Raw genomic sequence first — 83,472 nt, 5'->3', positions numbered from 1 at the left:
TTGGATTTTTTGAAGTGGAGAAAGATTATATTGGATTACAAGTTTAACCACAAGTAGAGCGACTGCTATTGCTATTAAACCTACTATAATTTGAGCAGATAAGGCTTTTTTAATAGGATTTGTATAAGCACGATTTTCTGTAATTGTACAAACTTTAAAATTTTGATTTATGGTAGAATTACACATTACTTCATATAATGTATTTTTATCATCTTGAACTTGAAATAAAGAGTCTCTATTATCTGGATCTAAATAGTATGACGGATTTGTGTTTATAATTTTTGATATATTTATGCCTAATTGGTCTTTTGTTAGTATTTTATCTTGATTTTCGTGAAACATTATTTCACCTTCATTGTTGTATACTACCGCATAAGTAGTAGCAGATCTACCAAAAGCTAATACATCTTTAGAAAAAGAACTTAATGCATAATCGCCACCAACAACACCTATAAATTTTCCATTTTTGTATACAGGTGCAGCATATGTCATGGTAACGGTATTATCTGTTGATGACTTATAAGGATTAGTTGTAATAACTGTTTTTGCTTGTTTTGCTTGAGTATACCAAATACTATTTTGTAAATTAAATCCATTTTCAGGATTTAAAAATTTTCCATTTGATAAAAATACACCATTTAACTCTTCAATTCCAAAAAAAGTTAGTTGAAAATTAAAAGCTTTTTGAAAAGATGAAATAAGCGATAAAATCTGTTCTCTATCATCTAATGGTGCTTTAGAGAGTTCGCTTGCTAAAGTATTTATAGCATTTCTTTTGCTTTGACCATAATTATTAAAAGTTAGAGTTACATCATCCATTGTTTTTAATTGAACATCTTTTATGAGTTCAAAAGTATTGTTTTTGGTTTGAAAATAACCCAAAATACTAACTATACTTAATATGGTGATAATTAATAGTCCAACTATTGAAGTCATTTTGCCTGATACATTCAATTTTAACATTATTTTTGTGTTCTCCTTGTTTTTGATTTTACCTTATATTTTAAAATATAATAATTTTATATCTAACTTTATCATTATATTTTAAAAAGTTTATTGTATTTACGGAATTATATTATAAAAAAATAATTTTTTTATTAATTTATAATAAAAATAATTTTTATATATATTTAAGATTAGTTTGATATAATTTCAACTTTAATGCGGGAATAGCTCAGGGGTAGAGCACAACCTTGCCAAGGTTGGGGTCGCGAGTTCGAATCTCGTTTCCCGCTCCATTATCACCCGCCCGGGTGGTGGAATTGGTAGACACAAGGGACTTAAAATCCCTCGGAATTTTTCTTCCGTGCCGGTTCAAGTCCGGCCTCGGGCACCACTTTTTGGTAACTCAAGGCGACATAGCCAAGCGGTAAGGCATGGGCCTGCAAAGCCTTGATCTCCGGTTCGAATCCGGATGTCGCCTCCAATGCGATGTTAATACTTGATATTTTTATTCTTTTACGGGAGATGGCTGAGTGGTCGAAAGCGGCGGTCTTGAAAACCGTTGAGGGTCACACCTCCAGGGGTTCGAATCCCTTTCTCCCGGCCACTTTAACATAATTTTTCATATTTTGTTTTACATTTAAAAAGATATTTCTTAATTTCTTTAAGAAATTAAGAAAATTATTCTAAGTCTAAAACCCCGCCTTTGCTAGCATTACTAACAAGCTTTTGATACATTTTAAGCCATCTTGAATTTATTTGCTTATAAGGTATTTTAAAATTTGCTTTGCGTTTAGCAATTTCATCTTGGGCTAAATTTGCATTAATGCTGTAAGTATCTACATCAATTTCTATCTCATCACCATCTTTTAAAAGCGCTATAAGTCCACCTTCTGCAGCCTCAGGAGAAATATGGCCTATGCTAAGTCCTCTTGTAGCTCCGCTAAAACGACCATCTGTTATAAGTGCAACTTTAGCACCAAGCCCCATGCCTGTGAGCAATGAAGTCGGACTAAGCATTTCTTGCATACCAGGTCCACCTTTTGGCCCTTCATAGCGTATCACGCACACATCGCCTTCTTTAACTTTACCTTTTATAATGCCTTTAATGGCTTCTTCTTGAGAGTTAAAACAAACTGCTTTTCCTTTGAATTTACGCTCGCCCATAATACCTGCAGTTTTTATCACACAGCCTTGCTCAGCCAAATTCCCAAAAAGTATAGCAAGCCCACCTACATTTGAATAGGCATTGTCTATTTTTCTTATAATGTTTTCATCTTTAATATCAGCATTCTCAATGCGATCTTTTAAAGTTTTTCCACTAATATCTAGAGTGTCAAGTTCTAAAATATGGCCTGGTTTTTTAGCTATTTCAGCTATTACTGCACTTACTCCACCTGCTTTGTGTATATCTTCCATATATATTGTGTTTAAAGATGGAGCGATTTTGGCTATATGGGCCACATTAGCACTGATGTGATTGAGCTCTTTTATATCCAAATTTACACCTGCTTCATAAGCAATGGCAAGCATATGTAAGATAGTATTTGAGCTTCCACCCATAGCCATATCAACAACTAAAGCATTATTAATGGACTTTTTAGTAATAATATTGCGAATTTTAAAACGCTCATCTAGTGCAATTTCACAAATTCTACGCGCAGCTTTTCTTAAAAGCTCTTCTCTTTCTTTGCTAAGTGCTAAAATAGTTCCATTTCCTTCTAGTGCTATACCCATAGCCTCGCATAAAGTATTCATAGAATTTGCAGTAAACATACCCGAGCAAGATCCACCGCTAGGACAAGCTTTGCATTCTATATCTTTTAAATCGTCTTCATCGATTTTTTTAGCCTCATAAGCTCCCACTGCTTCAAAAACAGAACTTAGACTGATTTTTTCTCCATGTTTATTTACTCCTGCTTTCATAGGTCCGCCACTAACGAAAATAGTCGGCACATTAACTCTTAAAGCCCCCATGAGCATACCTGGAGTAATTTTATCACAATTTGGGATACAAATTAGTGCATCAAGTTGGTGTGCATTCATCACTGTTTCAATAGAGTTTGCGATGATTTCACGACTTGGTAAAGAATAAAGCATACCATCATGCCCCATAGCTATACCATCATCAACACCTATGGTGTTAAATTCAAAAGGAATACAGCCATTTTTTTGGATTTCATCTTTAATGATTTTTGCATATTCATTTAAGAAAAAATGTCCTGGGATGATATCTATATAGCTATTTGCCACACCTATAAAAGGCTTATTAAAATCTTCATCATTTAAGCCACATGCTCTAAGTAAAGAGCGATTTGGTGCTTTTAAGTGTCCTTTTTTGATTGCGTCACTTCTCATTTGCATCCTTTTTTAAAGTAAAAACTATCATTTTATGCTTTTATTTTGCAATTTTTGCTTAAATTTTTTAAACTTAAATAGTATTTTAAAGAAAATTATTTAAAATGTGCAATTATTTTGATTTAAGGAATGTAATGCTTTTAACTAATCCAGTATTTATAGGCGTTTTGTTAATGACGCTTTTGTGTTTTTTTAGGTTTAATGTTTTACTTAGTGTTTTGCTTTCTGGGCTTTTTGTAGGTATTTGGTCTAAATTTATGCATATGGAGCATTTAAGTTTGGTGGATTTTTTTACCCAACTTCCACAAGCTATGATGGATTCTATGAAAGTTTTAATCGATGGTATGCAAGGGAATTTGCAAACAGCACTAAGTTATATTTTGCTTGGAGCGGTGGCCGCTGCTATATCAAAAACTAATCTAACGGCATATTTGATTAAAATAGTTTCGCATTATATTTCACATAAAAAATACTTACTTATACTTTCTTTGGCACTTATTGCTTGTTTTTCGCAAAATTTAATCCCTATCCATGTAGCTTTTGTACCTTTGTTAATTCCACCTTTGTTGAAACTTTTTAATAAATTAAAAATAGATCGTAGAGCCATAGCTTGTGCGCTAACATTTGGACTTACCACACCTTATATGGTGGTGCCTTTAGGTTTTGGGCTTATTTTTCAAACTTTGCTTGTGGATAATTTAAATTCAAATGGGGTGCAAATTAGCCTAGGAGAAGTTTCTCAAACTATGGCTTTTGCAGCTATTTGTATGTTAGTTGGTTTATTTTTGGCTGTGTTTGTATTTTATGCTAAGCCAAGAGAATATCAAGAAGAACAAATTGCCAAAATGGATTTTGAAAATCTAAAAATGAGTAAAAAAGAATGGGGAGTTTTAGCTGGCCTTGGATTGACTTTGATTTTGCAAATTTTGACGCACAATTTACCTTTATCAGGGCTTTTAGGTTTTGTTTTGATGGTGATTTTGGGTGGAGTAGAGTATAACAAAGTTAATTTAGTTTTTGATGATGGGCTTAAAATCATGGGTTATATAGCTTTTGTAATGCTTGTTGCTTCAGGATATGGAGAGGTTTTAAAACAAAGTGGAGGTATAGCTGAGCTTGTAAAAACAAGCGTGCCTTTTATGGAGCAAAGTCACTTTTTAGCTATTTTTATTATGCTAGCTATAGGTCTTTTAATCACTATAGGTATAGGCAGTTCTTTTGGTACTATTCCTATCATCGCCGCCTTATTTTGTCCTATATGTATAGAACTTGGTTTTTCACCTGCTGCAATTATTTTTATCATCGGTGTTGCTGGAGCTTTGGGCGATGCAGGATCACCTGCTAGTGAAACGACTTTGGGAGTGAGTGTAGGGCTTAATGCAGATAAGCAAGGTGATCATATAAAAGATACTTGTATACCAACCTTTTTATGCTTTAATGGCTCTTTGCTTATCTTGGGTAGTGTTATAGCATTTTTCTTAATTTAAAATATTAAAAGTCTAAAAAGGCTTTTAATATTCAAATTCTTCCATATAACCACAATCAATTGTAAGAATTTTCATTTGAAATGATTTTATAAACTCGATTATAGGTTCAACTCCACCATAAGGAAAAGAAATGGGGTAAAAATATAATTTGGCGATATTTTCCTCTATTTTTTCTATGGAGTGAAAATAGTATTCTCCATTTCCTATGCAGTCAAAAATATCATCAAACTCCCAACAATCTTTGCTTGAGAAATATTCTAATTCTTTTTTGCTGTAAAAATTATATATACTTTTATCTGTGTATAAATCTTCTATTTGTAAATTCTCATCTTTTAAGATTTTGATATAATTAAACAAATCGCACAATCTTTTAAAAGACTTTTCATTATTAATAATAAACTTAATAAAGCAAAATTTTTCCATTTTAATACATTAACAATATTCCACTTGAAAGTCTGCTTGAAGATTTATTATACTCAATAAGACTCTCACCGTATCCGTTAAAATACTGAGTGTAAATATATAAGCCATTGTTAGAAATTTTATAAGCTCCGCTTATTTCTACTGCACCGCGGTTATTAGCAAAATTTAAATTATTACGCCACAATATATTGATAAAATAATCATCTTGGGTATAAGCAAGATTAATATCAAAATTACCTAAATATTTTTCTATGTCAGGATTATCATCTTCTGAACTTTTTTCAGGAATTCTTAGCCAAACTCTAGGTATGAACATAAAATCGCCAAAAAACCATGCATTGCTTAGATAAATTCTATTCCATGATCTTGATTTTGGATCATTTTGCCCGTTAGATTCATGTAATAAGCCTATGCGTACATCTTTTAAATTCTCAAAAGCACCATATCCGCTTATAGGAAAGTTGATAAAAAATTCAGGTAAATAGTTTGTTTCTCTAAAAGGAGCAGAATGTTTATAAAGTTGCCACCATGAAATTTGTGTATAGCCTATGTTATAACTTTCATTTAAACCCAAAAGATTTTCAAAAAGAGTTTTTTTAAGGCTTACTTGAAATTTAGTTTCAGTGCTTTTATAATCTCTCTTGCTAAAACTATAAGAAACAGGCATAAAATAGCTAAGATTATGCGTGCTAATACCAAAAGGATTGTATGATTTTTCTGTGCCAAGGTAGTTTGCTAAAGCTTCATTTTTTGGATTAATATCATCTAATTTTTTCTCTTTGGATGTATTTTGCTCAAAATTAAAAGACTTTTCTAAACTTGTTTCTTTTTGTTTTTCTTTTAAAGCTAAGCTTTTATAAATTTGCATAGCTTTTTTGTACTTACCTTGATTTTCATATTCTAAGGCTTGATTGAATAAATCCTCATTTGCTAAAGCACTAAAAGCACATACTATGGGTAGAATTGTCTTTTTCATGAAGCCACTTTTTATATTCTTTAAAATAATTTAAATTTATAAACTCATTATCATCTTCAAATTCTATAAATTCTGCTTTCATTGTATCACAAAAAAGGGCTAATTTGTGGTTGTTTTCTTGTAAAAATTGCAAAGTTTTTTCAAAATTCCTACTATGGTAAAATCCACATAAATAATGCTTGTATTTTTTTGTGCTTGCTAAGAGTATATTTTGTGATTTTAGATGATCAAAAAGCTTGTAAAAACTTTCTTTGTTTATGTTTGGAGTATCCACGCTAAGGATAAATACATAGGTATTTTTAAAATGTTTAAGTATGGAATTTAAGGCAATGAGTGGAGAGTAGTTGTTTAAATCCTCATCTAAAATAAGTGCTAAGTTTTTTTGATGAAATTTATCTTTTTTGCTGCTAATAAAAACTTGATTAAAAATCCTTGACATTTTTTCATATTGATAAAGAGTTAAGTTTTTATTATCTACTTGTAATAAGCTTTTATCTTCTCCCATACGCGAAGATTTTCCTCCGCATAAAATCACACAAGGATAGGGAATTTTTTCACTCATAAAAAACCTCATAAATTCATCAAAATATTTTATAATACATTTATGAAATATACAGATTTAATACAAATAAAAGATTATTTTAAACAATTTCAAAGACTAAATTATCTCAAACGCCTTGATGATAATATCTTAGAGCTTAGCTTAGATCATCAAGCTTTTATACTAGACTTAACGCGTGGAAAAAGTGGAATTTACCAAGATAAACTCCAAGCAAAAGTCTATAATGCACCTTTTGATTTTATGCTAAAAAAATACTTCTCTAACGCAAAGATTTTAAATTTAGAAGTATTAGAAAATAATAGAATTTTATCTTTTGAAGTTTTATCAGAAAAATCTTACAAAGCTTATGGGGCTAAGATTTATTTTGAATTTACAGGAAAAAACACTAATGTAATCATCACAGACACTGATGATATTATCATAGAAGCTTTGCGTCATATAGATAAAAGCTACCGCGTTGTAAAAATAGGCGAAAAACTCCAAGCTTTAAAAGCTTATGAGATAAAAGAAGAATTTGTAAAGATTGATGATTTTAATGTGTATTTTAAAGAAAGTGCTAAAAAGTTACAGCAAGATCGCTTAAAAGATATAAAAGAAAATAAACTTTTAAATATAGATAAAAAAATCTTTACCCTTAAAGAGAGCATAGAAAATTTAGAACAAGAAAGTAATTTATTAAAAAAAGCTCAAGAATTAAGCCAAAAAGCAGATGTTTTGTTTGCTAATTTAAATTTTTTAAAAGATTATCAAAGAGAATTTATTTTGCAAGATTTTAATGCAAATGAGCTTGCTTTTAAGCTCGAAGATACTCCTAAAAACAGTGCGAATGAATTTTATAAAATGGCAAAAAAATTAAAACAAAAGGCTAAAAATATCAATATAGAAAGAGAAATTTTAAGTGAAAAACTTGATTTTTTAATAAATTTAAAAGACTTAATTGCTAAAAGCACCTCTTTGAGAGAATTAGAAGTTTTAATGCCTAAAAAAACGAAAAAAACAAAAAAAGAGGAACTAAATGCAGGGGTTAGTAGCTTTTATTTTGATGAGTTTAAAATCAGCGTAGGACGCAATGAAAAAGCTAATGAATACTTGTTAAAAATAGCTAAAAAAGATGATATTTGGCTGCATGTGAAAGATTATCCTAGTGCACATGTGATCATTACTTCAAATAAATTAAAAATAAGTCAATTAGTGCTAGAATTTGCAGCAAAGCTTTGTGTGGAATTTTCCAAGCTAAGTTCTGGAGTTTATTTGGTCGATTATACTAGTAAGAATTTTGTAAAAATAAAAGAAAAGGCTTTTGTAAATTATACAAATTATAAGACTTTAAGCGTTTTAAAGGAGTAAGTATGCCTATAAGTCCCATAGGTGGTATTCATTTTGCTAACCAAAATGCACCAGTACATTCAGCACAAGCTAGTAATGAATTGGCAAAAGATTCTTTTGCAACTTTGGTAAATATGAGTGAATTTCAAGCAAAAGAAAAGGCGGTTGAAAAACTTGAAAAAGTTAATCAAACTCATGAAGTAAGCGATGAGGTAAAAGAAAGGCAAGAGGAAGAAAAAAAGCATTCTAAACATCATCAAGAACAAGAGCAAGAAGATGAAGATGAACAAGAGGGGCAAGAAGTAGTTAAAAAAAGTTCTCATTTGCTTGATTTAAGTATATAGAAAGGATAAAAATGTTTTCAAAGACAAGAATTCTTAGTGCTATTGTGATGATAGCTGTGATAGCTGTTGTTGCTTTAGTGGATAATTTTTTGATTAATTTTGCGATTTTTGGTGTTTTATTGTTTTTGGCATTTAATGAAGCAAAAACTATGTTTAAAAGCAAACATGCAAGTGTTTTTGTAGCTTTGTGTGTTTTTGCAATAGGAGCATTTTTAGATAAACCTTTCTTTATAGGCCTTTTGGCTTTGATTTTGATTTTAGGATATTTAGTTTATAAAAAAAGTGAAAATTTAAATGAACTTATGCCTTATATATATCCTACTTTACCTATTTTAATGCTTTATCAAGTATTAAGTTATGAGGGTATGTTTGTATTATTTTGGCTTATAGTGATTGTTGTTGCTTGCGATAGTGGGGCGTATTTTATAGGAAAACTAATTGGCGAGAGAGCTTTTTCTCTAACAAGTCCAAATAAAACCTTAGAAGGTGTTGTAGGTGGCATTGTTTGTGCGGGGATTTTAGGAACCATCATAGGCTCTTTTGAATTTAGCTTGGTAAAAAGTATTTATATATCTTTAATCGTAGCTATTTTTGCTGTGATAGGGGATTTGCTTGAGAGTTATTTTAAAAGACAAGCAGGTATTAAAGATAGTGGTAATTTAATCCCAGGGCATGGGGGAGTTTTAGATAGAATTGATGCTGTTATCATTGCAGCATTTGCAATGGCAACTTTAGTATGATCGTACTTGGAAGCACGGGAAGTATAGGAGTTAATACTCTTTTTATTGCTCAAGAAAAAAACATAAACATAGAAGCCTTATCTTGTGGTAAAAATATCAAGCTTTTAAATGAGCAAATAGCTCTTTTTAAGCCTAAATTTGTATGTATACAAGATGAAAAAGATAAAACCTTAGTTGATCATGATAGGATTTTTTGTGGCCAAGAGGGTTTAAAAGCGATGATAGCTGAGTGCAAAAGTTCTTTAGTGGTAAATGCTATAGTAGGTTTTGCAGGCTTAAGTTCAAGTCTTATGGTGCAAAAGCTTGGTAAAATTTTAGCCTTGGCAAACAAAGAAAGCTTAGTAGTAGCAGGGAAATTTTTTGACACTTCTAAGATTAAAGCCATAGATAGCGAACATGCAGCACTAAAGTGCTTGATAGATAAAAGAAAAGATATTAAAAAGCTTTTTATCACAGCAAGTGGCGGGGCCTTTTATAATTATAAAATCAAAGATTTAAAAAATGTTAGCGTAAAAGAAGCTCTTAAGCATCCTAACTGGAGCATGGGAGCTAAGATCACCATAGATAGTGCTAGCATGTGTAATAAACTTTTTGAAATTATCGAAGCTTATCATCTTTATGGTATTAAACAAATAGATGCTTTGATAGAAAGAAAGTCTTTAGTGCATGCTTTATGTGAATTTAAAGATGGTGGTATGAGTGCATATTTTTCTCATGCAAATATGCGTTTGTCTATAGCTCAAGCGATTTTAGATGAGCATGATCAAAGCTTTATAGAAAATTTGGATTTGTTAGCTATGCCAAGTTTAAAATTTGAAAAAATTAGTTTAAAAAAATATCCTATATTTTTACTTAAAGATGAGCTTTTGAAAAAGCCTGACTTGGGTGTGATTATAAATAGTGCAAATGAATATATGGTGTATCAATTTTTAGCCCAAAAAGCGCAGTTTTTAGACATAGCCAAGGGTATTTTTAAAGCATTGGATTATTTTGGTGTGCCAAAGATTAACCAAATTGAAGATGTTTTTGAGTATGATAAGCAAGTTAGGCTTTATTTAGATAAGGAAATGAAGTGAGATATTTTTTAAGTATTTTGATTTTTATAAATGTGGTTTTTGCTTTAGAGTTTAGCGTTAAAGAAAATGGAAAAAGTTTAGATGATAATAATACGGTTTTAATCCTTGGAGGTATACAAGGAGACGAGCCAGGTGGGTTTCATGCTGCTAGTTTGCTTTTGAGTGATTATAATATCACTAAAGGTAAAATTATTGTCGCACCAAATTTAGCTTTTGAAAGTATTATTGCTAGAAATAGAGGAAATTTTGGAGATTTAAATAGAAAATTTGCCCATATAGATGAAAACGATCCTGATTTTCACACTATAGAGCGCATAAAAAAGCTTATTTTGGAACCTGAGGTAAATATGGTTATAAATTTGCACGATGGAAGTGGATTTTATAGACCTCAATATGAAAGCAAAGATAAAAATCCAAATCGCTGGGGCAATACTAGTATTATTGATCAAAGTGAGGTAAATTCTACTAAATATGCAGATTTGGAAAATATTGCTAAAGAGGCAGTGGAAAATATCAATAAAGCTTTGGTTAAAGAAGAACATCAATATCATTTAAAAAATACCAAAACCCAAGAAAGCAATGATAAAGATATGCTAAAGGCTTTAACTTATTTTGTGGTGTCAAATCACAAAGCAGCCTTTGCTAATGAAGCGAGCAAAAATTTACCAACGCATTTAAGAGTATATTATCATCTTTTGGCGGTGGAGTATTATCTAAAAAAGGCAAATATAGAATTTCAAAGAACTTTCGATTTAACTCCAAATGGAGTTTATAGAGCTATTGAAAAGCCTTTAGAGGTAAAACTTTTTAATGATAAAATTTTACTTTATCTTGATAAACCTGCTAGTGCTATAAATTTTTTACCTTTTCCTATTAATCAAGCTTTAAATTATGAAGCAAGTAATGAGATTACTGCAGTAATTTCCAATGCTAACTCATATTCAATCAATTATGGCAATCGCTTGCAAACAAGATTGTATCCTGAATATTTTGAATTTTCAAATGCTCTAGATAGTGTTGAAGTGATAGTAGATGGAAAAAATATACAAACAAATTTTGCTCAAAAAATTATGGTAAAAGATAATTTTAAAATACCTTCTATAGCAGGTGTAAGAGTTAATGTTATAGGTTTTGATAGAGGTGTTGATGAAAGTGATATTGTTATAAGCAAAAACCAAATGCAAAGCCGTTATTCTTTGGATAAAAAAAGAAAAATTTACAGAGTAGAATTTTATGAGCTAAAAAATGCAAATTTAGCCGATCAAGTTTTAGAAAGAAAGACTAATTTTAAAGAAATCAAAAAAGCAAATATACCTGCAAAAGCCATAGAAAAAGCAGAACAAAAAGATAAATTTATCGGTATGATTTTAGTGGAATTTCAATGAGAGATTTGATTCTTGCCATAGAAAGTTCTTGTGATGATAGTTCTATTGCTATCATTAATAAAAATAACTTTGAGTGTATCTTTCATACAAAAATTTCTCAAGAAAATGCCCATAGTGCTTATGGAGGGGTGGTGCCCGAGCTTGCCGCAAGATTACATAGTGAAGCTTTACCTAAGATTTTAAAAAAATGCCAAAAATACTTTGACAAACTTTGCGCCATAGCGGTTACAAATGAACCTGGCCTTAGTGTGAGTTTGATAGGTGGAGTAGCTATGGCTAAAATGCTTGCTATTAGTTTAAATTTACCGCTCATTGCGATTAATCATCTAAAAGGGCATATTTATTCTATGTTTTTAGATAAAAAAGCTAATTTTGATATGGGTGTATTGCTTGTAAGTGGTGGGCATACTATGGTGCTTTTTATTAATGAGCAAGGTAAAATCACAGAATTAGCAAGAACAACCGATGATAGTTTTGGAGAAAGCTTTGATAAAGTAGCAAAAATGATGGATCTTGGCTATCCTGGTGGAGCTATCATAGAAAATTTAGCTAAAAATGTAAAAGAAAGTGATTTAGAATTTAGCATACCCTTGCTTTATTCTAAAGATTTAGCTTATAGTTTTTCAGGGCTTAAAAACCAAGTACGTTTGGAAATTTTAAGAGAAGAATTAAGCTTGGAGCGTAAAAGTAAAATTGCCTTTGCATTTCAAAAAGCAGCCATAGCTCATATTTTAAACAAGTTAGAAAAAATTTTTAAAGAGTATAAATTTAAACGCTTTGGTATAGTAGGCGGAGCTAGTGCAAATTTAAGCTTAAGAAGTCAAATAGAGCATTTATGTCAAAGTTATCAATGTGAGCTTTTGCTAGCTCCGCTTGAGTATTGTTCGGATAATGCTTTGATGATAGCAAGGGCAGCTTGTGAGGCTTATGAGCGTAAAGAATTTGTAAATATAGAAGATGATCTTATAAAGCCTAAGGTAAAAAACTTACAAGGCATATTATGAAAAAAGCTTTTACTATTATAGAGCTTGTGTTTGTAGTAATTATACTTGGAGTTTTAGCTGCGGTTGCTCTGCCAAAATTTAGCACAAGTAAAGATGAGGCAAGTGTAGTTCAAGCTTTGGGAAATTTAAAAATTTTTATTAATGATATAAGTGCTTATATATTAAAAAATGAAAGTCTTTCAAATATAGCTTTAATGAGCAATGTAACAAATATAAAAAATGAAGACTTATCAAATTTGCAAAATTCCACCAAAGAACTTGATTTTAGTGTAGGAAATGATGAACAGTGTTTTAAGGTGCTTTTTGTGGATAAAGAAAGCATTTTGCTTTTAGCGCTTATAGTAGATAATGCTCAAAAAAGCAAAGCCCAAAATATAGCAGATTTAAAAAATCAAGCTTTGAAAGATCCTAAAAATCAAAGTATAAAAACTCAACTAGATGAAGCTTTAAATGCTTTTAGCCAAAGTGAATTTGCAAGCACTTCAAAATCCAAAGCTTGTCAAGGTCTAATCCACTCTAAAGCTTTTAAAGATTTAGCTACTAGAGTGTATTTTCTAAGTGGTAGTTAAAAATACACCCCTCCACTTAAATACAATTTCATTCTATGTTCATCATCGTATTTATATTGATGTAATGCTCTAGCTGCATCAAGTTTTATATAATACTCATTAGCTTTATTATAAAGTATTTGTAAGCCTACTGCATCTAAAAAATGCTCATCTGCTAGTCTATCCCCTGAAGCTTTTTCATACCAAGCATAACCTACATCATAAAAAGGAGTAAAATAAAAATTCGTATTTGGTATATTTATTCTTATACCAAAGTTAGCTACTATGGTATTATCTCCATCACCTTCTCCATTATCATAAGCTCTTACCCCATAAGCTCCACCTAAAGATGAACTCTCAGAAGAATCTAATTCAAAATTCCCTAATACCTTTTGATAGTTTATATTTAAAGTATGAGTAATATACTCATTAATACTATAATAATTATTCAAACTAGCATTGAGTTTTCTAAACCAACCCATGCCATTACTATTATTTTTATAATTAGTGCCTAAAAAATTAACCCCATCGTCATAGACCTTGCCTAGGTTGATTTTGGTACTATAAATAAAAGTGTTATGAAAATTTCTAAATAAACCTTCTAAACCCATACTACCTACATTAGAATGCTTATTAAAAGTTAAAAATCCAGCACTTGTATCACTAAGTATTTTATGATAAATACTTGAAGTAAAGTAAAATGATGAATTGGTATTAATCCACACAGGATAAGAAAAGTCTATACCGAAATTTCTAGAAGTACCATAAAATCCGGCATTTTCATAATCTTCTCCCAAGGAATAATTTCCTTTTGATACACTTGGAGTAATTTTTAAATTTCCTAAAAAGAAAGTATAACTAGCCCCATAGTTAATTTGTTTTTCATTGCTTGATTGTAAGTAAAAATTATAATAATCTCCCATATTAAATATAGAATTAAATCCCATGCTGATGCCTATTCTATATTTACCAGAACTTTTAATACCATAATTATCAGCATATAATAATACATTAGCCTTAATATCAGGAACTACTTCTATAACTATATCAGTTTCACCTACATTCTCTCCTGCTTGTAAGCCTGCTAGGGTTTGTACTCCATACATTTCATTGACTTTATATGCGCTATCTTCTATTAATTTAGTGGAGATAATTCTACCTTTAAGTTTTTTATCTAATTTATCTTTTATGAAATGATCTTTGATCGAGGTTTTGTTTTCTATTATGTGTTTTCCAAATACTCCTAAAGCAATGTTTAGTTCTATATTGCCATCTTCAAAATTTTGTTTTGGAATAAACACTGTTGCAGCAGGATAGCCATTAACTTGGAAATAATAAGCAACAATATTTGATACATCTTGCAAATCTTGGATATTAAATTTTTTCTGTTCATAATTTAATATGAGATTATGTAATTCCTCTTCTTCAATTCCTAAATTTTCAAAATCAATTCCTTTGTTTGTGATGTGAAAATTATAGTGAGTAAGTATTTCTTTTTCATAATGTTCTTGGTGTGTATTTATGATTTCTCTAGCATCTTGAAATTTTTCATAATTTTGTTCGGTTTTTAAATTTTCTTTTAAAGCTTTGTTTTGTGGTATATTTCTATCAGGGGATAATTCTATTATTTTTATATTGTCATTTGTAGCTCGTAAAGCACATGCTAAGATTAAGGTGCAAACAATAATCTTATACATTTAACTTTCTTTAATTAGCACAAGGGTTCATAGCTTTAAACCCATCACTTACAATACAAGTTTTTTTACGAGCTTCTATATCAAGTTCCCCAATTTCTTTGATTATTATTTCATCTTTAACTAAATCATCTCCTAAAGAATTAAATAAAAATAAATTAGCAATATTGTCATTAATCATTGCAGGATAGTTTTGACTATTGTTTAGACTTGATTTTGCTTGATTGTTTTCTAGTGTAGGAATGCTAGGAATACTAGGTGTTAGATCAGTCCAAGGTAAATCAGGTTCAACAGGAATACTAGGTGTTAGATCAGTCCAAGGTAAATCAGGTTCAACAGGAATACTAGGTGTTAGATCAATGCTTTCTAAAATAGGTTTATATAAGTCATATTGATAATCTCCCATTATTAAAAAACTACCTTTATTGTGTTGATATTCTATTTTATTTTTAATTTCTGCTAATCCTAATTTGGAAGCTATTGTTTCTTGTTGTTTTTCTAGCATATTGATATTTTTAAGTAATTGAGCTAGCTTATTAGGATCTAGTGAAGAATTGTTTTTTATATAGTCATTATAAGATTTTTCTGCTATTTGAAGTTGTAATTTTATATTTTCCAATTCTTTTAGAAGTTGTTGCGAATTTAAAACTATATCTTTTAATTCTCCTTTTAGAATTTCTAATATACTTATTTTTTTCTCAATTGTTTTGTCTATATTTGATTTTATATTGTTTTGATAAAAATCTTTTACACCTTCTTCAAATTTATCATTATTTGCATTATTTAATCCATTGTTTTGATAAGCCATTATAAAATCTAAACTTTGAACTATCTTCAAGGCTTGTGATTTATTATTTGCTGTATCTTTGATGAAGTATTTTGCCACAAAATCTACTTTTTCATCTTCTGTCATTAGATTATAATCTTTTTCTGCTAACATATCCAATAAAACATCAATATATATTTTATAATGCTGATTGATAAGATCTGCTAGAATTTCATTTTTGATGACATCTTCATATAAATCATCTTTACCAAGGATGGCTTCTTCTTGTATGATATTGTCTATATTTGGGTAATTAATTTCTATTTTATTTGAAAAATCTGGTTTTTTTGGTAGTTCTATAATAGGTCTTGCTATTGTATTATCTTTACTTAAAAAATCTTCAAATTTTAAATTTTTATTATCATCATTATAGGTATGAATATTAATTTTCATATCTTTCCATAATTTTAAGTCGCTAAAAACATCATTAAAATCATTTTCATGATGATAAATATGTATATTCTTAAAAGCTAAATTTACATTTTTATCGTTATAGGCACTAATAAATTTTCCACTTAAATTTTTACCATCATTTGCAAAAGATTGTATTTGGGAGTCATTTTCAAAAAATAAATATATATTTTTAAAATCTAAATTAAATTTTTGAAACATTGAACGCCCTTCAATATATCCGATAAACCCAGCAGCATTGGCAAAGTCTTTTTGTCCATAAGCTTGTATATTTTTTATATCATATATGCTTATGTTAGAAAAACTTCCTTTACCTTCTTTTTGAATCCATCCTGCAAAACCTCCAACATTCACCATTCCACTTTTGTCTTTTTCAATCTTGCCTGAAATAGTGTCAATATTTTTTATTGTGATATTTGAAAGAGATAAATTATCACTTCTATATCCTTCTATTTTTCCTGCAAAGCCACCGCTTGCAGCACGAGTGCCTTCCATGGAGTTATTATTAATGCTTTCTATTTTTTCAGCTTCTATGCTAATATTATCAAAAACACCTCCATTAGCAAAACCTACAAACCCGCCAGCATAAGCATTTCCTGTATCAAAAAAATCTTCTTCCAACGAGCCATCTTTGTTATCTTGACTAATGCTTTTTACATTTTTAACACGCACATTGATGTTTTTAAAATAAGTATCACCAGAATCAATACTTCCTACAAATCCACCAGCATAAGTATGGCGTAAAGTAGTAAAAGTGGAGGTTATGTTGTTTATATCTAAATTTATATTTTCAAGATCAGCATAGCCTATATTACCTGAAAAACCACCTGTAACAAAACCTCCATTAATTTCATCAATTTGTCTTATATCGATATTGCTAAATTTTCCTCCCCATACTTCTCCGGCAAAACCACCTGTATATGTTGCTTTTGTTGTTTTATCATTAATAATTTTATTTATTTGTGATATGTTTATATTTTCAAATTTTCCATTGTTAATTCCACCTACAAAACCTCCAATATGTGATCTATTTTCAAGGCTAATACCGCTGATTTCTCCTATTGATTTTATATCAATCTTGTTAAAGTTAGCACCATTAACATATCCTATAAAACCTCCTGCGTAGAGGTTGTTTTTATTTTGTGTAGAGATTTTAGAGATATTTTTTAACTCTATATTTTCAAATTTACTGCCACCACTTGCATGTCCTACAAAACCTCCAGTATACATTGAGTTTGATAGAATAGAATTATCGTTATAATCAATTACTATATTTTTAAATTCAGAACCATTAGCATTTCCAAATATACCAACATATCTTAAAGAATCTGATAATACATTTGTATCTATGAATATATTTTTTAAAGCAAAATTTTGTCCGTCAAAAATTTTATTATAAAAGCTATTATCTTCTATAATTTCCCAATTATCATTGTAAATAGGATATATTGGTGCAACCATATCCTTCTATACAGTAATTTGCATAGTTTTTTCCTTTAAAATCTATATCATTTGTTAGTCTGTATTCGGTAGCTGTATTTCTAAAATCTTTTTTATTTTCATTCCAACCTTTGGCAAAATGCCACCAATCAACATCTGAAGATATTCCTACAAAATCATATATGTTAAAGGAGTTATTATGTTTTATATTTTGAAAATCAGCTTGTTTAAGTTTATCAAAAACTGCAAAAGAATTAGGATCGTAGTAATATCCACTAGCATTTAAATATATAGAACCTCTTTCTTTAGCGCTTACTTCTAATTTTGATAAAGAATTTGCGTTTATATTTGATGTATCAATGTCTATTTTGTTTCCTATAAGTTTGATGTTTTTTGAGTTGATTTTAGTTAATAAATCATTTGAATTTTTAATATTTGAATTTAATAAAATTTTATTTCCTATAAAGACAACTTCTTCAGCGTTAATATTTCCCATATTAACCACATTGCCATTGTTTTTATCTAATTTTATAATGGGTGATTGTATGGTGTTTGTTTTTCCATTTGCAAATTTTTGTATTTCATCAGAACTTATTGATGAGGTTGAAGCTACAAAGCGATTGGCATTGATAGTTCCTGTTTTAGTTATGATTACTCCATTAGGATTGATTAAAAAGACATTATTGCCACTTGCATTTAATAAACCTTCTATGGTGGATTTACTTGTACCATGAGCAATGTTTAGGTAGTTTTTATTGTTTCCATTAAAATTTACACTTTCACCTTTGCCTATGCTAAAGCCACCACCCCATTGTATTACAGAATTTTGCCCATTTCCGTGGATATTCATATGATTATCATTTATGCTAATAGAACCACTAGTTCCATGTGTAAATTTACCACCACTAGGTAGCGCTAGACTTTGATCAAATAAGATAGAAATAACAATACCAGATAAAAGAATATGGTTAGAAAAACTAGACATCAGCTATCCTTAAATAATTATTAATATCAATATGTAATTTTTAAATATATTATAACAAAATTTATTTATAGTTAAATAAAAATAAATAAACATAAACAATATAAATAATTTATTATGCATATTTTTGTTATATAATTTACTTTTAGAGTTAAGGTTTAGATTAAATGAAATTTTTAGTTTTTTTATTTAAAGAAAGCAAATTAAAAATCATTCTTTTTTTGCTTTTTAGTATTTTTACGAGTATATTAGGTGTATTGACTTTAGTTTTTATCAATGAATTTTTATTAAAAGCTAATCTTGAAAACTCAAATATTATCGTGTATTTTGTGCTTTTGTTGCTTGTATTTTTTGCGAGTTCTTCTTTTGTAGAAATTGCTTTAAGCTCGTTTGGACAAAGTTTTATTTTTAAAATGCAAAGAAGGGTTGTAAAGCAAATTTTAGATACAAGTGTTTTGAGTATTTTAAATACTACTAAAGCAAAGATTTTGGCTTCTTTGAATAATGATGTGCGTAGTATTTCTTTTGGACTTTTAAGACTTCCTGAATTCATACAATCAAGTGTTTTGATTATTTGTGTAAGTGCTTATATAGCTTATCTTTCTTTAGAAATTTTCTTTTTGTGTTTTGTGTGGATAGTGTGCGTTTTTTTGGTGGATAATTTTTTAATGAGTAAGGTGTATTTTTATTTTAAAAATGCTAGGGAAAATGATGATGCTTTGCAAAAAAACTATCAAAATATTTTACAAGGGCATAAAGAATTAACCTTAAATCCTTTAAGGGCAAAGTATTATTATGAAAACGAGTTTGAAAAAAATGCTCTAAAAAAGAAAAAAAGCTCCACTATAGGAAATATCTTACATATCTTATCTAATAATTGGAGTAATAGTGCCATGCTAGCTTTAGTAGGAGTGGAGTTTTATATAGCTTTAAGCTATGAACTTGCTAGTTTGCAAAGTGCTACTACTATTGCTTTAAGTGTGCTTTTTTTAAGATCGCCACTTGGAGCTATGATAGGAAGTTTTCCTACGCTTATGATGGCAAAAATCGCTTTAGATAAAATTTCAAATTTAAATTTAGAAAATTATTCTCATGAGTTTAAAATTAGTCAAAATAAAAAAACTTGGCAAAAACTTTGTTTTAAAGATGTATCTTTTTCTTATAATGAAAATTTTGCACTAAAACCTGTAAATTTTGAGCTTAAAAAGGGCGAATGCGTATTTTTAATAGGGAAAAATGGTAGTGGTAAATCTACTTTTTCTATGATTTTAGCAGGACTTTTTATAGACTTTAAAGGGGATATTTTTTTAGATGATGAAAAAGTAACTTCAGAAAATATTTATGAATATAGAAGTTTAATTAGTGCGATTTTTAGTGATTTTCATTTATTTGAGCATATTTTAGAAGATGAGAAATTTAGCAAAGAAGACTTGGTATACTGGCTTGAAATTTTAGAACTAAATGAAAAAGTAGAGCTTGTGGAAAATAATTTTAGCACTATAAAGCTCTCGGCTGGACAAAAAAAGCGCCTTGCTATGCTTAATGCTTTACTTGAAAAAAGAGATATTTTAATATTAGATGAGTGGGCAGCTGATCAAGATCCTATGTTTAGAAAGTTTTTTTACACTAAGCTTTTGCCACTTTTAAAGCAAAAAGGCATTACAATATTTGCTATAACACATGATGAAGTATATTTTGACATGGCTGATAGAATTTTACTCGCACAAAATGGTCAAATTTGTGAATTAAAAGGCGATATTAAAGAACTAGCAAAAAATGCAGTAGAAAAATTTTAAAGGATAAAAATGAAAAAATTATTTATTTTATGTTTATTTTTAGGAGTAAGTTTGATGGCAAAATCTTTTGAGCTTGTAAAAGAGCCTGTTCTAACTTCGCAAATGGTTGAAGGGATTTTGGATCTTGCAAAGAAAGAAGCAAGAAAAAATGGCTTTCATGTAAGTATTACCATAGTAGATAAATCTGGTCAAATTTTAGCAGTTTTAAGAGATGATAAAGCAGGTGTGCATACGATTAATGCTAGTTATAAAAAAGCCTACACAGCCACTTCGCAAAAAAGAGAAACAGCAGTTATTTTTAAAGGTGTAAAAGAGGGTAAAATACCTGAAGATATTCGTTATTTAGATGATAAATTTTCTATTATGCCTGGTGGGGTACCGATTTTTATAGATGGAGTTGTTGTTGGTGGTATAGGTGTGGGTGGAGCACACTTAGATGAGGATGTAAAAATAGCAAAAGCGGGGATAGCGTTTTTAAAATAGGCTTTGAAAAATCAAAGCCTATTGTCACTTAGCTTTTGCATAAATTTCTTTTTCAATGTTTATGTAAAATTGTGCGATAGCTTTGTAAGCTTCTTCCCAAGCTTTTAGTGTAGTTTCATCTGCATTTAATACTACTTTGATAGCCTTTAAAAGACAAGCACCTACTATAGGGTAATGCTCTTCTTTGACATTTAATTTTGTATGAGTGATAGCTACTTTATCAACAAAGCTTCTCATATTTTCTAAATTTTCTACATTTTTTGCTGCCATTAAAATAGCCATCGCTAAAGCTTTTGGTTGCTCGCCTGAAGCTTGTTTTTCCATATTAAACATAGGTTTTACTTCAGGATATTCTTCAAACATGATTTTATAAAATTCTTTTGTCAAAACTTCACCATTTTTTTGTAAAATTGGTACACAATCTTTGATGATTTGAATTTGCTCTTGTGTCATTTTATCTCCTTTGTATATTGTATTTTTGATGATTATATAAAAATAAGAGAAAAAATATCTTGATTTATGTTAATTTTGTATTATTTTATTTTAAATTGATTATGTATATCAATTTAAGTAAATATAAAGTGAATTATTAATATAATAATCCTTATCAATTTCAAAATTTAAAATTAAGGAAATTTATAAAATGAAAGCAAAAGTAGTTTTACTATCTTTACTAGCTGCTATGAGCTTAAGTGCTCAAGAGCTTACGATTTATTCTCATCGTCATTATGATTCTGATAAAGGAATTTTCAAATTATTTCAAGAAAAAACAGGCATTAGTGTAAATGTGGTGCAAGCTAAGGCTAATGAGCTTGCTAAAAGATTAGAAGTTGAAGGTAAAAATTCAAAAGCAGATTTATTTATGACTGCTGATGCGGGAAATTTAGAACAAGTTCGCACAAATAATCTTTTTGTTTCAGTTAGCTCGCCTGAGCTAGAAAAACTTTCTCCAAAAGAGCTAAGAGGCAAAAATAACGAATGGTATGCTTTTACAACAAGAGCAAGAATCATCATCGCTTCTAAAGATAGAATTAAAGATGGAGAGATTAAAACTTATGAAGATTTAACTGATCCTAAATTTAAAGGTAAGATTTTAGTAAGAAGTTCAAATAATGTTTATAATATTTCTTTGTTAAGTGCTATGATAGATACTTTGGGCAAAGAAAAAGCAAAAGAATGGGCACAAGGCATAGCAAATAATCTTGCACGCACTCCAAAAGGTGGGGATCGTGATCAAATTCGTGCAATCTATGCAAAAGAAGGCGATGTGGCTATATCAAATAGTTATTATCTAGGACATTTAGCAAATTCAAAAAATCCTAAAGATGTTGAAGCTGCAAATTCAGTAAAAGTGATTTTTCCAAACCAAGATGATAGAGGAACACATATCAATGTAAGTGGTATAGGTGTTTTAAAAACTTCTAAAAATAAAGAAGCTGCGGTTAAATTTATCGAGTTTATGCTTTCAAAAGAAGCACAAGAAATTTTAACAAACCAAAACTATGAGTATCCAGTAAATAAAGAAGTAAAACCTGCTAAAATTTTACAATCTTGGGGCGAGTTTAAAGTAGAAAAGCCAAATTTCGAAGCTTATTGGGGTAATGCTAAAGAAGCTTTAATGATTTTTGATGAAGTTCAATGGAAATAATTTTAAGGAAAAATAAAATTTGAAATTTTTAAGTTTAAGGTGGTCTTTTGCCACCTTTTTTTTCTGTAGTTTAATCATACTGCCTATACTTGCTATTATCTTACACCTTCCTTTTATAGATATTAATACCTTAAAACATTTGAGTAAAAATGTCTTACCAAGGTATATTTTTGGTAGTGCTTTTATATTGTTTGGGACTTTAGTGTTGTGTTTGATTATAGGATTAATTAGTGCTTATTTGATAGCTTTTTATAAATTTTTTGGCTCGAAATTTTTTGAATGGTTTTTGATTTTACCTTTGGCTATACCTTCTTATGTAATGGGTTTTGTTTGGATTGATTTGTTTGAATTTCAAGGCTTAATTCCCACGCTTTTAGGTGTTGATAGGCGTATAGATATCATGAATGCATATGGCGTGATTGTGATTTTATCTTTTGCTCTTTATCCTTATGTGTATTTTTTTGCTAAAAATACCTTTGCTTATGGACTTGGAAATATCATTTTAAGTGCCAAAACACTTAAGGCTTCTAATTTAAAAACATTTTTTAAAGTGATTTTGCCATTTTGCCGTGTGGGTATAGTGGGTGCTTTGCTGTTGGTGGCTATGGAGGTTTTGAGTGATTATGGTTTGGTGGCGTATTTTGGCGTGGATACTTTTAGTGCAGGAATTTTTAGAACATGGGGAAGTGGTGGCGATGAAGTCAGTGCTGTGGCTTTAAGCGTGGCTTTACTTGTATTTATCGCATTTTTAATGCTTTTAGAAAAAATTCAAAGAGGTAAAAAATGCTTTAATCAAAATGTGTTTTTACCTACCCCAAAAGATGAGTTAAAAGGCTTTAGGGCATTTTTAGCCTTTTTATGGTGCTTTTTAGTGGCATTTTTAGCCTTTGTCGTGCCTATTATGTGGCTTGTTTATTGGGCCGGGTTTGATTTTATGCAAAATTTAAGCAATGTCTTAACACCTGCATTTTATAGTCTTAGTGTGGCTTTGGTGAGTTCTTTTGCTATTGTAGGGGTGGCATTTTATTTATGTTTTATAGTGCGTTTAAATGATACAAAAGCTTCTAAAATCATCCTTTGGCTTACGACTTTGGGGTATTCTTTACCTGGAGCTGTGGTAGCTGTGGGAATTTTAGTGATTTTGGGTGTGTTAAATTATATTTTTGATCTTTTGTCTTTTGAGTATGCCATAGGTGGTGGATTTTTAGTGCTGTTTTTTGGATACTTTGTGAGATTTTTAGCTTCTGGAATTTTTGCAACCCAATCAGGCTATGAGAGAATTTCTAAAAATATAGACTATGCAAATTTAACCTTAAAATCAAAACCACTTAAAATTTTCACTCAAATTCATTTTCCTTTGATGAAACATTATTTAGCTTTAGCTGTGGTGATTATTTGTGTGGATATTTTAAAAGAATTACCTATTTCAACTATACTTTCACCTTCAGGTTTTCAAACGCTTTCATCGCTTGTATTTGCTTATAGTGAAAATGAGTTAATTTACAATGTTTCTTTGCCATCTTTGATTATAGTGTTATTTGGGATTATCCCTACATTTTTAATGCATTATTTGCAAAATAAAAACAACCAAAAAGGACAATAATGGAAATCTTAAAAATTGACAATCTTTACAAATCTTTTGGAAAAACAGAGGTCTTAAAAGGAATTTCTTTGAGCTTAAAAGAAGGCGAGATTGTCAGTATTTTGGGAGAAAGTGGCTGTGGTAAGAGTTCTTTGCTTGGTTGTATAGCGGGTTTTTTTGAAATCAATGATGGTAGTATTTATATAGGAGATAAACTAGTTGCTTCTAAGAGTATGTATTTAGCTCCACAAGAGCGTGATGTGGGAGTTTTGTTTCAAGATTATGCTTTGTTTCCGCACTTAAATGTAGAAGAAAATATATGCTTTGGTATAAGCTCTTTGGGTAAAAACGAGCAAAAACAAAGACTTGATGAGGTTTTGGAAATTTTAAGTTTAAATACACTTTTAAAGCGCTATCCAAATGAGCTAAGCGGTGGGCAAGCTCAAAGAGTAGCATTAGCAAGAACCATAGTTGCAAGACCAAAAATCATACTTTTTGATGAACCTTTTTCAAATTTAAATCACACTTTAAGCGTTAAAATGCGCAAAGAAATCAAAAATATTTTAAAAGAGCATAAGCTTAGTGCTATTTTTGTTACGCATGATAAAGACGATGCTTTTTATTTATCAGACAATATCGCTTTGATTAAGGATGGGAAAATTTTAGACTATGGAAGTGCTAAAGAGCTTTTTTGTAAGCCTAAAAATATAGATAGTGCTTGTTTTTTGGGCGAAGCATTTTTTATAGATCCAAATACAATTTTAGATGAGAATTTTAAAGCATATTTACAAAGTAAAAATGGCATTTTACGTCCTAGTGATATACAAATTTCAATAACACAAACTCCTTTAAAAGCTAGCGTTTTAGAATGTGTGTTTTATGGGGATTTTTATGAGCTAGGCGTGAGTTTGGAAGGACATATTTTTAGTATTTATCATCACAAAGAGCTTGGTAAAAATGATGAGGTTTATCTTAAGTTAAGTGATATAGAAAGCTTTTAATCACTCTAATTCATTTTCAAACATATCTAAAATTTGCTAAAGATTATAAAATAAAGTAAAATCACAGCAAAAAAAGGAAATAAATGATTAGTGTAGAATTGATAGAGCATATTTTTAAAGCTGCTTCTATATCAAGGTGGAATGATTATCCTAGAATGACAAATTTAGTCGAGCTTGATAAACAAGCACATAAATTTATCATTGCTTATTTCATTGCTAAAATGGAAAAAGATGTCAATATGCGTTTTATCATAGAAGCAGGAATTTTTGAGTTTTTAAGTAGGGTGGTAGTGACTGATATACGCCCTGATGTGTATCATGAGATAACGCGTGCAAAAAATGAGCAAGTAAGTGCTTGGGTGTTAAGTAAAATCGCACCAATGATTCAAGATATAGAAAACGGTGAGTTTTTAAAACGCTATGAGCTTTTTTTGCAAGGTAAAGATTGTGCAAAAGAAAGGCTTGTTTTAAAAGCTGCTTCTTATTTTGCGACAAGGTGGGAGTTTAATATAGTTTATCAAACTAGTTCATTTTTAAGTGATATTGATGAGATTAAGGCTAAGGTTGAAGAGGAATTAGAAGATTATTATGAGTTAATTGGCGCAAGAAAAATAGCCCTTAATCAAAAAATTTCTAAAATAATCGATCTAAGCGGACGCTTGCGTTTTCAAAAAAGATGGGCACAAACTCCAAGGATTCCAGAAACTGCGGTTTTAGGACATATGCTTGTGGTAGCTATTTTGTCTTATTTTTATTCTTTAGAAGTAAAAGCATGCGATGGTAGGATAGAAAGCAATTTTTATTGTGCTTTGTTTCATGATTTGCCTGAAAGTTTAACTAGAGATATCATCTCTCCGGTAAAATATGGCATAGATGGTTTAAATGAAATCATCAATGAGTATGAAATGAAACTTATTAATGAGAAAATTTTACCTTTTATACCACTATCTTTTAGAGAAGAATTTAGTTATATACTTGGTATTAGAGAAGGACAAAATGAAGAAAGTGCCTTTGTAAAAAATGAATTTGAAAATCGTATTTTTAATAACAAACCAAGTGTTTATAGTGGTAGTTTAGATGCGGTTAATGAGGATCGTTTTAAGGCTATTGATGGAAAGGCTTTGAAATATTGTGATAAGCTAGCAGCTTTTATAGAAGCGGCTTTATCGATTAGCTATGGAGTAAAGTCTAAAGAGCTTGAAAGCGGTTTTGTGGGAATGTATGAGTATTTTAAAACAAATCCGACTATTAATGGGGTAAATTTCTTTAGGATTTGTGAGGATATTAAAGGGTATTTTAAACTTTAAAACCCTCTCCCAGATGACTGCGGCACACACTAAGTCTAAGTGCTCTGCTGTGTTCCCACCCTGAAGCGGTGCTTAAAAATAGCATTGCACAGGTCTAAGAGAAGGCAGTTGAAATAATATCTTAAAATATCTTAAAAAACATTGAGGTGAAGTATGTTGAGTATATTTGCAAATTTTTTATCTAAATTTAGAGAATTTTTTGTTCCTAGTCATCTGTCTTTAGAATTTAGAGCAAAATCTTTTGCGGCTATTATTGTGGCAAATAAAAATATAAAAGCAGAAATTTGGCAAGTTTTAGCTGATATTGCTAGCGAAATTTATCCAAAAGATAAAAGCAGGCAAGCAATTTTGGTGCAAACTTCTAAAGAATATGTAGATAGAGTTTTAAAAAGTGAGCTTAGTTTGGATACTTTACTTAAAAATATTGCTTTGCTTTTGAAAAAAAATCCAAGATATATACAAAAGATAAAATTTGATAAACTTGAGCGTTTAATAGATAAAAATGAAGAAGAATCTTTGGTTCAGCTTAGGGTGTATGAATTTTTTGAGCAAGAGGTAAAATATATCTTAGAGCAAAAAAATATAAATAAAACATGAAAAGCTAAAATTAGCGTTTCATGTTGATTGCTTTTTGTATCATTTGATCGGCTGTTGTGATACTTTTACTACTTGAATCATAAGCTTTTTGTAGAGTGATTAAGTTAGTAAAAGCTACTGATAAATCTACATTAGATTGCTCTAAATAAGAACCTTTAAAAGTTGCTGTGCTGAAATTTCCATTAGCATCAAGTAAAAAAGTTGGATTACCGCTATTTCCTGTTTGCCCATAAAGATTTTCCCCTAGCTTTTCCAAGCCTTGTTCGTTTGTGAAATTAAACAAAGCAAGTTTTGCCATAGCTATTTGATCTCCATTGGTAAAAGTGGCGATGATAGTACCATCTGTGTTAATAGAATAATTATTTAAAAACCCCTCGCCCTTACCATCTGTTTGTGTATGCACTGAAGGTTGTTTGTTTTGTAAAGCATGAAGTCCATCATAGCCTGAATTTGGTATATTTGGATCATAATAAGAACCAAGATTTATATTAACCCTTGTTCCATTATTATCTACTGAATTTAAGGTGTTAGATACTAAAGCTCCAGATTCGTTAAAAGTGATTAAACCTTCAGTTGTTCCACCTATTTTATTGCCATCATTATCATACACTTGTGCAACGGCTTTGTATTCTAAATCTGTACCATTTTGCGGTAAAACTCTATCTAATTTAACTTTTACCCAACTAATAGATCCATCAGGATTTATTAATTTTGCAGAAAGTTCTGTGCTATCAGCTACTTCTTTTTCAACGCTTAAGTGAGATGATTCTAATTTGGCTGTTTCTAAATCGACTTTATCTAGTTTTTGATTGTCGATACTAAAAGCTAAATTTTCATCTAAAGTAGCTTGTAATGTTTGACTAGCACCCTTTTCATCAGTGATTTTAAAATATATAGTATCGCCAGGTTTTATACCATAAATTTGTTCATCTTTTACACTACCTGAAATTTTTACACTACCATCTTCATTTTTACTAAATTCAAATTTAGAAGCATCTACATCTACATTTACTGCTTCTGTTTTGGTGCTTGTGTCTAAATTTCCACTCCAAGTTATATTCTGCGTTGGTTGAGGTGGTAAGTAAAGATTTTTAGGTACAGAAATAGGTCCTTGAGTATTAACTCCGCCCATTTGTAAATTCTGTCCAGGTGTTCCACTCCAAGCTGTAGTGACTTTTTGTCCCATAATCTGACCAAACATATTAGAAACTCTATCACTTAGTTGAATTTCTTGTAATGATGGATTCATAGTTCCAAGTACATAATTTCCATTTGAATCTACTAAAAATCCATTTGCATCAGGTTTAAAAGCACCATTTCTAGTATAATAAACCCCATTGGCATTACTTACACCAAAAAAGCCTTTTCCGGCAATTGCTACATCAAATTCATTATCAGTAGAAACTAACGGACCTTGTTCAAAAATATCATTAGTAGCTCCTGCTACACTACCATAACCAGTTTGACCTTTGTTATATGATTGTGTTGTTATGGTGCTATAAAATACATCTTTAAATGCCACATCAGAGTATTTAAAACCGACTGTATTGACATTGCTTATATTATGAGCGGTATTGTCTATACCATAACTTTGGGATTTTACTCCATTTACTCCATTGTAAAATGCTGTAAACATGATTTTATCCTGTAATCTCTTTAATATCTTCCCATTTAACCCAGCTACCGCCCATACCAACTAGAGCTTCACCTTCTTCAAATTTAACTCCAGTGATAGGATAAGCACCATAAGTTGAATTAACAGTTGTGCCATCTTCACCTATATAACTTGCTCTTACATAGTATTTTCCAGATGGTACAGGACTTCCACTATCATCTGTTCTATCCCAAACGATTTGTTTCATACCAGCACTCATATCTTTAACACTCATTGTTCTTACAGGATCTCCTGCTTCATTATAAATAGTAAATGTTACAGGTGTGCTGTCTGATTTATAAGCTGAATCAATCTTTGCTGTTTTGATATCAACACTTGGGGTATGTCCTACTATTTTAAATGTTTGATCTTCTCCAACTACTGCTTGAACCGTTTCTTCTTGACCTTTGTCATCTTTTAATTTTATATGTATAGTTTCTCCAGGTTCAGCTATTTCTTTATCAACTTTACCTGTTATATCTAGTTTATCTTCGCCATTTTTCTTAAGTTCAAAACCTTCAATATCAATATCAGTCTTTTTACCTTTTTGTGGTTCTTGTGGTAAATACATATTAATTTGAAATTGTATATCATCATCTGCCACTACAAGGTAATTATCTTTAACTGTTGCAAGTTTTCCAACTGCAGCTAGTGCGCTCATACCTGTGCTTGCTGCAATAGAATTTTGTAGTTTTGTCATCGCAGTTACAAGTTGAGTCATGGTTTTATTAGTATTATCTTGCATTTCAAGTGCTGAAAGTTGTGCCGTTTGGGTAAGCATTTTTTCAGTGTCCATAGGATCTGTTGGATCTTGATGTTGGAGTTCTATTAAAAGAAGCTTTAAAAAAGCATCCTTGTCAAGTTCTGCCCCAGGGTTGTAAATCAACCCGCTATCACCTTCACCGGCTCTAGTGCTTCCTTTAGCATTTGGCATATCTTTAGTACTAAGCGTTGCTAAAGGACCTTGAAGGGTTTGTGTGTTTATATTTGACATAAAAATCCTTTTTTATATATTTTTAAAGCTCAAAGCAAAAAATATTCCATTTAAAAATATTTTGCTAAAACCATTTCTAAGCTTGGTTTTTCTTGAATTTCTTTTTCAAAATTCACCTTATCTTCTTTACTATTGTTGTTTTTTTGTCTTTGCGGATTGCTTTGTTCTTTTCTTTCTTGATTACTAAAATTCATTTCTAAATTTGTAAATCCCATATTTACAAGAGCATTTTTAAACTCAGCTTGATGTTGTATAAAAAGATTTAAGGTATTTTGATTAGAGTTAAAGCTAATATTTAAATTTGAACCCCTTTGGACTAAAGTTACTTCTACTTCTCCAAGATTATGTGGATTAAGAGTTATACTAAAGCGAGTTATAGGTGCTTTGTAGCTTTCTAGTTTTTCTTTAAATTCTTGGGCAAAATCATTAAAAGTTTCTTTCATAGGAATATTTTGATTTTTTATAAAATTATTAGAAACCCTATTCATTTCCCTTACATAAGAATTTAAATTCTCTTCACTATGATCATTTTCATCTTTTGAAAACTCTTTTGTGTGTTTAAAAATATCACTAAAATTATCTATATTTTGATTATTTTTATCTATTTTTAAATGTTTATCTTGAGGGGCCAATTGATTTTCTAAGTTAATTTTTAAATCTTGATTTTGATTTTGTATATTTTGAGTATTTTTTATATTTGTTAATTCAGTTTTTAAATCTTTTGAATTTTCTAAAACAGAACTTATTTTTTTACTAAAGCTATCTTCGCTAATAGTTAGTTTTTCATTCTTTAATATTTCTTTAAAATCTAGCTTTTCTTTTTCTTTAATATCTTTTTTTAGGTTTGTGTTTTGAGTAAGATTAATTAACTCAATATCACTTAGTTTTTCATTGAATTTTGTTGTTGTATTTTGGATATTTTTTGCGTTTTTTATTTCTTTTTCATCTTGAATTTGAATTTTCTCTACTAGTTTTTCTTTAAAATATATGTTTTGAATGTTTTCTTTTGCTTGTGTTTTTATATCTTTTTTTGGAAGTTCTATATTTTTTAAAGCAGAAGAAAGCAAAGACACACCTTCGTTTTCTTTGCTTTTTATATTTTTGCTTGTATTTGGTTCTTCTTTTAAAAGCTTGGTAATTTTTTGATTGATTAAATCTTGAAAAACATTAGTATTATTATTTTGTTTTGGTATTTCAAAAAAACCTTTTTTATCAAGATTTGGAAAGGCTTCTTTTAAATCTTTAATTTGTTCAAATTTTATATTTTTGATGTTTAATCCAAGCTCTTTTGCCACATTAAAAAGCTCATTAATATTTTTTATATTTTTTAGCTTGTGTAGATTTTTTTCAAGAGCTAAAATAGCAGTATTATCCTGGACAAGTTTGTTTAGTTTTATATCCTTGCTATCGCTTTGTAAAACCTCCAATAAAGAAAGAATTTGCATAAAATTTGCACCCTCAAAAAGCTTCAAAGCATCTTTTTCATCCAGCGGTATTTTATCTTTGACATCATCTTTTAAAATTTTATCATTAACTTTATCATCTTTTTGTGGAGTCTTGAAATCTTTTGGTAAACTTCCATCTTTTTCATTTATTGCTTGCAATAAGGAATTTAAAAATTCCTCGCCATCACTTTGTGAGCTAGTGTTTTCTTTACTTGGGTTTTCATTTTGTGGAGTGATGCTTAGTAAGTTTAAAGCATCACTAGCTTGGATATTAGACATTAATTAACCTACTAAAAAATTATTTTTTGCTAAATTTGGAAATAAATTTTGTAATTGTGCTGCACAATCAAGTTTTAAATTTTCATGAGTAAGATTAAAATTTTTAAATATCACTAATAATTCTTCTATGTTTTTAGCATTTAAAACCGCATTTTCATTTTGAGCATCATCTAAAATTTCACTTACTTTACTTGAAAGTTTTGCATAATTTAATTCTTTTTCTTCATTTGAATTTATAACTTCTAAATAATTTAAAAGTTCCATAAAATGCTTACTATTTAAAACTGAAGTTCCTTGTTTTTCTAAGTTAGCGTTAAAGATTTGAGTATTTAGGTTTGACATATTTTTCTCCTTAAAAATAATTCTTACTCAAGACAAAAGCAACAAGTGTTCCAATTTTTAAATCTTAATTTTTAAGCATTTTTTTTATATAATATTAGATTTTAAATTTAAGACTTTGGAGAAAAACTTGGATAATATTAGAAATATAGCTGTTATAGCTCATGTTGATCATGGTAAAACAACAATGGTAGATGAGCTTTTAAAACAATCAGGAACTTTTAATGAGCGTGAACAAATAGCTGAGCGTGTAATGGATAGTAATGATATAGAAAAAGAAAGAGGTATCACTATACTTTCTAAAAATACTGCTATTAATTATAAAGGCACAAAAATAAATATCATAGACACTCCAGGCCATGCTGATTTTGGTGGTGAAGTTGAGCGTGTGTTAAAAATGGTTGATGGGGTTTTGCTTTTAGTTGATGCACAAGAAGGGGTTATGCCTCAAACTAAATTTGTGGTAAAAAAGGCTTTATCTTTAGGGCTTAAACCTATTGTTGTTATTAATAAAATCGACAAGCCAGCTGCTGATCCTGAAAGAGTAATCAATGAAATTTTTGATCTTTTTGTGGCTTTAGAGGCAAATGATGAACAACTTGATTTTGCAGTAGTATATGCGGCTGCTAAAAATGGTTATGCAAAACTTGCACTTGAAGATGAAAGCACTAACATGGAACCATTGTTTAAGACTATACTTGAGCGTGTGCCTGCTCCAAGTGGTAGTGATGAAAATCCTTTACAGCTTCAAGTTTTTACTCTAGGTTATGATAATTTCGTTGGTAAAATAGGTATTGCAAGAATTTTTAATGGTAAAGTAAAGAAAAATCAAAATGTTATGCTTGCTAAAGCAGATGGCTCTAAAATCAATGGAAGAATTTCAAAGCTTATTGGTTTTATGGGTCTAGAAAAAATGGACATTGAAGAAGCAGGGACAGGCGATATTGTAGCGATTGCAGGTTTTGAAGCTTTAGATGTAGGAGATAGCGTGGTAGATCCAAATAACCCTATGCCGCTTGATCCTTTACATATAGAAGAGCCAACTTTAAGTATAGTATTTTCAGTAAACGATGGTCCTTTAGCGGGTACTGAAGGTAAGCATGTAACTTCAAATAAAATCGCAGAACGCTTAGAAGCTGAAATGAAAACTAATATTGCTATGAAATATGAAAGCACAGGCGAGGGTAAATTTAAAGTAAGTGGAAGAGGTGAACTTCAAATAACTATTTTAGCCGAAAATATGCGTAGAGAAGGTTTTGAGTTTTGTATGGGTAGACCTGAAGTTATCGTTAAGGTAGAAGATGGTGTTAAAACAGAGCCGTTTGAGCATTTAGTGATTGATGTGCCTGATGATTTTACCGGAGTAGTGATTGAAAAACTAGGTAAAAGAAAAGCTGAAATGAAAACTATGACACCAACTGGAGATGGTCAAACAAGACTTGAGTTTGAAATTCCTGCGCGTGGGCTTATAGGATTTAGATCACAATTTTTAACAGATACCAAAGGCGAGGGTGTTATGAACCATAGCTTTTTAGAGTTTCGTCCATTTAGTGGAGCAGTTGAAAAAAGAAATAATGGCGCGTTAATTTCTATGGAAAATGGTGTTGCACTAGGATATTCTTTATTTAACTTACAAGATAGAGGGGTGTTGTTTATCGATCCTCAAACAAAAGTATATACAGGCATGATTATAGGTGAGCATTCACGCCCAAATGATTTAGATGTTAATCCTATTAAAGGTAAAAATTTAACTAATGTTAGAGCAAGTGGTAGTGATGATGCGATTAAGCTTGTACCACCTAGAAAATTAAGCCTTGAAAGAGCATTAGAGTGGATAGAAGAAGATGAACTTGTAGAGGTTACTCCACAAAATATTAGAGTTAGAAAAAGATATCTTGATCCTACTCAAAGAAAAAGAATGGAAAAGGCTAAGTCTTAATGGATTTTGAAGCCATAAGACAAGCTTTAAATAAAAGACTCAAAGCTTTACAAATTTTAGCATTTGCTGAAGCTTTGGTTATATTTTTTCTTGCTTTTCAATTTAGCAAAGATGTGATTATAGCTTTGTTTTTTGCTGTTTTAGCAGGAGTTTTGTTTTTTAGAATTTTAGGAAGAAAGCTTATGTGGGGACGCAATGAGCTTGTATTTAAAATGTGTGAGGAATTTTTAAAACAAAATAATGCTAAATTTGATAAACAAGGCTTTTATCAGAAAGATTTTGAAAAAATTGCTTTTGACTTTTCTTTAAAAACTTATCATTCTCAAAATTCTTTTATTTTTGATGATTTTATTCTTTATGATGTGAAATTTAAAGATGAATTTGGGAATTTCTTTTGTGGAATTTTGCTTTATAGTAAGAAATTAAAAGAAGATATTAAGTCAAATGAAAGTATTTTTGAAAAAGTAAAGGATAAAGAATTTTCTACACAAAGAGTTTTGAAAAAAGATGATTATTTACTCATAGCAAGTTTGAAAAATCCTTTTTTTGCTGATTTAAAAATTTCAAGTGAGTTAAATTTTAAACTTTTTAGAGCTAATTTAGAAAAAATTCAAACTTTTATACATGATTAAGTTTAGCTTACTTAATCATTTTGTTCTAAATTATTAATTTCTTGTATTTTTAAATTCTCATTTTTTCCCATTAAATTTTGTATAGTTTGGATTTGCTCTTTAGAGGCATAGCTTATGTCTTTTAAAACTATCCAAGTGATTTTTTGATTACAAGGCTTGTTGAGTTTGTTTTTAAAGATGTAAAAAGATTGAAGATTATTTGGTAATAACTCATTAGCGCTTAAGCTTTGAACATAAAGCTTATCGCCTTCTTTTTTAGGAAAAGCACGGATGATTTTTTTAATAAAAGGATTTTCCGCACCTTCTTGTAAAAACAGCACAACCACTGCTATATCACCTTTTTGACTTACATGGCTAAAATGAATTTCTAAAGGATAAGGCTTTTTATCAATAGAAATCTTTGATGGACTATGAAAGTGAAAATGAGATAAATTATAAGCTGTATTGTCTAGCATGATATGGCTTCCATTGCTTGCAAAATACATTTTTATGGTATAACCATCATTTATCAAACCAAAAGAATTGTTTGAGTAGTTAAATTCTAAAGAATGATTTTTATTTGCAGCCTTTTTACTATTTATATTAATAAAATCTTGATTTAACCCACTTTCACAGTAAATCCAGTTTTTATCTAAATTTTTCCATTTGTCTTTGTCTATGAAATTTCCATGTGAGGCATTTTGAGGCATTTGTTCATAGGCAAAAAGCATGCTAGTAGTAAATAAGCCAAAAAGTATTTTTTTAAAACTCATAATATTCCTTTTTTAATATAATTATAAAAAAATAAATCCTACAAGAAGCTTATATTTAAAAATAATTATATTAAAATTAAATATTTTAAAGAAATTATAGACAATATTAAGGATAAATTGATCGATATATGGGAGGATAGTGTGAAACATTCCCATGATTTTTTATCTGATTTTGATAGAGAAAAGATTAAAAATGATCTTTTAAATTCTCAAGTATTCTTTAGTTTAAATTATTTGATTTGTTATAATAAAGACAAAATGATTGGATTTTTAGCATTTGTGGATGATAAAATTGAAATGATGTTTTTAAGTTCAAAATATTTTAACAAAGGTATAGACACTACTTTAATATCTAAAGCCATCAATGATTATCATTTGAAATATGTTGAAGTAAATAAAGATAATTATAAGGCATATAAATTTTATCAGAAAAATGGTTTTTTACAAGAGGGTGAATATAAAGATGAATATGGTTTTATTATTTTAAAAATGAAATTTTAACTATTCTTTGCCATCTTTGATAGGCACAAAAAGACATTCATCTAAAACTTCTTTGCTAATCTCGCCATCTTTTTTGGTAAATTTAGTGATGAATTGTTGATTTCCTATAAGTAAAGGAGCTACCAAAATTCCGTTATTTTCAAGTTGATCAAATAATACATTTGGAATATGCTCTATATAAGCTGAGAGTAAAATTCTATCATAAGGTGCATAATTTTTCCAGCCATTTTGCCCATCATCAAATTTTACATGAATATTAGCATAGTTTAGTTTTTTAAATTTTTCTATAGCACTAATTGCAAGTTTTTCAATGCGTTCTATGGTAAAAACTCTTCTAATAAGCTTACTTAAAATCGCAGCTTGATACCCGCTACCACAACCTATTTCTAAAACACTATCAGCTTCTTTAAAATCAAGCGCCATAGTCATTTTGGCCACAGTTAAAGGTGAGCTTATCCATTGATTACCCATTAAAGGAAGCGCATCAAGTCTATAAGCATGCATTTTTAAAGGTGAAAAAATTTCTCTTGGAGTAGAACAAAAAGCTTCAAATAATTCTTCATTAATGAAAGTGTTTTTGCGAATTTCTTCTGCCATAGTTTGACATTGTTTTTGTTCAAATATATGAATCAATAAGCACTCCTTGATAAAAAGTGTTATTTTATCTTAAATTTTATTTATCTAGCTTTAAAATCCTTAAGGCGTAAAAACGCCTTAAGATTAATCAAGTGTATAAAGGATATTTGATCCATCTTGATAAGATAAGATGTGCATTTTACCATCTTTGAAGAATAAGCTTCTTGCGTTAGTTATATTTTCTGGATACGAAATAGTTTTTACAACTTCTTCTTTGTCTAGATCAATTACAGCAATAACATTATGCTTTTTACTTAATGCATAAATTTTACCATTTTTAAAAGCCATTGAAGTTATATAAAGATCGCCCAAAGTTTTTCCTTCTTTTAACTCAGCTTTAGGAGTAAATTCAGCTGAAAGAACTCTATCTGCTAAAGAAATTTTAGAAATTACAAAAGTTTTAGCATCCTTATTGTTTGGAACGGTAGCAAGATACATGTATTTTCCATCAGTAGTTGTGCTTAAAATATGATGGAATTTAGCTCTAACTGTGTCAATTCTACCACGACCAAGGTTTTCACCTTGTCCTTCAAAATTATTTGCCCCTCTAATAAAATCAGCATATTGTAAAGCTTCATCTGCATTAGGATTTTGAGCAAATCTTAAGAAAGTTTTATTAGAGCCCATTAAGATGTATTTGTTGTCCAAATAAGGAATAATTCCTATGATAGGATTAATTGTGGCTGAAAAATATGGGTCTAATAGAAAATCTGTTTTAGTACTAAAATTATCATCTAGGAAAAATACTTCCCATTTTGAACTTGCGACATATTCTCCATTGATATAATCAAGTGTATTGATAGCTTTAGGAAAATCAATTTTTGTTTCATTTACGATTTTTAGATTATCATCGATATTTGTAAATGGAGCATTACTGATATTATTATCAAATTCAATACCTAGTTTTTCATTAGCAGGAGCAAAAGCAAAATCAGGTTCTTTAACATCGCGTTTTCCTAAGAAAGAAATGCTTTTCCAACTTTTATTCCAGCCTGAATCATCCCAAATAATATATTTTGGATTTAAACTAAAACGAACTGGATCACCTTGTCCGCTATATGGGATAGGACCAGTGCTTACGAAAGCTTGGAAGACATTTGAAGCTACGATAAAAGCAACAATAACCATAGCAGCTAGGTTAAATTTAGTTAATTTTCTAAAACTAACTCCTTCCATTTCTTTTTCAAAAGAACCAAATTTTGGAGCAAAGGCAAAAATAACACCAAGCAATAAAACCACAGCCCAAAATACTACTTCAGCCCAAAAATAAGTATGCAAACCAAAAATAGGCAAACCAAAACCTTGATCAAGATCACGGTGTGCATGGCCACTTATATGATTAAATGATTGCCATAAACCAAATGCAGTCGCGATTAAAAGGAAAGCTAAAAATTTACCTTTCATACCATAACGCACAATAAATAAAGCCGCTACGCCAATGAAAATCATTGATTCTCTTTGGCCCCAACAAGAAGTACAAGGGCTATCACCTAGCATATAACCAAAAATTAAATTTGCAATTCCAACAGGCATTAAAATGATTAAAAAACCTGCCAAGCACATTAAAAAATAAAAAAATTTAGTTTTGTTAATATCACACATATTTGCCACCTTATAGATTCATTAGGCCTAAGATTGCGCCTGATTTGCGACCTAAATAGTCAAATACCATAATAGCCCATGAAATTACAAGTATAGAAAAAGCTAGTTTTTCTTTTTCAGGCTTAATTATCATGAGAACTATGGCAATAAAGACTAGCAAAAGTTCTAAAAACTCCATAATCACCCCTTTACTAATAAAATAAAATGGCGGATTTTACAATAATGAAATAAATAAAAATAAAATATTAAATAAAAAGAGAATTTTAGTTTAAAAAAATGTAAAATATGGGTAGTTTTGTGACTTAAAAGTCATCAAAACTCAAACTCCCTTTAGAATAGTTTGTAACCTTGCTTTCAAAGAAATTGCTTTTTTGATCATTAAATTTAGAAAAATCATCTACCCATTTAATAGGATGTTTTGCATTATAAATTTTATCAAGATTAATAGCTATTAGTCTTTGATCAACAAGATAGTGAATGTACTCTTCTATAATATCGTCTGTAAAACCCATGATTTGATTTTGAGTGATGTATTTACCCCATTTGATCTCAAGTTCACCTGCTTTTTTAAACATATCATAAATTTTGTTTATATTGATATCATTAAACAAATCAGGTCTTTCTTTACGCACAGAATTAATCATATTTTGAAATAATAATAAATGAGTAATTTCATCTCTTTGTATAAAGCGTATCATTTGTGCTGAACCTAGCATTTTTCCTGCACGCGCTAAAGCATAAATAGCAGTAAAACCACTATAAAAATACACTCCTTCTAGAATTTGATTTGCTACCATTGCAAGTAAAAGTTTATTATCATCTACTTCGCCAGCTAATTCTTCATAAATACTTGAAATGAAATCATTTTTTTCTCTTAAAGTCTCATCGTGTTTTTCCATTTCATAAATTAAGTCTGTATTTTCACAGATTGCTTCAACCATCACTGCATAAGATTTTGAGTGATTTGCTTCTTCATAAGCTTGTCTTGCTAAAACCGCATTGATTTCAGGTGCTGTGATATAAGGGTTGATATTATCAGCAAGATTGTTTGTTTGAAAACTATCCATTGAGATAAGTTGAGACCAAACTAGATCATACATTCTTTTTTCTGCTACGGTTAGATTGCAACGATAATCTAGTGCATCTTTTGTTGTATCTACTTCTTTTGGAAACCAAGTATTTGCTTCCATTAAATCCCAAAGTTTTAAAGCCCATGTGTATTTTGCTTTAGTAAAATTTAAAATACCATGTGGGTTGCCGTTAAATACTTTTCTATCATTTAAAGTTTCATTTGATTTTGGATTATAAATTCTTTTTCTATTCATTTTTCCACCTTTGTTACAATAGCGCTTTGGCTTAAAATATCATGCAAGGCTAAGGTATCCTTTCTTAAAAAGCTTACCAAAAAGCCAATCAACAAGCCAAAGCTTATAATGAAAATTACATAGCGTAGGATTATTCTAAAAAAATTAAGTTTGTGTCCATTTTTAATATCAATCAAGTATAAATCATAAGCTTTAAGTCCAGGACTTTGAGCTTTTTTTACTAAAAATAATGCTTGTAAAAATCCAAAAAGCAATGGGCACAAAAAAATTATAAGTTGATTGTTTAAAAAAGCTTCTTTAGAGCCAAGAGTAAAATAAAACAAATACAAAATGGGCACATAAAGCAAAAATAGATCAATCAAAAAGGCTTTAAATCTTAAAAAGCGAGTGGCTATTTTTGCTTTAGTTTTCATTAGTTACCACGACTACCAGGTTTGATAGCTTTAGTGCCTTTTTCACAAAGTGGGCAAGTATTTGCATCATAAATATCAAATTCAAAATTTCCTAGTGCAAAAAGTGGTAAATTTTGTGGTAATTTTGCATTTTCTTTTCTTGGATTGTTTAAATTTTTTACAGCACAAAAACCACGATTTGCTAAAGCTGCAAAACCTACTACTTCTCCACCTAAATTCTCAATGATTTTTGCACTCTCAAGTGCTGAGCCACCTGTTGTAATAATATCTTCACAAACGATAAATTTTTCACCTTTTTTTACTTCAAAACCGCGTCTAAGACTCATCACTCCTTCTACGCGTTCAGTAAAAATAAAGCGTTTGTTGCAAGCTCTAGCAAGTTCATAACCTGCTAAAATTCCACCCAAGGCAGGCGAGCAAATACTATCAAATTCAATATTAAAACTGGCAATAACTTTCGCAAGCTCATCACAAAGCTCACCTGCTAGTTTTGGATTTTCTAAAACTTTAGCACTTTGAAGGTAAAACTCAGAGTGTTTCCCTGAGCTAAGTAAAAAATGTCCTTGTAGGTATGCTCCACAATCTTTATAAATTTGTTCTAAGTTCATTTTAAACCTTTAAAAGTTCCGCTTCTTTGTTTTTAACTAACTCATCTACTTTTGCTGTATAATTATCGGTTTGTTTTTGTACTTCATCATAAGCTTTTTTAGCTTCATCTTCTGAGATTGCTTTATCTTTTTCTAGTTTTTTTACCGCATCATTTGCATCTTTTCTAATATTTCTAATAGCAACTTTAGCCTTTTCGCCCATAGCTTTAGCATTTTTAGCATTTTCTTCTCTTTGTTCTCTTGTCATAGGAGGAAAAAATAATTTAACACTTTCACCATCATTATTTGGATTCACTCCAATGTTTGCCGCAGCTATAGCACTTTCTATAGCTTTTAGCATTGATTTTTCCCAAGGAGTAATGCTAATAGTTGAAGCATCGGTTGCTAAAACTGTTGCTACTTGATTTAATGGAGTTGCACTACCATAATAATCTACATGAATATGATCAAGTATATTTATATTTACTTTGCCAGTTCTTATGGTAGTAAAATCTTTTTTTAAAGCCTCTAAGCTTTTGTCTGATTGTTGTTTTTGCTTGGTATAAATTTCATTTAGCATGGTATTTCCTTTTTTTATTTGCTAGTATTACTTTCGCTAATTGGAGCACTTGGTGCAACTGGAATGCTAGTTGTGTTTGTTTCAGGTGCCTTTGGTAAAATTTGTTCTGCTTTTTCAGCAAGTGAGTTAGAATTAGCATTATTATACATATAACTTAGAGCAATTGTATTAGCGATAAGTAAAACACCCATCACAAAAGTAAATTTAGCTAAAAACCCTGCAGGACCCTTTGCTCCAAACAAGCTTTCATTACTTCCGCTATATGCTCCAAGTCCTATGCTTGAGCTTTTTTGTAATAAAACAGCAATACAAATAATCACAACAATTGCAAATTGCAAAATAATTAAAAGAGTAGTCATGAATTTTCCTTATTGAAAATAAAATGAGTATTTTAACTTAAAAAGTTTGATAAAAACTTGAAAGAGGTAAAGAAAATTTGCGAGAATTTTTCTCGCAAATTTTTATCTGCTATTAAAGCTTCTTAAAATATTAAGAAGAGAGATGAAAAGATTGATAAAATCAAGATAAAGCGCAACTGCACCTTCGATTGGTGTTTCATAATTTCCTCTAATGATGTTTTGAGTATCATAAAGAATGTAAAAAGAAAATAAAATTGCACCAATGCCAGAAATTGCTAAGCTTAAAAGTGAACTTTGAAAAAAGATATTAATTAAAGAAGCTACTACGATAACAATTAAAGCTATAAAAAGCATTTTTCCCATCATAGTAAAATCTCTTTTTGTATTCATAGCAAAAACGCTTAAAGCACCAAAAGCCACTGTTGTTAAAGCAAAAGCTTGAGCGATAATGCTAGCTCCTGCAGGAAGTGCTAAAACAGAATATAAAAGTGGTGTTAAAGTAAGTCCTGAAACAAAAGTAAAGGCAAAAAGTAAAACTAAATTAAGCGGAGCTTCTCTTTTTTTCCATTGTAATGCAAATAACAAGCCAATTTCTACGATAAATAAAATCCAAAAAGTTGCTTGAGATTGTGCAAATAAATGTGCTAAGGCAAAAATTCCTATGTAAGCACCTGCTGTTGCAGCTAATAATGAAGCAGCAAAAAGCTGATAAGTTTGTTTTATAAAAATGCTCAAATCACTTCTAGCATAACCTTCAAATTCTTGAGTTTTAGAGTTAGAATAATCTCTATCATAAAGACTCATTAAAATCCTCCAATAATTTTTAAAAATTAAAATTTACAAAAAAAAGATAAATAAAAGATTAAAATTGTATAAAAATATAACAAAAAATAAATTTATAGATTTATTTTAAGTAAAAATAATTTAGTATAATGCTTTATTAAAATGCAAAAAAGGACTTTTTTTGAAAGACTTGATCGAGGGTGCTTTAAAATTTATGCAAGAAGATTTTAAAGAGCATGCAGAACTTTTTGAAAGTTTAAAAAATAAACAAAATCCCCACACGCTTTTTATAGGATGTGCTGATTCAAGAGTTATACCAAATTTAATTACTAATACAGGTCCAGGAGAGCTTTTTGTTGTAAGAAATATAGGCAATATAGTTCCACCTTATAGAGTAGGAGATGATTTTTTGGCAACTACTTCAGCTATTGAGTATGCTTTTAGTTCTTTACATATAAAAAATATCATAGTTTGTGGACATAGTAATTGTGGTGGCTGTGCGGCTTTATATGCAAATGAAAATGAGCTAAAGAGTATGCCGAATGTGAGAAAATGGCTTACCTTGCTCGAGCCTATTAAAAATAAGGTTTTAAAAGTTGCAGGCAGTGATTTAGCCATGCGATCTTGGATGACTGAAAAAATGAACTTGGTTAATTCTTTGCAAAATTTATTAACCTATCCAGGTATAGAAGAAGCTTTAAATAAAAAAGAAATAGAACTTCATGCTTGGTATTACATCATAGAAACGGGTGAAATTTATGAGTATGATTTTAATTTTGAAAATTTTGTTTTAATACAAGAGAGGGTGAAAAAAGTATGAAAAAGATTGTTAATATTATTTTATTATTTTTATTTATCAGCACTTTGAATGCACAGGAAAAAAATGCTTTAGAGGATAAGAATAGTATTTTTGCTTTGGTACAAGATTATATAGAGCTTAATTTACTTTTGGAAAGTTTTAAAACCGGTGATACAAATAGCACCGAATTTCAAGATAATATCAAAGAAATAGAAAAACAAAAAACAGCTCTTTTGACTACTTTACCTTTAAAAATGGTATCTCAAAAGATTGATGATAAAGAAGCAAAAGATTTTTTAAAAACTAAGAATGCTTTACAAAAAAGTGTTGAAAATGCCCAAGCTAAAAAAAGATATTATGATTATGTGGATAATAAAATCAAACTTTTAAATTTAACCTCTGCAGAACATTTTTATCTTTGTATATTTGAATTAGAAAAAGTTTTTATAGAAGGCGCTCAAAGTCAAAAAATAAAAAAAATTATTGATGAAAGCATTGACTCATTAAAAGAAGATATAGTTTTTAATTTTGCTTTAGATAAAGAGAAAATTAATGATATTACTCAACTTAGAACCTTAGAGCTTAGTGAAAATAATTTAAGAAATACCATCAAGTCATATAATGAAATTTTGGTATATCTAAGAAATAATGCAAATTTGCTTGAAACTAATTTTTTATTTACGGGCTTGGGCTTGCAAAATGCCATTAATTATATTAATAAACAAACCTCTATTAGTAGTGTAAATGTTGGAAAAATAGTTATTTCTATTATTGTCATTGTTTTGTTTTATTCTTTGAAATTTTATCTTGCAAAAATTTTGTATTTTGTATTGATACATTTATTTGGAAAAAATTCAGAAAATGTAGAAATAAAAACTCACTTTTTAGAAAAGCTCCAAGGACCAGTGGGTTGGTTTTTGTTTGCTTATGCTATTGGAATTTGTTTTACTATTTTTTACTATCCTGCACCTGTAGATATAAGAATTAGTAATATTTTATCAATTGTTTATGTTATTTTAACTGCTTGGCTTGTGATAAATATTTTTGATAGTTATGGTATGGTAATTGTGGCAAAGCTTGCTGAAAAAAGTGGCAAACGCGAAGTGGTTAATTTAATTATTAAAATTTTATATTTTATTATTATAGTAATAGCTGTTTTATTTGTTTTATCACATTTAGGATTTAATATTTCAGCATTGATTGCATCTTTAGGTATTGGTGGTTTGGCTGTGGCATTGGCAGCTAAGGATATTATTGCAAATTTCTTTGCTTCTGTGCTTTTGCTTTTTGATAACAGCTTTAATCAAGGCGATTGGGTTGAAATTTCAGGTATAGAAGGAACTATAGTAGAAATTGGGCTTAGAAAAACTACTATTAGAACTTTTGATAATTCTTTGGTATTTTTACCAAATTCAACTATTATGGGAACTAATATAAAAAATTGGAGTAAAAGAAAAATAGGACGCCATGTAAAATTATTTATAGGTGTAACTTATGATGCAAGACCTGAACAACTTGAGCAATGTGTAGAAGATATAAGATATTTATTAGCTACTAGTCCTTTGATAGCTCAAGTTGATGATAGTGCGCTAAATCATGGTGGAACCCGCGCTAGATATAGACAAAATTTAGTTTCAGTGAATGATTTAGAAGGATATAAAAATAATACTTATGTGGCTGTGAGTGGCTTTAGCGCAAGTTCTATTGATATAGAAGTATATTTTTATACTAAAGCAGTTGATGCTGCAGGTTTTAGAGAAGCAAGACAAAGTATTTTACTTGAATTAATGAAGATTGTCGAAAGAAATAAACTAAGTTTTGCATTTCCTTCACAAAGTCTTTATATAGAAAAAATCAATAAAGACGATAAAGAAGAGTTATTATCTTAATAAGCTCTTCTTTGATCATCACACTCTACTATAATTTTTTCAGCAATGATAATGCTTCCATTTTTACTGCCTTTAACTTTAACAAGACTTCCTTTTTTTAGATCTTGCACATTGGCTTGTTTTTTATTGCTACCAAAAATTCCGCAGTTATAAATATCTATATGTGTTTGGGGTAAAATGGTAATAATTAAGTTATTATCAAAACTTGTTTGAATACTTATTGTATGTGTAGTAGTGTTTTTTAAAATACCTTGAATTTTATAAGCAAATGCAAAAGTGCTAATGCAAATTAATACAAGAAAAAAACGCATCAAAATAACTCCTTTTTAGGAGTTATTTTGCTTAATAAGCTCTTTTTTTGCATTCTATTTTAATTTCTTTAGCGGTTATATTTTGAACTTGATTTGGCGTTTGTGGATTTGGTGTTGTTTGAGTATAGCCATGGAAAACTTCAGCTTCTATAAAAGTTCCTACTTTTAAATCTCTAAAAGTGCCATATTTATCCATACCAAAAATACCACAATCATCCATGTCAATTTCTGTATTTGGTAGAATTTTTATATTCATTTTTTCTCCATAGGTGGTATCGATTAAAATAGTTTTTGCACCATCATTTACATCTACTATCACACCATAAATTCCATCTGCATAAGCAAGACTTGAAAGACTTAAAATTGTTAATAATGCAGCGATTTTCTTTTTCATTTTTTCTCCTTTATTTTTATGTAAGAATTATATAATTTTTTGAGTGAAGCAAGAGTGAATTTAGATATAATTTGAAAAATTTACCAAAAAGAGGATACCCATGAAAGGATTTTTACATTATTTTTTTATTGTTTTGCTTGCAAGCTTGTTGTTTGCATGTTCTAAAAATGAAGATAAGAATTCTATTATAAGATCTTATGGTTTTAATGAAAATACGCATAGTATTTTTATAGAATTTAATACCAATATCATTACAGAAAACATAGGTGTTGTAAAAGAAAGAGAAATTGTTATTAATAATCAAAAAATAAAAGCAAAGTATGAACTTGAAACTTCCACAAGATTAAACATATACACTTCTTTAAAAGCAAATCAAAATTATGATATTTTTATAGACTTAAATGATATTGTAGCTGATGAAAAAGTACAATTAAAAGTAAAAACTCCTTTTGAAAAACTAGATGTCAAAGGATATTTTCAAAATATATCAAATGATGAGAGTGTGTTGATTTTAAATGTTCAAAGTTTTTATGCTTTTGATAAAGATGAGTTGTTAAAAGCTGTAAAAATTAATGCACAAGAAAAAGAAATTCAAATAGATAAAATTATCATCCAAGATGATATAGCAAGTGTGTATTCTAAGCCATTAAAAATTAAAAATACAAACACTAATATAAAAGTAGTTTTTGATAAAGAAATTTTAGGTTTAGAGAAAAATATAGATTTAGAATATATTTTACTTGCAAAGAACGAATTTGTATTTCAAAATGCAAATATAATCAATAAAAACATAGAATTACTTTTTTCTCAAAGTATTTCGCAAGATCAAAATTTAAAAGAGTTGATTTTTATTACACCCAAAGTAGATTTTAAAGCATTGGTATTTGGGAATAAAATCAAGCTCATAGGAAATTTTACTCCAAATAAAACTTATGAAATTCAACTTGCTCAAGGGATTAAAAGCGCTGATGGAATTAGTACAAAAGAAAGCTATAAAACTCAAGTAAGTTTAAAAGACTATGAGCCTGCTATAAGTTTTACAAATCAAGGGGTATTTTTATCTAGCAAAGCGAGTAAAAAAATAGCTTTTAAAAGTTTAAATATTAAAAAGATCCATTTAGAAGTTCATCAGGTATTTTCAAATAATTTAAGTGAATATTTAAGATATAAAAATCTTCAAGGTGCTAAAAATTTAAGTGATTATGATAGCGATATTTTTTCAGAGAGTGATTATACTAGTGAAGTAGTATTAAAAAAAGACTTTGATATTAAAAATGTTAAAAATCAATGGCAAGAAAATGAGATAGCTTTAGATGGTTTAAAAGATTTAAGTGGTGTGTTTATAGTTAAGCTTTATTTTAAAGAAGAAGATATTGATTATGTTTTTGATGAGGGTATGGAGAGTTGGAAAAAGCAAAGATTTTTCGATCAAAAAGCAAAGATTAGTAAAAATTTGATTTTTTCAGATATAGCTTTAATTGCTCAAAATTTAAATAAAAAACTTTTTGTCGATGTAAGAGATTTTACCACACAAAAGGCTTTAGGTGGGGTTAGGGTTGATATAATTAGCAAAAGCAATCAAATTTTAGCTTCTAAGACAAGCGATGATAATGGTTTGGCTGTTTTTGATGATATTGATGAGTCAAGAGCTTTATTTATCATTGCTTCAAAAGATAAGCAAGCTTCTATTTTACGCTTAAGTTCGCCTTTATTATATGATGGTTTTGATGTAGATGGTTTAGAGCAAAATTCTCAAAACAAAGTGTTTATTTACACAGAAAGAGGGGTTTATAGACCAGGTGATGATATACATTTAACTATGGTTGCAAGAAATGATAAAGGAGCTGTTAATCACCCTATATTTTTGAGTTTTTTTGATCCACGCAATAAAAAGTTTTTAGATAAAATTAAACTTGATCCTTTGAGTAATGGAACTTTTTATAAAAAGATTTCACTTGATCAACAAGCTTTAAGTGGAGTGTATTTAGCTAGAGTAGAATTTGCAAATGCTATTTTTGATAAAGAAATTTTAGTGCAAAATATAGTGCCAAATCGTATAAAAGTATCTATACAAACTCCAAAAAGTATAAAAGAAAATGAAAAATTAGATTTTAATATTAGCTCAAAATATCTTTTTGGAACACCAGCAAGTAATTTACAATATCAAGCTGATTTATTTGTAAGTAAAAAAGAATATAAAAATTCAAAATATCCAGAATATATTTTTTCAAATCCTAGTGTTTTAGTGCAAAAATATCAAGATAATTTAAAAGGCATTTTAGATGAAAGTGGCTTTGTAAAGCAAGAATTTGCTTTAAAAGATTTTTTTAAAAATACTCCATATAATCTTGAAGCTAACATAAGGGCTAGGGTTTTTGAAAAAGGTTCAAGATCGGTTGAAGCGCTTGTGAATTCACAAGTGATATTGCATGAGTATTTTGTGGGTATTAAGCGTTTAAAAAATCACTATTTAAGCTCGGGTTCTACAATTAATTTTGAAGCTATTGTGAGTGATTTAGATGAGAATTTGATAGCAAATAGGGAGATTAAATATACTATTTATGCAAATGATTATTCTTGGTGGTGGGATTATGATAATTATGATGATTTTTTAAAATCACTCAAAAAAGATAAAAACACACAAATCATTACCCAAGGAACTATTTTAAGTAAGGATAAACCGGTTAAAATAGAATTTGATCCCAAAGAATACCATGGTGAAATGTTTATAGAGCTTGAAGATACACAAAGTAAAACAAGCACAGGAGAGTTTTTTTATATTAGTAGTTTTGGTGCGCCAAGTAATGCTGATATAGTGAGTTCTTTAAAAATAAAAAGCGATAAAAAAGAATACAAACCAAACGAAACAGCTTTTATTGAATTTGAAAGTGTTAAGGGTGCAAAAGCCATCGTTACTTTAAATGATAATGTAAAGGTTTTAAAACGCTTTGTGATAGATACGCATGAAGATATTACAAAGGTTGAAATTCCTATTCTTAAAGAATATAAGCCAAATGTGTATGTGAGTGTGATTTTGCTTCAAGATTATAATCAATACACTAACGATAGAGCCTTAAGACTTTTTGGTGTAGTGCCTTTGAATATAGTAGATGAACAAAGTAAAATCGAGCTTGATTTAAAAGTACCGGATAAAATCATGCCAAAACAAGATTTTGAAGTAGAAATTCAAAGTAAAAACAAGCAAAGTTATACTTATACCATAGCTATTGTAGATGAGGGTTTGCTTGATGTGAATGCTTTTAAAACTCCAGATATTTGGGGATATTTTTATCAAAAAATTCGCTTTAACATGAGCATATATGATACCTATGATAAAATCATTGCTAAAAATATTTCTAATGCTTCCAAGGTATTAACTACAGGCGGTGATGTTTTCTTAGAAAGTAGGGCAAATAAAAGTAAAAACGATGAAAAAGCAAGACGATTTAAACCTGTTGTGTTGTTTCAAGAGCCAGTGCAAAGTGATGAAAATGGTTATGCAAAATTAAAATTTAATATGCCTTCGTATCTAGGTTCGGTTAGAGTTATGGTAGTGGCGAACAACTTAGTGGGTTTTGGCAGTGCTTCTAAAGATATCCAAGTTAGCGCACCTGCTGTAATGCTTGAAACTTTGCCAAGGGTTTTAAGACTTGATGATGAGTTTAAGCTTTTGGTGCAGGTATTTAAAGTAGATGATGATGTAAAAAATGCAAAACTTAAACTAAAAACAAAAAATTCACTCATAAATTTTGAAAAAGATGAAATTTTAATTGATTTTGGTAATGAAAAAACAAAAGATATTTATATTAACACAAGAGTAAATTCAAGCAAGCTTGGGGTGGAAGAAATAGAGTTAAGTTTAAATGCAAAAGATTACACCTATACTCAAAATACTCAAATTGACATAAAAGCACTAAATACGATTACTTATGAGGGAAAATCTTTTAAAATTCCTGCAAATACTTCTATGGAGTTTAAAATCACACAAGATTATATCAACCCAGTGGCGTTTTTAAGTGTGAGTTCTAAGCCTATTTTAAATATAAATCATAGATTAAAATACTTGCAAAATTATCCTTATGGATGTATAGAGCAAAGTACTTCAGCGGTTTTACCGCAACTCTTTTTGCGAAAACTTGATCAAGGATCAAATGAACAAAAAAATATTAACAATATCAATGCATTGTTAAGCAAATACGCAAATTTTCAAACTGCCAATGGTGGTTTTGCTTATTGGCAAGGACTTAAAGATTCTGATGCTTGGGGAAGTAATTATGCGGGTATGTTTATGATTTTAGCCAAAGAAAGAGGCTATTATGTGAGCGAGGGAATGTTTAAAGCATGGCTTGATTATCAAAAACGCTATGTTTTAAAAGCTCAAACAAATAAAGAAATTAGAATAAATTCTTTATATCTTTTAGCTTTAGCCAAAGAGCCAAATTTAAGCATAATGAATGCTATTTATGAAGATAGTACTTATTTGCAAAGCTTAAACAATGTAAGTCTTTGGCAACTTAGTGCAGCTTATAAATTAGCAGGTTTTGATGAGGTAGCTTTAAATATAGCTAAAAATTTAAGCACAAAGCCTGATGAAAAAGCTAATTATACTCATACTTATGGATCTTTTCTAAGAGATGAAGCTATTATTGCAAATGCGTATAAAATAATTTATGGTAAAAATAATGATGAATTATTAGATGATATTAAAAAAACTTTAGAAAGCCAAGCTTGGCTTAGCACTCAAAGCACAGGCTATGCTTTATATGCTTTGGCAAATAGCTTTAGTAATGAAAATCCTAAAACTATCAATGCAAGTGTAAAAATTAATGGTGAGAGTAAAAAGCTCAATACAAGTTTTTCTAAATTTGAGTTTAATCAAGGCAGCGCTTTGATAGAAGCTAAAGAAGATACTTATGTGCATTTTGGAGTAGAGGGAATTAAAAAAGGTATTGTCGAACCTTTTGCGCAGCGTATGTATATAGAAAGAAGTTTTTATGATGAAAATGGAAATGAAATAGATGAAAGTGCTATAAAAAGCTCTCAAATTTTTTATATGAAATTAAAAATATCAAATAAAAATTATCCGGGCACTTCTAATATAGCTTTAACTCAAATTTTACCAAGTGGATGGGAGATAGTACATGATCTTTTAGATGATGAAACTCCTGATTTTGTGAAAAATTCTTATTATGATTTTGTAGATATAAGAGATGATAAAATCATGTATTTCTTTCCTTTATACTCTGATGAGTCAAGAGAATTTTTTGTGAAATTAAGTGCTGTTACTCCAGGTGTTTATACTTTGAGTGGAGCTTATGCTGAAGCAATGTATGATAATGCTTATAGAGCTTTAAGTGAGAGTAAAAGAGTCAAAGTAGTGCAGTGAAAATCAAAATAAGCCTTGCAATATGCTTTTTAAGTCTATGTCTTTACATAGGCTTAATTTATTTTAGCTTTGATAGTAAGGATTTATTTAAATGCACTTATAGTAAAGTTTTGTTTGATAAAAATAAAGAAATTCTTAGTGTATTTTTAGATTCTAACGAACAATGGCATTTAGAGAGTGAGTTTATACCGCAAAAATTAAAAAGCGCAGTTCTTTTATATGAAGACAAAAATTTTTATTCTCATTATGGAGTAGATTTTTTAGCGATTATAAGGGCTTTTAAAAATAATATTTTTTCAAGTAAAAGAAGTGGCGCAAGTACAATTTCTATGCAAACAATCAAACTTCTAGAGCAAAACAAACGCACATATTTTAATAAATTTAATGAAATCATCAAAGCTTTTGCTTTAGAAAACGCTTATGATAAGGAAGAAATTTTAAGACTTTATTTAAATAATGCTCCTTATGGAGGAAATTTAGTAGGTGTTGCAAGTGCGGGTTTATTTTATTTTGAAAAAGATTTAAAAGATCTTACTTGGAGTGAAGCAGCCTTGCTTGCTGTGCTTCCTAATAATCCAGGTTTAATTAATCTTGAAAAAAACAAAGATAGACTTTTAAAAAAACGCAATGCTTTGCTTGATAGGCTTTTTGAAAAGGGATATTTTTCTAAAGATATTTTAACTCTTGCAAAGGCTGAAAAACTTCCTAGCTTTAAAACAAGGAAAAACTTAGCTCCACATTTAGCGCGTAGGCTTTTAGCAGATAAAGAACAAATCATTTCTAGTATAGATAAAAAAATTCAAATTAAATTTGAAGAAAAAGCTAAAGAATATTCTTATAAACTACAACAAAAAGGCATAAAAAATCTAGCTATATTGTTAGCAGATACCAAAACAAATAAAGTTTTAGCTTATGTAGGCTCTAATGATTTTTATGATTTTGCAAGTTTTGGTCAAGTTGATGGGGTGATAGCAAAGCGTAGTGTGGGCTCAACCTTAAAACCTTTGCTTTTTGCTTTTGCCATAGATGAGGGACTTATAGTGCCTGAATCTTTAATGCTTGATGTACCTACATTTTTTTCTAACTTTGCTCCACAAAATGCAAATAAAAAATACCATGGTTTTATTAGCGCAAAAGAATCTTTGCAAAAATCACTTAATGTTCCTTTTGTAAGCTTACTTGCAGAATATGGGTATGAGAAGTTTTTTTATAAGCTCAAAGATATTTTAGATTTTGAAGATGAAAATTTTAAAAAATACGGACTTTCTTTGATTTTGGGCACAAAAGAATTTAGTTTAGAAGATATGGTAAAAATCTATCTAGGACTTGGAAATTATGGAAATTTTAAAGAGCTTTTATATGAAGAAAATGCATTTACTAAAGAAAATAAAAAGCTTATTGGTGATGGAGCAAGCTTTTTAACCTTACAAACCTTAAAGGATTTAGATAGAGCAGGTTTAAGACAATATGATTTTAATACTATTATTTCTTGGAAAACAGGCACAAGTTATGGTAGAAAAGATGCCTGGGCTATAGGAACTTCTCCAAAATACACTTTAGGAGTGTGGGTTGGAAATTTTAATGGCGAGGCAAATGCAAATTTATATGGTGTAAGCATAGCAGGGGAATTGTTTTTTGAACTTTTAGCCTTACTCGAGAGAGTTAATTTAGAATTTGAAAAGCCTAATGATTTAGTTTCTATCAAAATTGAAAATCAAACAGGATATAGATATGATTATAAATTTGACTTTAAAGAAGTGCTTTACCCGCAAAGTGCAAATGTCTTAAGAACTTCACCATTTCTAAAAGAAGTTTTTATGTATAAAAATAAAGAAGTTGATTCTTTAGATGAAAATTTCATCCATGCAAAGAAAAAGATTATATTAAATTTACCTTCCAATGCACAAGCATTTTTTGCAAAAGAAAAGCAAAATTTACAAAGCTCTAATCAAAATTTAAAAATCATATATCCACTAAATAATCTTAATATCATTTTGCCAAAAGATTTAAAAAGTAAGCAAAAATTGTTAATTAAACTTATAAACCCTAAAAAAGAAAAACTTTTTTGGTATTTAAATCAAGAATTGATTTTTGAAGGAAAAGAAGAAAGTTTATCTTTGGATTTAAAAAAAGGTAAATATGTTATTAATGTTATTAGTGAAAATGGTTCTAATGATTTTATAAAATTTAATATATTTTAATATTATAAAAATATTTTTAAACTTTAATATCTATAATTTTTGGAGTGATATTTTGAGAAAGAAATTGATTAAATTCTCCCACATCATCATTAAATTTCATACCAAAAAGAATTTCTAATTCTTCTCTTGTGCTAAATTTATTTTTTAAAAGTTTTTTATAAGTTCATTTTTTGTATTATCATCTTTGTAGGTTTCTTTGTTTTTACTTTCACCTTGTATAGGTTTGAAAGATTTTTCTTTGTCTTTTTCTAAAGTTTCCTGAGGTTTATTAATCTTTTTACTAAAATCAACAAAGTATGTATTTTGAAGCCCAAGGTATTTTTCTTTAAACTCATCTATGCTTTTGCTTGTGTGAAAAATTTTAACATAAGCTTCATCATAATCTATTCCATTTACGCTCAGCCAACGAGGTGATTTGGCATTTTCATTCATCCATTTAAATAAATCTTCAACTTCTTTTCTTTGTAAAAACTACTCAATTCTTTAGCTTTAACTTGATAATTTTTATTGTTTATAAAATATTTAATATTTTAATAAATTTTAATTTTTATTTAATGAAAAGTTTTTATAATTATAAAAATTTATAATTTATTAACTAAAGGAGAAAAAATGCGTAATTGGAATCTTGGTGCTAAAATAGTTGCAATAGCTATTATAACGGTTGTTTTAATCTTAAGTATTTTATCTTTTTTGATTATAAACAGATCCACAGCTATTTTAAATACACAAATAGAAAATACACTCACAGCTTCTGTGCATCGTTATGGAAATCAAGCTGAAGCGAGCATTAGGTCTTTATTCGTCAGTACTATTGGTACACAAAGAACTTTAAACAATCTTATTTCAGAAGGTGCTATAAACCCAAAAAGGATAGAAAATATCCTCGGAGAAGCCATTGATGCAAATGGAGATATAGCTTATGGTTATTATTATTTAAAAGACGGAACTGCATATAAAAATTTGGGTGTTGATGTAAAATATTTTTCAAATAATAATGAATTTATGGTGTTAATGAGAGATGTAGATATTAACAATGCTGGCGGTATGCAAACTTTAGCAGCAAGTGAAGAGATTGCTAAAACGAATGCTATAAAAAATTTGATGGGGGGGGGTAAGTTATATTTTGGAGAACCAAGATGGTATAACATACATGGAAATAAATTTCTAGGTGTTCATGTAGCTGCACCTATTGCAGATAAAAAAGGAAAGGCTATAGGTGTTGTTGGTATGCTTTTTGATCTTAAACCTACGGCTGATTTTTTAAATGATTCTTCAAGATCTATTTATCAAGGAGCAAGAAGGATTTTAATAGCAAGTAATGGTGTTATAGCTACGCATCCAAATGCTGAATTTGTTACAAAAAAGATTACAGAGGTTAATAAAAATACAGCTCATATAATAGAAGCACAAAAAACTATCCATGCAGGAGCTATTGATTATAAAGCAGATGATGGTAGTGAATATCATGGTGCTATAAGAGTATTTGAAATATGGCCAAATACGGGAATTTATTGGGCTATGTTGGCTATTGTCCCAAATGAATCTGTATATGCTTCTATTGTGGATTTAAGAAATATTATTTTGATTAATTCTATTATAGCGATAATTGTTATAGTAGTTGTGATTGGTACTTCAGTAAAAAGAATAGTTTCTATAAGAGTGCAAAGACTTCAAGATCATTTAATGAAATTTTTTAGATACTTAAATCATGAGCTTCCAACCGTTGAGGTTTTAATTCCTAGATATAATGATGAACTTGGAAAAATGGCATTAATGATTAATGATAATGTTCAATATATACATACTTGTTTAGAAAAAGATGACATAACTGTGCAAAATATCTTAGAAGTATCTTGTGATATAGAAAAAGGACATTTTACTCAAAGAATAAAAGCAAATCCTGTTAATCCAAAACTTGTGGAATTAAAAGAAGTATTAAATAAAATGCTTGATGATATGCAAATGAAAATTGGTAAAGATTTAAATGAAATAGAAAGAGTTTTTAAAAGTTTTAAAAATCTTGATTTTTCAGATAAGCTTGAGTATGCTGATGGTGAGATAGAAAAATCGCTTAATGCAGTCGGAGAAGAAATAAGAAAAATGCTTCAAGCTTCATTAAAACAAGGGGAAATGCTTCAAACTAAAGCTGATGCTTTAAAAGAAAGTGTTTTAAAGCTTAATGATGGCGCACAAAAACAAGCTGATTCTTTACAAGAAAGCGCAGCTGCTGTTGAAGAAATGAGTGCTTCTATGAACGCAGTAGCAGCAAGAACTGAAGAGGTTATTAAACAAAGTAGCGATATTAAAGATGTAACTGATGTTATTAGAGATATTGCTGATCAAATTAACCTACTTGCATTAAATGCAGCTATTGAAGCAGCTCGTGCAGGAGAACATGGTCGTGGCTTTGCTGTTGTTGCTGATGAAGTTAGAAACTTAGCAGAAAGAACTCAAAAGTCTTTAGGTGAGATTGAAGCTAATACTAATATCTTAGTACAATCTATTAATGAAATGGGTGAGAGTATTAAAGAGCAAGCTTTAGGAATTTCACAAATTAATCAATCTGTTTCAGTAATAGATGGTTTAACTAAAGAAAACTCACAAATTGCACATGCAACTAATTCTGTAGCAAATGAAGTTGATTCTATGTCGGCTGATATTGTAGCAGAAGTTAGAAGAAAGAAATTCTAAAAACTACCCTTTAAAGGGTAGTTTAATTTATAAAATACTCTTGAATTTTATTTTTATCTTCAAAAGCCATACTTTGGAAAATTTTATCTTTAAAACCTATTTTGTATTTTGTATTATTTTGAGTTTTAGCATAAGTTAGTGCTATGCTTAGAGCAAGTTCAAGATCTTGCGGATTGATATTTTCATCTACCAAAGAATAAGCACCGATTAAATCAAAGAGTTTTAATTCTTCATATTTTTGAGTTTTTAATTCTTTTAAAAATTGATTTTCTAGCTCATTTCTACCTACTATCATTTTAGAGCCATTTGGAAGTCTTAAGTGGCGTCCATATTTTAAAAGTTGTGCATCATTAACTTGCATATTTTTATCAAATTTAATAAAATCTTTGATTTTATTTGAAAAACTTTCAAGTGTGAGCAAACATCCACCACCTGGACTTTCAAAATCTTCAAAACCAAATTTGGCAGCTAGTTCAAGTTGTCTTTTTCTACTTCTTCCGCTGATGTTTTCTAACTTTTCTCTATCAACCCAACCCTCACGCTCAGGTTTAGTTAAAGGTAAATTTTTAGCGCACATTGGACGCAAGATTAAATCTTCTTCATCAAGTGCTAGTTTTTTAACCTTAGCCATAGCATCATTTCTTTGACTCATAGGGCGTTGACCAACTACTTCTCCTGTGATGATAAAACTTGCGTTTTCATCTTTTAACATAGAAAGAGCGGTTTTAAACATAAAAGCATGACAATCTATACAAGGGTTAAAATGTTTTCCATAACCATATTGAGGATTAAATAAAACTTCTTGCAAATATGCATTTCTTACATCTATCATTTCAAAACTAGCCCCTGCCATAGCAGCGCGTTTTGCCATGAGTTCGCTTTTATCGCTTGTGCCACCAAAGCCTATATTGATATTTAAAGCTTTTACCTCTATGCCTTGAGAGCTTATAAGTTTTATAGCAAGCATAGAATCAAGGCCACCACTAAAAAGTGCTAATGCTTTCATTTTTTCCTTTCGAAATTTTTGGCATATTGTAGTGAATATTTTTTAATTTTTATGTAAGTTTTTATTTAAAAAACTTCTTCTTCAAAGTTATAATGAATTGCTTTTTTATCTTTTATATTTTTTTGTAATCTACTTAAAAATAATTCTAAACTTTCCTCATTATCTAAAAATTGGACATTTTTTAAAACTTCCATTAAATGATTAAAAAAATTTTCATCATTTTGATAGTTTTTTTTGATTTTTTCTAAATTTTGATTGAGCAAATTATAAATTTGCTTTTTAAAGGCTTGTTTTAAATTTAAGTTTTTTAATTTGTTAAAATGAGCAAAATTAATTTTGCAAATAGTATATAAAAATTCTTCTAAATTGCTTAAAATTTTAATATTTTCGATCTCATAAAGTTCTCTTATGCTAGGATCATTAAAGTCTTTTTGTTCTAAAATAGCCTTAGCAATATCTTGATGTAAGAAATATTCTTTTGCGCTTAAAAGTTTAAAAAGTCCTATGGCTTTTTGATTTTCATATAAAAATTTCAAAAGCTCCAACTCGCTTATGTTGTTGATTTTATTTTGTTTTGTAGGAGTAAAAAAATTTATATTTTTTCTAGTATTTTTAGAAAGTTTTATATCATTAATATTTACACCCAAAAGATTTGCTACTAAGGTAGTGTAGGAATTTGCTATTAAAGGTTCAAGGTTAAAAGTATATTTTTGCACCTCTTCTAAAGCCTTTTGCTTACTAAGTGCTGAGCTTAAATCAAAATTTGTGATCAAATTTCTTATATAAAATTCTCCAAGTTCTATACCTTTTTCTAAAATATTAAAAAGCAATTTTTCTTGATGAGTAGCCACTAGTTCAGCCGGATCTTTCCCGCCTTCTATTAAAACTACTTTTCCATCAATTTTTGCTAAACTTAGTAAATGTGCTGAACGCACGGCGGCATTAAGTCCTGCATTATCATTATCAAAGCACAAAATCACTCTCGCCTCTAATCTTTTTATCAAAGGTATGTGATTTTCACCTAAAGCTGTTCCTAAAACTGCTACAGCATTTTTAAATCCTGCCTTATGAAAGGCTATGGCGTCCATATAGCCTTCACAAATTATCATTTCTTTTTGTTTGTAAATGGTATCTTTTGCTAAATTGAGTGCATAAAAAACGCGTGATTTATCAAAAAGTTTGCTTTGAGGTGAATTAACATATTTTGCCATATTTGCTTCATCTAAAGTTCTACCACCAAAGCCTATGAGTAAATTTTTATGATCATAAATACTAAAAGTAATGCGGTTGATAAAACTTGCATAAGCACCATTTTCATTTTGTTTTATTGCGCCAACCTCTAAGGCTTCTTCTTGAGTGATTTGCTCATTTTGTAAAAGTCTTAGTGTTTCATTAGAACTTGGTGCAAAGCCTAGCTCAAAGGTTCTAATATCCTCATCATTTAAACCTCTTTTATAAAGATAAGTTAAAGCTTCTTTGTTTTTAGCTAAGTTTTGCTTATAAAAAGCATTAAGAGTAGGTAAGATGTGAGTGATAGATTTTTTATTGTCTTGTTTTTGTGAGGTGTAAGTAAGTGAAAAATTACTCCACGAAGCAACCTTTTCTACCGCTTCAACAAAGTTTAATTTCTCATAATCCATTACAAATTTAAAAACATTGCCCCCAGCTTTACATGCAAAACAATGATAAAATCCTTTAATAGAATTAATATGCATGCTAGGATTTTTATCATCATGGAAAGGACAAACGCATACATAGCCTGAACCTTGTTTTTTTACTTCAACATAATGAGCTATAATATCAACAATATCTGTTTTTTGTAAAAGTTGTTCTATACTTGCTTGTTCTATCATATTTAAACCTTAAAGAAAATTATATAAGCATTTAGCTATAATTGTTATAAATTTGAAAGTTAAGTTGCAAGATTATGGATTTTTTCTTTGTAGAATACCGCGATCCTTTATTCGGTCTTATTGTTTTGACGGCTTTGATTTTTATTGTTGCTAGCTCACATTATATATGGCGGTTTTTTGCAAGCAAAGATCAAAAAAGCAAGCTTGATCGTTTTGTAAAAAAATTTGAAATCAATTATACCCATCAGCAGATTTTAAAAAATGCCAATTTAAGTATAGAAAATTTAAATTTCCTAGCTCAAATTTTTACCAAAAGTGGTGAATTTGAAAAAGCTGTGGGAATTTATCTTATAGCTTTGCAAAAGACAAATGAGGCTAACCAAAAAGAATTTATCTTTTTTTCATTAGCACAAGTTTATCTAAAAGCAGGATTTTTAGAGCGTAGTGTAGAAGCTTTGTTAAATGCTTTAAAAATCAAAGCACGCAATAAAGAAAGCTTAAAACTTTTAAAAATTGTGTATTTAAAACTTAAAGATTATGATAAGGTTTTAGATGTTTTAGAATGTTTGTTTGAGCTTGGAGAAAATATATATACAGAAAAAGCTTTGATAAAGGCTTTAAAAATTCAATCAAGTTCTAAAGAGCAAAAGCAAAAGATTAAAGAAATTTTAATTTTTAGCAAAGATAATGAGTATGTTTTAAGATTTTGTTTTTTACACTATAAAGATAAGCTTACTCAAATGCCTAAATTTGAAAATGTTATTGATTTACTTAATGAATGTAAAAGTCCACTTAATCTTGAAGATGAAAAATACCATGAGTTTTTTTATGCAAAAAATTTAAGTACAAAATCTATTCCTATCAAAAACCATAAACTAAAAATTTTAAAAATTTTAAATGATAATAAGCTAAGTGCTAATCTTAGCTTTACTTATGTGTGTAATAATTGCAAAAATCAAAGTCCTTTGTTTTTTTATCATTGTCCATTTTGTTATGAATTTGGAAAATGTGAGATTTATTATGAGGTAAAAGCTTGAAAAATATTGAAATTTATACAGACGGCTCGTGTTTAAATAACCCTGGTTTTGGAGGGTGGGCTTATGTTTTAACTTATAAAAATCATCAAAAAGAACAAAGTGGGGCATGTGAGAATACAACAAATAATCGTATGGAGTTAATGGCCATTATACAAGCTTTGAAAGCTTTAAAAGAGCCATGCGAGGTAAAGTTATACACAGATTCAAATTTAATGGTGCAAAGTATTAACGAATGGCTTAAAGATTGGATAAAAAAAGATTTTAAAGGTAAAAAAAATATTGATCTTTGGAAAGAGTATTTAAATGTTGCTAAAGATCATAAAATAACTGCTTTTTGGATCAAAGCACATAATGGCCATGAATTAAATGAGCGTTGTGATGAACTAGCAAGAAATGCAGCCTTGAAACTCCAAGAAGAAAGGTTGATAAATGCTTAAAAAACTCCAAGAAAGATTAAGTTATCATTTTAAAAATGAGCAATTGCTCATCGAAGCTTTGACACATAAAAGCTATAAAAAGCCTTATAATAACGAAAGATTAGAGTTTTTGGGTGATGCTGTAATGGATTTGGTAGTAGGGGAGTTTTTGTTTTTTAAATTCCAAAAAGACTCAGAAGGAAACCTTTCTAAGCTTAGGGCAGCTTTGGTAAATGAAAAATCTTTTGCAACCTTAGCACAAAAACTTGATCTTGGAGCATGTATTTTTATGTCTATTGCAGAAGAAAATAATGATGGACGCAATAAACCTTCTATACTTTCTGATGCCTTTGAAGCTTTAATGGGAGCTTTGTATTTAGAAATAGGTTTTGAAAAAACTAAAAACATAGCATTAAATTTACTCAATGAAGTTTATCCGCATATTGATACACAAAGTTTATTTAAAGACTATAAAACAAGACTTCAAGAAATTACACAAGCAAATATGGCAGGCACACCTGAGTATGTAGTGATGAAAGCTTTTGGACCTGATCATAAAAAGCAATTTGAAATTGCAGTAAAAATTCAAGGTATAGAAGTAGCAAGATCTATAGCAGGTAGTAAAAAAGAAGCCCAACAACAATGTGCCAAAATAGCACTTGAAAAATTAGGAAAACTATGAATAGCTTTGGAGTAAGATTTAAATTTACAAGTTTTGGCGAATCTCATGGTCAAGCTATAGGTTGTGTGATAGATGGTATGCCAGCAGGGGTGAAGTTTGACTTTGATTTTTTGCAAGAAATGCTAGATAAAAGAAAACCAGGTCAAAATAAATTTAGTACCTCTAGAAAAGAAGAAGATAAAGCTCAAGTTTTAAGCGGGGTTTTTGAGGGTTATACAACAGGAACTCCTATAAGTGTTTTGGTGCATAATGAAAATACACGCTCAAAAGATTATGAAAAAGATGTGTTTCGTCCTGCACATGCTGATTTTACTTATTATCACAAATACGGCATTAGAGATTATAGAGGTGGTGGAAGAGCTAGCGCTAGAGAAAGTGTAGCAAGAGTGGCAGCAGGGGCGTTAGCTTGTATGCTTTTAAAAGAGTTTGATATAGAAATAATGAGTGGAGTTTTTGGGGTAGGAAGTATTGATAGCAAACTTAGTAATGATGAGTTCGATTTTAATTATGCTAAAAATAGTGAAATTTATGCTTTAGATAAAAATTTAGAGCAAAACTTTAAAGATGAAATTTTAAAGGCTAAAAATGCTAAAAATAGCGTAGGTGCAAGAGTTTTTACTAGAGTGAAAAACCCTATCATAGGCTTAGGTGAGCCTTTGTATGATAAGCTTGATTCTAAACTTGCTCATGCGATTATGGGTGTAAATGCAGTTAAGGCTGTAGAAATAGGAAGTGGCATTCAAAGCAGTTATATGTATGGAAGCGAAAATAATGATGAGTTAAAAGATGGAGTATTTTTAAGTAATCATAGCGGAGGTATATTGGGTGGAATTTCTAATGGAAATTTTATCGATATAAAAACATATTTTAAACCAACCCCTTCTATATTTTTACCCCAGCAAACACAAAATATTCAAGGAAAAAATATCATATATGAGTTAAAAGGTAGACATGATCCTTGTGTGGGTATAAGAGGTAGTGTTGTAGTAAATGCTATGGTAGCCATATGCATGGCCGATGCTTTACTTTTAAATGCAAGTTCAAATTTGCAAAATTTACAATGTATTTATGGAAAAAATAAATAAAAATTTAATACTTATTTTGATATGATGATAAAATATCTTTAAAAAGGGAGCAATATGAAAAAAAATATCGTATTTTTTGAAGTTAGAGGTGGTAGCGATAAAGGTGAAGATGGCCATAGAAAAGACACTATGCCTATGGTAAATGCTTTAAAAGAGCAAGGTTGGAACGCTGAGGTTATCTTTTTTGAAGTTGAAAAAAAAGACGAAATTTATGAATATGTAAAAAACAATGCTGATGCTTATGTTTCTAGAATTAACCCAGGAAATTTAAAAGAAGAAAATGAATACTTTGATATGTTAAGAAAACTTTGTGCAAATGGTGTTATAGGTATGCCTCATCCCGATGCGATGATAGGATATGGCGCTAAAGATGCACTTACTAAGCTTAATAAAACAGCTTTAGTGCCTGAAGATACTTATGCGTATTATGATATTAAAACTTTTAAAGAAAGTTTTGTAAAAACCTTAGCAAAAGGCGAGAGGGTTTTGAAGCAAAATCGTGGTTCAACAGGTGAGGGAATTTGGCGTGTGAGATTAATAGATGAACTGCCAGCTGGGACTACAAGTGTACCATTAAATGCAAAAATCAAATGCACAGAAGCAAAAGACAATCATACAGAAGAAAGAGAGCTTGGTGAATTTATGGATTTTTGTGAGCAATACATTGTGGGTGATAATGGTATGCTTGTAGATATGACTTTTTTACCGCGTATTAAAGAAGGTGAAATTAGAATTTTAATGCTTTATCATACTCCAATTTATGTAGTGCATAAAAAGCCTGCAGAAGGTGCTGATGCATTCTCTGCTACACTCTTTTCAGGTGCAAAATATAGATATGATGAGCCAAAAGATTGGCAAGAATTGGTAGATTGGTTTTTAGCAACCTTACCTGAAATTCGTTCAAAGCTTGGAAATTACGATATTCCTTTAATTTGGACTGCCGATTTTATCTTAGATACAGATGAAAATGGTAAAGATAAATATGTTTTAGGTGAGATTAACTGCTCTTGCGTAGGATTTACTTCTCCTGCTGAATTTGTTGAGCCTATTGCTAAAAAAGTAGCTCAAAATATCATTAATATCGTGAGTAAAAATTAACCCTTGTTTAACAAGGGTTTTAACTCATTATGCTTTTAACTATACTTTATATTATCGGAATTACTGTTGATGCAATGACGGGGGCTATTGCTGCAGGACGGCACAAAATGGATCTTTTTGGAGTGATATTTATAGCTTTGGTAACAGCTATTGGTGGAGGTTCTATCAGAGATATTTTACTTGATCATCATCCATTAACTTGGATTAAAACTCCTGAATATGTCATTTTGATTTGTGTTGCGGCTATGATTACAACAAAAATTGCTAAATATGTTATAAGACTTGAAAAACTTTTTTTAATTTTAGATGCTATAGGTTTGGTTGTTTTTAGTGTTTTAGGTGCACAAATTGCAATAGAAATGGGGTATGGTTTTATAGTGGCTGTGAGTTCAGCTGTGATTACTGGTGTATTTGGTGGGATATTAAGAGATATATTATGTGCTAGGATACCACTTGTATTTCAAAAAGAAATTTATGCAGGTGTGGCCATATTAACAGGAGCTTTGTATTATATATTGCATATTTTAGGCATAGATGAATTATGGGTAATTCTTGCTTCATTGATTGTAGGAACTATAGCAAGACTTTTAGCGATATATTATGGTTTAAGTTTGCCTATATTTTCTTTTAAAGATGGAGAAAATAAAGAAAGCTAATTTTATTTTTTAGATTTTAAAATGCAAGTTTTGTTATTTATAATGTTTTTATAAAATCCCTGCGAGCTCTGCTAGTAAGCAATATTTATTTATATTTTATTTTAGAATATATATTTGATATATTAAATTTATATTAAGCTTAAATATTGAAACTATTGTTTATGCTATTTTTATTTAGGAGTTAAAAGAGTGGTGACCCATACGAGACTCGAACTCGTGTTACCGCCGTGAAAGGGCGATGTCCTAACCGCTAGACGAATGGGCCAAAACATTAAATAAGAAATGAAATTATATCTTATTTAATTTAAAAAAAGCTTAATTATTTAATAAAACGCAGGTAAAAATAGCCAAATACACCAGAAGCTAATGAGGCTAGTAAGATTGCAAAGTTATCTACAAAATTAAATATATCACTCACTTCATAAGCAAGAGCATCTATAAAAAAGCTCATGGTAAAACCTATACCTGTGAGTATGCAAACTCCATAGAGTTGTTTAAAATTTGCATCTTTTGGTAGTTTTGCAAGTTTGAATTTAATCGCCATATAGGCAAAGCCAAATACACCTAGTTGTTTTCCAACAAAAAGTCCCAAAAATATACCCATGCTTACACCACTAAAAAGCATATGAAATTCTATTTTAGAAAGATCAACTCCTGCGTTTGCAAAAGCAAAAAGTGGTAATATTATAAAAGCTATCCAAAATTTTAACCCATGCTCAATTTCTTCTAATAAAGCATGATTGTTTTTTGTATATACAGGAATGAATAAAGCAGTAATAATACCTGCTAAAGTCGCATGTACTCCGCTTTTTAATACACTAAACCAAAGCAGAGCACCAAGTATATAATAAAATGATTTTCTTTCATTACCTAAGCGATTAAGTAAAAACAAGCCAACAATGCAGCAAAAGGCAACAAAAAAAGCCAAAGTTGAAAGCTCACCTGTATAAAAAATAGCAATGATTAAAATAGCTCCTACATCATCAAAAATCGCCAAAGAAACTAAAAATATTTTTAAAGAGCTTGGTATGCGTTGTTTTAGCATTGCAAGTATAACTAGAGCAAATGCAGTGTCAGTTGCTGTTGGTATAGCCCAACCTTTTAAAACATAAGTATCATTAAAATTAATAGCACAAAATATCAAAGCAGGTACTACTATACCACCTATAGCAGCTATTAAGGGTAGAGTAATATTGCTAAGAGTTTTAAATTCTCCTTGAACAAATTCTTTTTTTAATTCAAGTCCTATTGCAAAGAAAAAAATTGCAATCAGCCCATCATTAATCCATAACAAAGAAGGTTTAAAAAGCTCCCAAGCTCCTATTTTTATACCCATTTCTACACTTAAAAAATTCATATAGTGTTGTCCATAAGGGCTATTTTTGAGTAATAAAGCAAAGATTGTTGCTATTAAAAGCAACAATCCTCCTAAAATTTCAAGAGATAAAAAGCTTTGGAGGTTTTTAAATTTCATTTTTTGAAACTATAAATGAGTTTTAAATAAACATAGCCAATCACAGCACTTAACAAAGAGGCTATTAAAATAGCAAGCTTGTCCGAATATGCAAAAATATCACTATTTTGATAAGCTAAGCCATCTATAAAAAAGCTCATGGTAAAACCTATACCTGTGAGTATGCAAACTCCATAGAGTTGTTTGAAATTAACATTTTGCGGAAGTTTTGCTAAGCCTAGTTTTATACTAATATATGAAAATAAAAAGACACCTATTTGTTTTCCTAAAAATAAACCTAAAATAATACCTAAGCTAACCGAAGAAAACATAAAGCTTGGATCCATATCTTTTAAATCAACACCTGCATTTGCAAAGGCAAAAATAGGTAAAATAAAATAACTTACCCAAGGTGCTAAATCATGTTCGATTTCTTTTAAAAAAGATTTTCCATTTTTTGTTTCAAGTGGTATAAACAAAGCAGTAATCACACCCGCTAAAGTTGCATGCACTCCACTTTTTAGCATGCTTATCCAAAATACTATAGCTATAATGATATAAAAGGATTTTTTAGTAACATGAAAATGATTTAATAGATAAAGTACTAATATACATACCAAAGCAGCAATCATAGCAAATACTGAAAGCTCGCTTGTGTAAAATAAAGCAATCACAATAATCGCACCCAAATCATCAAAAATAGCCAAGGAAAGCAAGAATAATTTTAATGAAGTAGGTACTTTTTTACCTAAAAGCATTAAAATTCCTACTGCAAAAGCCACATCAGTTGCTGTTGGTATAGCCCAACCTTGCAAAGCAAAAGCATCTTTATAATTAAAAAATGCAAAAATCAATGCAGGTACTATCATACCACCAAGTGCAGCAAATACAGGTAAAGACATAGCTTTTATACTATTTAGCTGTCCTCTTGTTACTTCATACTTTAATTCAAGCCCTATGGCAAAGAAAAAAATTGCAATAAGTCCATCATTAATCCATAAAAGCAAAGGTTTGAAAATTTCTAAACTTCCTGCTTGAAACCCAAAAGGAATATTTAAAAAGTTGGTGTATTGATCTGTTAAAGAGCTGTTTTGTAAAATTAATGCAAGTAAAGTGAAAAATATTAGCAAAACACCCGGAAAAGTTTCGCTTTTAACAAAGGTTTGAAGTCTTTGCATATAAATAGCCTTTTTAAATTTTTAATTAATGCGTTATTTTAACATAAAAAGGCTTGAAATTTAAAAGTTTAAGCAGAAAAACTGCTTAAACAGGTATAACGCGTATATTTGGACTAAGTTCTTCTTGTAAGATATTTTCTATGGCATATAAAGTTGCGCCACTTCCGCTTGAGCAACCACTGCAAGCTCCAAGATAGCGTATATATACATCTATATTTTTACTTTCACTTTTTTGTATATCAATTACTTCCAAATCCCCACCATCTCCGTGTAGCATCGGACGCACATCGCTATCTAAAACAGCCTCTACTGCTTTTAGTTGTTTAACCATGGTCATATCATCAAAAGCAATATCTGCTTTACTTTGATCTTTTAATCTCTCTCTTTCCATTTCGGCTCTAGTTTCAGCTAAAATATCTACAAGGTAATAATCTTTTTTCTCATGTCCTCCAGGCTTAACACAAGATTTACAAAAAGCTCCTGCTTTTGTAAATTGTGTGATTTCTTCTACTGTATGTAAATCATTTAGTTTAATTACTTCTTTGATAGTTCCAAGGCTTACTCTAGCACATTCACAAACTATAATTTGATCTTCAAAGTCTTCAGGATTGACTCCTTTATAATGTGCCGCCGCTTGTTTGATAACATCATAAGCCATAACCGAACAGTGCATTTTTTGAGGTGGAACCGCAGGAGTTTGCGGATTATCTCTCATAGCAAATTCAACATCTAAATTTGTAATTTTAACAGCTTCATCCACGGTTTTACCTATGCAAAGATCAACCATAGTATCGCTACTTGCTATTGCTGTTCCACAGCCAAAGCTTTTAAATTTAGCATCAATGATTTTATCTGTTTTTTCATCCACTAGCCAATAAAGTCTAACTGCATCACCACAGCTTTCAGCTCCAAAATCTGCAATAATAAGTTTTGCATTTGCTTTTTGTGCATCTTCTTGTGTAAATTCGCCCATATGTTGAGGGTTATTCATTCTATCTTGTACTTTTTGAGAATACTCATCCCAAATAGATCCGCCAATTAAATTATTTTTTGCCATTTTTTTATCCTTTAAATATTTTCAGGCTTATACGCATAAGTACTTGAGATTGCTCTAAGTCTTTGCGTTGCTTTTTTTATCTGCTCTGCTGTATAATCAATTTCATCTTCTGTGTTAAATCTAGATAAAGAAAGTCTTAGGGCAGTATGAGCTAAATCATTTTCAGCACCAATTGCTTCCATGATAGGGTTGCTCTCAAGTGCTTCACTAGCGCAGGCTGATCCAGTGCTTGCTGCTATGCCATTTTTATTTAAATCCCAAAGCATAGCTTCACCTTCTACGCCTTTAATGCTTGCTAAAATTGTATTTGGAGCTCTTCTTGATCTATCTCCAACTACGCTTGTATCAGGCATTGCTAAAATTAAATCTTCTAGTTTGTCTCTTAATTTTCTAATGTGTGAATTTTCAAAGTCAAGCATAGTATTTGCAATTCTTAAAGCTTCTGCCATTGCTATAATATATGGCACATTTAAAGTTCCACTTCTTCTGCCACCCATATGCTCACCACCATGTAAAAGTGGAGTTAGTTCTATATCTTTTTTAATATAAAGCCCACCAACTCCTTTTGGACCATGGAATTTATGTGCAGAAAATGAAGCAAAATCAACTCCAGCTTTTGCAAAATTAACTTTGATTTTCCCAACAGCTTGAGTTGCATCAGTATGAAATAACGCTCCGTATTCATGAGTAATTTGAGCCATTTCTTCTATAGGAAAAATCATACCAGTTTCATTATTTGCCCACATAATACTCACTAGGGCAGTTTTATCTGAAATAACTTCTTTTAAATCTTTTACGCTAGAAACACCCTCATGATCAACACCAAGTTCTATGACTTTTACTCCTAAAGATTTTAAAAACATAGCACTAGCAGCTACTGCGGGATGTTCCACGCTAGAAATAATTACTTCATTTCTATCGCTATTTAAAATTTTATCAAAATACACACCTTTTAACACCCAATTGATACTTTCTGTAGCACAGGAAGTGATAATAATATCATCTAAATCACTTGCCCCAAGTCCTGCATAAAGTTTATCCATAGCTTCTTTTAAGGCAGGATGGGTTGCACTACCCCATTGATGAAGGCTATTTGGGTTTCCAAAATGCTCTTTTAAAAAAGGCTTCATAAGCTCGTAAGCTTCTGGTGCAAGTTGTGTTGTTGCGTTGTTATCTAAATATACTTTCAAATTATACTCCTTTAATTAGGATAATTTTTATCTTTTTTGTTAATATACACTAAAATATTAAATTTAATATTAAATCAAGTAAGTTTTTAACTTGTGTAATAATTTACATTATTATTTTAGCACAAGTTAAGCCATAGCATTTAAATAAGAATGTAAAATTTTGTTAATACTAGCTTGTTTTTTTCTATTTTCTAAAAATTGAGTATCTAAAAGTTCTTTTTGAGTATTGATTTTTTCAAGATCAATATTAGGATTGTTTTGATTGAATTCTTCTTTTAAAACTTCAATTTCTTTACTAACTTGCTCGCTATAAAGACTATAAATAGAACTTGAATTGGCAAATTCTTTCATGTTAATGCTATGTTGATAGTTAATATATTGTTGAAAGAAAACTGAAAGCTTATCTTCTGAAGTGTTGTTTTTATCTACTCCATTGATATATAAATATAAATCAAAACTCATTTTTTCTTTGTTGTTTTCATTAATATAATCTTGCATACTCATTTGACCTCTCATGAGTTTTTGAAAATTTACACTAGAGGACATATCCAACTCAATAGGCGATAGAAAAAAATTAGCTTTATTGTGATTTTGTTCTTTTAAATCATGATAAATATAATTGAGCAGCAATCCACTTTTAGAAACCTCCCCTTGTTTATTTAAATAAGGTTTGATAACAGGATTACTAGCTGTATTTTCTATGCTTGCGTTAAACGCAAAATCACCTATTTTATTATCAAGCATTAAGGTGTTTAAATTTTTATTTGATTCTTTTGCATTTTGTAAATTTTTAGCATTTTCATAAACTTTTAAAATTTTACCCTCATAAGTATAACTATAACCTTGATTTAACTCTGAAATTTGAGCTTTACTTAAAAAATCATTGTCATTGTTTTGAAACTGTGGATTTATAGTTTTTAATGTGTTGTGATAAGTGTTTAAAAGTCTTGGTAAATCTATTTTGTTATAATTTAAATTCTCATCAAGCTTTATAAGTTGTTTTGAAATTTCTCTTATACTTTTTATATTAATATCATAATCAAGAGGCAAAGCAGCTGCTTTATTAAGATCTTTTTCAAAAAAACCTTGCTCATTGATTCTAAAACCAAATTCACTTGCATAAGTAATTTTATAGTCTAAATTAGAACCATTGATATCAAGTAAATCACTTTTAATATTAGTATTTTCTTTTTTTTCTTCTATGTGTCCAGTTTTTGCAAAAGGATAATTTGCAAAATTCTGATACGGATTAACATTAGAATTTACAAACATAACTCTTCTCTTCAAAAATATTGCTTAACTTTTAAAAAGCAAAAGCTATGCCAAAATTTTTGAATTGAAGAGAAAAATTTTAAGCGTAAATGTCAAGTAATCCTGAACTAGCAGTAGGAGTAGTAGTTGGAGCAGGGTTTGCATTTACGCCTTCAAGTACTTGCATTACTGCATTTTCATTAACTTCTATGGTTTTTTTCATCATAGTAGTTGCAATGTTAAGCATTAAGTTTGCTTGATTGTTTGTAACTTCGCCCATAACATACTCCTTTTGTTTGGATCAAAGGTATTATCGGCAAAGTTTGGTAAATATTAAGCTATATTATAAATTTTTGATAAGTAATGATTGTGGGTGTTTTCTTTTGCTTCAAGCATATCGATATAATTTTTAAATTCATCCATATCTTTAAAAAGATTTTTCATTGTAGTGCTAATTTCATTAGAAAAATTTTGAAGATTATTTTGGGCTTTTAAATATCTTTCGATTTGATAAATTCTCGCCACTTCTCTTTCATATTCATCTTGAGTCATTCTTTTTGCACTGAATTCTTCATTTAGAACTTTTTTATTATTAATAATAAAAGATTTTTTTTGATTATTGATTTTAAATTCGATTATAAAATCTTCTTTTGAAGCGATAATTTTTAAATATTTTAATTTTGCTTTATCTTCTAGTAAAACAAAACTTATGCATTCTAAAAACATATGTGTAAAAATTTCTCTTTCAAAAATATTTTGACAAATATCGGTATATTTTAAACCTAAGCTTTGTTGATGATCTAAAAATGCTATATTTGACATGATCTATCCTTTTTTCATGACTTTTTTATCAAAAAAAGCAAAAAATATTCCAACTATTATGTATCAATCATCTTAAGCATATTAATCGTATCTTCAAATTCAAAACTTTCTTCAGGATTTTGACTTAAAAATTGCTGCATAAAATCTTTTTTAGCAATAGCTTGATCGAGTTCTTTATCGGTGCCTTTTTGATAAGCACCAATACGCAATAGCACTTCATTTTCTTTAAGCAAAGAATTTAAACGCTTAAATTTTCTAGCAGCTAGCTTATGTTCATCACTGATAATATCCCCCATAACCCTTGAGGCTGAATTTTGTATATTTATAGGTGGATAAATTCCAAAGTCAGTGAGTTCGCGACTAAGCACTATATGCCCATCTAGGATAGATCTGCTTTGATCAGCTATTGGATCACTCATATCATCCCCATCAACCAACACGGTAAAAAAAGCTGTTATGGTGCCTTTACCTTCTTCCTTTCCTGTTCTTTCCATAAGCTGAGGTAAAAGACTTAAAACGCTTGGCGGATAACCTTTTGTTGTAGGTGGTTCACCTAGGGCAAGACCTATTTCTCTTTGAGCCATAGCAAAACGCGTTACGCTATCCATGATAAATAACACATCTTTACCTTGTTCTTTAAAATATTCAGCCACACTCATAGCACAAAATGCTCCGTATTTTCTCATCAGCGCGCTATCATCACTTGTTGCAACGATGATGACAGTATCATCAAGTTTACCACCAAGATTTTTTTGTATAAATTCAGGAATTTCTCTACCGCGCTCTCCTATTAAAGCTATAACTTTAATAGGAGCTTTGGAATTTTTCACTATCATACCCATAAGAGTTGATTTACCAACCCCACTTCCTGCAAAAATCCCAAGCTTTTGTCCTACCCCGCAAGTTAAAAGTGCATCTATTGTTTTAACACCTACTGGAAAAACTTCTTCTATCAAACCTCGCTTCATTGCATCAATAGGTGCTCGCATAATAGGCATAAATTTACTTGCCTCAATAGGTCCTTTACCATCTTTTGGTCGCATAAAAGGATCGACTACTCTTCCTAAAAGTTCATCACTAACTCCTATTTGCATACCTGCATCGTTAATAAAAGCACGATCGCCTATTTTAAAACCTTCCACAAAACCAAAAGGACTCAAATAGCTTAAATTTTCATCTACTTCTACCACCATAGCCATAGCTTCTTTACTCTCATCTTCACTAGAAACTATTTTAATGATATCACCTATGCTAGTTTTTAAGCCATTTATTTCTATACTAGTACTTGAAATTTTAGTAATCTGACCAAAAACACTAGCAAGATTTTGTGAAGCAATTTTACTACGAAGTTTTTCTAAACCCATTAAAATCTAACCTGTTTTGCCGAGTTAATTAAAGTGAAAAATTCTTTTCTTGTTTTTTCACTTTTTAAAAAGCTACCTCTTAGTGCTGAAGTGCTAGTAGTAGAATTTGCTTTTTGCACCCCACGCATTTCAACACACATGTGTCTTGCTTCAATAACTACTCCAACACCTTTTGCACCTACATGTTCCATTAAAGATTCTGCGATTTGTTCTGTGAGTTGTTCTTGAATTTGCAAGCGTCTTGCAAAAACTTCCACAAGGCGTGGAATTTTACTAAGACCTACGACTTTTTTATCCGGTATATATGCAACATGTACGCGCCCAAAAAAAGGTAAAAGATGATGTTCACAAAGACTATAAAATTCTATATCTCTTACTAAAACCATTTCATTGTTTGAGCTTTCAAATAAGGCATCATTTAGTATTTGTTTTGGATCTTGTTTATAACCACTATTTAAAAATTCAAAAGCTTTAAAAACTCTTGTAGGGGTTTTTAAAAGTCCTTCTCTTTGCGGATTTTCCCCGATAATTTCTAACATATTTTTTACTGATTGTTCAAATTTTTCTTGCATTTTTTCTCCATCAAAAATTAAAATTTTAACATATTTTTATTTTTATATAAAGTGATAAGGAAAATTTTGGTATATTATCAAGAAATTTTATTTAAAAAGGGAAAATATTATGGAAGTTACAGCAAAACTAATTGATTTTGCAAATGCAAATGCTACTGTGAAAATTGCTCAAGGAGCTATTAAAGCAGAAGTTGAAAAATTAGCTAAAAAAGCGTCTAAAACTATGAAAATGGATGGTTTTAGAGTAGGAAAAGTTCCTGTTGCTGCTATACTTAAAAGATATGAAAAAGAGCTTACAAGAGATGCGGAGCAAGATCTTTTAAGAAATGCTGTAGATGGTGCTTTAAAAGAAGTTAAAAAAGAGGTTAAAGATTTAGTAGGTGAGCCATATTTTGAAAAATTTGATAGAAAAGATGGCGATATTGAAGCTCAAATGGTATTATCTTTTAAGCCAGAAGTAAAATTAGATGGATATGAAGAACTAATTCCAACTTATAATACACCAAAAGTAACTCAAAAAGAAATTGATGCAAAAAAAGAAGAATTATTAAAAAGATTTGCTACTCCTGAAGCGATTAAAGAGGCAAGAGCTTTAAAAGAAGGCGATTTTGCTAAATTTGATTTTGAAGGTTTTGTTGATGGTAAAGCTTTTGATGGTGGAAAAGCTCAAAATTATGTTTTAGAGATTGGCTCAAAACAATTTATACCAGGATTTGAAGAAGGTATGATTGGTTTAAAGGCAGGCGAGGAAAAAGATATTAATGTAACTTTTCCAAAAGAATATGGTGCAGCACATTTAGCAGGAAAAGATGCGGTATTTAAAGTAAAAATTCATGAAATTCAAGAACTTAAATTACCTGAATTAAATGAAGAGCTTTTAAAAAACTTACTTCCTGAAGAAAAAGAGCCAAGTGTTGAAAAATTAGACGCAAAATTAAAAGAACAACTAAAAAATGAAAAAATCTTTAAACTTATTAATGATGAGCTTAAAAATCAATTTGCAGAAGCTTTAGTAGCTAAGTTTGACTTTGTTTTACCAAGAAATATAGTAGAGCAAGAAACAGATATGCAATTTAGAAGCTCTTTAAGAACTTTAAGCGAAGAGGAATTAAAAGAATTTAAAGATGAGGCTAAATATAAAGAAAAAAGAGAGAGTTTCAAAGAAGATGCGCAAAAAAGCGTAAAATTAACTTTCATTATAGACGAGCTAGCAAAACTTAGAAATGTTACAGTAAGCGATCAAGAATTAATCCAAGCAATTTATTTTGAAGCTTATAGATATGGTTTTAACCCACAAGAACATTTAGATAATTATAAAAAGCAAGGTGCATTACCTGCTATTAAAATGTCTTTAATTGAAGAAAAACTTTTTGCTGATATTTTTAAAAAAAATGATAAAAAGAAAACCGAAAAAGAAAGTGAAAAATAATGAGTTCATATATACCCTATGTAGTTGAAAAAACAAGCAGAGGCGAAAGAAGTTATGATATATACTCAAGACTTTTAAAAGATAGGATTATCATGCTAAGTGGTGAGATCAATGATGATCTTGCTGCTTCTATCGTGGCACAGCTTTTGTTTTTAGAAGCTGAAGATCCTCAAAAGGATATTTATCTTTATATTAACTCACCAGGTGGGGTTGTGACAAGTGGATTTAGTATTTATGATACGATGAATTATATTAAAGCTGATGTAAGTACTATTTGTATTGGTCAAGCTGCTTCTATGGGTGCATTTTTGCTTAGTTGTGGTGCTCCAGGGAAAAGATTTGCTCTGCCAAATTCAAGAATTATGATCCACCAACCACTAGGTGGTGCAAGAGGACAAGCAACAGATATAGAAATTCAGGCAAAAGAAATTCTAAGATTAAAAGCGATTTTAAATGATATTTTGGCAAAAAATACTAAGCAAAAACTTTCTAAAATAGAAAAAGATACCGATAGAGATTTTTTTATGAGTGCTATAGAGGCTAAGGAATATGGCTTAATCGATAAGGTTTTGGAAAAAAGTTTTAAATAAGGAAACAAAGCAATGCTAGATGATGATTTATTTGCTGATTTAAATTTAAATAGCGATCCAACTCCAGCCAAAGAAGCTCCAAAAATTCAAAAAATTAGTGGAGGCGAATTTGAGAAATTTGCGAAATCTATTTTAACTGAACTTGTAAAAGATAATGTGCCTCCAACTCCTACTAATTATGGGGTTTATTTTCAAAAAATGCTTGAAGAGCGTCCAGGAGCTTTTAAGAAAAAAGTTGGTGAGATTATGGAATTTGAGCAAAATGATGATGGTCTTAAGCGTGCAAATATAGAACAAGAAATAAAGAAAAGTTTTAATTCTACTTCGGCATTATTGCAATATATTGCCATGATTTATAGGCATCTTGAAACAGTTAAAGATATGCTAAAAAGGCGTAATTCAGAACTTGCTATTAGTACAGGAAATTTAGCTGTTTCTAATGTAATCCATGCCCTTGAAACAGACCTTTCAAGATTTTCTAGCATTTTAGATAAGTATTCAGATGAGATTAAAGAAAATTTTGATGAGGTTAGACAGACTTATAAACATATAGAAGAGCAGAGTGATTTTGACTCTAAATTTGGAGTTTTTAATAAAAAATATTTTTTAGAAAATTTGGAAAAAAGCATAGAGAGTAATGCTAAATATAATTATTATACTTCTTTGATATTCTTTAGAGTAAAAGAGGAAATTTTAGAGCAAACTTATACTCAAAAAGAGAAAAATGCCTTTTTAAAAAGTGTTTGTAAAATTTTTAGTAAAAATGTTTCTTCAAGTGATATAGTAGCACATTGTGGAAATAATATTTTTGCTATAATGATCTCTCATACTAATTTAGAAAAAGCACAAGAAATATGTAATAAAATTTTAGAATCCTTAGAAAATTCAAATTTTTTCTTAGCAGATAAAGAAATAGAAGCAGATGTGGAGGTTGCTATTAGTGCAGTTAATAGTGACAGCAAAGGTGAAGAATTAATAGAAAAATGCATTGAAGCTTTAAAAGACTCGGGAAAAAATTTAGAACCTTTTGTAATAGTGGAAAAAGAAAAATGATAAGAAAGATAATTACCTATCCTAATCCAAGATTATTTTTAGAATCAAAAAAAGTAGAAAATTTTGATAAAGATTTACATATACTTTTAGATGATATGTATGAAACAATGATAGCTAATAAAGGTGTAGGTTTGGCAGCTATCCAAGTTGATGTGCCAATTAGAGCTTTACTTGTAGATATTGGTGATGAAGAAGGTGAGCAAAAAGAAGACAAACAAACTCTTTTAGAAATCATCAATCCCATTATAACACCTTTAGATGATGAAAGAATTTCTTGTAATGAGGGTTGTTTAAGCATACCAGGCTTTTATGAAGATGTAATGCGTTATAAAAATATACAACTTGATTATCAAGATAGATTTGGCAAACCACAAAGTTTGCAAGCACATGAGTTTTTAGCAGTAGCTATCCAACATGAAGTTGATCATCTTGATGGACATTTATTTATAGAAAAACTTTCTTTTTTAAAGCGTCAAAAATTTGATAAAGACTTTAAGAAAAAATCCAAAAAGAATAAATGAAAAAGCTAAAATGTGCAAGTTTTTCTACAGAACTTGATATCATCGATGTAGAATCAACTTTCACAAGAGGCTTGCCAGGCTTTAGCATAGTGGGTCTTGCAAACTCTACCATCAAAGAAAGCACTGAAAGAATTAAAGCAACTTTGTTAAGTCAGAATTTTAGCTTTCCGGCACAAAAAATTACTATCAACTTAAGTCCTTCGGATATTCCTAAAAATGGTTCTCATTTTGACTTAGCTATTGCAATTTTGATTTTATTTCAAAAAGAAATTTTAGATGATTTTTTTGTTTTTGGAGAACTTGGATTAGATGGGAGTATAAAAAGCACTGCTAGTTTATTTTCTATCTTGCTTTTTTTAAGTACAAAAATACAAAATGCTAAAGTAGTAGTACCAAAAGCCATAGCACAAAAAGCTTCAATGATACCTAATTTAACAATTTATGCTTTAGAAAATTTAGCCCAGGCTGTAGATTTTTTTAAAGAAAAAAAATATGAGAATTATCATATATGCAATGCTCATCCTTTATTTGAAAATGCTATAAAATTTAATGGGGAAAAATATATAAAAAACACTAGCTTTCCTTATGATTTTAAGGAAGTTAAAGGCCAAGAAAATGCTAAATTTGCTTGTATAATAGCAGCTTTAGGAATGCATAATATTTTATTTGAAGGTAGTCCAGGTAGCGGTAAAAGTATGTGTGCTAAAAGACTTCCTTTTATCATGCCACCGCAAAGCTTGAAAGAAATTTTAGCTCAAAACGCTTATAAGTCATTAAATTCTTTAGATGATGATTTTAGCGCTAGTAGGGTTTTTAGAAGTCCTCATCATACAAGTACTAGGGCTAGTATTTTTGGTGGAGGAACTAAAAATGCCAAGATAGGAGAAATAGCACTTGCAAATGGAGGAGTTTTGTTTTTTGATGAGTTTCCCCATTTTTCAAAACAAATCATAGAAAGTTTAAGAGAGCCATTGGAGGATTTTAAAATTCTTATTTCAAGAGTTAATACCAAAGTGATTTATGAAACTAAATTTTTATTTGCTTGTGCGCAAAATCCTTGTCCTTGTGGAAATTTATTTTCTAAAAATCAAAATTGTCGTTGTCAAGAAATAGAAATAAAAAAATATAAAAACAAAATTTCATCTCCAATTTTAGATAGGATTGATCTTTATGTGGCTATGGATGAAATTTCACATAAGGATAAAATGAGTTTAACATCAGAGCAAATGAGCGAGATGGTATTTAAAGGATTTTTATTTCAAAAACAAAGACAGCAAGAAGAGTTTAATGCTAAATTAAATGATGAGCAGATGAAACAATTTTGTATTTTAGAGTCTTCTGCTAATGAAATTTTGCAAAAGGCTATAAATTCATATAATCTTTCTCAAAGAGGGGTGAATAAAACTATAAAAGTAGCAAGAACCATTGCAGATTTAGAGCAAAGTGAGTTGATTTTAAAAACTCATATTTTAAAAGCATTAAGTTTTAGAATGAGAAATATTTAGGAGCAAAAATGGAAAATAAAAGCATAGCAATTTTTATAGATGCGGAAAATATTCCTTCAAAATACGCAAAATCGATTTTTGGTATTGCTTCTGATTATGGAGAAATTGTTATAAAGCGAATTTATGGAGATTGGACTCAAAAAAATATACAAAATTGGAAAGAACAAATCGCACAATATTCTATCATTGCTATGCAACAATTTAATTTTTTAGCTAATAAAAATTCAAGTGATATGTATTTAATTACTGATATTATGAGTGTTTTTTATGAAAAAGATATTGATATTTTTGTTATTGTATCAAGCGATAGTGATTATACTAGTTTGATACAGAAGCTAAAAGAAAATAAAAAACAAGTTATAGGCATGGGTTTAAAGCAAGCTGTAAAATCTTATGTGAATTCCTTTAGTGAATTCTTTTATTTAGATCAAGATAAATCAAAAACAAAAGTCATAATTGAAAAAGAATATATCAAAGATTTAATCAATATCGCAGAGGCTTTGATAGAAGAAAAAGGTCGCGCAGAATATGCTCAAATTCGTACCAATATGAACAGAAAACATGCAAATTTTATTCCACAAAATTTCGGCTTTAAAAATTTCAAAGCTTTGATGAAAGAACTTTTACCAAAGATGAAACAATTTAAAGAAGCAAATGAGAAAAATATTTATTTCCTTGAAAAAGCAAAGGCTTAAAAATGGAAAATATCTTAATAGCTTTTTTGGCTGTTGTAATTTTAGCTTTTGTATGGGTGGTATTTAAAAGTCAGAAAGAAAAAGTAAAGTTAGAATTTTTAAATCAAAACAATATGACTTTGCAAAATCAACTTTCTAATTTAGAGTTTGAAAAAACTGCACTTATGGAAAAAAATTCCAAACTTTTAGATGAAAAAATATCGTATTTATCTAAAAATGAAGCTTTAGAGGCAAAATTAGCACAAAAAGAACAAACTCAACAAGAACTTTTAAATATGCATTTAAAAGAGCGTGCAAATTTAAAAGAAGAATACACTCAAACCTTAATAAAATTAGAAGAAAAATATAAACAAAGTTTGGCGGGATTAAAACAAGAGCTAGAGCAAAATTTCCAAAAACAAAATGCTAGTATTTTAAATCAAAACAAACTTATGCTCAATGAAGATACAAAAAAAATCTTAGAAGAAATTTTCTTGCCTGTGAAAAAAAGTGTTAAAGAATATAGTGAAAAACTCAGTCAAAATGAAGTTAGCATTAAAACACAAATTGATCATATGTTTAAATTTAGTCAAAATATGGGAGAAAATGCAGATAAGCTAGCTAAAATTTTAAAAGGAGATAAAAAAATTCGTGGTAATTTTGCAGAATTACAACTAAAATCAGTTTTAGAAAATAGTGGTTTAGTAGAGGGTGTGCAGTATAAATTGCAAGAGAGATTTCAAGATGAGGGTAAAACTTACATTCCTGATGCGGTTGTGTTTTTAGATAAACAAAAAAGTATAGTTATAGATGCAAAATTTTCTCTACCAAGTGATTTTAGTTTTGAAGATATTAGTAAAAATGCCTGTCTTGATTTGGCTTATAATCTAAAATCAAGGATTGATGAGTTAGCTAAAAAGCCTTATATGCAGTATGATAAACACACTTATGAGTTTGTTTTGCTTTTTATACCTTATCAAAATATTCTAGATTTGATTTTAAATGTAGATCTTGAAATTTATCAATACGCTTATAAAAAAAAGGTTTATTTAACTACACCAAACACTCTTTTTATGGCATTAAATACTATAAATATTTCATGGAAAAATATACAAAGCAATGAAAATATCTTAAAAGCTTTTGATGAACTGGGTAAATTTCATGATAAATTTGCAGGCGTTTTGGATGATTTTGAAAAAATCAAAGAAAATGTTAAAAGATTAAATTCAAATGTAGATAATATGCAAACAAAGCTTACTCATGGAAGTGGAAATATCGCTTCAAGAGTGATAAAGCTTAAAGAGCTAGGCGCTAAAACTCAAAAATTTATAAAATGTGAGATGAGCGATGAAAGCAGTATTTAAAGATAATATTTCTTATGAAAAAAAGCTTATTGAAAAAGGTTTGGATGAGTTTTTAATGATGGAAAATGCAGGCATAGAGCTTGCAAATTTGATTAAGAAAAAAAGTAAAAACATAAAAAATGCTAAAATTTTATTTTTGCTTGGTGCTGGTGGAAATGGAGCTGATGGACTTGTGGCTATAAGGCATTTAAAAAAAGCTTTTGCTTTTGTTATGCCATATAAAAAAAATACAATGTTTATCAAGCAAGAGCAAATTTTAAAAAATATAGGTTTTAAATTTTTAAAAAAAGAACCTAAAATTAAAGATTTTGACATCATTGTTGATTGTATTTTTGGGAGTGGTTTAAATAAAGCTTTAGATGAAAATTTACAAAGAATTTTTAAAAAAATTGCTAAAAGTAAGGCTTTAAAAATAGCTTGTGATGTTCCTAGCGGGCTTGGACAAGAGCTATGTTTTAAGGCTGATTACACTCTTTGCATGGGAGTGATTAAAGAAATTTTATTAGAAGATTTTGCAAAAGAATTTGTGGGTAAAATTAAAATTGCAAATTTGGGTTTAAAACCTTATATGCAAAATACTTCAAGTTTTTTACTAGAAAAAAAAGATTTAAAACTTATTACAAAAAAGATTAACTCAAATAAAGGCGATTTTGGCCATATTTATATTTTTGCAAATAAAAGTGCAGGTACTCTAGCAGGACTTGGTGCTTTAGAATTTGGAGCAGGACTTGTATCTTTAGTGGCTAAAGAAAGTTTTTCACCTTTGATTATGCTAAAAGATGATATTGAAAGCAAAATAAATGCAGCTGCTATAGGTATGGGACTTGATGATTTAAGTATTTTAAAAGATGAAAGATTAAAAAACATTCCTTTAGTCTTAGACGCAAATTGCTTTCAAAGTGAAAATTTACTTTCATATCTTGCTAGAGAAGATGTTGTTTTAACCCCTCATCCTAAAGAATTTTGTATGCTTTTAAAACTTTGTTTTAATGAGGATATAAGCGTAGAAGAAATTCAAAACAAACGCTTTTTTTATGCAAGAAAGTTTAGTTCTAAATTTCAATGTGTTTTGGTATTAAAAGGAGCTAATCCTATTATTGCTCAAAAAGAAAAATTTTTTATAGTAAATTGTGGCAATGAAGCTTTAGCAAAAGGTGGAAGCGGGGATGTGCTAAGTGGTATGATAGCAGCTTTGCTTGGATCTAAATTTAATGCTTTAGAGGCTGCTAAAAATGCAGTATTAGCTCATGCTTTAGTAGCTAAAAATTATAAGAAAAACAAAATTAGTTTTGATGCTTTAAAATTGATAAAGGGGTTAAAATGCTTATAAAATTAGCAATTTTATTTAGTGGTAATGGAAGTAATTTGGAAAATATTTTAGCAAAATTACATAAAAAAACTTTTGGTAAAAATACCTTTGAAGTGGTTTTATGCGTGTGCAATAAAAAAGAAGCTTATGGTATACAAAGAGCTTTAAAATATAACCTTAATACTCAAATTATAGAGCATGAAAAATTTACTTCAAGAGAAGAATTTGATGCAGAATTAGTAAAAATTATAAAAGAAAGTCAAGCAGATCTGACCATCTTAGCAGGATTTATGCGAATTTTAAGTCCTATTTTCACTCAAAATATAAAAGCTATTAATCTTCATCCTTCTTTGCTTCCTTTATTTAAAGGTGCTCATGCTATCAAAGAAAGTTATGAGAGCGATATGAAAGTTGCGGGTGTTAGCGTGCATTGGGTTAATGAAGAGCTTGATGGTGGTAAAATCATTGCTCAAAAGGCGTTTGAAAAAGCTAAACTAAGTTTTGAAGAATTTGAAGATAAAATTCATAAATTAGAGTATGAAATTTTACCTGCAACTATTGTTGAAATTTTTGAAAATGATTAATTTTTTATCATTATAATTACGCTTTTTATTTTAAGGAAGTTAAATGTTTGAGTGGATTTTTAGTGTGGATGCGTGGGTAGTGTTGCTTACGCTTACAGCTTTAGAGATTGTGCTAGGGATTGATAATATCATTTTCTTGGCTATTTTGGTTTCTAAATTACCACCAGAACATAGAGATAAGGGTAGAGTTTTAGGCCTTGCTTTTGCGATGATTACTAGAATTTTATTGTTATTGTCTTTGTTTTGGGTTATGAAACTTGTTACACCTTTATTTAGTATATTAGGCAATGAAATTTCAGGTAGGGATTTGGTGCTTTTGCTTGGAGGTTTGTTTTTGATAGTTAAATCTATCAAAGAAATCAAAGAAAGTATAACACATCAAGAGGAAAGTCAAAGTAATATAAAAATCAGCAATAAACTTTGGATTGTAGTTGCTGAAATAGCTGTGATAGATATAGTATTTTCTCTAGATAGTGTTATTACTGCTGTGGGTATTGCTCAAGATATAGAGATTATGATTATTGCTGTTATTATTGCAGTATTAGTAATGCTTTTTGCTTCTAAGCCAATTGCAGATTTTGTAGAAAAATATCCAAGCATTAAAATTTTAGCTTTGGCATTTTTAGTAATGATAGGTTTTGTTTTAGTATGTGAAAGTTTTGATATTCATATAGATAAGGCCTATATTTATGTAGCTATGGCCTTTTCTTTGGTAGTTGAAATTTTAAACATTATTTCACAAAAAAAACAAACAAATAATTCTTAAAATATTTAGCATTTTTTATGCTAAATATTCTTGTTTATCTTGACTTTTAATATTTTTTTATGTAAAATAACGCTTTATTTTTATACATCGGGGTGTAGCGCAGTCTGGTTAGCGCACTTGGTTTGGGACCAAGGGGCCGAAGGTTCGAATCCTTTCACCCCGACCATTTTTATAAATGGTGAGTGTAGCTCAGTCGGTTAGAGCATCAGATTGTGGTCCTGAGGGTCGTGGGTTCGATTCCCATCACTCACCCCATCAGCGCTCGTAGCTCAACTGGATAGAGCGACAGACTTCGGATCTGTAGGTTATGGGTTCGATTCCTATCGGGCGCACCATAAGCCTATTGTTACTTTTATTTTTTTGCGCTCATAGCTCAGCTGGATAGAGCAACGGCCTTCTAAGCCGTAGGTCAGAGGTTCGAATCCTCTTGAGCGTACCACTTTTGCGGATGTGGTGAAATTGGCAGACACGCCAGACTTAGGATCTGGTGCAGCAATGCGTGAAGGTTCAAGTCCTTTCATCCGCACCACTAATTTAGATTTTACTCAAATATGAAAACCTATATATAATTTATTTTTAGTTGCACAATAATAATATTTTAAATTAAAATATATTGCAAATATTAGGAAGATATCATGGTAAATATATATCAAGTTAAAATTATCGAAAATTTTTGCAAGGATAAATTTAAAAAAGATACAAGGCTAAAGGATTTTTTCATATCTTTTTGGCGCAAAATTTAGAAATTTATACCAATATAGAAGACCAAAATTATGCCAAAGGTACAATACTAATATATAAAATTTTTGATATATGTATTATATGTATAAAAGATGGAGTTTTCGTAGGTCAAGAGTATTGTCAATTTAAAAAAAGTGTGATAGATTATATAGTTGCTTATACTGATGAAAATATGAATGATGGTAAAATATCGCAACTATTAAGAGGTAGTTTTACATTAAAAATAGATAAATCAAATTGTTATGATAATCCAGATATTAAAGTTGTGTTTTCAGAAAAAGGCTTTTTGTTTCAGGCTAAATTTAACAATTGTGAAAGTAAATTTAAAGATACAATGACTATGTTTGCACTTTCTTTGGCTTATCGTGAGAAAATCGAGTATTATTTGAATTTGACTTCAAGTATTATAGATAAAGAAAACTACCATGATGTTATTGATATTAAAAAAGATTTTTATGTTTTTAATTTGAAATATTTTTTTAGCAACCCAATACATTATAACTACCAACAAAAACACACAATATGGAAAATTATATTTCATTATTATAATATTTTAGAGCAACATCAAGAATTAAAAATTCAAATAGAAAATCTTGTTGATATTTTGCATATTGAGCAAAATTAAGAAGGATATAAAAAGGAAAAAATAAAAGAGAATAAAAGAAAAAATTAATTATCGGTGCTTTTGTTACTTTAGCTTCGCTAGTTAGTGTATACAAAGATGCTATGGAATTACTTGGTTAAAGTTATAGTATTACTTGTTTTGTGTTTTACTAAAATTTAACTC

General features: G+C 29.6%; 75 protein-coding genes, 10 tRNA genes, 1 other RNA gene and 3 pseudogenes. 50 read left to right on the top strand and 39 right to left on the bottom strand.

The features are described 5' to 3' along the window. Nucleotides 1–963, bottom strand: a 963-nt coding sequence (locus L8W64_RS05035; protein ID WP_263673008.1) for a cache domain-containing protein, incomplete at its 3' end; no start/stop codon positions are given. Between the two features lie 200 nt (nucleotides 964–1,163). Here L8W64_RS05035 and L8W64_RS05030 point away from each other — a divergent pair. From L8W64_RS05030 to L8W64_RS05015, 4 genes are all read left to right on the top strand, one after another. Then, nucleotides 1,164–1,238 (top strand) — tRNA-Gly (locus L8W64_RS05030). Between the two features lie 9 nt (nucleotides 1,239–1,247). Beyond that, nucleotides 1,248–1,336: transfer RNA gene (locus L8W64_RS05025), tRNA-Leu, on the top strand. A 16-nt stretch (nucleotides 1,337–1,352) separates the two neighbouring features. Beyond that, nucleotides 1,353–1,426 (top strand) — tRNA-Cys (locus L8W64_RS05020). Nucleotides 1,427–1,461: 35 nt separating this feature from the next. Next, a tRNA-Ser gene (locus L8W64_RS05015) sits at nucleotides 1,462–1,549 on the top strand. Between the two features lie 74 nt (nucleotides 1,550–1,623). Here the strand turns inward: L8W64_RS05015 and ilvD are convergent. After that, nucleotides 1,624–3,300, bottom strand: a complete 1,677-nt coding sequence (gene ilvD / locus L8W64_RS05010) for a dihydroxy-acid dehydratase (protein ID WP_263673007.1) — start codon at nucleotides 3,298–3,300, stop codon at nucleotides 1,624–1,626. A gap of 134 nt (nucleotides 3,301–3,434) precedes the next feature. Between ilvD and L8W64_RS05005 the strand changes: the two genes are divergently transcribed. Then, nucleotides 3,435–4,787: a Na+/H+ antiporter NhaC family protein gene (locus tag L8W64_RS05005; protein ID WP_412174902.1), complete on the top strand. Its 1,353-nt coding sequence runs from the start codon at nucleotides 3,435–3,437 to the stop codon at nucleotides 4,785–4,787. A 24-nt stretch (nucleotides 4,788–4,811) separates the two neighbouring features. Here the strand turns inward: L8W64_RS05005 and L8W64_RS05000 are convergent, their stop codons facing one another. The 3 genes from L8W64_RS05000 to L8W64_RS04990 form a co-directional block, all read right to left on the bottom strand. After that, on the bottom strand, nucleotides 4,812–5,144 hold the full coding sequence (locus tag L8W64_RS05000) for a hypothetical protein (RefSeq protein WP_263662300.1): 333 nt from the start codon (nucleotides 5,142–5,144) through the stop codon (nucleotides 4,812–4,814). Between the two features lie 67 nt (nucleotides 5,145–5,211). Further along, nucleotides 5,212–6,186, bottom strand: coding sequence for a phospholipase A (locus tag L8W64_RS04995; protein WP_263673005.1), 975 nt, complete (start codon nucleotides 6,184–6,186; stop codon nucleotides 5,212–5,214). Then, the gene (locus tag L8W64_RS04990) at nucleotides 6,149–6,748 is read right to left on the bottom strand and encodes a molybdenum cofactor guanylyltransferase (RefSeq protein ID WP_263673003.1); all 600 of its coding nucleotides are present in this window, start codon (nucleotides 6,746–6,748) and stop codon (nucleotides 6,149–6,151) included. Before L8W64_RS04990 ends, L8W64_RS04995 begins: the two co-directional genes overlap by 38 nt. A 42-nt stretch (nucleotides 6,749–6,790) precedes the next feature. On the opposite strand from L8W64_RS04990, the gene L8W64_RS04985 reads away from it, so the two are divergent. The 7 genes from L8W64_RS04985 to L8W64_RS04955 are packed head-to-tail and all read left to right on the top strand — an operon-like array spanning nucleotide 6,791 to nucleotide 13,192. Then, nucleotides 6,791–8,095: an NFACT RNA binding domain-containing protein gene (locus L8W64_RS04985; protein WP_263673001.1), complete on the top strand. Its 1,305-nt coding sequence runs from the start codon at nucleotides 6,791–6,793 to the stop codon at nucleotides 8,093–8,095. A gap of 2 nt (nucleotides 8,096–8,097) precedes the next feature. Then, on the top strand, nucleotides 8,098–8,418 hold the full coding sequence (locus L8W64_RS04980) for a hypothetical protein (protein WP_133319048.1): 321 nt from the start codon (nucleotides 8,098–8,100) through the stop codon (nucleotides 8,416–8,418). Between the two features lie 11 nt (nucleotides 8,419–8,429). Further along, nucleotides 8,430–9,158 (top strand): phosphatidate cytidylyltransferase, encoded by a 729-nt coding sequence (locus L8W64_RS04975; RefSeq protein ID WP_220566711.1) that lies wholly within the window; start codon nucleotides 8,430–8,432, stop codon nucleotides 9,156–9,158. Beyond that, a complete protein-coding gene (gene dxr / locus L8W64_RS04970) occupies nucleotides 9,155–10,234 on the top strand; it encodes a 1-deoxy-D-xylulose-5-phosphate reductoisomerase (protein WP_263673000.1) in 1,080 nt (359 codons plus the stop codon). Before L8W64_RS04975 ends, dxr begins: the two co-directional genes overlap by 4 nt. Beyond that, nucleotides 10,231–11,619: a M99 family carboxypeptidase catalytic domain-containing protein gene (locus L8W64_RS04965; protein WP_220566709.1), complete on the top strand. Its 1,389-nt coding sequence runs from the start codon at nucleotides 10,231–10,233 to the stop codon at nucleotides 11,617–11,619. Before dxr ends, L8W64_RS04965 begins: the two co-directional genes overlap by 4 nt. Then, complete coding sequence (tsaD, locus tag L8W64_RS04960) at nucleotides 11,616–12,623, top strand: tRNA (adenosine(37)-N6)-threonylcarbamoyltransferase complex transferase subunit TsaD (protein WP_263672999.1); 1,008 nt, start codon at nucleotides 11,616–11,618, stop codon at nucleotides 12,621–12,623. The genes L8W64_RS04965 and tsaD overlap by 4 nt, the downstream gene beginning before the upstream one ends. After that, nucleotides 12,620–13,192: a type II secretion system protein gene (locus L8W64_RS04955; RefSeq protein ID WP_318529424.1), complete on the top strand. Its 573-nt coding sequence runs from the start codon at nucleotides 12,620–12,622 to the stop codon at nucleotides 13,190–13,192. Before tsaD ends, L8W64_RS04955 begins: the two co-directional genes overlap by 4 nt. On the opposite strand, the gene L8W64_RS04950 is transcribed toward L8W64_RS04955, so the two are convergent. From L8W64_RS04950 to L8W64_RS04940, 3 genes are read right to left on the bottom strand one after another with little or no spacing between them, the layout of a single operon-like run. Continuing rightward, entirely contained in the window at nucleotides 13,189–14,868 is a 1,680-nt protein-coding gene (locus L8W64_RS04950) for a ShlB/FhaC/HecB family hemolysin secretion/activation protein (RefSeq protein ID WP_263672997.1), read from the bottom strand. The two genes, L8W64_RS04955 and L8W64_RS04950, sit on opposite strands and share 4 nt — an antisense overlap. Before the next feature lie 10 nt (nucleotides 14,869–14,878). Beyond that, entirely contained in the window at nucleotides 14,879–17,563 is a 2,685-nt protein-coding gene (locus L8W64_RS04945) for a hypothetical protein (protein ID WP_263672996.1), read from the bottom strand. Next, complete coding sequence (locus tag L8W64_RS04940; protein WP_263672995.1) at nucleotides 17,532–18,527, bottom strand: filamentous hemagglutinin N-terminal domain-containing protein; 996 nt, start codon at nucleotides 18,525–18,527, stop codon at nucleotides 17,532–17,534. The genes L8W64_RS04945 and L8W64_RS04940 overlap by 32 nt, the downstream gene beginning before the upstream one ends. Before the next feature lie 164 nt (nucleotides 18,528–18,691). Here L8W64_RS04940 and L8W64_RS04935 point away from each other — a divergent pair, with 164 nt between their 5' ends. Further along, the gene (locus L8W64_RS04935; RefSeq protein ID WP_263672994.1) at nucleotides 18,692–20,320 is read left to right on the top strand and encodes a multidrug ABC transporter permease/ATP-binding protein; all 1,629 of its coding nucleotides are present in this window, start codon (nucleotides 18,692–18,694) and stop codon (nucleotides 20,318–20,320) included. 9 nt (nucleotides 20,321–20,329) lie between these two features. Then, nucleotides 20,330–20,803 carry a GlcG/HbpS family heme-binding protein gene (locus L8W64_RS04930; protein ID WP_133319039.1) on the top strand — a complete coding sequence of 158 codons (474 nt, stop codon included), beginning with the start codon at nucleotides 20,330–20,332 and terminating at the stop codon, nucleotides 20,801–20,803. Between the two features lie 24 nt (nucleotides 20,804–20,827). On the opposite strand, the gene cgb is transcribed toward L8W64_RS04930, so the two are convergent. Then, nucleotides 20,828–21,256, bottom strand: coding sequence for a single-domain globin Cgb (gene cgb / locus L8W64_RS04925; RefSeq protein WP_133319038.1), 429 nt, complete (start codon nucleotides 21,254–21,256; stop codon nucleotides 20,828–20,830). 190 nt (nucleotides 21,257–21,446) lie between these two features. On the opposite strand from cgb, the gene L8W64_RS04920 reads away from it, so the two are divergent. The 4 genes from L8W64_RS04920 to L8W64_RS04905 all read left to right on the top strand — a co-directional run bounded on the left by L8W64_RS04920 (nucleotide 21,447) and on the right by L8W64_RS04905 (nucleotide 26,341). Next, nucleotides 21,447–22,451, top strand: coding sequence for an extracellular solute-binding protein (locus L8W64_RS04920; RefSeq protein WP_263672993.1), 1,005 nt, complete (start codon nucleotides 21,447–21,449; stop codon nucleotides 22,449–22,451). Nucleotides 22,452–22,470: 19 nt separating this feature from the next. Next, a complete protein-coding gene (locus tag L8W64_RS04915; protein ID WP_263671526.1) occupies nucleotides 22,471–24,054 on the top strand; it encodes an ABC transporter permease in 1,584 nt (527 codons plus the stop codon). Then, the gene (locus tag L8W64_RS04910; RefSeq protein ID WP_263672991.1) at nucleotides 24,054–25,034 is read left to right on the top strand and encodes an ABC transporter ATP-binding protein; all 981 of its coding nucleotides are present in this window, start codon (nucleotides 24,054–24,056) and stop codon (nucleotides 25,032–25,034) included. The genes L8W64_RS04915 and L8W64_RS04910 overlap by 1 nt, the downstream gene beginning before the upstream one ends. Before the next feature lie 83 nt (nucleotides 25,035–25,117). Beyond that, nucleotides 25,118–26,341: an HD domain-containing protein gene (locus L8W64_RS04905; RefSeq protein ID WP_263659558.1), complete on the top strand. Its 1,224-nt coding sequence runs from the start codon at nucleotides 25,118–25,120 to the stop codon at nucleotides 26,339–26,341. A gap of 3 nt (nucleotides 26,342–26,344) precedes the next feature. Here the strand turns inward: L8W64_RS04905 and ffs are convergent. Continuing rightward, an RNA gene (gene ffs, locus L8W64_RS04900) (signal recognition particle sRNA small type) lies at nucleotides 26,345–26,442 on the bottom strand. A gap of 52 nt (nucleotides 26,443–26,494) precedes the next feature. Here ffs and L8W64_RS04895 point away from each other — a divergent pair. Next, nucleotides 26,495–26,938: a hypothetical protein gene (locus tag L8W64_RS04895; protein ID WP_133319033.1), complete on the top strand. Its 444-nt coding sequence runs from the start codon at nucleotides 26,495–26,497 to the stop codon at nucleotides 26,936–26,938. A 10-nt stretch (nucleotides 26,939–26,948) separates the two neighbouring features. On the opposite strand, the gene L8W64_RS04890 is transcribed toward L8W64_RS04895, so the two are convergent. The 4 genes from L8W64_RS04890 to L8W64_RS04875 are packed head-to-tail and all read right to left on the bottom strand — an operon-like array spanning nucleotide 26,949 to nucleotide 31,652. Continuing rightward, nucleotides 26,949–28,574, bottom strand: a complete 1,626-nt coding sequence (locus L8W64_RS04890) for a flagellar hook protein FlgE (protein WP_133319032.1) — start codon at nucleotides 28,572–28,574, stop codon at nucleotides 26,949–26,951. A 4-nt stretch (nucleotides 28,575–28,578) separates the two neighbouring features. Further along, nucleotides 28,579–29,586: a flagellar hook capping FlgD N-terminal domain-containing protein gene (locus L8W64_RS08990; protein ID WP_263672989.1), complete on the bottom strand. Its 1,008-nt coding sequence runs from the start codon at nucleotides 29,584–29,586 to the stop codon at nucleotides 28,579–28,581. A 50-nt stretch (nucleotides 29,587–29,636) separates the two neighbouring features. Beyond that, nucleotides 29,637–31,310, bottom strand: coding sequence for a flagellar hook-length control protein FliK (locus tag L8W64_RS04880; RefSeq protein WP_263672987.1), 1,674 nt, complete (start codon nucleotides 31,308–31,310; stop codon nucleotides 29,637–29,639). Nucleotides 31,311–31,313: 3 nt separating this feature from the next. Then, on the bottom strand, nucleotides 31,314–31,652 hold the full coding sequence (locus L8W64_RS04875) for a hypothetical protein (RefSeq protein WP_133319030.1): 339 nt from the start codon (nucleotides 31,650–31,652) through the stop codon (nucleotides 31,314–31,316). A gap of 127 nt (nucleotides 31,653–31,779) precedes the next feature. Here L8W64_RS04875 and typA point away from each other — a divergent pair, with 127 nt between their 5' ends. Both typA and L8W64_RS04865 read left to right on the top strand, forming a co-directional pair. Beyond that, nucleotides 31,780–33,588 carry a translational GTPase TypA gene (typA, locus tag L8W64_RS04870; RefSeq protein ID WP_220567072.1) on the top strand — a complete coding sequence of 603 codons (1,809 nt, stop codon included), beginning with the start codon at nucleotides 31,780–31,782 and terminating at the stop codon, nucleotides 33,586–33,588. After that, nucleotides 33,588–34,220 carry a poly(A) polymerase gene (locus tag L8W64_RS04865; protein WP_263672985.1) on the top strand — a complete coding sequence of 211 codons (633 nt, stop codon included), beginning with the start codon at nucleotides 33,588–33,590 and terminating at the stop codon, nucleotides 34,218–34,220. Before typA ends, L8W64_RS04865 begins: the two co-directional genes overlap by 1 nt. 11 nt (nucleotides 34,221–34,231) lie before the next feature. Here L8W64_RS04865 and L8W64_RS04860 read toward each other — a convergent pair whose 3' ends face one another. After that, the gene (locus L8W64_RS04860; protein WP_263672984.1) at nucleotides 34,232–34,972 is read right to left on the bottom strand and encodes a carbonic anhydrase family protein; all 741 of its coding nucleotides are present in this window, start codon (nucleotides 34,970–34,972) and stop codon (nucleotides 34,232–34,234) included. A gap of 141 nt (nucleotides 34,973–35,113) precedes the next feature. Here L8W64_RS04860 and L8W64_RS04855 point away from each other — a divergent pair, with 141 nt between their 5' ends. Next, nucleotides 35,114–35,473, top strand: coding sequence for a GNAT family N-acetyltransferase (locus L8W64_RS04855; protein ID WP_263672982.1), 360 nt, complete (start codon nucleotides 35,114–35,116; stop codon nucleotides 35,471–35,473). On the opposite strand, the gene L8W64_RS04850 is transcribed toward L8W64_RS04855, so the two are convergent. The 9 genes from L8W64_RS04850 to L8W64_RS04810 form a co-directional block, all read right to left on the bottom strand. Continuing rightward, on the bottom strand, nucleotides 35,474–36,103 hold the full coding sequence (locus tag L8W64_RS04850; protein WP_133319188.1) for a protein-L-isoaspartate(D-aspartate) O-methyltransferase: 630 nt from the start codon (nucleotides 36,101–36,103) through the stop codon (nucleotides 35,474–35,476). 90 nt (nucleotides 36,104–36,193) lie between these two features. Further along, complete coding sequence (locus tag L8W64_RS04845) at nucleotides 36,194–37,711, bottom strand: disulfide bond formation protein B (protein ID WP_220567075.1); 1,518 nt, start codon at nucleotides 37,709–37,711, stop codon at nucleotides 36,194–36,196. Nucleotides 37,712–37,721: 10 nt separating this feature from the next. Further along, a complete protein-coding gene (locus L8W64_RS04840; RefSeq protein WP_133319023.1) occupies nucleotides 37,722–37,889 on the bottom strand; it encodes a dihydroneopterin aldolase in 168 nt (55 codons plus the stop codon). 124 nt (nucleotides 37,890–38,013) lie between these two features. Further along, nucleotides 38,014–39,036, bottom strand: coding sequence for a ribonucleotide-diphosphate reductase subunit beta (locus L8W64_RS04835; RefSeq protein WP_133319022.1), 1,023 nt, complete (start codon nucleotides 39,034–39,036; stop codon nucleotides 38,014–38,016). Continuing rightward, a complete protein-coding gene (locus L8W64_RS04830; protein WP_133319021.1) occupies nucleotides 39,033–39,449 on the bottom strand; it encodes an RDD family protein in 417 nt (138 codons plus the stop codon). The genes L8W64_RS04835 and L8W64_RS04830 overlap by 4 nt, the downstream gene beginning before the upstream one ends. Beyond that, nucleotides 39,449–40,057, bottom strand: a complete 609-nt coding sequence (pyrE, locus tag L8W64_RS04825) for an orotate phosphoribosyltransferase (RefSeq protein ID WP_133319020.1) — start codon at nucleotides 40,055–40,057, stop codon at nucleotides 39,449–39,451. The genes L8W64_RS04830 and pyrE overlap by 1 nt, the downstream gene beginning before the upstream one ends. 1 nt (nucleotide 40,058) lies before the next feature. Next, the gene (gene frr, locus L8W64_RS04820; protein WP_039668941.1) at nucleotides 40,059–40,616 is read right to left on the bottom strand and encodes a ribosome recycling factor; all 558 of its coding nucleotides are present in this window, start codon (nucleotides 40,614–40,616) and stop codon (nucleotides 40,059–40,061) included. Nucleotides 40,617–40,630: 14 nt separating this feature from the next. Continuing rightward, complete coding sequence (gene secG, locus L8W64_RS04815) at nucleotides 40,631–40,975, bottom strand: preprotein translocase subunit SecG (protein ID WP_133319019.1); 345 nt, start codon at nucleotides 40,973–40,975, stop codon at nucleotides 40,631–40,633. Between the two features lie 102 nt (nucleotides 40,976–41,077). Further along, nucleotides 41,078–41,779 (bottom strand): Bax inhibitor-1/YccA family protein, encoded by a 702-nt coding sequence (locus tag L8W64_RS04810; protein ID WP_039629164.1) that lies wholly within the window; start codon nucleotides 41,777–41,779, stop codon nucleotides 41,078–41,080. Nucleotides 41,780–41,939: 160 nt separating this feature from the next. Between L8W64_RS04810 and L8W64_RS04805 the strand changes: the two genes are divergently transcribed. Next, a complete protein-coding gene (locus L8W64_RS04805) occupies nucleotides 41,940–42,578 on the top strand; it encodes a carbonic anhydrase (protein ID WP_133319017.1) in 639 nt (212 codons plus the stop codon). Next, nucleotides 42,575–44,446, top strand: coding sequence for a mechanosensitive ion channel family protein (locus L8W64_RS04800; protein ID WP_133319016.1), 1,872 nt, complete (start codon nucleotides 42,575–42,577; stop codon nucleotides 44,444–44,446). Before L8W64_RS04805 ends, L8W64_RS04800 begins: the two co-directional genes overlap by 4 nt. Here L8W64_RS04800 and L8W64_RS04795 read toward each other — a convergent pair. Continuing rightward, complete coding sequence (locus L8W64_RS04795) at nucleotides 44,443–44,757, bottom strand: hypothetical protein (RefSeq protein ID WP_220567077.1); 315 nt, start codon at nucleotides 44,755–44,757, stop codon at nucleotides 44,443–44,445. The two genes, L8W64_RS04800 and L8W64_RS04795, sit on opposite strands and share 4 nt — an antisense overlap. A gap of 31 nt (nucleotides 44,758–44,788) precedes the next feature. Beyond that, a complete protein-coding gene (locus L8W64_RS04790; protein ID WP_263672979.1) occupies nucleotides 44,789–45,151 on the bottom strand; it encodes a hypothetical protein in 363 nt (120 codons plus the stop codon). 100 nt (nucleotides 45,152–45,251) lie between these two features. On the opposite strand from L8W64_RS04790, the gene L8W64_RS04785 reads away from it, so the two are divergent. Then, on the top strand, nucleotides 45,252–50,537 hold the full coding sequence (locus tag L8W64_RS04785) for an alpha-2-macroglobulin family protein (protein ID WP_263672977.1): 5,286 nt from the start codon (nucleotides 45,252–45,254) through the stop codon (nucleotides 50,535–50,537). Continuing rightward, nucleotides 50,534–52,738 (top strand): penicillin-binding protein 1C, encoded by a 2,205-nt coding sequence (gene pbpC, locus L8W64_RS04780; RefSeq protein ID WP_263672975.1) that lies wholly within the window; start codon nucleotides 50,534–50,536, stop codon nucleotides 52,736–52,738. Before L8W64_RS04785 ends, pbpC begins: the two co-directional genes overlap by 4 nt. A gap of 16 nt (nucleotides 52,739–52,754) precedes the next feature. On the opposite strand, the pseudogene L8W64_RS04775 reads toward pbpC, so the two are convergent. Next, nucleotides 52,755–52,975, bottom strand: a pseudogene (locus tag L8W64_RS04775) (hypothetical protein); the annotation flags it as partial. 372 nt (nucleotides 52,976–53,347) lie between these two features. On the opposite strand from L8W64_RS04775, the pseudogene L8W64_RS08985 reads away from it, so the two are divergent. Then, a pseudogene (locus tag L8W64_RS08985) lies at nucleotides 53,348–53,971 on the top strand (hypothetical protein); the annotation flags it as partial. A gap of 1,077 nt (nucleotides 53,972–55,048) precedes the next feature. Beyond that, nucleotides 55,049–55,429 (top strand): annotated as a pseudogene (locus L8W64_RS08980) (methyl-accepting chemotaxis protein); the annotation flags it as partial. A 22-nt stretch (nucleotides 55,430–55,451) separates the two neighbouring features. Here L8W64_RS08980 and L8W64_RS04765 read toward each other — a convergent pair. Then, on the bottom strand, nucleotides 55,452–56,435 hold the full coding sequence (locus L8W64_RS04765; protein ID WP_214135261.1) for an MnmA/TRMU family protein: 984 nt from the start codon (nucleotides 56,433–56,435) through the stop codon (nucleotides 55,452–55,454). A gap of 65 nt (nucleotides 56,436–56,500) precedes the next feature. Next, entirely contained in the window at nucleotides 56,501–58,288 is a 1,788-nt protein-coding gene (gene dnaG / locus L8W64_RS04760; protein WP_263672964.1) for a DNA primase, read from the bottom strand. Nucleotides 58,289–58,362: 74 nt separating this feature from the next. Here dnaG and L8W64_RS04755 point away from each other — a divergent pair, with 74 nt between their 5' ends. Genes L8W64_RS04755 through L8W64_RS04730 form a run of 6 tightly spaced genes read left to right on the top strand, consistent with a single transcriptional unit; the run spans nucleotide 58,363 to nucleotide 63,262 of the window. Further along, nucleotides 58,363–59,325 carry a hypothetical protein gene (locus tag L8W64_RS04755; RefSeq protein ID WP_263672963.1) on the top strand — a complete coding sequence of 321 codons (963 nt, stop codon included), beginning with the start codon at nucleotides 58,363–58,365 and terminating at the stop codon, nucleotides 59,323–59,325. Continuing rightward, nucleotides 59,322–59,762: a ribonuclease HI gene (gene rnhA, locus L8W64_RS04750; RefSeq protein WP_133319006.1), complete on the top strand. Its 441-nt coding sequence runs from the start codon at nucleotides 59,322–59,324 to the stop codon at nucleotides 59,760–59,762. Before L8W64_RS04755 ends, rnhA begins: the two co-directional genes overlap by 4 nt. Next, entirely contained in the window at nucleotides 59,755–60,423 is a 669-nt protein-coding gene (gene rnc, locus L8W64_RS04745) for a ribonuclease III (RefSeq protein ID WP_220566461.1), read from the top strand. The genes rnhA and rnc overlap by 8 nt, the downstream gene beginning before the upstream one ends. Next, nucleotides 60,420–61,508: a chorismate synthase gene (aroC, locus tag L8W64_RS04740; protein ID WP_263672962.1), complete on the top strand. Its 1,089-nt coding sequence runs from the start codon at nucleotides 60,420–60,422 to the stop codon at nucleotides 61,506–61,508. Before rnc ends, aroC begins: the two co-directional genes overlap by 4 nt. Before the next feature lie 54 nt (nucleotides 61,509–61,562). Beyond that, nucleotides 61,563–62,606: a Cj0069 family protein gene (locus L8W64_RS04735; protein ID WP_263661621.1), complete on the top strand. Its 1,044-nt coding sequence runs from the start codon at nucleotides 61,563–61,565 to the stop codon at nucleotides 62,604–62,606. A 29-nt stretch (nucleotides 62,607–62,635) separates the two neighbouring features. Beyond that, nucleotides 62,636–63,262, top strand: coding sequence for a trimeric intracellular cation channel family protein (locus L8W64_RS04730; RefSeq protein ID WP_133319002.1), 627 nt, complete (start codon nucleotides 62,636–62,638; stop codon nucleotides 63,260–63,262). Nucleotides 63,263–63,452: 190 nt separating this feature from the next. Here the strand turns inward: L8W64_RS04730 and L8W64_RS04725 are convergent. The 10 genes from L8W64_RS04725 to folE form a co-directional block, all read right to left on the bottom strand. Next, nucleotides 63,453–63,527: transfer RNA gene (locus tag L8W64_RS04725), tRNA-Glu, on the bottom strand. A gap of 54 nt (nucleotides 63,528–63,581) precedes the next feature. After that, the gene (gene nhaA, locus L8W64_RS04720) at nucleotides 63,582–64,736 is read right to left on the bottom strand and encodes a Na+/H+ antiporter NhaA (RefSeq protein WP_263672961.1); all 1,155 of its coding nucleotides are present in this window, start codon (nucleotides 64,734–64,736) and stop codon (nucleotides 63,582–63,584) included. Beyond that, nucleotides 64,733–65,893 (bottom strand): Na+/H+ antiporter NhaA, encoded by a 1,161-nt coding sequence (nhaA, locus tag L8W64_RS04715; protein ID WP_263672960.1) that lies wholly within the window; start codon nucleotides 65,891–65,893, stop codon nucleotides 64,733–64,735. Before nhaA (L8W64_RS04715) ends, nhaA (L8W64_RS04720) begins: the two co-directional genes overlap by 4 nt. Nucleotides 65,894–65,978: 85 nt before the next feature. Further along, nucleotides 65,979–66,950 carry an iron-sulfur cluster assembly scaffold protein gene (locus L8W64_RS04710; RefSeq protein ID WP_220566466.1) on the bottom strand — a complete coding sequence of 324 codons (972 nt, stop codon included), beginning with the start codon at nucleotides 66,948–66,950 and terminating at the stop codon, nucleotides 65,979–65,981. Between the two features lie 11 nt (nucleotides 66,951–66,961). Then, nucleotides 66,962–68,140 carry a NifS family cysteine desulfurase gene (locus L8W64_RS04705; RefSeq protein WP_263672959.1) on the bottom strand — a complete coding sequence of 393 codons (1,179 nt, stop codon included), beginning with the start codon at nucleotides 68,138–68,140 and terminating at the stop codon, nucleotides 66,962–66,964. Between the two features lie 126 nt (nucleotides 68,141–68,266). Continuing rightward, nucleotides 68,267–69,412, bottom strand: a complete 1,146-nt coding sequence (locus L8W64_RS04700) for a hypothetical protein (RefSeq protein ID WP_133319187.1) — start codon at nucleotides 69,410–69,412, stop codon at nucleotides 68,267–68,269. 79 nt (nucleotides 69,413–69,491) lie between these two features. Further along, nucleotides 69,492–69,671, bottom strand: a complete 180-nt coding sequence (locus tag L8W64_RS04695) for a putative motility protein (protein WP_133318997.1) — start codon at nucleotides 69,669–69,671, stop codon at nucleotides 69,492–69,494. 53 nt (nucleotides 69,672–69,724) lie between these two features. Further along, nucleotides 69,725–70,213 carry a hypothetical protein gene (locus tag L8W64_RS04690; RefSeq protein WP_133318996.1) on the bottom strand — a complete coding sequence of 163 codons (489 nt, stop codon included), beginning with the start codon at nucleotides 70,211–70,213 and terminating at the stop codon, nucleotides 69,725–69,727. Between the two features lie 56 nt (nucleotides 70,214–70,269). Further along, nucleotides 70,270–71,577: a flagellar protein export ATPase FliI gene (fliI, locus tag L8W64_RS04685; RefSeq protein WP_220566469.1), complete on the bottom strand. Its 1,308-nt coding sequence runs from the start codon at nucleotides 71,575–71,577 to the stop codon at nucleotides 70,270–70,272. Continuing rightward, a complete protein-coding gene (gene folE, locus L8W64_RS04680) occupies nucleotides 71,577–72,149 on the bottom strand; it encodes a GTP cyclohydrolase I FolE (RefSeq protein ID WP_133318995.1) in 573 nt (190 codons plus the stop codon). Before folE ends, fliI begins: the two co-directional genes overlap by 1 nt. A gap of 109 nt (nucleotides 72,150–72,258) precedes the next feature. On the opposite strand from folE, the gene tig reads away from it, so the two are divergent. From tig to L8W64_RS04600, 16 genes are all read left to right on the top strand, one after another. After that, nucleotides 72,259–73,578 carry a trigger factor gene (gene tig / locus L8W64_RS04675; protein ID WP_263672958.1) on the top strand — a complete coding sequence of 440 codons (1,320 nt, stop codon included), beginning with the start codon at nucleotides 72,259–72,261 and terminating at the stop codon, nucleotides 73,576–73,578. Beyond that, a complete protein-coding gene (gene clpP / locus L8W64_RS04670) occupies nucleotides 73,578–74,168 on the top strand; it encodes an ATP-dependent Clp endopeptidase proteolytic subunit ClpP (protein ID WP_012662167.1) in 591 nt (196 codons plus the stop codon). Before tig ends, clpP begins: the two co-directional genes overlap by 1 nt. Before the next feature lie 12 nt (nucleotides 74,169–74,180). Continuing rightward, complete coding sequence (locus L8W64_RS04665; RefSeq protein ID WP_133318992.1) at nucleotides 74,181–75,221, top strand: GGDEF domain-containing protein; 1,041 nt, start codon at nucleotides 74,181–74,183, stop codon at nucleotides 75,219–75,221. After that, entirely contained in the window at nucleotides 75,218–75,742 is a 525-nt protein-coding gene (gene def, locus L8W64_RS04660) for a peptide deformylase (protein WP_220566472.1), read from the top strand. The genes L8W64_RS04665 and def overlap by 4 nt, the downstream gene beginning before the upstream one ends. Then, nucleotides 75,739–77,247, top strand: coding sequence for a YifB family Mg chelatase-like AAA ATPase (locus L8W64_RS04655; RefSeq protein WP_263661623.1), 1,509 nt, complete (start codon nucleotides 75,739–75,741; stop codon nucleotides 77,245–77,247). Before def ends, L8W64_RS04655 begins: the two co-directional genes overlap by 4 nt. Nucleotides 77,248–77,255: 8 nt before the next feature. Further along, on the top strand, nucleotides 77,256–77,942 hold the full coding sequence (locus L8W64_RS04650) for an NYN domain-containing protein (RefSeq protein WP_133318989.1): 687 nt from the start codon (nucleotides 77,256–77,258) through the stop codon (nucleotides 77,940–77,942). A 2-nt stretch (nucleotides 77,943–77,944) separates the two neighbouring features. Then, nucleotides 77,945–79,285, top strand: coding sequence for a DNA recombination protein RmuC (gene rmuC, locus L8W64_RS04645; RefSeq protein WP_263672957.1), 1,341 nt, complete (start codon nucleotides 77,945–77,947; stop codon nucleotides 79,283–79,285). Continuing rightward, a complete protein-coding gene (locus L8W64_RS04640; RefSeq protein ID WP_263672956.1) occupies nucleotides 79,269–80,615 on the top strand; it encodes an NAD(P)H-hydrate dehydratase in 1,347 nt (448 codons plus the stop codon). The genes rmuC and L8W64_RS04640 overlap by 17 nt, the downstream gene beginning before the upstream one ends. Further along, nucleotides 80,606–81,178, top strand: a complete 573-nt coding sequence (purN, locus tag L8W64_RS04635) for a phosphoribosylglycinamide formyltransferase (RefSeq protein WP_263671507.1) — start codon at nucleotides 80,606–80,608, stop codon at nucleotides 81,176–81,178. The genes L8W64_RS04640 and purN overlap by 10 nt, the downstream gene beginning before the upstream one ends. A 43-nt stretch (nucleotides 81,179–81,221) precedes the next feature. Next, a complete protein-coding gene (locus L8W64_RS04630) occupies nucleotides 81,222–81,944 on the top strand; it encodes a TerC family protein (protein WP_263666675.1) in 723 nt (240 codons plus the stop codon). An 88-nt stretch (nucleotides 81,945–82,032) separates the two neighbouring features. Next, nucleotides 82,033–82,110 (top strand) — tRNA-Pro (locus L8W64_RS04625). A gap of 12 nt (nucleotides 82,111–82,122) precedes the next feature. Continuing rightward, nucleotides 82,123–82,199 (top strand) — tRNA-His (locus tag L8W64_RS04620). Between the two features lie 3 nt (nucleotides 82,200–82,202). Continuing rightward, nucleotides 82,203–82,279: transfer RNA gene (locus L8W64_RS04615), tRNA-Arg, on the top strand. 27 nt (nucleotides 82,280–82,306) lie between these two features. Then, nucleotides 82,307–82,383: transfer RNA gene (locus L8W64_RS04610), tRNA-Arg, on the top strand. Nucleotides 82,384–82,388: 5 nt separating this feature from the next. Further along, nucleotides 82,389–82,473: transfer RNA gene (locus L8W64_RS04605), tRNA-Leu, on the top strand. Between the two features lie 198 nt (nucleotides 82,474–82,671). Continuing rightward, nucleotides 82,672–83,310: a hypothetical protein gene (locus L8W64_RS04600; RefSeq protein ID WP_263672955.1), complete on the top strand. Its 639-nt coding sequence runs from the start codon at nucleotides 82,672–82,674 to the stop codon at nucleotides 83,308–83,310. Nucleotides 83,311–83,472: the final 162 nt, after the last annotated feature.

It is taken from the genome of Campylobacter sp. IFREMER_LSEM_CL1097 (assembly GCF_025772225.1).
Lineage (GTDB): Bacteria > Campylobacterota > Campylobacteria > Campylobacterales > Campylobacteraceae > Campylobacter_D > Campylobacter_D lari_D.
Note: the sequence above shows the minus strand (reverse complement) of the source record. Positions and strands in the feature narration are given on the sequence as shown.

Excerpts from the sequence above, each read along its gene's own strand:
- L8W64_RS04690 (WP_133318996.1), bottom strand. The coding sequence starts at position 70,213 with ATGTCAAATATAGCATTTTTAGATCATCAACAAAGCTTAGGTTTAAAA.
- L8W64_RS04755 (WP_263672963.1), top strand. The coding sequence starts at position 58,363 with ATGGATTTTTTCTTTGTAGAATACCGCGATCCTTTATTCGGTCTTATT.
- cgb (WP_133319038.1), bottom strand. The coding sequence starts at position 21,256 with ATGACACAAGAGCAAATTCAAATCATCAAAGATTGTGTACCAATTTTA.
- nhaA (WP_263672961.1), bottom strand. The coding sequence starts at position 64,736 with ATGAAATTTAAAAACCTCCAAAGCTTTTTATCTCTTGAAATTTTAGGA.
- L8W64_RS04955 (WP_318529424.1), top strand. The coding sequence starts at position 12,620 with ATGAAAAAAGCTTTTACTATTATAGAGCTTGTGTTTGTAGTAATTATA.
- rmuC (WP_263672957.1), top strand. The coding sequence starts at position 77,945 with ATGGAAAATATCTTAATAGCTTTTTTGGCTGTTGTAATTTTAGCTTTT.
- L8W64_RS04905 (WP_263659558.1), top strand. The coding sequence starts at position 25,118 with ATGATTAGTGTAGAATTGATAGAGCATATTTTTAAAGCTGCTTCTATA.
- L8W64_RS04830 (WP_133319021.1), bottom strand. The coding sequence starts at position 39,449 with ATGAAAACTAAAGCAAAAATAGCCACTCGCTTTTTAAGATTTAAAGCC.
- tig (WP_263672958.1), top strand. The coding sequence starts at position 72,259 with ATGGAAGTTACAGCAAAACTAATTGATTTTGCAAATGCAAATGCTACT.
- L8W64_RS04810 (WP_039629164.1), bottom strand. The coding sequence starts at position 41,779 with ATGAGTCTTTATGATAGAGATTATTCTAACTCTAAAACTCAAGAATTT.
- aroC (WP_263672962.1), top strand. The coding sequence starts at position 60,420 with ATGAATAGCTTTGGAGTAAGATTTAAATTTACAAGTTTTGGCGAATCT.
- L8W64_RS04940 (WP_263672995.1), bottom strand. The coding sequence starts at position 18,527 with ATGTCTAGTTTTTCTAACCATATTCTTTTATCTGGTATTGTTATTTCT.
- rnc (WP_220566461.1), top strand. The coding sequence starts at position 59,755 with ATGCTTAAAAAACTCCAAGAAAGATTAAGTTATCATTTTAAAAATGAG.
- dnaG (WP_263672964.1), bottom strand. The coding sequence starts at position 58,288 with ATGATAGAACAAGCAAGTATAGAACAACTTTTACAAAAAACAGATATT.
- L8W64_RS04875 (WP_133319030.1), bottom strand. The coding sequence starts at position 31,652 with ATGTCAAACCTAAATACTCAAATCTTTAACGCTAACTTAGAAAAACAA.
- L8W64_RS04990 (WP_263673003.1), bottom strand. The coding sequence starts at position 6,748 with ATGAGTGAAAAAATTCCCTATCCTTGTGTGATTTTATGCGGAGGAAAA.
- fliI (WP_220566469.1), bottom strand. The coding sequence starts at position 71,577 with ATGGGTTTAGAAAAACTTCGTAGTAAAATTGCTTCACAAAATCTTGCT.
- purN (WP_263671507.1), top strand. The coding sequence starts at position 80,606 with ATGCTTATAAAATTAGCAATTTTATTTAGTGGTAATGGAAGTAATTTG.
- L8W64_RS04865 (WP_263672985.1), top strand. The coding sequence starts at position 33,588 with ATGGATTTTGAAGCCATAAGACAAGCTTTAAATAAAAGACTCAAAGCT.
- L8W64_RS04895 (WP_133319033.1), top strand. The coding sequence starts at position 26,495 with ATGTTGAGTATATTTGCAAATTTTTTATCTAAATTTAGAGAATTTTTT.
- L8W64_RS04890 (WP_133319032.1), bottom strand. The coding sequence starts at position 28,574 with ATGTTTACAGCATTTTACAATGGAGTAAATGGAGTAAAATCCCAAAGT.
- L8W64_RS04655 (WP_263661623.1), top strand. The coding sequence starts at position 75,739 with ATGAAAAAGCTAAAATGTGCAAGTTTTTCTACAGAACTTGATATCATC.
- secG (WP_133319019.1), bottom strand. The coding sequence starts at position 40,975 with ATGACTACTCTTTTAATTATTTTGCAATTTGCAATTGTTGTGATTATT.
- L8W64_RS04730 (WP_133319002.1), top strand. The coding sequence starts at position 62,636 with ATGCTTTTAACTATACTTTATATTATCGGAATTACTGTTGATGCAATG.
- L8W64_RS04765 (WP_214135261.1), bottom strand. The coding sequence starts at position 56,435 with ATGAAAGCATTAGCACTTTTTAGTGGTGGCCTTGATTCTATGCTTGCT.
- L8W64_RS04650 (WP_133318989.1), top strand. The coding sequence starts at position 77,256 with ATGGAAAATAAAAGCATAGCAATTTTTATAGATGCGGAAAATATTCCT.
- L8W64_RS04630 (WP_263666675.1), top strand. The coding sequence starts at position 81,222 with ATGTTTGAGTGGATTTTTAGTGTGGATGCGTGGGTAGTGTTGCTTACG.
- L8W64_RS04980 (WP_133319048.1), top strand. The coding sequence starts at position 8,098 with ATGCCTATAAGTCCCATAGGTGGTATTCATTTTGCTAACCAAAATGCA.
- L8W64_RS04840 (WP_133319023.1), bottom strand. The coding sequence starts at position 37,889 with ATGGAGTTTTTAGAACTTTTGCTAGTCTTTATTGCCATAGTTCTCATG.
- L8W64_RS04995 (WP_263673005.1), bottom strand. The coding sequence starts at position 6,186 with ATGAAAAAGACAATTCTACCCATAGTATGTGCTTTTAGTGCTTTAGCA.
- ilvD (WP_263673007.1), bottom strand. The coding sequence starts at position 3,300 with ATGAGAAGTGACGCAATCAAAAAAGGACACTTAAAAGCACCAAATCGC.
- L8W64_RS04945 (WP_263672996.1), bottom strand. The coding sequence starts at position 17,563 with ATGGTTGCACCAATATATCCTATTTACAATGATAATTGGGAAATTATA.
- L8W64_RS08990 (WP_263672989.1), bottom strand. The coding sequence starts at position 29,586 with ATGTCAAATATAAACACACAAACCCTTCAAGGTCCTTTAGCAACGCTT.
- L8W64_RS04920 (WP_263672993.1), top strand. The coding sequence starts at position 21,447 with ATGAAAGCAAAAGTAGTTTTACTATCTTTACTAGCTGCTATGAGCTTA.
- L8W64_RS04735 (WP_263661621.1), top strand. The coding sequence starts at position 61,563 with ATGAAAAAAAATATCGTATTTTTTGAAGTTAGAGGTGGTAGCGATAAA.
- L8W64_RS04880 (WP_263672987.1), bottom strand. The coding sequence starts at position 31,310 with ATGTCTAATATCCAAGCTAGTGATGCTTTAAACTTACTAAGCATCACT.
- L8W64_RS05005 (WP_412174902.1), top strand. The coding sequence starts at position 3,435 with ATGCTTTTAACTAATCCAGTATTTATAGGCGTTTTGTTAATGACGCTT.
- L8W64_RS04695 (WP_133318997.1), bottom strand. The coding sequence starts at position 69,671 with ATGGGCGAAGTTACAAACAATCAAGCAAACTTAATGCTTAACATTGCA.
- clpP (WP_012662167.1), top strand. The coding sequence starts at position 73,578 with ATGAGTTCATATATACCCTATGTAGTTGAAAAAACAAGCAGAGGCGAA.
- L8W64_RS04665 (WP_133318992.1), top strand. The coding sequence starts at position 74,181 with ATGCTAGATGATGATTTATTTGCTGATTTAAATTTAAATAGCGATCCA.
- L8W64_RS04935 (WP_263672994.1), top strand. The coding sequence starts at position 18,692 with ATGAAATTTTTAGTTTTTTTATTTAAAGAAAGCAAATTAAAAATCATT.
- dxr (WP_263673000.1), top strand. The coding sequence starts at position 9,155 with ATGATCGTACTTGGAAGCACGGGAAGTATAGGAGTTAATACTCTTTTT.
- L8W64_RS04835 (WP_133319022.1), bottom strand. The coding sequence starts at position 39,036 with ATGAATAGAAAAAGAATTTATAATCCAAAATCAAATGAAACTTTAAAT.
- pyrE (WP_133319020.1), bottom strand. The coding sequence starts at position 40,057 with ATGAACTTAGAACAAATTTATAAAGATTGTGGAGCATACCTACAAGGA.
- folE (WP_133318995.1), bottom strand. The coding sequence starts at position 72,149 with ATGCAAGAAAAATTTGAACAATCAGTAAAAAATATGTTAGAAATTATC.
- L8W64_RS04910 (WP_263672991.1), top strand. The coding sequence starts at position 24,054 with ATGGAAATCTTAAAAATTGACAATCTTTACAAATCTTTTGGAAAAACA.
- L8W64_RS04700 (WP_133319187.1), bottom strand. The coding sequence starts at position 69,412 with ATGTTTGTAAATTCTAATGTTAATCCGTATCAGAATTTTGCAAATTAT.
- L8W64_RS04950 (WP_263672997.1), bottom strand. The coding sequence starts at position 14,868 with ATGTATAAGATTATTGTTTGCACCTTAATCTTAGCATGTGCTTTACGA.
- L8W64_RS04710 (WP_220566466.1), bottom strand. The coding sequence starts at position 66,950 with ATGGCAAAAAATAATTTAATTGGCGGATCTATTTGGGATGAGTATTCT.
- L8W64_RS04640 (WP_263672956.1), top strand. The coding sequence starts at position 79,269 with ATGAAAGCAGTATTTAAAGATAATATTTCTTATGAAAAAAAGCTTATT.
- L8W64_RS04930 (WP_133319039.1), top strand. The coding sequence starts at position 20,330 with ATGAAAAAATTATTTATTTTATGTTTATTTTTAGGAGTAAGTTTGATG.
- L8W64_RS04795 (WP_220567077.1), bottom strand. The coding sequence starts at position 44,757 with ATGCGTTTTTTTCTTGTATTAATTTGCATTAGCACTTTTGCATTTGCT.
- L8W64_RS04845 (WP_220567075.1), bottom strand. The coding sequence starts at position 37,711 with ATGTGTGATATTAACAAAACTAAATTTTTTTATTTTTTAATGTGCTTG.
- def (WP_220566472.1), top strand. The coding sequence starts at position 75,218 with ATGATAAGAAAGATAATTACCTATCCTAATCCAAGATTATTTTTAGAA.
- frr (WP_039668941.1), bottom strand. The coding sequence starts at position 40,616 with ATGCTAAATGAAATTTATACCAAGCAAAAACAACAATCAGACAAAAGC.
- L8W64_RS04800 (WP_133319016.1), top strand. The coding sequence starts at position 42,575 with ATGAAAAAGATTGTTAATATTATTTTATTATTTTTATTTATCAGCACT.
- nhaA (WP_263672960.1), bottom strand. The coding sequence starts at position 65,893 with ATGCAAAGACTTCAAACCTTTGTTAAAAGCGAAACTTTTCCGGGTGTT.
- tsaD (WP_263672999.1), top strand. The coding sequence starts at position 11,616 with ATGAGAGATTTGATTCTTGCCATAGAAAGTTCTTGTGATGATAGTTCT.
- L8W64_RS04860 (WP_263672984.1), bottom strand. The coding sequence starts at position 34,972 with ATGAGTTTTAAAAAAATACTTTTTGGCTTATTTACTACTAGCATGCTT.
- L8W64_RS04785 (WP_263672977.1), top strand. The coding sequence starts at position 45,252 with ATGAAAGGATTTTTACATTATTTTTTTATTGTTTTGCTTGCAAGCTTG.
- L8W64_RS04975 (WP_220566711.1), top strand. The coding sequence starts at position 8,430 with ATGTTTTCAAAGACAAGAATTCTTAGTGCTATTGTGATGATAGCTGTG.
- L8W64_RS04985 (WP_263673001.1), top strand. The coding sequence starts at position 6,791 with ATGAAATATACAGATTTAATACAAATAAAAGATTATTTTAAACAATTT.
- L8W64_RS04790 (WP_263672979.1), bottom strand. The coding sequence starts at position 45,151 with ATGAAAAAGAAAATCGCTGCATTATTAACAATTTTAAGTCTTTCAAGT.